The organism is Paraclostridium bifermentans, assembly GCF_964259345.1.
In the GTDB taxonomy this organism is placed as follows: Bacteria; Bacillota; Clostridia; order Peptostreptococcales; family Peptostreptococcaceae; genus Paraclostridium; species Paraclostridium bifermentans_B.
In genome coordinates, this window is record NZ_CAXVJR010000004.1 from 288358 (window position 1) to 403700 (window position 115343).

Genomic DNA, 115343 nt, shown 5'->3' on the forward strand with positions numbered 1-115343 from the left:
AAATAAATTTATTTAAAAATTTTTAGATCATTAAAAACCTTGCAATAACTAATTAAAATAAGCTTAAAAAATTTATACATTAGAATAAGAGATTAAAACATAAAAAAATGGTGTATATACAATATGTAGTGCGTAAGAATACGAATTAAAACTACATATTGTATTTTGTTTTGAAATATTTATTTTATTTATTTTGCAAAGGTGGGAAACAATGGACTATATCAAACTCAATAATCAAGTCATAATAAAAGACAAAGATGGAAAATATCAATTAGAGAAAGATCAAGAAGCACTTAAAAGTTATATAGAGGACTATATAATTCCTAAAATGAAGAAATTTAAGAATTTAGAAGAAAGATTAGATTACTTGATAGAGAATGACTATTACTCAAAAGAGGTAATAGATAAATATAGTATGGATTTTATAAAGTTAACTTATAAAAATATAGAAAAAGAGAATTTTAAATTTAAATCATATATGAGTGCTAATAAGTTTTATCAAAACTATGCACTAAAAACAAATGATGGAAAAGAAATACTTGAAAATTATAATGATAAAGTATTAATAGTATCACTTGCGCTTGGAAATGGAGATGAAAATTTAGTTTCAAACTTATCGCAAAAGCTAATAAAACAAGAATTTCAACCTGCAACACCAACATTTTTAAATGCGGGTAGAAAAAGAGCTGGTGAAATGGTGTCTTGCTTCTTACTCTCAGTAGAAGATAGTACAGAAGGAATATCTTACGCGGTATCATCGTCAAATCACTTATCTAAAATAGGTGGAGGAGTAGCGCTTAATTTATCTAAATTAAGAGCGAGTGGAGAACCTATAAAGGATATAAAAGGAGCTGCTGGAGGAGTAGTTGGAGTTGCTAAAATGTTAGAACAATCATTTACTTACTTCAATCAAATGGGAGCAAGACAAGGTGCAGGAGCTGTATATTTAACAGTATTTCACCCAGATTTTGAAATGTTAATGGATACTAAAAAAATAAATGCAGATGAAAAAATAAGATTAGCATCTTTATCTCTTGGAGCTATTATTCCAGATAAGTTTATGGAATTAGCAGAGAAAAATGAAATAGCATATGCATTTTATCCCCATTCAGTTTATAAAAAATATGGAGTACATTTAGATGAAATAAAAATGGATGATTGGTACGACAAGCTATCTAACGATAAAGATATATTAAAAAAAGAAATTAATCCTAGACAAATGCTAACTAAAATAGCTCAAATGCAACAAGAAAGTGGATATCCATATGTAGTATTTATAGATACTGTAAACAAAGAACATGTACTTCAAGATGTAGGTATGGTAAAAATGTCAAACTTATGTTGTGAGATATTTCAATATCAAACTCCATCAGATATAAAAGGTTATGGTGGAGAAAATTTATGGGGTCAAGATATAAGTTGTAATCTTGGATCTTTAAATATAGCGAATGTAATGGACAATAAGGATATAGAATCTACAGTAAATACAGCAATAAGAGCTTTATCTTTTGTAAGTGACAAAACAGATATAAAAGAAGTTCCTACTATAAAAAATGGGAATAAAGCTTCACATGCAATCGGACTTGGAGCTATGAATTTACATGGATATTTAGTAAGAGAAAATATATTATATACATCAAAAGAAGCTATAGATTTTTCTAATGTATTTTTTGCAATGATTAGGTACTATGCTATTAAAGCATCTATGGAATTAGCTATAGAAAAAAATACTAAATTTGAAGGGTTTGAAAAATCAGAATATGCAAAAGGAAGAGAAAGCAATGTTCTTTCAAAATACTATAATAATTCATATTTACCACAAACAGAAAGAGTAGCCAAATTATTTGAAGGAATATATATACCTACAATAAAAGATTGGACAAACCTACTTGATAAAGTTAAGGTAAATGGAATATACAATGCATATTTAACAGCTATAGCACCAACACAAAGTATAAGTTATGTGCAAAATGCAACGTCAAGTATAATGCCTATTATGGAACCTGTTGAAGTTAGAACTTATGGAGATTCAACGACTATATATCCTATGCCATTTTTAACTAATGAAAATATACTTTATTATCAATCAGCATATAGAATGGATATGAGAAATGTAATAGATATAGTATCTACAGTGCAACAACATGTTGATCAAGGCATATCAACTACACTTTTTGTAACAGATGATAAAACCACTAGAGATATAGCTAGATATTATATCTATGCTTATAAAAAAGGATTAAAAAGCTTATACTACACAAGAACTAAAATGACAAGAGACAATAATGAGTGTCTAATGTGTTCGGTTTAAGGGGGAAATAATATGACGTTTAATTTAAAGAAAATACACAAAGCTGTTAATTGGAATATAGAAGATGATGGGTTCACACAGGCATTTTGGGATCAAAATGTAAAGCAATTTTGGCTTCCAGAAGAAATATCTGTATCTAAGGACTTAAAAGCATGGAATAATTTAAATGAAAATGAAAAAGAGCTATACAAGAAAGTTTTAGCTGGCCTTACTTTATTAGATACTAAACAAGGTAATAATGGAGTACCATCAATGATGAGCTTAACTGATAATCTTCAGAGGAAAGCAGTTTTATCATTTATGGGAACTATGGAAGAAATACATGCTAAAAGTTATTCTTCTATATTTATGACTCTTTTAACCAATGCCCAAATAGATGAATTGTTTGATTGGATAGAAAGTGAGCCTACATTACAAAAAAAAGCAGATATAATACTTGCTCAATATGAAAATACAATAGACCAAAAAAGCTTATATTTATCTATGGTCACAAGTGTATTTTTAGAAAGTTTTTTATTTTACTCAGGATTTTTCTACCCACTATATTTAGCTGGACAAGGTAAAATGATAGCTAGTGGAGAAATAATATCTCTTATACTTCGTGATGAATCACTTCATGGTAAATATATAGGACTTTTAGCTCAAGAAATATATGAAACATTTGATGAAAATGAAAAAATAAAACTTAAAGATAAAATGTATGAAATATTTAAAGCTTTAATGGAAAATGAAATAGAGTATACTAGAAAGGTTTATAATGGCAGTGGATTAGAAGAAGAAGTTATAACTTTCTTGCAATATAATGCTAACAGAGCTTTAGAAAACTTAGGGTTTGAGGAATACTATAAAGTTGGAGAGATAAACCCTATAGTATTAAATGGGTTAAGTACAGAAACTAAATCACATGATTTCTTCTCAACTAAAGGTAATGGATATCAAAAGGGTATATATGAAGAACTTGAAGATGAGGATTTTATAATATAAATATAAATAAATGGTAAGTTATTTTAATATAGCTTACCATTTTTTATTTAAGTATATTGATGATTAAGCTGAATTTTATACATAATTATGTCGATGAAATTATTAGTTTTTAAATATATTATTTGTTGCCAAAATATATTCTAACTGTTATAGTTTATATATAACAAATAAAATAAAAAAGGAAGGTACTTAAGTTATGAAAAAAGTAAATACTTTTGTAGGGGTTACATTTTTATTAACTTGGATTATTGAGTTTTGGTTAATGCTAAATGGAGGCCTTCAAAATCCATCGGCAATGGTAATTGTGGTTATATGTATGTTTATGCCTGCTATAGGAGCTATAATAACTGTTTTAATATCAAAAGAGAAGTTAAAGGACTTATGGATAAAACCTAACTTCAAAGGAAATATAAAATATTATTTACTAGCATGGCTTATGCCTTTAGCACTTATTGTAGTAGGAAGTGTATTATATTATTTAATATTCCCTTCACAATTAGATTTGAATATGACTAATATTATAAATACAACTAAAGAACAATTAAAAGCACTTGGGCAAGCTATACCAAGTGATGGCGAATTAAAAACATTAATGATAGTGCAAATAATATCATCTTTATTTATGGCTCCTATTATCAACTTTATACCTTGTATAGGAGAAGAATTAGGATGGAGAGGATATTTACTTCCAAATCTTTTAGAAAAATATTCAGCTGTTAAAGCCACTTTAATTAGCGGAATAATATGGGGATTATGGCATGCACCTGTAATTGCTATGGGACATAACTATGGACTTGGGTATATAGGCTATCCAATTGGTGGAATTTTTGCAATGACATTGTTTTGTATATTTTTAGGATCTGTTTTTTCATACGTAACTATAAAAGTAAAAAGCTGTATACCTGCAGTGATAATGCATGCTATGATAAATGGATTTTCAACATTAGGTATAATGTTTATGTCAATTAATAATACTGTAGTAAATCCTTTTATAGGTCCAGTACCTACTGGCATAATAGGCGGTATGGGAATTATAGTTTCAGGATTGATTTGTTTTAAATTAATGGATAAAATTAAAATAGATAGTAAAGAGTATAATTGTTAAAATAATATTGATAAGTTCTGAGGATGGTGTATATATAAGTTTTGCTCCATGAAAGCTAAAAAGATGCTTTCAAATATCGCTAAAACTTATATATACACCATCCTCTATTTGTAAAACTTATATTTTAACATTTGGGGAGGGATGAGATTATGGAAAAGAAGTTAGTTATAATAAATGGAGTTATGGGGGTAGGAAAGACTACGATTAGCAAGAAGTTATATAAGGAATTAGAAAATTCATTTTGGTTAGATGGGGATAACTGCTGGATGATGAATCCATTTGAAGTTACGGATGAAAATAAGGTTATGGTACTTGGTAATATAGCTTATATATTAAATAACTTTATAAAAAACACTAAGTCTAAATATATTGTATTTAATTGGGTTATACATACTGATGAAATAATGAATGATATATTGAGTAAAATTGATATTATAAATTTAGAGGTTTATAAAATTACATTAATGTGTTCTAGAGAAAAGCTTGTAGAAAGAATAAGTAAAGATATAGAGATAGGATTAAGGGATGAAGATAATATAAAACGTAGTTTAGATAGATTAGATTTATATAAGAGTATGGATACTATAAAAGTAGATACAACTGATAAAAGTATAGAAAAAATAGTGTGCGAAATTAAGGAAATAGTGTGTAATAATAAATATGAGTAAAATACTTTTTTAGTTAACTCATTAAAAATAAGAGTAAGAATAATATTTCTAATTAATATAATAATATATATTAATTTAAATAGTGTACTATAGTGTAACATAAAATTGAAAATAAAATTTAATAAATAAAAAACACCTATTAAAATAGCTAAAATTAGCTAATTAATAGGTGTTTTTTATTTGCAATGAGATTAGGTTAATGTTTTCAGGGGTGAATAATAACAAAAATGTGTTGCATTAATTAAATATAGTGTGTTATATTAATAAACGAGGATAACCGGTAACCTAATAAGGATACTGAATAATTAGGGGTGGATTTAATTGGTAACAATAAAAAATATAGCAGATTTAGCAGGGGTGTCAAAAACTACAGTATCAAAAGTATTAAATAATAAAGATCAAAAAATAAGTGAAGCTACAAGACAAAAGATATTAGATATAGTAAAAGAAACAAACTATATCCCAAACAAAATGGCACAAAGTCTAGTGACTAAAAAGACAAAAACATTAGGTCTTATAATTCCAGACATAAGAAATCCATTCTTTACGGATATAGCAAGAGGAGCAGAAGATAAAGCTGTTAAAGAAGGATATAATATAATACTTTGCAATACTGATGAAAATATAAATAAAGAAATACAATCATTAAATACTTTAGTGGAGAAAATGGTAGATGGAATAATATTTGCTCCATCATCTAAAACAGATTTAAACTCAACAAGGTTTAAGACTTCAACAAAGCCGATTGTATTAGTTGATAAAGAGTTAAATATAGCTAATGTAAAAGGAATAGTAAGTTTAGATAATGAGGAAGGAACTTATCTAGGTGTTAAATACTTAATAGAAAAAAATCATAAAAAGATCCTTTATCTAAGTGGTCCATTAACTAATGAAATTTCAAGAAATAGACTTGAAGGCTATAAAAGAGCATTAGAAGAAGCCAACATAGCTTATGATGAAAAACTTATTATTCAAGGTGAGTACTCATTAGATTGGGGATATGAGGTTATTAAAAATATGGCAGAAATAGATTTTACTGCTATATGCGCAGCAAATGATCTGATTGCAATAGGAGCAGTAAAAGCTCTTAAAGAAAGAAACTTACATATACCTAAAGATATAAGCGTTGTTGGATTTGACGATATTCAAACATCTAGAATAATAGAACCTCAGCTTACTACAATAAAGCAAAATTCATATGATATGGGATATGAAGCTGCTAACATACTTATAAATTACTTAGAAGATAGTGAAATTAATAATATAGAAAAAATAATATTTAAGCCAGAACTTATAATAAGAAATTCTACAAATTAGGAGGATTACCATGAAAAATATATGTGTAATAGGCAGTTTAAATATGGACTTAGTAGTAAATGTTTTGGAAATGCCAAAAAAAGGACAGACACTAATAGGAAGCAACTTTAAAGAGGTACCTGGAGGCAAAGGTGCAAATCAAGCGGTTGCGATGGCAAGACTTGGTGGAAATGTAACGATGGTAGGTAAAGTTGGAAAAGATAGCTTTGGAGATACATTAATAAATGCACTTAAAAATGATAATGTAGATACAAATTATATAAAAAAAGTGGAAGGTCCAACTGGAGTAGCTATGATAACTGTTGATAAAAATGCAGAAAATTCAATAGTAGTAGCGCCTGGAGCTAACTTTAAAGTAGATACTAACGATATAGATGAAAACATAAGCGCTATAGAAAATAGCGATATAGTTGTTGTTCAACTTGAAACACCACTTGAAACTATAAATTATGCACTTAAAAAAGCTAAAGAGCTTAATAAATATACAATATTAAACCCAGCTCCAGCAGTTAAATTAGAAGATGAGATAATAGAAAATGTAGACTTGCTTACTCCTAATGAAACAGAACTTGAAATATTAAGCGGAGTAACTATAAACAATGAAGATGATATATTAAAAGCTGCTAAAACAATGATAGATAAGGGTGTTAAAGAATTAATAGTAACTCTTGGATCTAAAGGAAGCTTATATATAAATAATGAAAAATCTATGTTTAAAAAGTCATATAAAGTAGAGGCTGTTGATACAACAGCAGCAGGTGATAGTTATACAGGAGCTCTATCAGTAGCATTTTCAAAAGACGAAAGCATAGAAGAAGCTATGGATTTTGCATCAAAAGTAGGCGCATTATGTGTTATGAAAGAAGGAGCTCAAAGTTCATTACCAAAACTACAAGATGTTGAAAATTTTGGGAGGTAGAGAAATGAAAAAAGGAAAATTATTAAATAGTGAGATATCATCAGTTATATCTACAATGGGTCATACGGATAGCTTGACAATAGGTGATTGTGGACTACCTATACCTAAAGATGTTAAAAGAATAGATTTAGCATTGAAATATGGCATTCCATCATTTTTAGATACGCTAGATACAGTTCTTGAAGAATTATGTGTAGAAGAAATAATAATAGCTTCAGAAATAAAAGAATCTTCAAATGAAATGTATGAAGAAATATTAAAAAGATTTGAAAATATTAAAGTAACAATGGTAGAACATGAAGAGTTTAAAAAGAGAACTAATAACTCTCATGCAGTTGTAAGAACGGGAGAGTGTACTCCATATTCAAATATAATATTAAAATCAGGAGTTGTATTTTAATAAAACTTTTAAACTAGGGAGGAGAACTATATGAACAGTCCTATCTTAAAAATGAAAAATATAGTCAAAGAATTCCCAGGAGTAAAAGCTTTAGATGGAGTTAACTTAGAACTTTATCAAGGTAAAGTGATGGCTCTTATGGGAGAAAATGGTGCAGGAAAATCAACACTTATGAAAGTTTTAAGTGGGGTTTACAAAAAAGATGGTGGAGAAATTTATTATAATGGCAAACTAGAGGATATAAAAGATCCTAAGGATGCTCAAGAAAAAGGAATAGCGATAATACATCAAGAGCTAAACCTTATAGACGATTTAACTATAGGAGAGAATATATTCTTAGGAAGAGAACCTAAAAAAGGATTTAAAATAGATTTCAATACTCTTTATAATGAAGCTGATAAATATTTAAGAAAACTAAATATAAGTACAAGTTCTAAAGAGTTAGTTAAAAACTTAAGTCTAGGTCAACAACAAATGGTTGAAATAGCAAAAGCTCTTTCTCTTGATGCAAAAATAATAATAATGGATGAACCTACTGATGCACTTACAGATAAAGAAACTGAAAGTTTATTTAAGGTAATTAATGATTTGAAATCAGAAGGAAAAGCTATAGTTTACATATCACATAGACTAAAAGAAATATTTGAAGTATGCGACTATATAACTGTTTTAAGAGATGGAAAGTATGTTGGAAGTGAAGATGTAGTTAACCTAGATGAAGATAAGATGATAGAAATGATGGTTGGGAGAAAGCTTACAGATCAATTTCCAAGGCTAGAAGTTGAAAAAGGCAATATAGTACTTGAAGTTAAAAATCTTTCAAATAAGTATATAGAAAATATAACATTTAATGTTAAGAGCGGAGAAATTCTTGGTATTGCAGGGCTTATGGGAGCTGGTAGAACAGAGCTTGCAAAAACAATTTATGGACATATAAAGAAGGAAAATGGTCAAGTATTAGTTAATGGAAAAGAAGTTAATAATAAGTCTGCAAAAGATGGATTAAATAATAAGATAGCCTATGTATCTGAAGATAGAAAAGGTGATGGTTTAATACTTTCATTATCAGTTAAGGAAAATATGACTATATCATCTTTAAATAAGTTATCTAGCTTATTTAAACTTAATAAACAGAAAGAAAATACACAAGTAAAAGATTATATAAAGAAGATGAATATAAAAACTCCTAGTGAAGATCAAATAATTAAAAACTTAAGTGGAGGTAATCAGCAAAAAGTTGCAATAGCAAAAGCTCTTATGACTAATCCTGATGTACTTATACTTGATGAACCGACTCGTGGTGTAGATGTTGGAGCTAAAAAAGAAATATACGATCTTATAAATAACTTTAAAAGTCAAGGGAAAGCAGTGGTTATGATATCATCTGAAATGCCTGAGATACTTGGCTTAAGTGATAGAATATTAGTTTTAAGTCAGGGTAGGTTAACCGGTAAACTAGATATAAAAGAAGCAACTCAAGAGAGTATATTAAAATATGCAGTTGAAGTTAAGGAGGCTTAATCATGGAAGCTAAAATGAATCAAACAGAAACAAAACAAGTAGATATTAAAAAATTATTAATAAAGTATAAGTCACTAGTAGGGCTACTTATGCTAATTGTAATAGTCTCAATACTAAGTCCGTCATTTTTAAGTACTAGAAATATATTAAATATATTAAGACAAACTTCGGTAAATGCTATAATAGCAGCAGGTATGACATTTGTAATACTTACAGGGGGAATAGATTTATCTGTTGGATCAGTACTTGCGCTAAGTGGAGCATTTGCAGCATCACTTTTAGCATCAGGACAAAGTATAATAGTAGCTATAATGGTAGCGATAATAGTTGGAGGTATAGTAGGATTTTTAAATGGATTTGTAATAGCTAAAGGTAAATTACAGCCATTTATAGCAACTCTTGCAACTATGACTATATTAAGAGGTTTAACTTTAGTGTTTACAGATGGAAAGCCAATAACACTAGGAAGTAATGAATTAGCTATGGCATTTGGGAAAATAGGTGGAGGAACAATATTTTCAATACCGGTACCAGTAATTATAACTATATTGGTATTTATAGTATGCTATTATATATTAAACCATACTAAAATGGGTAGATATACATACGCATTAGGCGGTAATGAAGAGGCAACTAAACTATCAGGGTTAAACACAGATAAAATAAAAATATGGGTATACACTATAAGTGGTATATTATCAGCAATAGCAGGTATTATAATAACTTCTAGATTATATTCAGCACAACCGACAGCTGGAACAGGTTATGAATTAGATGCAATAGCAGCAGTAGTTCTTGGAGGAACAAGACTTACTGGTGGTAAAGGGAAGATAAGCGGAACTATAGTAGGTGCACTTATAATAGGAGTTTTAAGTAACGCATTAAATATATTAGATGTATCATCATATTATCAAATGATGGTTAAAGGTGCAGTTATCTTAATAGCTGTATTATTAGATAGAAAAAGTAACTAAGAAAGGAAGATAATGATGAAAAAATTTCTTTCAATAATTATGATTATAACTTTATCAAGTTTTATGCTTGTTGGATGTGGCCAAAAACCTGATGAAAGTAAAAAAATAGGTCTTATAGTATCTACACTAAATAACCCATTCTTTGTTGATTTAAAAAAAGGTGTTGAGCAAGAAGCTGAAAAATTAGGGTATGAAGTGGTAGTATTAGATTCGCAAAATGATCCGGCAAAAGAAGTATCTAATATGGAAGATATAACAGTAAAAAATGTAGATTTAGTTTTACTTAATCCAGTAGATTCAGATTCAGCTGTAGCATCAGTTATGATAGCGAATAATGCAAATCTTCCAGTTATGACTGTGGATAGAGTAGCAAATGGAGGAAAAGTTATATCTCATATAGCATCGGATAATATAGCTGGTGGAGATATGGCAGCTAAGTTTTTAATTGATAAATTAGGTAATAAAGGTAATATTGTTGAACTTGAGGGAATAGCAGGTTCATCGGCAACTAGAGATAGAGGTAAGGGATTTGATGATGGGGTAGCTGATAGTAATTTAAAGATAATATCAAAACAATCGGCTGATTTTGATAGAACAAAGGGGCTTACAGTTATGGAAAATATAATACAAGCCAAGGGGGATATAGATGCTGTATTTGCTCAAAATGACGAGATGGCTTTAGGAGCGTCAAAAGCACTTGCAGATGCGAATATGAATGATGTATTAGTAGTAGGATTTGATGCAACAGATGATGCGGTAGATGCAGTTAAGCAAGGAACGATGGCTGCAACAGTAGCTCAACAACCTATACTAATAGGAGAGACAGCAGTAAAACAAGCAGTTAAATACTTACAAGGCGATAAAGTAGAAGCATTTATCCCTGTTGAATTAAAATTAATAACTAACTAATTGAGAAAGAGACTGTCTTAAAATAGATTTAGACAGTCTCTTTTGTTTAAGTTGATTATATTTATTTTAAAATTTTAAACATTAAATTAAGTTAAAGCAATTTTTATAATTTAAATATAAAATTGTAAGAAAACTTAATTATGATATAATATTTAAAGAGTGTAGTTGATATAAGATTGGAGGCGACATTTATGAGATACAAAGTATTAAAAAAACAAAATGTTAGTAGTCACTGTGTAGTATGTGGTGTAGACAATGAGTTGAGCTTAAAAGCTAATTTTTATGAATTGGAAAATAATGAATTAGTAGCTATATGTGATACAAAAGAATGGCATCAAAGTTATCCGGGAAGAATGCATGGAGGTATGTCAGCTGCTATATTAGATGAAACGATAGGTAGGGCTATAACGATATTAGACGGAGAAGTTTGGGGTGTTACGGTTTCGCTTGATATAAAATATAAAAAACCTGTACCAACTGATGCTACTATAAAGGTAGTAGGAAGAATAACAAAAGAAAATAGAAAGTTATTTGAGGGAACGGGAGAAATTATATTACCTAATGGAGAAGTAGCTGTAACAGCTAAAGGCAAATATATGAAAATGCCTGTAGAAAAGATCACAGATGATGAAAATGTACTTCAAAAAGAATGGATAGAGCCAGATAAAGAGGAATTATTAGAATACATAGAATTATAATGAATCAAAAGAGCTACTAAAAATAGTAGCTCTTTTATAGTCTATTTTTGTAAATTTAATATCATCAATAATTAGTTTGTGATATAATTAGAAACTTGAGAGTGAATAGATAAATATTTAATGATTAATTTACAATAAATTCCCAAAATTCTACAAAACTATATTAAAATATATAAAGTAGATGGATATAGAAGGGAGGAGTTAAATGAATAGTAATTTAAAAAATAGAAACTTATTCAAATATAAAGTGTTTATTATTTTTATTTTATTTTTATTCGTTTTTACATTTAACAAATCTTATGCTAGTGAAAATAGTGGGGGTATGAGTAAGGTTAATATTATAAATGAGATAAAAAATTCATATGGTGAGTATGATATAGATAAAGACTACATAAATGAAGCGAAAAAATATCTTGAAAGCAGTATAAAAGATAGTGATTATTTTTTTATATTAGGGTATTTTGATTATTTGGATGAAAATTATAAACAGGCAGTCCAAAATTTTGAACTTGCTAAAAATGACATAGATAAATCAAAAGAACAGATAGTAAAAATTTATAACTATATATTATTAAATAGATGTTTATTAAAAGAAAAACAGTATGATGAATTAGTTGAGAATGCAAATTTCTCGATAAATTATATAAAAAAAGATAATAACTATAAAAATAATCAAGATTTAATATGGGAAGTTATAGAAACTCTTATAAATAACTCTAACACACATAATGCAGCTATAAATATCTTAAATTCTTATATAGAAGATACGAGAGATTTAGAGTTAGATTGTAAAGTAGCCTTAAGAGGAAACTTAGGGCTATTATATGCTATGGAAAAAGATTATGCAGATGCAATATATAATTACTTAGATGTTATATATATAACACAACATCATCCGCAGATGAAACATTCACAAGTATATAAAGCTAAAGGATATATACTTATAGGATCATTAATGGCGGAACTTGGTATAGATGAAAAAGCTATAAGTTGGTATAATAGAGCATTAGATGTTGAAATACCAAATAAGAATGACGAAGCTGAAGTTAAATCTAATGTATATATAAATAAGATGGATATTTATATAAAGTTGAAAGATTATGAAAAATGTAATGAAATTTTAGCTGAAGCTAAAAAATGTATACCATATTTAGATAATGATACAAAAGATGATATTGAAATTTTAATATATATGAATGAAGCTAATATAAATATAGAACAAATGAATTTGAATGAAGCAGAAAAGCAATTAAATAAGAGTGTAGAATTATTAGAAAATGATAAAAATCAAATATTTTTATATAAAGAAACATTTGTTGGTTTTTCTCAGGCTAAATTATACAAAGCTCAAGGAAAATATAATGAATCACTAGGTTTATATGAAGAGCTATTAAAAGATTCGCAAGCTAAAGGTTTGGATTTAGATCTAGAAATATATAAGGATATAGCAGATGTTTATGCTGATATGGGGGATTTGCGTAAGTATATTGAATATAATTATCTTGTTGATAAGAAAGAAAGAGAAATACAAGAAATTATAAGAAGTGATTACGTTGAATATGCTATAAAAGCTTATGAAAATGACAAGTTGAAAGAAAAGGAAAAAAATAATGAAATAAAAACCCTAATAATTACAGGTATATTAATAATAATGTCAATATTATTAATAGCTAGAATTAGGAGAATTAAAACTTTGAAAAACTTGAATTATATAGATGGAATGACTAAGTTATATAATAGAAAATATTTAGATGATTATGAACTTAAACATAGAGATAAACTTATTAATGAAGAGGTGTCCATTATATTACTTGATATTGATTACTTTAAAAAATATAATGATAATTATGGACATATAAAAGGAGATGAAGTTATAAAAGAAGTATCAGGGTGTATTCTAAAAAATATAAGAAAAGGTGATATAGGAATTAGGTTTGGCGGAGAAGAAATGCTTATTGTCTTAGAAAATACATCTTCAGATGAAGCTAAAAAAATAGCTATAAGAATACAAGAAAATTTAAGAAATAGAAATATAAAACATGAATATTCACCAATTTGTGATATAGTTACTGTTAGTATGGGTATATATACAAAAAAAGCTGGTATAGAAGAATATATATATAACTCTATAGATAGAGCTGACAAAGCATTATATATATCAAAAAATAATGGAAGAAACAAATATACTGTACTAAATGAAATATAAGGTAATTACATCTGATAGTGAATCTTTAAAGTATATTCTTAAAAACCTAATACTGGGGGAATGAGGATTATGGTAGAGGAAAAATTATTAAAGGAACTAAAGTTTATATTAGGAGAGTTGTATTTGAAATATGGAAATACAGATGAAGTCATAATGTTAAGTCAACTTGTAGATAAACTTCTTTAAAATTAAATATATATATAAATAGCTACCTTTAAATAAATTTTACAAGGTAGCTATTTATATTTTATAAGAAGTATTATTTTTTAGTGATAAATTCTTATATTATATGGGTATATGTATAATAAATTAAAATTGAAATTTGAATTAAATTTTAAAATATTAAATATATTAAACATATGTATTAATAAATATAACAGGACAAAATAAAAGTAATATATACATTTGGAGGATAAACATATGAAAAATAAAGTAGTAATAATTGGGACTGGAATGGTTGGAATGAGTTATGCTTATTCTATGGTAAATCAAGGTACATGCGAAGAATTAGTTTTAATAGATATAGATAAAGAAAGAGCTAAAGGAGAAGCTATGGATTTAAACCATGGGCTTAACTTCGGGAAAAGAAAAATGAAAATATATGCAGGTGATTATATTGACTGTAAAGATGCATATGTAATATGTATAACAGCTGGAGCCATACAATCAGAAGGGGAAACTAGACTTGACTTATTAAATAAAAATACTAAAATAATGAAAAGTATAATAGATAATATAAAAGCTTCGGGGTTTGATGGGATATTATTAATAGCTACAAATCCAGTTGATATAATGACATATGTAGCAGCAAATTTATCTGGATATGATAAAAATAAAGTAATAGGATCAGGGACAACTTTAGATTCGTCAAGACTTAGATATATGTTAAGTGAAAAATTAGATGTTAATTCTAAAAATGTTCATGCATATGTTATGGGAGAACATGGAGATTCTCAATTTGTGGCATGGAGTTATGCTCTTAAAGGAGTTCAGCCTATATATCAAATAGCATCTAGAAAAGATAGTAATATAGAATTTGATGATTTAGAAAAAATAGAAGATGAAGTGAAAAATGTAGCTTATGAGATAATAAAGCGTAAAAAATCTACTTATTATGGAATTGGGATGGCTCTTACTGCCATAACTAAAGCTATACTTGAAAATGAAAATAGTATACTTACAGTGTCTGCATATTTAAATGGAGAATATGGACATAAAGATGTATATATAGCAGTGCCGAGTATAGTAAATAAAGATGGAGTAAGAGAAATAATTCAATTACCATTAGAAATAGAAGAAAAAGAAAAATTTGACAAATCTATAAATGTTATGAAAGAAAATATAGAAAAGATTGATTTATAAAAGTTAAGGTTTTTGAGTATTTAATATAAAGGTTAAAAAATAAATACTCAAGGAAGTGATTATTTGAACAGTTGGAAAAAATACAATTTATTCATAAGTACTATATCAGGAGTATTATCGTTTATATGTATAGTATATTTACAGGTATCACCTATATTACTTTTGCCAGGAGCATTTACTATAGGAGTATGTTATAAGTGTATAAAGAATATTATAGTTGGACCTCCTAAATTAGAAAAAAAGAAAATTAAGCAAAAAGCAAGATAAGGAATATGTTGTTGCATATTCCTTTTTTATTGAATATATTAATAAAAAAATTAAAAACGTAAACTATTGTATTGTTAATGAATATACTAAATGTATATTGAAAATAAAAAATAAAAAGTTTCATTAAACAAAGCGTTATAAAAATTATTGACTGGCGAAGTTAAGTATTTTCAAAGTGAATAATTAATTAAATAAAGCAGGTATAAAATATAAAAAGAAATATAAAAATGAATAAGTTTCAAAAAAATAGAAATGAAAGAATAAAAAATATTTGGAAACACAAAAAATATATGGAAATATATTGAAAAAACAACTTAGATATGATATTATTTAATTAATAACTTGCAAAATGAAAAGGAGGTAAATATTATGGAAAACTATATGGTTTTAGAATACTTTGAATATGAAATGGAAATGGACTATGATTTTTCACCAGATTATGAAGTAGAATAATTAAAAGTAAATAGAAAGATATGTATTAGGAGGATAAAGAGGTGCAAACCGAAAATTTAAACACATAAAAGGAGCTATAAATTAATTTTAATAGCTCCTTTTATTTTATTCACCCATTATATCATCTATACAATAATGAAAAGAATCAATTACTTTATTTGCTTTGTTTTGAAGAGGTTCTTCAGCATAAGTAAATGTATACGAATTATTATATCTTTCAAACATGCTAAGGTCATTCCAAGAATCACCTATCACATACACATTATTATCAGACAAATCAAACTTACTGCAAACTTTTTCGATACCGGTAGCTTTAGAACAACCTTTAAACACTACATCGACAAAATATTTATTTCTATAAGCGGTTATATAATCTCCAAAAGTATCATTTAAGTAGTTTTTGAGAATTTCTGCATCTTCAATGCTTTTGTCTAAAGCACATATACTCATAATGTTTATATTAAAATCGTTATATTTTAAATCATTTAAATTTATGAGCTTTAGTGTAGATGATTTTCCCAATAACATCTTTATAATTCTTTTAAGAATGTTTAGATTAAATACATTTCTTGATTTTAATAGATCTTTACTTTTTAATATATAATTTGTATGACCATCTAAGACAGATACCCTAAAATCTTTTGCTTCTAATGCGTACTTAGATATTTCATACACTATAGAAGCATTTATTTTATAGTTTTCTATTATATTGAGATTAGAATCAAGTATAAAAGCCCCGTTACATAAAACATATGCATCTACATCTAATTTATATTTACTTATAATATTATCTAATTCACACAATGCTCTCCCTGTAGATAGTATAAATAGATTTCCATCATTTTTAAACTTGTCTATATTTTCGATACTTTTATGATGGATTTTTTTATTTAAAAGAAGTGTACCATCTATGTCTGATGCTAATAATTTACTCATTTTTACCCCCATAATGATGAATTCATCAATTAAAATAAAATATATAACAATATTATACTATAAAAATATGAAAATGTTTCTACAAAAATCAACACTTTACTATAAACTATTATTTTAGTAATATAGTACTAGAAAATTATAGTAAGTTAATAATATAAATATTATAATTTGATAAAAAATTTAAGGAGTATAACTATGAATTTTAATAATAAATATGCAAAAGTAATAGGTGTAAGTGAAGATGGTATAAAAAACTTACAATACATAGTAAATTATAAAAATAATAAAGAAATATTAGAGACAGAAGAAATATCTATAAATCAAGATATAGATAAAGACTATGCGGTAAAAATACTAGATGAAATAGAAATAGTATTTATAACTTACAATTCGAAAGAACAGAGAACTTGCGATATAGTAAAAGCTATAAATTATATGGCAAAAGAAAGAAGAATAGTTACTATAGGACTTGATGTTAATGAAGATAATAAGAAGACTGAATTTGATTTTAATGCTGAATTTATAATGGATGATGAAAATAGAGAGTTAATTTGTGACCTAATAGACATGATGGTTGAGTCTGTATCAGAAGAGTGTACTATAAATATAGATTTAACAGATTTAAAAGAAATATTATCTAAAGAAAAAGGCTTAGCTTATGGATTTATAGAGAGTGACAAGACTAAAAATAAAGAAGAACTAGTTAACATGCTATTTGATAGTATATTAAAAACAAGTGAAGAGTTAACTAAGAAAAAAGGTATTGTATTTATAAGTCTTGGAAATGAGTATTGTAAAATTGAAGAAGTATTAATAATATTAAATGAAATGTTAGAAGATATACAAAGTAGAATAGATAATAAGTGTGACTTAATATTTACATTAGCTTTAAATGAAAATCTAAAAGATAAAATAAGAATGGGTATATTATACAATTAATTTTACTTTTATATAAAAATGTCTCAAGAACTCTTGAGACATTTTTTATTATCTGAAATCAGAAATGTTATTTTCTATAGTCATAAATTGAAGTATACTATGTAAAGGTAGCTTTTTACTTTCTATACCCATGCCAAGTTGTTCAAATGAATGCATAGCGCTCATGCTATAAGTTTTTAAAATACCATCTTCTAATTCTTCTAAATGTTTATTAATGTATGACTTTATATCATCTATAGATTTTAATGAATCTATTTCATTTCCACGTAAAACATGTTTAAATATTTCAAAACCTTCTCCCTTAGCTCCCCATAAAAATATTCTAAAAGTAACTAAAGATCTTTCTAAATATATTCCACAGCTTATAGAGTTCATTTGATTTATATCTTCATATAAGTGTTGGTTAAAATCAACAAATCCACTAGGTGCTATTTCAAATACTTTATCATCGCTGTATTCTAAGTCGCATTTAGATAATTTATCGTGTAAATCTGTGTAACCTGAACTATCTACTAATATATTTGCAAAATTAGTAGGTTGTATAAATATTTTATCACTAGTTAAAAATTCTCTTTTCATGACATGCTCCTTTATTGTTATAATTTACTATGATATTTTAACACATTAATATAATATTTGAAAATCAAATATTATGATTTTTGAACTATATTTTCATCATAGCTAACCCAATCACTCATACTACCTATGTAAGCTTTAACATTATATGAAAGCTCATCTAGTAAGACATAGTTTATACAAGCTTCAATACAAGAACCACAATAAGTTATTATTTCCTTATCTTTTAAAGATTTAAAATTATCATTTACTATATCTAGGCTTTTTAAATATCCACTATCAGCTATATTTTTATGCCATGGTATATTTATAGCTCCTGGAATATGACCTGGCTTTGAATATAAAGGTTCAAATTCACCGGTATATCTATTATTATCTCTAGAATCTACTAATACTATGTTATTATTAATTATAGATTTTTTTACATAACTCATATCACAAACTATATCTTCGTTTAAGTTTATTTTAAAACAAGAAGTTTTATGATTAGATGGAATGGATGAAGTAGTAGGGAGGTTATTAAGTTTCCAAGCAGTAAATCCACCATTTAATATGTATACATTTTTATATCCCATATATTTTAACTGAAGGAATGCTCTAGGGGAGCTGTATATTTTCTCATCATAAACAACTATAGTAGAGTTACTATCTATGCCTATAGAACTAAGCTTGCTAGATAATATGTCAATATCAGCTAATGGTCTAGCACCGCCATGAACTTGGCTAGTACCACAAATATCTTTATTAATATCTAGAAAAAATGCACTAGGTATATGATCTTTTTTATATAAATCATAACCGAGATTACTGTCAAATAAATCAAATCGACAATCGATTAAAAATAGATTATTTGTATCTTTAAAATCTGTTATAAATGAACAATCAACAAAATTTTTCATTTAGCAAAAACCTCCTAAAATTTATTTATACTTTAATAATAACACGAAAGGAATGATTAATAATTATATTAGTTTAAATAAGAAAATAAATACCTAGTAGAAGTAAAATATGAAATAAAAAAATAAACTATAGAATAAAAAAGGAAATTAAGAATAGTATTAGTATTTATATATAATAAAAATCTTAGCAAATAAGGAGAAATAAATGAACTATAAAAATATATTAGATATAACAGCAAATCCTACCATACAATTAAACAATAAAAACTTGAATAATAAATATAATATTTTCTCAGATATGGGAGCTTGGCATGGCTATTATTTACCAGATATAAAAAATAAAAGTTTATTAGGTGGATTTTCAGGACCTGTTATAATAGCTCAAGAATATCCATACAATTTATCAGACTGTATATGTAAAATAGAAATAAGAAATATAAATAATAAACAAAAATACAAGTTAGATAAGGCTAAAGATATAAAGGTAAATTACTACCCAGGAAAACTACACCAAAGATATGAATTAACAGACTTAGACTTAGATTTAGAGTTAGTATTTGTATCAAATAGGAGTGCACTTATAAAAACAACTATAAAAAATAATCTAGATATAGAATTAAACTTAAATTTAGCATTTAAAGGGAGTATATTCAATAGATATTTTAGCATAAAGGATAATAAATTTAAAAACTGTAACCAAAGAATAGAAAAAACTAAGTGCGGAATAAAAGTTTTATTTTCAAATATAAAAGATAATTCATCATTTTTTTCTACGGAAGATACTGTATTTAAAATAAAATACTCTATACCTACAGAAACAAGTATAAATTTAAATTTAACAAGTTATGAAAGTTATTCGAAATATAATATAAACATAAAACCTAAAGAAAGTTTCAGTGTATATTCAACACATTCATATACTTTCACGAAAAAAGAATATGAATGTGAAAAAACAATAATTAATGAAGTGTTTCTAAATCCTAAAATGCAATTTATAAAAAATGAAAATAGGTGGAAATTATATATAGATACGGTAGAAGAGAAAAGTATCGAGGAGTATAAGTATAAAAAAGCTGCAGTAAAGTGTATTAACACTCTTATGACAAATTACATAAGCGGTGCAGGTGCATTAAAGTATGGAGGTATAGTTCCATCAAAAACATATCATTATTTTAATGGACTTTGGTCTTGGGACTCTTTTAAACAAGCTGTAGCTGTATCTAAGTTTGATAGCAATATAGCGAAAGAAAATATAAAAGCTATTTTTGAATATCAAATACAAGAAGATGATAATATAAGACCTCAAGACAAAGGAACTTTAATAGATTGTATATTTTATAATAAATCTAAAGAAAGAAATGGGTTAGGGACAAATTGGAATGAAAGAAACTCTAAACCACCTCTTGCGACTTGGGCTGTGTATAGTGTTTATAAAGAGTGTATGGACAGAGAGTTTTTAAAACAGATGTATCCTAAATTAGTTGATTATCACAATTGGTGGTATAGAAATAGAGATTATAATAAGAATAAAATTGTAGAATATGGTGCAATGATAGATGATAAAAATAATACAGACGAAAGTAAAATACTTGCAGCTGCTTGGGAAAGTGGTATGGATAATGCAACTAGATTTGATAAAGAAGGATATGTCGGAGATTTAGGCATTAAGATACATGAAAATAAAGATAGTGATAACAATGTAGTAGGATATTCTATAAATCAAGAATCAGTAGACTTAAATTCATATTTATACAAAGAAAAAATGCTTTTATCTGAAATAGCAGATATATTAAGTATAGATACAGATGTACTGAAATACAAAAAGGAAGCTGAGTATGTTAGAGATTATATAAATAAAAAGATGTATGATGATGAAAGTGGATATTATTATGATTTACAAATCAATCAATATGAAAGTAAACTTCTAACTAATAGAGGTAAAGCAACTGAAGGATTTATGCCATTGTGGGCTGGAATAGCTACAAAAGAACAAGCTAAAAAGATTAGAGATAATGTAATGGATGAAAATAAATTTAATACTTTCATGCCTATACCTACTGCTAGTAAAGATAATGAAAGATATAATCCGTATAAATATTGGAGAGGACCTGTATGGCTAGATCAAGCATTGTTTTTAATAGAAGGACTAAAAAATTATGGATATTATGAAGATGCTAGATTAATAGCTAAAAAATTATTTGACAATGCTAAAGGGTTATTAGAAGATGACCCAATTCGAGAAAATTACAATCCAGAAACAGGAGAAGGACTACATGCTACTAATTTTAGTTGGTCAGCAGCTGCATATTATTTAATATATAAAGAAACTTTATAGAATAAAAGGGTATGTATATAAAGATACATACCCTTTTATTTATTTTAAATATAAAATATTATATAGTAATACAAAGACAAGAAGGTGATTAGATGGACTTGAAAGAAAAAGTTAAAAATTTACCTCAAACTCCAGGGGTATATCTTATGAAGGATAAAGATAAAAATATAATATATGTAGGGAAGTCAAAGTGTTTAAAAAATAGAGTTTCTCAATATTTTACATCATCCTATGCCCCATCTAAAAAAATTACTAGAATGATTAAATTTATAGATGACATAGAGATAATAAAAACAGACACTGAACTAGATGCATTATTGTTAGAATGCAAATTAATAAAAAAAATTCAGCCGATGTATAACACTCTTATGAAAAATGACAAAAAATATGCATATTTTAAAATTGATATATCTGATGAATATCCATCATTAGAACTCAGTATAGAAAAAAATGATAATAGTTTATATTTTGGACCATATACATCTATACATAAGTTAGAATTTATAGGTGAAGTTTTAACTAAATACTTTAAAATAAGAACGTGTAAAGGGACAAGAAAATTAAAAGGGTGCATAAATTATGAATTAGGATTCTGTTTAGGCCCATGTAAAAACAAAGATAAGTCATCCTACAATAAAAGTATAGACAAGCTTATAAATACTTTAAATGGAAAAGATAAGGATATATTAGATGATCTAAATAGTAAAATGATAGAAGCTATAAAAAATTTAAACTTTGAAATTGCATCAAAATATAGAGATGAAATAGAAGCTCTTAAAGTTATAATACAAAAAAGTGAAGCTATAAATTATACAAAACAATCTAAAATTATACTTTTAAAAGCTGATTTAGATGATGACTATAAGAAAATATATATATTAAAAGGAATAAATGTACTTTACTCAAAGTTAATCAAGATTGAAGATATAAAAAGTTATAATTTTGAAAATGAACTTTTAGATAATATCGACAGAATTATAAATACTAATTATGAGAAAGACAGAAATTATATCAAAAAAGAAGAATTAGATATTTCTAATATAATTTATTCTTATATAAAATATAATGATTATTGTAGTTATATAGATATAGGTAAAAAAGTAAATAATAAAGAAGAAATAGGTAGTTTTATAAAAGATTAATAATAAAAAAGTTATTAATATAAAGCTATACAAGATAAATATAAACTGGATTTTATTTACACACTTTGATATAATAATGTAGTTTCAGTGTATAATACTAATAAAATAGATTACTGAAATAAAGATATGGGTATAAATTAAAAGAAAAAATATCATAAAAAAATAATAAACCCTCTTTAAAGAATAAGTATATATTAACTGATTTTAAAGAGGGTGTTTTTAAAGAATATATAGTTTAATAAAGGAGACATTATGCAAAGAATAGAATTATTAGCACCAGCAGGTGATTTAGAAAGATTAAAAACAGCCTTTGTATACGGAGCGGATGCAGTATATATCGGTGGAGAAATATTTGGTATGAGGTCTGCTGCGAAAAACTTTAACAAAGAAGATATGACAGAAGGTGTAAGATTTGCACACGAGAGAGGTAAACAAGTATTTGTTACTTTAAATATAATTCCTAGAAATGAAGAATTTGAACAATTAGAAGCCTATTTAAAAGAATTAGATGAAATAGGTGTAGATGCGGTTATAGTAAGTGACCCTGGAGTATTTAGTGTAGTAAAAAAAGTATTACCAAATATGGAGATTCATATAAGTACTCAAGCTAGTACCACTAATGCATCAGCAGCAAACTTTTGGTATAACCAAGGTGCAAAAAGAGTTGTTATGGCAAGAGAACTATCTTTTGAAGAGATAAAAGAGATAAGAGATAACTGTCCAGAAGATATGGATATAGAGGCATTTATACATGGAGCTATGTGTATGTCATATTCTGGAAAATGTGTTATAAGTAACTATACTACAGGAAGAGATGCTAACAGAGGTGCTTGTGCACAGTCTTGTAGATGGAAATATACATTAGTTGAAGAAAAAGAAAATGGAGAATATGAAAAAGTATTAGATGACGTAGATGCAGAATTTTTCTTTAACACTAAAGATATGTGTATGATAAAATACATACCTCAAATAATCGAAAGTGGTATAAACAGTTTTAAAATAGAAGGTAGAATGAAAACTGCATATTATGTAGCAACTACTGTTAGAGCTTATAGAATGGCAATAGATGAATATGTCAAAGATCCAGAAAACTGGAAGTTTAATCCTATGTGGTTAGAAGAACTTAAAAAAGGAAGTCATAGACATTTCAGTGAAGGTTTTTATTTAGGTAAAACAAGCACAAAAGATCAAAATTATGAATCAGCATCATATGTTAGAAATTATGATTTTATAGGTGTGGTTAGAGGTCATGATGAAGAAACTGGTATGCCTATAGTAGAACAAAGAAATAGAATGTTTGTAGGGGATAAAATAGAAATAATAGGACCTTACAAAGAAACTATGTATGCAACTATATTAGAGATGTATAATGAAGATGGAGATCCAATAGAGTCTGCTCCTCATGCTAAACAAATAGTTAAGATGAAACTAGATATACCTGTTGAAACAGATTATATGTTAAGAAAGCCAATAACAACTATAAATACATTATAAAAATAAACCTAGAAACATTAATGTTTCTAGGTTTTATTATGTAAAAAATAATTGAAATAAATATAAATTAGTAATATTATAAAATTATATGAAAAGACAGGGGGAAATTTTATGAAGAATGTAAACATAAAAAATGGTCAAAATGTAGTTTTAAGAGAAGCTACAAAAAAAGATGCACAAGCAATAATAGATTTTTATAACCTTGTAGGTGGAGAAACAGTATATCTTTCATTTGGAAAAAATGAATATAAGGTAGATGTTAAACAACAAGAAAATATGATAGAAACAACAAATTCATCTAATAATAATACTATGATTTTAGCAACTATAAATGAAGAAATAATAGGAATAGGAACAATATCATCAAATCAAAAGAAAAAAGGAAAGCATGTTGGTATATTAGGTATAGTTATAACTGACAAATATTGCAACCTAGGACTTGGAAAGCTTATGATGGATGAATTAATTAACTGGTGCAAGGGAAATGATATAACTAAGAAAATAACTCTTGTAGTTAGCCAAGATAATCCTAGAGCAATTGCATTATATGAAAAATGTGGATTTGAAATAGAGGGAATATTAAAAAATGAAATATATATAGATGGTAATTTTTTCAATTTAGTTAGCATGGGAATGATTATATAAAATATACATAAAGTTAGAAGAGTTATATTAAAATATATATTGCTTATTTAATAATAAGTTAAATATTTAAATATAACTTTTTTTATATAGAAATTAGTGAATATTTTAAATACAAGTAATATCAAAGTAAATTTCCTTATATATTAATAATAATGGGGTGTTGTACAAAGTTAATATTAATATATAAGGAGGAGATTGAAATACATAAAAATATTAAAGAAATAATTTTATTATCAGGGGCTTATATATCTGTATGTATAGGTTCTGGGTTTGCTACAGGACAAGAAATACTACAATTTTTTTCCTCTCAAGGAAGCAATAGCATATTAGCTGGAATTTTGTGTATGTTAATTATGATGTATAGCGGTGCAAAGTTATTGAAAATAGGAAAAAATTCTAATTTGAAATATAGTAATGATATATTTACACATTTATTTGGAAGCTTTTTAGGTAATATATTTAAAATATTGATACCAGTATTTTGTTTATGTAGTTTTATTGTTATGATATCAGGAGCTGGAGCAACTCTCAATCAATATTATGGAATAAATAAAACTGTAGGAGGATCTATACTCGCGATTATAACTATGATATCGGTTATAAAAGGAATGGATAAGGTATTATCGATTTTAGGCAGTTTAGGCCCTATAATAGCAATAGTAGCAATAGGTGTTAGTATAATAACTATAAGTAATAATTATGAAAATTTAAGAAATGTAGATAATATAGTTTACAATTTAAATATGGTAAAGGCTGTAGATAGTTGGCCATTATCAGCTTTAGTATACAGTGGACTTAATATAATATTTGCAACACCTTTTTTAGCTGGAGCAGGTAAGACAGTTAAAAATATAAAAAATTGTAAATATGCAGGAATTTTAGGTGGTTTTATTTTAATAGCTGCTGCCATGTTTATAAATATAGCTCTTTTAACGGATATACAAAATGTTTATATTCAAGAAATACCTACTCTTTACATAGCTAAACAAATATCAAATGGCATAGGAAATATATTTTCGCTGATATTAATTGGAGGAATATATACAACTGCAGCGCCATTACTGTGGAATGTGTGTAGCAGTTGTTATGTTGAAAAAACTAAAGAATTTAACCTAATGGCTATATTATGTACTGTATTAGGTATATTTGGAGGTATGTTACCTTTTTCTTACTTAGTAAATTTTATGTATCCTATATCAGGGTCTGTAGGAATAATAATAATAATATTTTTAATTGTTAAAAGGAGGTAATTTGATCTCCTTTTAATTTTTTTGTTAAATTGAAACAAAGTAAAAATATACACATATTTTAAATTATAGATTATTATATAGGAGGAAAATTATGATAAATATTTTTGATTGTAAAGAAAATAATTCGTGTATATCGAAAAATAGACTAATTAAAGACAGTGAGTTTTTAAAGTATGAAATTATTTATCCTAAAATAGTTTTAAATCAAAAGTATATAGACCATAATAATTATAATAAATATATTATTCAAAATATAAATGATATGATGTATAGAGACACTATAAAGCATAAAGAATCAATAGAAAAACAAGCTACAGAATATGCGAAAAATTATAATAACAGTAAATTTAAATATAAATATCAGTTATATATAGATTTTAAGTTAGGATATGATAAAAATGACTTAATAAGTATACTAACTGAAAAACATATATTTATGGGTAAATCACATGATATAGCCTACTTGATAAGTTATAATTATGATTTAAAAACAGGCCAATCAATAGAGCTAAAAGATTTATTTAGAAAAAATGTAGATTATAAGTCAATTATAAATGATCATATATTAAAGGGAATAAAGAAAAATAATGAAGTATTTTTCATGGAAGATAGTGGGTTTAAAGGTATAAATGAAAAACAAAATTTTTATATAAATAAGGATTCAATTATTATATATTTTGAAATCTATGAGATAGCACCATATAATGTAGTAATACCTATATTTAAAATAAATTTTCAAGAAATAAAAAAATATTTAAACCCTAAATACGTATGTATTTAATAAAAATAAATATATGAATACTAATTATTAAAATATGAAACACTAAACAAAACAAACTAAAAAGGAGTAACTGACATGTTTAGTGTTGACCCTATTGAATATGTTGGATATTGCGCATCTATATTAATTGCAATATCTTTGACTATGACATCTATTATACAATTGAGAGTAATAAATTCTATAGGATGTCTTTTATTTGTTATATATGGTATTAAAGTAGAGGCATATCCAGTTGCAATTGCTAATGCTGTTATAATTGTAATAAATATTTATAATTTATACAAATTATTTAAAATGAAAAAATAGAAAATTAATAAACAACTCATATTAAAGTATATTTAATATGAGTTGTTTTTACGTAAACACATATTTATAACTTGGACATAATTCAAAATATAGGTATATAGCATATATTAAAAAGTAAAGATACGTTAGAGATTCATAAGGGGGAAAATAAATGAAAGATAACAAATTAAATATAGCTTATTTTAATCACTTATATAAGAAAGGAATTATAAATAGAAATGCGTATAAAAAAATATTAAGAGATTTAATGAGGGAGAGAAATAAATTAGTTACAATAAAATCAAGCTACAATGATAAGTATGTATCTGTAGAAGGAGAATTAAATGAATTAATGGCTATAGAGAATAAGATAGAATTATCTGATAGGTTTGTATTAATAGATATGGGAAATGGAGATGTAATTATACAAACGCAAGAAGGTTATTATATAAAAGTTGATAATAAAAGTAATGAATTGTTTGCAAATGAAACAAAAGAAAATAATGCAACTATATTTACCTTAATGCCAATAAACGAAAAAGAAGTAGCGCTAAAATCAGACAATGGGTACTATATAAAGGTTAGAGATAATGGTATGATATTTGCAGACGCATGTATGCAAAATGAAAGAACTGTGTTCAAAATAAAAGAAGTTACAAAAATAGAGTATGATGATATAGTTATAATATCTTTATCAGAACAAAGATTTGTAACAGCTATGGATGGAGGCGGATCTTATTTAACTGCAACTGAATTTGACCAAAGTGATAATGAGGAGTTTACTATATTACAATTTTTAGATGAAAGTATAATTATCAAGACTTTTAATGGATACTATGTTAGGACAAATGAAGATAAAACTTTAATAGCAGATACAAAAAATATAGAAGATGCTACCTTGTTTAAAGGAGAAACTATAGAAAATTACACAAGAATAATAAAAACTTTAGATGGAAGCATAGTAAGAGTAAGAGACATAGATAAATATTTGGTAGCAGATGCAGAAGAGATAAATGAGAATTGTAAATTTAATATATATAAATCAACTAGACCATTTTAAATAAAACCCTACAAAATAAGTAGGGTTTTGTTTATTAATATAGAAATATGTTATAAGGGGGGATGTCATGAAAAAAAGGACAATAATAATTGTAGGTATTATTTATACTATAATAGTAATAAGTATAATATCTAATATATATGTTGGAATAGAATATAATCTTAATATATTCGAGTATATAAATAAATCAATGCCTATAACTATAAAAGAAAGAGAAATTTTAAATAAACATGGAAAAATTGTTTATGGATCAGATCAAAGCTCTCCACCTCTTAGGTACAAAGATAATACAGATGGACAATATAAAGGTATGGTTGTAGACCTTATAAATGCACTTTCAATACAAGTAGGACAAGATATTTCTTTTGAACCTAATAATTGGTGGAAAGAATCGTTAGACAGTCTTAGTAATAAAAGCATAGATTTCTTTGATTTAATAGAATCAGAAGAAAGGTCTAAAAAATTTATATTTACAGATCCTGTGTATACATTGAGAGGAAATATACTAAAACACAAAAACTCTGAAATAAAAGGATATAAAGATTTAAGCGGAAAAAAAGTAGCAATTTTAGAAGGAGATTATTCTATAGAATTCTTAAAAAATAAAGTTAAGGATTTAGATATTGTTCTAACTAAAGATGTAGAAGAAGCAGTTAAGTATTTAGTAAATAATGATGTAGATGCAGTTATAGGGGATGAACCAGTTCTAAAATTTTATATAAAAGATAGAAAAATTAACCAAGATTACAATATTCTAAAAGAACCTATATATACAAAAAAAGCTGTATTAGCTGTAAATAAAGATAAAAAGGAGCTAGTGGATATATTAAATAAAGGTATATTTCAACTACAAAAAAATGGTATATATCAAGATTTAAAACAGAAGTGGTATTATGAGTATGATGATGTAAATACTATATTTTATGACACTAATTCAGGTTATTCAAAATATGTTTTAATTGGAATAATACTTATATCGATATATATTTTTTATGGTTGTACATATATTTTAAAAAGAGAAATAAGAATTAAAACCAATGAAGTTATAGAAAGCCAAACTATATTAGAAGCTGCTCAAGCTCAAATGCTAAGAGATCACAAAATGGCAGCTATAGGGCAGCTAGCATCGGGAGTAGCACATGAAATAAGAAATCCATTAGGTATAATTAGAAATTATTGTTACCTTTTAAAAGATTCAGATAATAGTGATGAAGAAATAAAAGAATATGTAAATGGAATAGAGAATAATGTTAAACGAGCGACTAACATTGTATCAAATCTTTTAAATTTTTCAAGAATAAGTAATGATAAGTTAGAACTTACAAATATGAAGAACTTTATAGAAAGTACAGTTAGACTAGAGGATAAGTTAATAAAAAATAATAATATAAAAGTAAAGATAGATTGCAATGATAGCTTAGATTGTTATATAAATCAAGATTCTTTAAAACATGTATTATTAAACCTTATATCTAATGCAGTTTATGCTATAAATAAAGATGGAAGTATATATATAGAAGCTTATACAAGTAACAATAAATTAAATATAAGTTTTAAAGATACAGGTATAGGGATAGAAGAAGAAAATATCAAGAATATATTTGATCCTTTTTACACAACAAAGCCAATTGGTAAAGGTACTGGACTAGGGCTTTATATAACTTATAATGAGATAACCAAGTGTGGTGGAGAAATAAGTGTTAAAAGTATATTTGGACTAGGAACTACATTTTGTATAAAACTTCCAATACATAAGGGGGACTAACATTGAAAATATTAATAATTGATGATGAAGTAGAGTACGCTACAGTAATGAAGAAAATAATAAGCAAAAAAGGATATGATGTAAACATTGCAATAAGTGGAATGGAAGGAATAGCTATAATAGAAAAGGATAAAAATTATGATTTGATACTATCTGATTTAATTATGGATAAAATGAATGGAGTAGAAGTTTTAGAAAAAGTTAAAAATATAAATAAAGAAATAGAAGTCATTTTAGTAACTGGATATGGAACTATTGAAAATGCAGTTGAAGCTATGAAAAAAGGAGCTTTTTCATATTTTATTAAAAGCAACCCGGTTGAAGATTTACTAAATGAAATCCAAAAAGTTAAGGAGTCTATAGCTTTAAAAAGACCTAATATTAATAATAAAGAGTTTAAATTGACAACTAAAAGTAAAAAGTTTGAGGATGTAATAAAATTAGCTGAGAAAGTAGCAATTAGCGATGTAAATGTATTGATACTCGGAGAATCTGGAGTTGGTAAAGATGTACTTGCTAGATATATACATAAAGTAAGTAATAGAAATAATAAACCTTTTATAGCTGTAAATTGCTGTGCATTTTCTGATGGATTACTAGAATCTGAGTTATTTGGTCATGAAAAAGGTTCATTTACAGGAGCAAATGAAATGAGAAAAGGTAGATTTGAACTTTCTAATAATGGAACTTTGTTTTTAGATGAAATTGGAGATGTATCTTTAGATATACAAGTTAAACTACTTAGAACTTTAGAAAATAAAGTTATAGAAAGGCTAGGAAGCAATAAACAAATTAAATCAGATTTTAGATTAATTACAGCTACCAATAAAAATTTACAGGAAGAAATTATAAAAGGAAATATAAGAGAAGATTTTTTTTATAGATTAAGTACTATAACTATTACTATACCGCCACTTAGAGAGAGAAAAGAAGATCTAAACGAATTAATTAAATTTTTTATAGAAAAGTATGAAGTTAAGTATAATAAGAAGATCAATATTATAGATACAGATGTAATGGAATTTTTAATAAATTATGATTATCCAGGAAATATCAGAGAATTGAAAAGTATAATAAATAGAATGATAGTGTTAAGTGATAATGGAAACTTATCAAAAGAATATTTACCAAGCATAAATAAAGATGAAGTACATGAGGAAGTTGAAATAAAGCCACTTAGAGAAATAAGAAAAGAATTTGAATGTGAGTATATAGAAAAAGTATTAATTCAATGTGGGAATAATATTTCTCAGGCATCTAAGAAATTGGATATAAGTAGAAGGCAATTAACTAATAAAATAGCAGAATATAAAATAAGGTGAGAAAAAATTTTCTCACCTTATTTCGTTATTGAGAAATTTTTTTCTCAGTTTTAAATTGTAAGAGAAACTATACGAAATAATTAAACTTATGAAATATAGTAAAATCAATAAGTTTTTAAAAAAAATTTAGTTTTTGAAAAGTTGGCACGCTATATGCTTAATACATAATATAAGAAAATGCTAAAGGGGTGATAACATAGATAAATTAATAATTACTAATAATGAGTTAGTTTACAATGAATATAAAAACACAATTGAAACAATATACTTAGAAAACTATAACTATATAGATGTATTAAAGCTAACTAGAGATAAAATTCATATGGGACATAGGTTATATACACATCCTTTAGCAGGTAGCATAAAAGCAAATGATACACCTTATAAATCTATAGTAATCAGTAAATATGAGGAGGAGCTGGATGAAAATAGTTTAAATATAATTGAAAATAGTATTCAAGTATGCACTGACTTGCTAACTAATAACTCTACACCACTTTGGACAAAAGAAGTTTTAGGAAGCTTCATGATGATAGATTTGTCTATTATAAAAAATTCAATAACATAAATTAATAAATATTAGGAGGGAAATTTATGAAGTTAGAATTAGGAAAAATATTCATAAAAGATGTTCAGTTTGGGGAAAAGACAGAAGTGAAAGATTCTACATTGTATGTAGATAAAAAAGAAATAGAAAAAATAGTACTATCAGACGAAAGAATAAAAAGTGTTAATGTAGATTTAGCAAGACCAGGTGAATCTATAAGAATTGCTCCAGTTAAAGATGTTATAGAACCAAGAGTAAAAGTAAGTGGAGAAGGTCAAGTGTTTCCAGGGGTTATAAATAAAGTTAAGACTGTTGGAAGTGGAAGAACTAATGCACTAGTAGGAGCATGTGTTATAACTGGTGGAAATATAGTAGCTTTCCAAGAAGGAATAATAGATATGAGTGGACCAATAGCAGATTATTGTCCTTTCTCAAAGACTAATAATGTATGTATTATGATGGAACCTAAAGAGGATATAGAAACTCATGCTTATGAAGCAGCAGCTAGAATGGCAGGACTAAGAGTTGCGACTTATATAGGAGAAGTAGCAAAAGATATAGAACCTGATGAAATAAAAGTTTATGAAACTAAGCCTTTACTTAAGCAAATAAAAGAATACCCAGATTTACCAACAGTAGCATATGTACACATGTTGCAATCTCAAGGATTACTTCATGATACTTACTATTATGGAGTAGATGCTAAGCAAATAGTTCCTACACTTATGTACCCAACAGAAATTATGGATGGAGCTATAATTTCAGGAAATTGTGTTGCACCTTGTGATAAAGTAACAACATACCATCACTTAAATAATCCTGTAATAGAAGATCTATATAAAAGACATGGCAAAGATATAAACTTTGTAGGAGTTATATTGACTAATGAAAATGTATTTTTAGTTGATAAAGAAAGAAGCTCTGATATGGTTGCTAAGTTTGTAGATTATTTAGGTATAGATGGAGTTATAATCACTGAAGAAGGTTATGGAAACCCAGATACAGACCTTATGATGAATTGTAAAAAATCTACACAGGCAGGAGCTGAAGTAGTATTAATAACAGATGAATTTCCTGGTAGGGATGGTAAAAGCCAATCAGTAGCAGATGCTACAAAAGAAGCAGATGCTTTAATATCTTGTGGTCAAGGTAACTTAGTAGTACATTTCCCTGCAATGGAGAAGGTTATAGGAACATTGGAATATGTTGAGATGATGATAGGTGGGTATAAAGGATGCTTAAATGAAGATGGAAGCATGGATGCAGAGCTTCAAATTATAATAGCATCAACTATAGCTAATGGATACAATCATTTAACTGCTAGATGGTATTAATATAGTAAATAATAAAAGGGAGGAAAAATTATGAGTAAAATAAAAGTTGTTCATTATATAAATAATTTCTTTGCAGGAATTGGAGGAGAAGAAAAGGCAGATATACCTCCAGAAAAAAGAAACGGAGCAATAGGACCAGGATTAGCTTTACAAAAATCATTTAAAGAAGAAGCAGAAATAGTAGCGACTGTTATATGTGGAGACAGTTATTTTGGACAAAATATGGAAGAAGCAACTAATGTATTACTTGAGATGATAAGAGAAGAAAATGCAGATTTATTTATAGCAGGCCCTGCATTTAATGCAGGTAGATATGGTGTAGCTTGTGGTTGTATATGCAAAGAAGTAGAAGAAAAATTAAATATACCTTCAGTTACTGGTATGTATATAGAAAATCCTGGAGTTGATATGTATAAATTAGATTTACACATTATAGAAACTAATAACTCTGCAGCAGATCTTAGAAACGCTGTACCTAAAATGGTAAGTTTAGGATTAAAACTAGCTAAAGGTGAAGAAGTAGGACCTCCAGAGGAAGAAGGTTATATATTAAGAGGAATAAGAAAAAATTTCTTCCACGAACTTAGAGGTTCTGAAAGAGCTATAGATATGTTGGTTAAGAAATTAAACAAAGAGGAGTTTAAAACAGAGTATGAAATGCCTATATTTGATAGAGTTACTCCAGCTAAGCCTATAGATGATTTATCTAAAGCTAAAATAGCTATAGTAACCTCTGGAGGTATTGTACCTACTGATAATCCAGATAAGATAGAATCTTCAAGTGCAACAAAATATGGAATATATGATATAAGTAAAATGGATTCCCTTAAAAAAGAAGATTTTACAACTATACATGGAGGATATGATAGAGCTTATGTATTAGAAAATCCTAATCTTGTTGTACCACTTGATGTTGTAAGAGAATTAGAAAAAGAAGGAGTTATAGGTGAGGTTTCGGATTACTTTATAACTACTACAGGAACAGGAACAAGTGTGGGCAATGCTAAAAGATTTGGAGAAGAGTTTGTAAACAAACTAATAGAAGATGGTGTTACTGCTGTGATACTAACTTCTACATGAGGTACTTGTACACGTTGCGGTGCAACGATGGTAAAAGAAATAGAAAGAAAAGGTATAACAGTTGTTCATATGTGTACTGTAGTTCCTATATCTTTAACTATAGGAGCTAATAGAATAATACCAGCTGTAGGTATACCATATCCATTAGGAGATCCTAATTTAGGAGAAGAAGGAAGTAAAAAATTAAGAAAAGAATTAGTACTAAGAGCATTAAAGGCATTACAAACAGAAGTTAGTGATCAGACTGTATTTGAAAATTAAATAGGGGTGTGAGACTATGGAAAAAGCCAGAGAATCTTGGGGAAGTAGATTTGGTTTTATAATGTCAACAATAGGATTTGCTATAGGTCTTGGAGCTGTATGGAGATTTCCATATATGGTCGGAGTTAACGGTGGTGGAGCATTTTTAATAGTGTATGTGTTAATATCTCTAGTTATAGGTATACCACTATTTATAGCTGAGATGGGACTTGGAAGGAAGACCCATCTCAATCCAGTAGAAGGAATGCGAAAACTTACGAAAAAAGGCGGTATATGGGTAGGAATTGGTTGGCTAGGGGTTATAGCATCACTTCTTATAATGTCATATTACGTAGTTGTTATAGGATGGATGTTAGCCTATCTAGTAAAGACTGTAATGGGAGTTTTCAATGGATTATCTATAGATGAAGTATCACAAGTTTATTCAAGTTTTATTGCTACTCCATCACAAGGATTATTATACACTGGAATAATGGTAGTATTACTTGGAGTTATAGTTAACAAAGGACTTAAAGACGGAATAGAAAATTGTTGTAAGTATTTAATGCCAGCGCTATTTGTAATTTTAATAGTTTTAGCTATAAGAAGTATGTTACTTCCGGGAGCTATGGAAGGTATTAAGTGGTATTTAACACCTGATTTTTCTAAGATTACTGGAGATGTAATACTTGCAGCTCTAGGTCAAGCATTTTTCGCAATAGGTATAGGGGTTGCAGCAGCATTTGTATATGGTAGTTACTTGGATGATAAAAAATCTAATATACCAGGAGATGCAACTATAATAGTAGTATCTAACACAGCTATAGCTATAGTTGCGGGACTTATAATATTCCCGGCAATATTCTCATTTGGTATGTCTCCTACAGAAGGCCCAGGCCTTACATTTATAACTATGCCTAATTTATTCTCACAAATGTCAGGAGGAATATTATTTGGTTCAGCATTTTTCTTCTTGGTTATAATAGCAGGGATAACATCGGGGATAGGATATATAGAAGCTATTGTATGTACTATATCAGAGGTATTTAATATTAATAGAAAGAAAACTGTATGGTTGGTATTAGCTTCTATATTTTTATTAAGTATACCGTGTATATTAGCAAATGGACCATGGAGTGAAATAAAAGTTTTAGGTAAAAATTTCTTTGATTTAGCAGACTATATATCAGGAAGTGTATTAATGCCACTAGGTGCACTTATGATATCTTTATATACAGCATATAAATGGAAATTTGAAAATTATATGGATGAGGTAAACGTAGGAGCTAAAAAAGTTAGAATATATAAATGGATGAAACCAGTAGTAGTTTATTTAATACCAATAGCTGTTTTAGTTATAATGGTTACTGGTCTTGTATAAATTACAAAATTATTCACTTTAAGTTCATATTAAATTCACAAAAAAGTAGTAATATTTAGTTATAGGATAAATACCTCCCAAATAATTAATATTACAACCCTAAAAACAAACATTAACCCTTTAAAAATAGATGCATGAGGATGCATCTATTTTTTTTGTTTAAAAACAAAAATAATATTGTACGGATACAAATATTAAATAATACAAAATTGTATCATTGTATTTGAAAATAATATACAATCAAGTTGTAAATGTTTTTAAAGGGAGTGATAATTTATGAAGGATAAAATTGTATATACAGCAGGACCTACTAATGTGAGGGAAAATGTAAGACAAGCTAGGAGTATAGAAACTACAAATCCAGATATAGATTTAGAATTTGTTGAATTCTATAAACAAACTTGTGAAAAAATGGGAAGTATAATAAATACAAAAAATGATGTGTACATATTAAGTGGAGAAGGTATACTCGGTCTTGAATCTGCATGTGCATCCTTAACTGAAGCAGGGGATAGAGTTTTGGTGATTGACAATGGAATCTTTGGAAAAGGTTTTGAAGACTTTGTGAGTATGTATGATGGAGAACCTATACTTTTTAGTAAAACACATAAAAAAGATATAAATATATATGAATTGGAAAAATTTCTAGAAAAAGATAATAATTTTAAATATGCAACTATAGTACATTGTGATACTCCAACAGGAGTATTAAATGATCTGAGTAAAATCTGTCCGTTGCTTAAAAAATATAACATACTTACAGTTGTAGATTCTGTAGCCGGGATGGTTGGCGAAGAACTTTTAGTAGATGAATGGAAAATAGATATAGCACTTGGAGGATCTCAAAAAGCCATATCAGCTCAACCAGGATTAACTATAGTAAGTATAAGTGAAGATGCTAAAAAATGTATAAAAAATAGAAAGTCTAAAATACCGGGATTTTATTGCAACTTAAATATATGGGAAGGTTATTATGAGAAAAAGTATTTCCCATATACTATGCCTATAAGTGACATTATAAGTTTAGATAAAGCTCTAGATAATATATTAGAAGAAGGAATAGAAAATGTAATTAGTAGACATGAAAAAATTGCACTTGCTACTAGAAAAGCTTTGAGAGATTATGGGATTGAATTATTTTTAGATAAAGGATATTCAAATACAGTAACTGCTATAACTATACCTGATAATATAGGAGCTTTAAATTTAACCAAATATATAAGTGATAATTATAATACAATTATAGGAGCTTCTTTAGGAGAATATGTAAATAAAATACTAAGAATAGGACATATGGGAGAAAATGCAAAATTAGAAAAAATAATATATATATTAGATATTTTGGATAATAGTTTAAAAGATTTAGGATTTGAAGGAAAAGGTTGCTTAGTAAGCTTATTTAATCAATATTACAATTAAAAATGTGTGGGGGATATAAAATGCAAGTAGTAAATAAAAGTAAGGAAAAGATTAATACAAGAGATCTAGTAGAAACTTCGTTGCTAATAGCTTTAGTATTTGTAGCAACAAGATTTATTAATATAAGACTTCCGATAGCATCTAATGGAGGATTAGTACATTTAGGCAATGCTATGCTTTTTATTTCGGCGATAGTATTTGGAAAAAAGAAAGGTGCTTTAGCGGGTGCATTTGGAATGGGGTTATTTGACTTATTATCAGAATGGGCAATTTGGGCACCATTTACATTTATAGTTAGAGGTGTTATGGGATATATCATAGGTAAAATATCATGGAGTAATGGCAAAAGAGGAAATGATGTTTTAACTAATATTTTAGCCATAGTAGTGTCTGGTGTATGGATGATATTTGGGTATTATATAACAGAAGTAATTTTATATGGAAATTACATACAAGCATTAGCTTCTATCCCAGGAAATATAACTCAAATAGTTATAGGAACTTTAATAGGAGTTCCGGTAGCTAAGATTTTAAAAAAACATATAAAATAAATTGAAAGGACTGTCTATTTTAGATGGTTCTTTTAATTTATTTTATATGTTTTTATTAATTCAATTATACTTTGTATAAATTGTAAGGTAGTATTAAAAATGATATAATTAAATTATTAGGAAAAGGATATTTAGAAAATGATATATATTTTTTTAATAGATTAAATATACATTGTAAGTTTTATAAAATTTATAGAGATAGAGGTGAGATTATGGATTTGAAAAAGTCATATAAGCTAAATGGTAATAATATAGGCTGTTTATTAATTCATGGATTTACAAGCACCCCTGCGGAAATGTATCCTTTGGCAAAAGTATTACATGATGAAGGATATACGGTTAACTCGATTCTTTTGAGTGGGCATGGAACAAATCATGAAGAATTGTTAAAGGTATCATATATAGATTGGTATAATGATGTAGAAAAAGCCTATGAAGAATTATTGTTTGAATGTGAAGAGATTATAGTTATTGGTCATTCTATGGGAGCGCTATTAGCTTTAATGTTAGCTTCTAATTATCATATAGATAAACTTATATGTTTAGCATGTGCTCTTAAACCAAATAATAGGTGGGTTAAATATACAGGAATATTAAAGCACTTTAAAAAATATACAGATTGGAAAAGTACACAACGAGTAATAGATGAAGAATATGATAAGTACAGACTTCATTATAATACTTTTCCGCTACACTCAGTATATCAATTACATTTAGCATCAAGAGCAGCAAGTAGTTGCTTAAAAAGTATTGAAGCGGATACACTTATAATACAAGATGGAAATGATTTACAAGTAAAAAAAGAAGGTGCTTATGCTTTATATAATGGTATAGCTAGTATACACAAACAGCTTGAATGGATTGATGGAGGAACTCATAGTTTAACTTTAGGACCTAAAAATGAAGAAGTTTTTAATAAAATACTAGAGTTTATTAAAATGAAAAATGATGATTTAATATAAAAAGGATATCAAAATAAGATATCCTTTTTATTTAAATTCCTCATTATATGTTATATTAACAATATAATCTAAACTAGTATTTTTTATGCCAAATATAAATACACCATTAATATCTGTAAAAGTAAAAGTTAAAGGAATTTCAATATTATTATATATATAACTTAATACTGCAACTGCTTTATATACAGGAGTCCCATCATTAAATGTTACTATGCCTCTTAATACAGATCCAGTTTGTTCTGTTAAATTTACTGTTTTACTAATTAAATCACCTTGATTTATTTTAAATTTTAAATCACCATTGAATGTACCCATAATAGCACCTCTTTTATACTAAGTTTAAGGATTTATAAATTAAAATACTATACAACTTATTATCTTCTGGATAAAAAGATATATAGTATTTTCCTGATTCATCGGTAAAAGTAAAGCATTTATCGATAGTTATATTGGTTAATATATCTGTTTCTTTAAGAACTACACCAAATCCAACAGCAGGGTTGTTCTTTTCTATAGTTACCTTTCCGAATAATATAGATTTGTTATCAGGTAAAAGTACAAAGTGTTTTGATATTATAGCATTTTTATTTAAATCTTCTTTTTTGACTGACCAACGTATAGACTTGAAAATCATTTATCCTCCTTGTATATCTTTAAGAAGGGAGCAAGATACTCCCTTCAAGATATACCTATTTACTTAAAATATAAATAGTATAACTAATATCAGTATTGCTATTGATAATAAACTAAATAAAATAAAATAAGTTTTATTCTTAGTGTGTGAAGTTTTTTCTGATTTAACTTCATGCGATTTATTATTAATACTATTAACAGAAAAAGTATTCAAATTTTCAGCTTCTTTTATAGATATGCTATCATTAGAATTACTATCTAAACTGTCTATATCAATATCGATTGATATACGACCGTCTTGTAATAAGTTAGATAAATCTTCTTTTGTAAAATAATTAGAATGGTATTTACCATTAACTTTAAGATTAGCTAAATCTATTTTTTCATATTCAATTCCATTAAAATTCTTTTTGTTATTGTCCATGAAACTATATGCTAATATAACTAGCTACTCCTTTCTTATCTCATGTCTCTATACACATTTATTTTATAAGTAGCATTGGCTACAGGTGTAAAAGCAAAACCATAATTACCATTAGTATCAGGCATAGTTAAGAATTTAGTAGTAGGAGAACCTGCATCAGGAGTTTCAACTAGCTCAACTATATAGGTATCACTACCAGTGATTGTACCTGTTATAACGGTACTAGCTGTGTCATCAGCCGCGAATGTAAGATCTATACTTGAGACTTTTGTTACAGTTCCAGCTGAAATAGTTTGGTTAGTTGTAGCTAGAATAGGCTTAACATCTATAATTGCCATAATATCACCTTCATAATATATAAGTAATAGACAAAAATCTATCTATTACTTATATATTATGGAAAAAATAAATAAATGTGAGTTTTTAAAAAATTTTTAGTTCTAAATTTATTTTTGGAAATGAATACTAAAATTATGATATAATAGAAAGATGTTCAAAAATAAGAGGTGAGAAAATTGCAACTAAAAGAATTGATAGAGGTAGTAAGAGAAAATACACAAAAGTCTATGTGGGCTAGAGGATATACTTATTACAAAAAAGGAATAGTAGATCAAGCTACTCCACAAATACAAAATGGGATATTGACAATTGATGGAATAATAGGTGCAGATTTCTCAAATGAAATACATTATACAGCACTAGAAATAGATTTGAAAGAAAAAAAGATTATTAAGTCTAAATGCAATTGTATAGATTTTGTAAATAATGAAGCAACAAATAAAAACTTTATATGTAAACATAATGTAGCTACATTTCTTTTTTATATAGATATATTACAAAAACAAATAAAAAAACAAAAACTAGAGAAAAAGAAAAAAGAAGATGAATTAGATCCATCTAAAAAGATATTAAAACTTGCAAAAGAAAAATTAACACAAAACAGAAAAGTTAATTTAAAAGTATACTTAACACAAAAAGAAAATGGTGTTGGGAAATACTATCAAGTAAGTTTTAAAATAGGTAGTGATAAAATGTATGTTTTAAAAAGTATACCTGAATTTATTTACTCTAGAAAGGAAAAAAATACTATAAAGTATGGAAAAGAATTTGAATATAATCCAATTACTGATTATTTTTCAAAAGAAGATGAATCTATAATAAATTTTATAGAGGAATATATAAGTATAGATCAAAGCATATACAAAGAATCAAAATGTGATATGAAGCTTGTTGATGGTAAATTTATAAATATTTTAGAAAGTGGCCTTAAAAAGTTTCTTTTAAGTATACAACATAAAAATGTAATACTTTCTTACAAAGATGAAGAATATAATACTCATATTAAAAGTTCCGATATAGATATAAAATTTTATATAAATGAATCAGAAGAGAAGCTTACTTTGAATTCAAATAGTAAACATATAAATGTATTAAATAACAAAGGTGATATTATTTTATTTGATAATAAAATACATCTTATATCTGATAAACAATGTTACAACTATATACCATTTCATAATATTTTAGCTAAAGAAGGCAAGGTAGAATTTACAAAAGATAATGCAGATAGATTGTTTAATCAACTGTTACCAGTACTCCAAAGGTCATCTAAAGAAATATCATTTGATGAAAACTTAGAAAAGCAAATTAGAAATAATTTAGAAGTTAAATTTTACTTTGATAAAGGAAGTTATGGAATAGCTTGTTTTATTGAATATATATATAAAGATGAAAATGAAAACAATAATAGAGGATATATAATAAGAAATTTTAAAAAAGAAAATGAAATAGAAGATAAGGTTTGTTCTTATGGATTTGAAAGATATGGAGATAAGCTATTATGTAAATTGTCACAAGATGAATTATACGAGTTTTTTAAAGAAAAAATATATGAGTTAAAAGATATAGGAGAAATATATTACTCTGATAAGCTAAAAAAAGTAAAAGTATATAAAGGCAGTGATATTAAAGCGAGTTTCAATTTAAACAAGCAAAATTACTTAGAATTCAATTTTAATATAGATGATATAGATAAGAATGAAATAGAAGATATACTTTCAGCTTTAAAAAACAAGAGAAAATACTATAAACTTGGAAATGGAAGTTATATAGACCTTGAAGATGATCAGATGATTAAATTCTTAGAACTTGTAGATGATGTTAAGGATAGACAAACAACCAATGTAAAAGATGAGAAATTAAAAGAGAATAATGAAATATCTTATAATTTAGAAATAGCTAACTCTCTGTATTTAAAAAGCTTACTTGAAGAAAATGAACTTAACTTTATACAAGGTATAGACCAAATAAATGAAATATCAGATAAATTTGAAACTATTAGTGAAGTGGATACACTAATACCGAGTGACTTAAAAGCTAATTTAAGAGAATATCAGGTGCAAGGATTTAAATGGTTTAAAACTCTAAGTCATTTAAAGTTTGGGGGAATATTAGCTGATGAAATGGGATTAGGTAAAACTATACAAACAATAGCTTTCTTACTTTCAGAAAAAGGTAAAAAGAGTATAGTTATAGCACCTACATCGCTTGTTTATAACTGGAAGAATGAATTTGAAACTTTTGCACCGAGTCTAAATGTTTTAGTATTACACGGTAATAAAAATGATAGAGAAGAACTATTAAAAGATTTAGAAGATAAAGATGTAATATTAACTACTTACACAATACTTAAAAATGATTTTAGCAAACTTGAAGATGTCAAATTTGATTATTGTATAATAGATGAAGCTCAAAATATTAAAAATCCTTACTCTCAAAACTCGGAATCTGTAAAAAAAGTAAAGGCGGATGTTAGATTTGCACTAACAGGAACTCCTATAGAAAATAACCTTTTAGAACTTTGGTCAATATTTGACTTTATTATGCCTGGATATTTATATTCTAAAACTAAGTTTCAAGAAAAATTTATAAAAAGTTATGATAATCTTAGGGAACTTAAAAAGCAAATACAACCATTTATGCTTAGAAGGCTAAAAAAAGAGGTTTTATCTCAGCTTCCTGATAAAATTGAAACAAAGTTCTTTGTAGAAATGACAGATAACCAAAAGAAAGTTTATAAAACATATGTAGAAGATATAAAAGAAAAAATGAAGAATGCAGATTTTGATAAAGATAAAATAACTATACTTTCTTATTTAACTACACTTAGACAATTGTGTTTAGATCCATCTATCAAAGTAGATGAATATAAAGGTGATAGCGGAAAAATAAATGTATTAAATGAACTGATAAATGAAAATATTAATAATAATCATAAAATGCTTATATTTTCACAATTTACATCTGTATTACAAAATATAGGTGAGGAATTAAGAAAAGAAAATATAGAATATTTTTATTTAGATGGAAAAACAAACCCAAAAGATCGAGTTGAACTAGTAGATAAATTCAATAAAAGTGAAAATATAAAAGTATTTTTAATATCTTTAAAGGCGGGAGGAACTGGACTTAATCTTACATCAGCAGATGTAGTTGTTCATTTTGATCCATGGTGGAATCCTGCAATTGAAAATCAAGCAACTGACAGAGCTCATAGATACGGTCAAGAAAATGTTGTTGAAGTAATAAAGCTAATTGCTAAAGGTAGTATAGAAGAAAATATACTGAAATTACAAGAAGATAAAAAAGAACTTATAGAAAAAGTTATAAGTGAAGACTTTAAAAATGAAAGTTTAATAAAGATGTTATCTAAAGAAGAACTAATTAATCTTATTACCAATTAAATGAATATTTTAAACATTAATTTAGGAAAATGCTTGTAATAAATTTTTATATGTGATATCATTAACACAAATAGTAAAGAGTACTGAAAGATTGTGCTTTAATTTTTAGGAGGATTCCACGATGAAACAAGGAATAGTAAAATGGTTTAACAATGAAAAAGGATTTGGATTTATATCTGTAGAAGGTGAAGATGATGTATTCGTACATTTCTCAGCTATACAAAGAGATGGATACAAGTCATTAGAAGAAGGTCAAGCTGTTAACTTTGAAATAGTTGAAGGTGCTAGAGGACCTCAAGCTGCTAACGTTACTTTAGCATAATTTATATAATATAGTATATAATACTCCTTAAATATGCGTGCATATTTAAGGAGTTTTCTTGTTTTTAAAACTATTCTACCCTAAAAAGTATACACTTATATTCATGTGTATATACTTATTTAAAAGAACATATGTTTGGATTGCATAAATCCTTAATATTTATATAGATAGGAGCGAAGAAATTGAATATAAAAGCTTTAGAGATATTAAAAAAGTATTATGGATATACAACTTTTAGAAAAGGACAAGAAGATATAATAAATGCGATTATATCAGGTAAAGATATTCTTGCAATCATGCCAACTGGAGGTGGTAAATCTATATGTTACCAAGTACCTGCACTTATGCTAAGCGGAATAACTATAGTTATATCACCACTTATATCTCTTATGAAAGATCAAGTTGATTCACTGAAAGCTATGGGAATAAAGGCCACATTTATCAATAGTTCATTATCTTCGAGTGAATTTAACCATGTAATAAATGGTATTAAAGAAGATGAATACAAAATTATATATATAGCGCCAGAAAGATTAGATTCATATGAATTTACAAATATTATAAAATATAAAAACATAAATCAAATAGCAATAGATGAGGCTCATTGTGTTTCTCAATGGGGGCATGATTTCAGAGTGAGCTACAGAAAAATAGGTGAATTTATAAATAACCTTGATAAAAGACCTATAGTAACTGCTTTTACGGCAACAGCATCTATTGAAGTTAGAGAAGATATAATAAAACTATTACATTTAAATAATCCGCAGTTATTTATAACCGGATTTGACAGAGAAAATTTAACTATCACTATTGAAAAATCAACAGGGAAAAATTCATATTTATTAAAGTATATAGAAAATCATAAAAATGAGAGTGGAATAATATATGCAGCTACTAGAAAAGAAGTAGACAAAATATATGAAGGATTACTAAAAAGAGGATATAGTGTATCAAGATATCATGCTGGACTATCTGTAGAAGAAAGAAAGTTAAATCAAGAAGAATTTATAAAAGATAATATAAATATAATGGTTGCAACTAATGCATTTGGTATGGGGATAGATAAACCTAATATTAGATATGTAGTTCATTATAATATGCCTCAAAGTATAGAAAACTACTACCAAGAAATAGGTAGAGCTGGTAGAGATGGAGAAAAAAGTGAATGTGTTTTATTATTTACTCCAGGAGATGTACATATACAAAAATATTTAATAGAGATAGGAACAGATAACCCTGGAAGAAAAAATATACAATACAAAAAGCTAAGAGAAATGTCTGATTTGATTTATAGTAACGATTGTTATAGAAAAAGTATTATAAATTATTTTGGAGAAAAATTTGCAGATAATTGTGATAACTGCAGTAACTGTTTAGATGATGGAGAAATAATAGACAAAACTTTAGATGCTCAAAAAGTTATATCATGTATTGCAAGAATGAAAAGAAGTTTTGGTATAACAATGATTATAGATGTTTTAAGAGGTTCTAAGAATAAAAAAGTTCTTCAATTTGGATTTGAAAAGTTATCAACTTATGGAATAATGAAAAGTTACTCTCAAGATGATTTGAAAACATTTATTAATACTCTGATATCTCACGGGTTTATAGATTCTATGGATGGTACATACCCTACTGTAAAGTTAAATGAAAACTCTATGAAGGTCATAAAAGGAGAGTTAAAAGTAGAATTTAAAGAAAGTAAGGTATCTAAAAACTTAGAAGTATCTAATGAGTTGTATGAAATGTTAAGAGAAGCAAGATATAATATAGCTAAGGAAGAGGGAGTTGCACCTTATATGGTTTTTGGAGATGGAACTCTTAAAATTATGGCTAGTAAATATCCAACAAACAAAGAGGCTATGTTAAGCATATCTGGAGTTGGGGAAATAAGATATGAAAAGTATGGAAAAATATTTGAAGGTATTATATTAAGATATACTGAAGAAAACAATATAAAAGTTAATAAAGATACTGAGAAAGACAGTATAGATATAAAAGAGTTGAATTTTATAGAAGTTACAACTGATAAAGCATTATATGAACTATTATATAATAAAAGAAATGAGTTGGCTAAAAAAGAAAAAATATTACCTTCTATGATAATTTCTAAAAATTCATTAAAAGAAATCAGTGGAAGATATCCAAAAGATAAAGAACAATTAAAAGATATAAGTGGATTTGGGCCTATTAAGGTAGATAAGTATGGAGATGATATTTTAAATATAGTTTTAAAATATGTACAAGATAATGATATATTATCTAATTGGATTGAAAAAAAGAGACTAAAAGTAATAATTGATGGTGATAGCAGAACTAATGAAGAAATAGCTATAGATATGTTAAAAGAAAAAAAGAACTTAGAAGAAATATCTAGTGAATTAGAAGTATCTATATCTACAATATTAGGATATATAACAGATAGAATAAAAATATGTCAAGGAATTGATTTTGATATAGATTTAAGTAAATTCTATACAGAAGAAGAAAAAACAATTATATTAGATATATGTGAAAAAGAAGGTATAGATAAAATTAGCAACATTAAAAAGCAATTACCAGATAATATAAAATATGAAACTATAAGATCTGTAATATTAAATAAATATTATTGTATAGGATAGTAAAAATAACTTCCATTTTAATGGAAGTTATTTTTATTTTATAAAAGATAACGTTTGATTGAAATATAAATAAAAAAATAGGAAAACCAGCTTGACTTTTTCCTTGATACAGTATATAGTATATTGTATACAATATGTAAATCGAAAGGGGAAATAAGATATGTTTAAAAAAATATCAAAATTAATGAATGGAGTTTCAAGACAATTATTAGCATTAGAAAGAATAAATAGTCAAAGATGTATAGCTAAGGATTTAGATACAACAAAAACTATATTTGAAAATAAAAGATAATACTATGGATAAACCCATAGTATTTTTTTATTTATATATATTTTTTTTATATTAAATAGCTTCTTTAAAATATATAAATTATTATATATTTTAGGGGGTGATAAAATTGGAAAATATAAAAAGTGTAGAAACAAAGCTATGGAATAAAAACTTCTTTTTACTTTGGCAAGGTCAACTAGTTTCTGTGTTAGGAGATATACTTTATGTTATAGCACTAGACTTTTGGATATTAGATATGACTGGCTCTACAGCATTAATGGGGATTTTAAGTGCTCTTACAATGGCTCCTAGAATAATACTTGGGCCTTTTGCTGGTGTATTTATAGACAAATGGGATCGTAAAAAAGTTATAGTAATTACAGATTTAATAAGAGGGATTTTTGTAAGTTTTATTGGGATAGCTGGAGTTTTTGGATTCATAAAAGTATGGATGATATTTATTGTTGGTATAGTTAGTGGAATATGTTCAGCATTTTTCAACCCAGCTATAATGTCTAGCAGACCAGATATAGTTCCAGAAGATAAATTAATGAAGGCGAATTCAGCTACTAGTCTAGCTCAATCTGGTATGGATATGATAGGCAATGCTATAGGAGGAGTTTTATATGTATTAATAGGTGCTCCATATATGTTTTTATTTAATGGAGTTTCTTATTTATTTTCAGCTTTTAGTGAATTATTTATACATATTCCAAAAATAGAAAGAAAGAATGTAGAGATAACTTTTAAGGAAGATTTTAAGGTAGGTATTAAATTTATAAAAGAATTTAAAGTTTTTAGAAATGTATTTTTATATGCGTCATTAATAAATTTTTTTGGAAATGCAGGTATGATACTTTTAGTTCCTTATTTTAGAGAAATGCCATTTTTAGGAGTTGAAAAATATGGATTTGCTATGATGACTTTATCCTTAGGTATGATGAGTGCTAGTATATTCTTATCTATTAAAAGCATAAAAACTAAAAATAAATGCACTATATTTAAATCAACAATGCTTGGATTTTGTTTATTATTAATTATTGCTATTATAACGAATAACTATACAGTATTACTTTTTTGTTTTGGGCTAGGTTTTTTCTTTAATATATGTTTTAATACAATATTTTCAACAATGCTTATGAGTATAGTTCCATCTAATATAAGAGGAAAAGTTATGTCGATAACATCTACTTTAAGTATGGGATTAGTGCCAATTGGACAATGTATTGGAGGGATATTGGGAGAGTTTTTACCTATCAGAAGTGTTCTTATAATACTATTTACATCTTGTTTTATAGTTTGTATCCTGTGTTGTAAGATTAAAAATATCAAAAATCTTATAGAATATGATAGTAGTACCGATTCATTAGAAGAGCTAATGTCATTATAAAAAATAGCCATAGGTAATTAGCTTTACCTATGGCTATTTATATATTATGCATTTACAATATCCTTATTTTTATAAGAGTAAACAAAGTCTACAACTCTACCGCTTATACTAACTGCTATTAGAGATAAAGCTATTTGAGAAATCGATAAATAAACTATAGATAATCCCAGAACACAAAGATCTGTTATCATATAAACTTTACCTATTTTTAAAGATGTAGTCTTAGAAATCACTAATGCTAAAGCATCATCTCCACCAGCTGCACCTCCTGCTCTAACTACTAATCCAGAACCTATACCAACAAATAATCCGGCAAATATACTTCCTAGTATTAAATTGTCGAACTTAGGTATAACAGGTCCTATACTTTCAAAGAAGCTAAATGATAATGAAAAACTTATAGTAGCTATTAATGAGTATTTAATGAATTTTTTACCGAAAAATTTATATCCTAATAAAAGTAATAAACAATCGATAATTAAGTTTGCTAGCGAGAGTTTGATATCGAATAGATTCTTTAGCAGTAGTAAGAATCCTAACACTCCACCTTCTGTAATGTTGTTTTGATAATTGAAGTTATAAACTCCAAATGCTAGTATTAAAGATCCTATTAATACTAATAAAATTTGTTTTACTGATCGCCGCCTGGCCATAGTATCCCTTCCTTTTCTTTTATTTACTATTATTATATATAATAAAGATAAATTTGTATACAGCAAAAAACTAAACTTAATATTATACGTAAAAAACTTATTTTTTGCAACTGTTTTTTGTCTATTTTTTTAGTTTTAAAAATAAATAAATTAAATACTAGTATTTCCAATGGGTTTGATATATAAAATAAAACTTAAAATTTATATTAATTGTTATTAAGTTTAGTCTTTCTAATCTTTAGTTTATATTAATTTTTGTTTTATTTAGTAAAACTAAACTAATATATATTAACTAAGTACATTATTATAAGCGTATTTAAATTTGGATATTGACATTACTGTCCTATATGATATAATGAAAAAAATAAAAAACGAGAAATAATATTGCTTTGTATAATCCCAATAATACGGTTTGGGAGTTTCTACCAGGTTCCGAAAAATCCTGATTACAAAGAAAATACAATGATTGTATTTTCTTTGTAATCAGGATTTTTTTATATCTAAATACTTAATATAAAAAGCAAATTAATTATAAATTATATAAAGGAGATTAATATTATGAACTTTAAAAACTTACCTAAGATAGAATTACACTGCCATCTAGATGGAAGTGTTAGACCGAGTACTATAATAGATTTAGCTAGTAAAAACAATGTAGACATACCTTCTAATGATATAAATGAAATAAAAGAAATGATGGTAGCACCTAAAGATTGCAAATCATTAGATGAGTATTTAAAAAGATTTGATCTTCCTGGATTAATTATGCAAGATAAAGATAGTCTAGAACGAATAGCTTTTGAATTAATGGAAGATGCAGCTAATGAAAATGTTGTATATATTGAAATAAGATTCGCACCACTTCTTCACATAAACAAAGGATTGACAACTAAAGAAGTGATAGAAAGTGTATTAAAAGGAATAAAGAAAGCTGAGTCTAAATATGATATAAATGGCAATTTAATACTATCTTGTATGAGAACTATGAATGTTGAAACTAGCTATGATGTTATAGAAGCAGGAAAAGAGTTTTTAAATAAAGGGGTAGTAGCTATAGACTTATGTTCTAGTGAAAACGAAGGCTTTTCAAAAGCATTTGAAGAACCAATAGCTTTAGCTAGAGAATACGGGTATAGAGTAACTATACATGCAGGTGAAACAGGTATAGGAGAAAATGTATTAGAAGCTATTGAAATACTAAAAGCTGAAAGAATAGGTCATGGAATATTTATAAAAGATTGCAAAGAAGCTTATGATAAAGTAAAAAATAATAATGTAACTCTAGAAATGTGTCCTACAAGCAATTTACAAACTAAAGCTATAGATAATATAAATAATTACCCGTTAATAAACTTTTACCAAGATGATATAAAAGTATCTTTAAATACAGACAATAGAACTGTATCAGATACAAATTTAAGCGCTGAATATAATATAATACTAAATGGATTTAATATGGATAAAGATGACTACAAAAGAATATATTTAAATAGTGTAGAAGCTTCTTTTGCAAGTGAAGAGATAAGAAACAAATTAAGAACTCATTTAATATAATAAATATAAAATAAAAGTATTGTTTTAACTAGCAATACTTTTATTTTTTGATATATAATATATTGTGATATTATATTATAGGAAGGAAAGGTGGTAGGTCTTATAAATAATATAAAAAATAATATAAAAGACAATGTTCAAAATAACATCATATATAAAAAGATAAATATAAATGATGTAAACTCAAGAGCTGCAGCTATGTCTTATTACTTATTGTTATCAATATTTCCATTTTTGATATTTATGATAAACTTGTTAGGATATATTCCTATAATACATATTAATAAGTTTTTACACTCATTTGATGATTTAATTCCAAGGAGTGCTTTTGCAATGATAGAATCTATAATAACTTCTGCGATAAGTGAAAAAAGTATTAGTTTAACAGTAATGAGTTTTGCCTTTACATTATGGAGTTCATCTAGAGCAGTTAGAGTTTTTATAAAAGGTATAAATAAATCATATAATTTAAATGAAACAAGATCATTTTTGAAGCTTTTATTAGTTTCTTTTTATTTTACAATAGAGCTTATAGTCTTAATAGTGTCGTCAATGGTATTTCTGCTTTATGGGGAAAAAGTAGGATATCTTATATTTAAATTTGTAGGACTAAGTAAAATATTTATACCTATATGGAACTTAATTAGATATTCCTTTGTAATTGCAATAACTATTTGGATAGTTACTTCTTTATTTAGATATGGTCCAAATAAAAAAATTACTATTATAGAAGCTATGCCAGGTGCAGTATTGTCTATATTTGGATGGATATTGGTATCTGTTGTATTTTCGTTTTATACTAATAATTTTTCAAATTATCAAGTTATATATGGTAGTATAGGAGGTATAATAGCACTTCTAACATGGTTCTATCTAAGTAGTTGGATTATGCTTTTAGGATGTGAAATTAACGCTTATATATATTATAAGCAAAAAAGATATTAAGAAAAAATAATAAAGAGGGAGATAGTTATGGATACAAATGTGAAATGGGTAAATGATAAAAAGATAGAAAGAACTATAAATGCTTTAGAAAAGAATAATATGCATGGATACTTAGTTAGCTCTAAAGATGAGTTAATATCTAAAATAAGTGAATTAGTTGAATATGATTCACTAGTCGCTTGTGGAGGATCTCAAACACTTTTTCAAACTGGAGTAATAGATTATCTAAGATCTGGTAAATATGATTTTTTAGATAGATATGTAGATGGATTAACTCCTAAAGATATAAAGGATATATACAGAAAGTCTTTTTGTTCAGATGCATATTTTACAAGCACTAATGCTATAACTGAAAATGGAGAATTATATAATGTAGATGGAAATGGAAATAGAGTAGCCGCTATGCTTTATGGACCTGATAAAGTTATTGTAGTATGTGGAGCAAATAAAATAGTAAAAGATGTTAATGATGCTATAAGAAGAAATGAATCAATAGCAGCACCTGCAAATGCTAAAAGATTAGATACAAAAACACCTTGTAAATCAACTGGATATTGTATGGATTGCAATAGCAATGATAGAATATGCTGTGAGTACACATTAATAAAGAGACAAAGGTCAAAAAATAGAATACATGTAATAATACTAAATGAAAGTTTTGGATATTAGAAAAAAGCTCTAGTGAATATTTATTTACTAGAGTTTTTTCTTTACCTATTTATTTTGTAAATATAATAACACCATATATTAAGAATAATATGTAAGGTTAGGTCAACACTATATATAAGAGTAATTATATAGAGGTGATAACTATGATAAGAGAAAGAAGAGTAAATAAACCTATAGTTTGTATAGAAAAAGGGTTTAACGAAGGAAAGGCTTTAGAAAAAGCTTTAGATCAACTACCTATTAATGATATTATAAAATCAGGAGACAACGTTGTAATTACACCAAATTGGGTTAAAGATTACAAACCAAGTTCAGGAACAGTTGTAGGTCCTGATACATTAAAGAGATTAATACAATACGTTAAAACCAAAAAACCTAAAAGTATAACTATTGCAGTTGGAGCAGGAGGAGCAAAAACTCCAGATGTTATGAAAAAAAACGGATATGATAAAGTGATTAAAGATGAAGGTATTGAATTTATAGATATGAATTATGGTCCCTACATAGATTTAAACATAAATCATAGTAAAATAAAATCTACACCTATTAACGAAATAATAAACAAAGCTGATGTTATAATTTCTTTTACACAGCTTAAGATGCATGAAGAAGCAACTATAACAGCTAGTATTAAAAATATAGCTATGGGATGGCCACCTGCAGAAATTCATGGATATCCTAAAAAGAAAACAGGGATACATGATGATTTACATGGATTTATAAGTTGTATAATGAACAAAATTCCTATAGATTTATCTATAGTAAGTTGTGATAAAGCTATGATTGGAACAGGGCCTACAGATGGTATACCAGTTGATACTAATGGTTTAATTATAGTAGGGACTGACCCTGTAGCAGTTGACACAGTAGGCGCGAGATTTTTAGGATTTCTTCCACAGGCTATTGCTTATCTGTACAAGCTTTACAATGATGGAATAGGAGAAGCTAAAGTTGAAAACATGATATTAAAAGGATTAGATTTAGCTAAAGCAGAAAAAACTTTTACTAAGTCAGCATATAATAAATCTATAGTTTTAGACAAAGACAATATTAAAAATATACATGGATCTCAACCTAAAAATTAGAAATTCATGAGGTGTGTGTTTATATGGCTTATATAAATTTTAAAGAAGAAGCTTTTGTAGCTAAAAGACAACTTAGTAAAAGATTGGAAAATAATGAAAAATTATATAATGAAATTATTAAAAGTAAAAACGTAGGAAAAGAATATAATCCAGATATTAAGTATAGTTATAAAGTTATTTTGAGTGAACATTTTGGAAAAAATGATGTTTATAGTGAAGATAGTTTTCATATAATCCAAAATAAAGATATAGTGTGTACAGAATTTAAAAATTGTAAATTTTATGGAATTAAATTTAAAGATTGTAAATTTATTGGATGTAAATTTACTAATTGTGAATTTTGTGAAGGTGGGGTTGTTTTTGAAAGCTGTACATTCTTTAAAGAAGACAGTCAAAAGGTTCCATCTTTAAATGTAAAAGATAATCTGTCCTGTGAGTTTAATAATTGCAATATGTATATAAAATTTGAAAAATCAACACTATCTTTTTCAGTTTTTAAAAAATGTAATATACAATATACAAACTTTGAAAATTGTGATATGAGTAGCTTGATGATTATTTATAGCAAATTAAAAAATATAAGTATACAAGATTGTGACTTGAGTGGATTTAAAATAATATCAACCTATATAAAGGATTTTGAATTTAATGATAAAGACAAAAGTAAGTTAGATGAGAAAAGTTTTATAGATAAAATCCCAATTATCACTAAAAGTAGAGAAGAGTACGAAGGTCTGTATATGATATATCAAAATATAGCTGATAAATTTAAAGAAAATTCTTTAAATAATAATTTTGGAGAATACTACTATTTGTGTAAAAGTATGCAAAGAAAATCTTTAAAATTATTATCAAAAATTTCATCATATATATACTGGATAACTTGTGGATATGGAGAAAGACCTTGGAATGCAGTAATAAGTTCATTAATGATTATTTTCATATTTGCTCTTGTGTACTTATTTATTGGTGTTGAAATAAATGGAGAGGTTGTAAGATACGATGTTTCAGCAATGGGTAATTTAAATCAAACAATTAAGGATTTCAATGAAACTTTAAGTTTAAGTATTGGATGTTTTGGAGGCCTTGGAACTATAAATTGTGAACCTGTTCCAATAGCATATACTTTAGTTAATATAGAAATTTTAATAGGAATAACTATGCAAGGTATTGGAATAGGTACGTTAACTAGAAAGGTTGTTAGATAGATTAGAAGTTAATTAACTTCTAATCTATCTTTTCCATTATATTTAGCTTTATATAAGGCATTATCAGCTCTAATTATTAGACTTTCAAGTGTTTCATCTAAAGCATATTCTGATAGGCCTGCACTTAATGTTATATCTAGATTTAATTCATTTTTTGTATTTTTTACAGAATTTAGTATATTTTTAGTTATGTTTGTACCATCAATAGCATCTACATTAGGCAAAAGAAGTATAAATTCTTCGCCACCCCATCTTGCGAATATATCACATTTTCTTTTATTATTATTTATAGTAGAAGATACAAATTTTAATATATTATCACCTTTTATATGTCCATAGTTATCATTTATAACCTTAAAATTATCTATATCAAAAATAACTATACAAAAACTAGTCCGAAAATTTTTACTTATTACTAATTGTTTTTCTAAAAATTCTTCAAACTTTCTTCTATTTAATATCCCTGTAAGATAGTCTATAGAAGCTATTTTTTCTATTTCCTTCAAAGCTTTTTCTAATTCGAAAGTTCTTTTAACTACTAAATTCCCAAGTTTTTTATTTGCTTTTTTCAATTCTTCTATAGGATAACTTTCACCAATATTTTGATTATAACAAGGTAAAGAAGAATGTGTATGGCATAATTTAAACTTTCCATTTGAAAATTTAAAGACTAGAGAATATCTAATTCCTTGTTGGTATATAATTAAATCATCTATATTAGACTTAAGATCTTGTTGCCCATATACTATATATACATCATCGGTAATTTTTTCAAATTGAAAGCTTTGATTATTAATGGAAAATTCATTATAAGCTTCATTTATAGCTCTTGTATATATTTTTTCACCTTCTTCATAATTTGAAACTAGTTCATCTTTCCCAGTTCCTATTCCGGTAAAACTTTCTTTGTTAATAAACTCTAAAGTAGATTCTAAATCTCTTTTTACTAAATAATTATTAAAATACTCTTTAAACGCATCGTATAGTAAATTTAATTTGTAATCTTTCACAAAACTCCCCCCAAAAATATCAAAAGACATAATCTAACAATTTAAATTATAACATAGGCAATTAGATTAGTAAAAAACTAAAAATGTCGATTTGTGTTGATTGAATTTTTAGAAAATATTGAAAAAACAGTTGATTTACTATAAATTACTAATATATAATTTATAGTAATAAAAGTGAATAAACAAAGGGTAGAGGCGCAGTACTTATTAGTACTAGTAAGGAGTTAAGCACGAAGATTTACTAAGAAAGGAATTACTGCCGAAGCTTATAACTGATGCTTTAAGGTTATATTGCTGGGGATACATATAATATGTGTATCACTGTCACAAATTTATTTTGTGTTGAGCTATCATTTAAGGAAATGTAACTATTCTATAAAATTATAGAAATATTAAGCCTTGAGTGTATACTCATGGCTTTTTTTAGTTTTTTAATAATCCTAATTGGCACAACCCTGTAATTCACTAAAATTTATTTAAGGGGGATTTATTATGAAAAACAAAAAAATTATTGTTCTATTAATTGTATCTATGCTAATAGTATTAGCTACACCAATAGCTTTTGCAGATGAGGTAGATATAACACTTCAAAATGCACAAAAATTTAAGGCATTAACTTTAATACCACCAATTGTATCTATTGTATTAGCATTTATAACTAAAAATGTTGTAATATCATTATTTATAGGTATATTATCAGGAGGTATTTTAGTAAACTTAAATAATGGGAATATATTGTATGCAATACCTCAAAGTTTTATAGACTTTATATCTAGAGCTTTGAATTCACTTGCAGATCCGTGGAATGCAGGAATTATACTTCAAGTATTAGTAATAGGTGGAGTTATTCATCTTGTAGCTAAAATGGGTGGAGCTAAAGCTATAGCTGAAAGTTTGGCAAGAAAAGCTAAAAGTGCTAGAGGAACACAGATTATAACTTGGTTATTAGGTTTACTAGTATTCTTTGATGATTATGCAAACTCATTGATAGTAGGACCTATAATGAGACCTGTAAGTGATAAAATGAAAATTTCAAGAGAAAGACTAGCTTTTATAATTGATGCTACAGCAGCTCCTATTGCAGGCCTTGCTATAATATCAACTTGGATAGGGCTGGAAGTTGGGCTTATAAATGATGCTTTTACGGGAATAGGAATAGAAGCTGATGCTTTTGGAATTTTTCTTCAGACTATACCATATAGATTTTATAATATATTAATACTTGCATTTATAGTTATAACAATTATCTTATCAAAAGAGTTTGGGCCAATGAGAAATGCTGAGTTAAAAGCTAGACAAAATGATACATTTAATCAAGGAGATACAAACTCTTTATCTGATAAATCTGATTTAGAACCTAAGGAAGGTATAACCCTAAGTATATGGAATGCTATTATACCTATAGGAACATTAATAATTGCATCTTTAATATGCTTTTACTATAGTGGATATACAGCTATATTGAGTGGAGACAGTATAGAAACTCAAAATTTAATTTTAAACTCACCATTGTCTTTTGATGCTATAAAAGAAACCTTCAGTTCAGCAGACGCATCTATAGCCTTATTTCAATCTTCTGTGATTGCTACAGCTGTTGCGATAATAATGGGAGTATCAAAGAAAATATTTACTTTATCAGAAGGGATAGATATATGGATAGATGGAATGAAAGGGTTACTAATGACAGGAGTTATATTAATACTTGCTTGGTCATTAAGTTCTGTAATAAAAGAACTTGGAACAGCTAAATACTTAGTTACACTACTTTCAGGATCTATACCAGCATTTTTACTACCTAGTATAATATTTATATTAGGTGCTATTATATCCTTTTCTACAGGAACAGCATACGGGACAATGGGAATATTAATGCCTCTTGCAATACCTTTAGCACACTCTATAAATCCTGAAATGTCATTTGTTATAGTAAGTACGAGTGCAGTTCTTACAGGAGCTATATTTGGAGATCATTGTTCACCTATATCAGATACAACAATATTATCTTCTATGGGAGCAGGGTGTAGTCATATAGAACATGTAAAAACACAAATGCCGTATTCTTTATTTGTAGCAACTATAACAGTGGTATTTGGATATATTCCAGCAGGGTTAGGATTACCTATATATATAGTACTACCACTAGCTATAATAGCAGTATTTATTGGGGTTCAAATATTTGGAAAGAGAATAGATGTAGAAGAATATGAAATTAAAGAAAGTTTAATATAAATATATTAAATTATAAGAGACCTATTATAATAATAGGTCTCTTTATATTTACACAAAATATATGCCCCTAGGTATATAGAATTCTTTGTCCGAATAATATGTATAAAGGGGGGATATGTATGAAAATAATAAATGGAGTATATAGTTTATCTCAAGGCATATTTGGTAGTGTTAGAAAGGTTATAGCTTTATGTTTAACCATTGTGTTTTGTTATTTAAGTATAATTGGTACTATAAAACCAGGTGAGTTTATACCTATATTTAGTATGGTGCTAGGTTATTACTTTGGTAAATCAACAGCTCTAGATACTCCAAAACAGCTTAAAGAACAAGATATGACTATAAATGGAATAAAATATGAAGAGCTAAAAGAATAATTATATATATATTTGAAATACATAGTAGATTACGTTATCATCTCAAATAGTGTATAATGTCTATAAGAAACAGGAGGAGATGATATGAAAGACTATATAAAGTTTGAAAATGTTAAAAAAACATACACTATGGGTGAAGTAAAAATAAACGCTCTAGATGGAGTTGACTTTTCTATTGAAAAAGGTGAACTAGTTATAGTTGTAGGCGCTAGTGGGGCAGGTAAAAGTACAATATTGAATATATTAGGAGGAATGGACTCTGCAACATCTGGAACTATATTAGTAGACAATAATGATATAAGTAAATATAGCGAAAAAGAACTAACTAAATATAGAAGGCATGATATAGGATTTGTATTTCAGTTTTACAACTTAGTACAAAATTTAACTGCGATAGAGAATGTTGAGCTAGCTACTCAAATTTGTAAAAAACCATTAAATCCATTAGAGGTAATAAACTCTGTTGGACTTAATAATAGAAAAGATAACTTTCCAGCTCAGTTGTCTGGAGGAGAGCAACAAAGAGTTGCTATAGCACGTGCATTAGCAAAAAATCCTAAATTACTGTTGTGTGATGAACCTACAGGTGCATTAGATTATAATACTGGAAAATCAATACTTAAGGTCCTTCAAGATACAAACAAAAATCTAGGGATGACAGTTGTAATAATAACTCATAATATGGCAATAGCTCCTATGGGAGATAAAGTAATAACAGTTAGAAATGGGAAGGTTCATAATATAGTTAGAAATGAAAGACCTACGCCTATAGAAAGGATAGAGTGGTAGGTATGAAAAATCCTTTATTCAAAGATACTTTTAGAGAAATTAAAAAGTCAAAAGGTCGTTTTATATCAATATTTGCCATAATAACTTTAGGGGTTTCTTTTTTTACAGGCATAAAAGTAGCATCACCTGTAATGGAGTTAACAGCTGATAAATATTATGATAATAATAACTTAATGGATATTACAATTATTTCAAATTTAGGACTAACTGATAATGATATAAATGCTATATCTAAAATTGATAAAGTTGAAGGTGTATACCCTACTTATTCTAAAGAAGTGCTAACAAGTATAGGGAATAATCAATTAGTTTTAAAAGTGCATGGAATACCTGAAAATGAAACAGACAAAGATTACATAAATGAATTTAAAATATCAAAAGGAAGATATCCAAATAAGTCTGGAGAGTGTGTTATAGATGATTCATTAGATATACCTATAGGTAGTACTATAAAAATTTATGGATCTAATGGAGAAAAATTAGATGAAACTTTAAAACATAAGGAGTATAAAGTTGTAGGTAAAGTTGAAACTCCATACTATATATCAAGAGCTAAAGGAAGTAGCTCTATAGGTAATGGTCAATTAGATAGTTTCATGATGATACCAGATAGTGATTTTAAATTAGATGCTTACACTGAAAGCTTTGTAACGGTTAAAGGATCTAAAGAATTTAATTCTTATGATGAAAATTATACAGACTATGTAGATAATGTAAAAAGTGACCTAGAACATTTAGGTGAGGTAAGAGCAAATTTAAGATACAAAGAAATTATAGATGAAGCAAATGAAAAACTTGCTAAGGGAAAATCAGAGTTAGATTCGGAAAAAGAAGTTGCCTATAAGGAATTAGATTTAGCTAAAAACAAACTAGACAAATCTGAAAATGATCTTAAGAATGGATATTATGAACTTAATAAAAAAGAAAAAGAGTTTAATACCACTATAAATACCGCTCAAATCAAATTAAAAGAAGAAGAAGAAAAATTAAATACAAATGAAAAAGAACTAAATGACAAATTAAATGAATTTAACAATAAAAAAGTTACCGCACTAGATGAAATAAGCAAAGCTAAAGAAGCACTAAAGTTACAAGAAGAAGAAGTTAAAAAGCTTGAAAATTATATAACGAGTATAGAAAGTTTATTATCAAATGAATATTTAGATGATTCGAAGAGAAAAGAACTAGAAGAAATTTTGAAGGTAAGTAAAGAAAAACTAGAAAACTCACAAGAGTTATTAAAACAAGCTAATGAAGAAATAAAATCAAAAGAAACTTTAATTAATGAAACGGAAAGTAAATTACTATCATCTAAAGATGCTATAGAAAAAGGAAAAAATGAGCTAGTTAGCCAAAAAAGTAAATTAAATTCTCAGAAAAAGTATGCTCTAGATCAATTTAAAAAAACAGAGAATCAATTAAAATCTGGTGAAGAAGAACTTAAAAAAGGAAGAGAAAAGTATAATGAAAATAAGCAAAAAGTGGAAAGTGAGTTTTTAAAAGCTGAGAAAAAAATTGATAAAGAAGAACAAAAAATTAAGGATATAAAATCTGGTGAGTGGTATGTTCTAGATAGAAATGCAAACTATGGGTTTGTAGATTATAAAAATTCTTCAGACAGTATAGATTCTATATCTAAAATATTTCCTGTATTTTTCTTTTCTTTAGCAGCTTTAATATGTTTAACTACTATGACTAGAATGGTTGATGAACAAAGAATAAATATAGGTACTATGAAAGCTTTAGGATATAGTTCATTTTCTATAATGCTTAAATATATAATATATTCATTATTAGCTAGTATAGGAGGTAGTGTGATTGGTAATATTGTAGGACTAACAGTATTTCCAACAGTTATATTCAATGCATATGCTAGTATGACATATAAACTTCCAAACGTTAGCCTAACTTTTGATTTAAAGCTAATAATAATATCAACGCTAATAGCGGTTTTAACTACTACATTAGCAGCTACTTATTCATGCTACAAAGAATTAAGAGAAGTACCTTCGATATTAATGAGACCTAAATCTCCTAAAGAAGGTAAACGAATAATACTTGAACGTATAAGTTTTATATGGAATAAATTAAGTTTTATACAAAAGGTAACATGTAGAAATATATTTAGATACAAAAAGAGATTTTTTATGACTGTAATAGGAGTAGCTGGTTGCAGTGCATTATTGGTTACAGGTTTTGGTGTAAAAGACTCCATATCCTCTATAGTTGATAATCAATATGGAAAGATAATTAAATATAATTTAACATTAAGTTATGATAAAGAAGTTAATAAAAATACTAATAGTAAAGAACTCGATTATATTAGTAAAGATAATCGAATAGATGATTATATAAATGTTAAGAGTAAGAACTTTAAGGTTGAAAGTAATAATTCTACAAAAGATGCAAGTATAATAGTTCCTGAAAATAAAAATAGTATAAATAAATTTATAAACCTTAAAAATAGGGTATCAAATGAAACATATACTTTAAATGATAATGGAGTTTTAGTAACTGAAAAATTAGCTAAATTACTAAAAATAAAAGTTGGAGACTCAATAACTTTAGAAAATGAGGATAATAAAAAGTTTAAAGTTAAAGTAGATGGAATAGTTGAAAATTATGTTGGGCACTACATCTATATGAGTCCTAAGTTATATGAAAATACATTTAAAGAAAATGTTAAGTTCAACCAAGTATTAATAAATACATCAAATAGCAAAATATCAGACGATAAGTTAGTAAAAGACATTATGAGTTTGAATAATATAAGTTCAGCTTCATTTAACACCAGTGCAAAAGACTCTTTTTCAGATATGATATCGAATTTAAATAGTGTTGTAATATTGATTATAATATCTGCAGGAGCCTTAGCCTTTATAGTTTTATATAATCTTACTAATGTTAATATAAGTGAAAGAATAAGAGAAATAGCAACTATCAAGGTACTTGGGTTTTATGATAATGAAGTAGCATCTTATGTATTTAGAGAAAATATAATCCTAACTATTATAGGAGCTTTTGCAGGATTATTCTTGGGTGTATTTTTACATAGATTTATAATGACTACAGCTGAGCTAGATTTTGTAATGTTTGGAAGAAAAATAAAGACAATGAGTTTTATATTATCAGCTCTTCTTACATTTACATTTGCAGCATTAGTAAATCTATCTATGTATTTTAAACTAAAGAAAATTAAAATGGTTGAATCTTTAAAATCAGTAGATTAACAAAGGAAGAATAAAGATGATATATGAAAATATGATAAAAGCAACATTTTTAAAAAGACCAAATAGGTTTATAGCTCATTGTATGGTAAATGGAAAAGAAGAAATAGTACATGTTAAAAATACTGGAAAGTGTAAAGAATTATTAGTTCCAGGTTGTACAGTGTATTTACAAGAACATGATAATCCAAATAGAAAAACTAAATACTCTTTAATTAATGTTATTAAAGATGAAAGGCTTATAAATATGGATTCTCAAGTTCCAAATAAAGTAGCTTATGAGGCTTTAGTCAATAAAAAAATATTATTACCAGGATTAGATGAAGATATAACATTTATAAAAGGTGAAAAAACCTATAAGTCGTCTAGGTTTGATATTTATATAGAAACAGAAAATAAAAAAGCCTTTGTAGAAGTTAAAGGAGTTACTTTAGAAGAGGATGGGGTAGTGCTATTTCCAGATGCAAAAACAGACAGAGGTGTAAAACATATAAATGAACTTGTAGAAGCTAAAAAAGATGGGTATGAAAGCTATATATTATTTATAATACAAATGAAAGGTGTTAAATATTTTACACCAAATATAAAAATGCATAAAGAATTTGCAGATGCATTAAAAAATGCTAAATTAAATGGTGTAAATATAATAGCTTATGATTGCGATGTAGATTATAATTATATAAGCATAAATAAAAAAGTTAATGTTATTTTATAAAAATAAAAGAGTGTAACTAAGTAATAAACTTGGTTACACTCTTTTATTTTTATAAAATTTGAAAATAGTTACAAAAAAGTTACATATTTTAATTTCTTCCATAATATACATTACTATACAAGATTAATAAAAATAGGAAAGGAGATTGTACATGGAATTAAAAACTAAAAAGATTTTAATAGGAACATGTAGTACTGTAGCTATAATTGGAGGTTTGTTTTATGGATATGAGACAGCTAAAAAAGATATAAAAATAGTTACAAATAAAGAAACAAAAGAAATCTCTACTTTCAAATATACTATAGATGAAGTTATAAAAGAACAAGGGTTAAAATTTGATAATAAAGATATAATTAACTTGGTAACAGATGGAGAGAAAAAAAAGGCTACAAGTAAAGAAACTCAATTAAAAGATGATATGATTGTAGAGATAGTTGATGTATCAACAGGTACAATATCAGAATACAAAGAAACTGAATTTGAAACTAAAGTAGTAGATGACAAAAGCATACTTAAAGGAAAATCTGTAGTGTCTCAAGAGGGTGAAAATGGGAAAAATAGCTTATTGTATGATGTCGTTTACCATGATGGTAAATTAGTTGAAAAGAATTTTTCAAAAGAAATAGTTTCAAAAGAACCTAAAGATAAAATTATAAAAAAGGGAACTAAAGTAGTTGAAGAAGTTGTAGTAGCTACTTCAAGAGGCAGTAATAGTAGAAAAGTAAACAATGATACTTCTAGTAATAAGTCTTCAAATTCATCAAGTACAGCAGTGGCTGCATCTAATAGCGCATCAGCTTCAGGAAGACATATGCAAGTAGTTGCAACTGCTTATGCAGGAGATACTATAACAGCGACTGGAACTGTTCCTAAATGGGGAACTATAGCGGTTGATCCTAGAATTATACCTTATGGAACGAGAGTTTACATTCCACAGTTTGGACAAACATTTATAGCAGAAGACTGTGGAGGTGCTATTAAAGGAAACAAGATAGACATATTTATGAATAGTGAAAATCAAGCATATGACTGGGGAAGAAGAACTATAGATATTTATATTCAAGGTTAATATAGTGAAATTATTCCTAATATTTAGAAAATAATTGAAATACCTCCTTAAAGTATATATAATTTATATAGACTATATATTTAAGGGGGATTTATTATGGATAGACAGTTAGAGATGTTTAAAAGGTTAACAGAAGCAAAGGGAGTAGCTGGAAATGAAAAAGACGTAAGAAATATAATGAAAGAATATATAAATGATTTTGTAGATGAAATTAATACAGATAAGTTAGGAAGTCTTATATGTAAAAAGATTGGAAATGAAAATGGCCCTAAAGTTATGTTAGCTGGACATATGGATGAAATTGGATTTTTAGTGGCTAATATAGATGATAATGGATTTATAACATTCCAAACGCTAGGTGGATGGAATGGAAAAGTAATGTTGAGCCAAAAAGTTATAATAACTACTTCAAAAGGTGAAGAATATATAGGGATTATAAGTGGAAAACCAAGTAAAGATGCAAAAGATTCTATAGATAAAGATAATATGTTTATAGATATAGGGGTTGACTCAAAAGAAGACGTTGAAAAATTAGGTATAAGACAGGGTGATATGATAACTCCATATTTTGAGTTCTCTAAAATGGCAAATCCTAAATATTTATTAGCTAAAGCTTGGGATGACAGAGTGGGATGTGCTTTATGTATAGATATTTTAAAAGAATTAAATGATAGAAACCATGATAATATTGTTTATGCAGTAGGAACAGTTCAAGAAGAAGTGGGATGTAGAGGAGCAAAAACAACTTCTAATGTTATAAATCCAGATATAGGGTTCTCGTTAGATGTAAGTATAGCAAATGATACTCCTGGAAATAACACTAGATTAGGTAATGGAAAATTAGGTTGTGGACCTCAAATACATATATTTGATGGGGGACTAGTTGGTCATGTTGGACTTAAAAATTATTTAGTAGACTTGGCAGAAGAACTTGAAATACCTTATCAAATAAATGCACTTCCACAAGGAGGTACAGATGCAAGTCAAATGCACGTAGCTCATGATGGAGCTCCATGTATAAGTATAGGAATACCTACTAGATATATACACTCTCATGCTAGTATAATACACCAAGATGATTATGATAATACTGTAAAACTTATAAGTGAGTTTATAAAAAGATTAAATAATGATGAGTATAAAAAAATATTAGAATTTTAGATATTAAGGGCTATTGGTTAATCAATAGCCCTTTTAGTATTTATAACATATTCAATCATATATCCCATAATTATAATTCCGGGTATATTAACTAAAAGTCTAATTAAGGTGAATTTAAAACCTAAAGATGTAAATTCAAAGATTAAAGTAGATAGTTTAGTTACACACCATGCATTTAAGAAAATTAATATATTAGATAATTTAACTCCTTTTTTTACTAAAACCGAAGCGAATGGAAAGGCAGCATACATAGGACCCGCTGAGAAAAAAGCTATTAAAAAAGCTATTATTACCCCTTTAAATCCAGAATTTGGCCCCATATGTTTAATAAAATACTCTCTAGAAATCCATGTATCTAGAAGACTTAATATTATCATAATAGGAGGTAAAATTGATAGCATTTGAAATATATTTAATTTAATATTGTTGAATATATTTATACCTAAAGGTTTGTTTATTAAATATATTACTAAAAAAATAAAAATACTTACTAATACATATTTATATTTTTTTAAAATTAGAGCTATATTCATAATATCATTACCTTTCCTATTATTATTGAAATAAATATTGAGAATACAAAAGCTAGCAAGTTTCTATAAAATGCAACCCTTTTTCCTACATACTTAGACTCTAAGTTAAATGTCAATATACCTACGAGGGTAGAGGTAGAAATAAAAGCTACAACTTGAGAGTAGCCAGCTCCAGAGTTTAGCAATGTATTTCCTATAGAAAAAGCTACAAAGGTAGGCATAGTAGTTATTGATCCAAATATTGATGATAACATCACTCCTTTTCCGCCCGACTCATTACCAATAATATTAGATACTGCATCAGTATCTAATAATGAAAGAAGCATGCTTATAATAAACACAATAAAAATAAACTGAGGCATTATATTTTCCAATGATTTAAGACCCTTAAAAAATGACTCCTTTGTTTTCTTCTTATCTTTAGCAAATGAAATTAATAGAAGTAAAAAACATAGTGTATAAGCGATAAAAGAAATCATAAAAAATACCTCCACTTTATAATTCCTATAATATGATGCTTGATATTTGTTTGTTCTAATTTTAAGGTTGAATTTTATAAATTAATTTAATAAATATATAAATTTTAAAAATGGTAATAACTAATATAAACGATTCATTTTAAGGAGGAAGCATTACTCATTATGAAAAAAAGAAAAAAATTAGTTATACCTCATACATTTACTATAATATTTTTACTTATAGTAGTTATGTCTATATTAACCTGGATAGTTCCGAGTGGGGAATTTCAAAGAGAGGAAATAGATAATAGAATGGTTGTTATTCCTGGAACTTATCAAAGTGTAAAAAAATCACCACAAGGAATAGAAGCCATATTTAAGGCTCCAATAGATGGATTTGTAGATGCAGCAGAAATTGTAGGTTTTGTGCTTCTAGTTGGTGGATCATTTGGAATAGTTAATAAAACAGGAGCTATAGAAGCTGGAATAAATGAAGTTGTTAAAAAGCTTAAGGGTAAAGAGGTTATAATAATTCCTATATCAATGTTTTTATTTGGACTTGGAGGAACTACCTTTGGTATGGCAGAGGAAACTCTTCCTTTTTATATGATATTTGTACCATTAATGCTATCTATAGGATATGACTCATTGACAGCTGTAGCGACGGTTTTTATAGGATCAGTTACTGGAACTATATCATCTACTATAAATCCATTTTCAGTTGGAATAGCACAGGCATTAGCTCAAATAACTCCTGGTTCAGGTATCGGATTTAGAACTATTATATTTATTGCTTTAATGAGTATATCTATTATATTTGTAATGATTTATGCAACTAAAATAAAACAAAATCCCGAAAGTTCTATAGTTTATGAATTTGATTTAAAAACAAAAAAACACTTACATATGGAAGATTCTAACATAAAGGATTTTACAGTTAAGGAAATTGGAGTTTTATCTATATTTGTAATAGGTATGGGGATAATGATTTGGGGAGTATTAAACTTAGGATGGTATATATCTGAAATAGCAATGATATTTGTGGCTATAGGTATACTATCAGGTATAATTGGTGGAATAAATCAAGAAGATATTGCAAAATCTTTTATAGAAGGGTCTAAAGATCTAGTGTCTGCTGCATTGGTTATAGCTCTAGCGAGAGGAATTGTAATAGTAGCTCAAAATGGATTTATAATAGATACATTATTAAATTCAGCTGCAAGCTTCTTACAAAGTTTACCTAAGGTTGTCTTTGTGAATTTAACGTTAGTTCTAGAAGGATTATTAGCATTTTTAATACCTTCATCATCAGGACTTGCATCACTTACTATACCTGTATTAGCTCCTCTTTCAGATTTAGTTGGAGTTTCTGTTCAACTAATAGTAACTGCTTATCAGTTTGGGGTTGGAATTACCAATCTTATAACTCCGACATCGGGTGTATTGATGGGCGCTTTAGCACTTGCAAATATACCTTATTCAAAATGGGTGAAATTTGTAATTCCTATATTAATAATACTTACATTAGCAAGTATGGTATTTTTAACAATAGGACAGTTTATAGGCTTTTGATAAAATAATACTATTGTCAAAAAACAACAAAGATTTTAAATTTTAATTCAAATAACAGGTTAAATTTGATTTTTTATACTTGTGGAATTTTAAAAGTACGAATGTTTAAATCATAAAATGTAAGTTTGTACTAAAATGACGAAAAAAGTAAAACGAAATTTATATTATATATTTGAAATATACTAGAAATACGAACTATATTGTACTAGAATTAATGTTGAGTTTTGATATTGCATAATTAAGGGGGAGAATAAAATGAATTTAGATTGTCAAAACATCGAGGGGCTAAATACAAGCAATAAAAAGTTAAAATTAACAGAATCAGAGGCGTTTACCAGGAGTATTACTTTGCATAGCAACTATATTTGCATTAATAATTGCAAATAGTCCTTTTAAAAATTTATACCATTATTTATTTGAAGAAATAATAGTTTTTAATCATTTTAATTTACATATGATTGTAAATGACTTTTTTATGGCTATGTTTTTTTTAGTAGTAGGATGTGAAATTAAAAAGGAAATTTTATACGGTCACCTTTCTAATATAAAAAAGGCCGCATTTCCTATATTAGCTGCTTGTGGTGGAGTTATTTTTCCAGCAATAATATTTTTCTTATTCAACTTGAAAACTCCATATTCTTCAGGCGTTGGGATACCGATATCTACAGATATAGCTTTTGCAGTAGGAGTATTTATGATATTTAAAAATAAATTAAATTCATCATTAAAAGTATTCTTATTATCACTAGCTGTTGTAGATGATTTACTATCAATACTTATGATCGCTATTTTATATTCATCAGATTTTAACTACTATGCTCTAGGAATGGCATTAGTAATTGTATGTTTTATAGCGTTATTAAACAAATTAAGCAAAAAAGATTCTTTAGTACCATATTTAATATTAGGGTTACTTTTATGGGGATCACTTTATTTAAGTGGAATACATGCAACTATAGCTGGAGTTATACTGGCTATGATGCTACCAACAAAGGTAAAAGATAAAAGTAATAAACATAATATTTCTGAAAAGGTAGAACATTACTTTACACCAGTATGTAATTTCGTTATACTGCCACTATTTGCTTTTTCAAATACAGGTATAAGTTTAGATATAAGTTTTGAAATAGCAAATGCAAGTAATTTAATGAAAGGGATTATATTGGGACTTGTTATTGGAAAGCCTTTAGGGATAATGTTATTTACTTACATATCTACAAAGCTTCATATTGCAGAAAAACCAAAAGGTGCTAGATGGTCATCTATATTTTTAGTTTCTTTAATAGCAGGTATAGGATTTACAATGTCTATATTTGTAACAGAAATCGCATTTGAAGGAAATGTACAAGTAATAAATTTAGCTAAGTTTTCAATACTTATAGCTTCTGTTATTTCTTGTACAACAGCATATTTAGCTATAGAAATGATGCCTAAATTATCTAAACTATATTACAAAGTTAGTTTTAAAAAATCAAAAAATATTATTTTAAATAAATAAGTAAAAAGCGAATGTCTATAATTTAGATATTCGCTTTTTACTTATAAGATTTTATTTCTATAAACCATAAAATTATTATAATTTATATCAATATTATTGTATAATGATAGTAATATATTAATTTTGTAAGGGGGAGCAAATGACTAACAAGCTCATTATAGTTAGAGGTGCAGGAGATATAGCAACAGGTGTAATTCACAAGCTAAATAGATGTGGATTCAATGTATTAGCCTTAGAGGTTGAAAAACCATTATCAATAAGAAGAAATGTGTGCTTTAGTGAAGCTATTTATGAAGGTGAAGTAATCATAGAAAATGTTAAATGTAAATTTATAAAAAGTAAAGATGAGTTAAGTGAAGCTTTTAATCTTGGTAAAGTTTGTGTTGCTATTGATCCGGAAGGACATTTTATAAATGAATTAAAACCAAAGGTTGTTATAGATGCTATAATTGCAAAAAGAAATTTAGGAACTCATATTAATATGGCTCCGATTACAATAGGACTGGGTCCTGGGTTTTCAGCTGGAAAAGATGTTGATTTTGTAATAGAAACAATGAGAGGTCATGATCTAGGTAGAGTTATAGATAAAGGTATAGCTATTAAAAATACAGGTATTCCGGGAAGTATAAATGGAGTTAGCAGTGAAAGAGTTATATACTCGAAAGAATCAGGAATTATAAATAACATATGTAACATAGGAGATGTTGTTAAAAAAAATCAAGTTATAGCTACTATAAATAAGGGTAATACAATTATAGAGATAAAAGCTACTATTGATGGAGTATTACGAGGTATTATACGAAACAAAAGTAAGGTAAACAAAGGATTAAAAATTGCAGATATAGATCCTCGTATTGATGAAATTAAAAATTGTGACACAATATCGGATAAGGCACGATGTATAGCTGGGGGAGTATTAGAGGCTATGCTGATGAATTGGAGTGATATATAATGAATGAAGAAATACTAAAAAAAATTTATAATGAGTTACAAAAAGGAAATAGAGTTTGCTTTGTGACATTAACAGAAGTTAGAGGATCTAGTCCTGGAAAGCAAGGTGCTACAATGGCTTTTTTTAAGGATGAAAGCATAATGGGTACTATTGGAGGGGGATTAGTTGAACATGCTGTTATAAATAAATGTAGAGAATGTATTAGTAAAGGTGAAGATTATAACTTTGAATATTCTTTAAATGAAGAATCATTAGAAACTACAATGAAATGTGGTGGATATATTAAAGGATATATTAAAGTGTTTAACCCTAAACCTAAACTATTAATTATAGGAGCTGGACATGTAGGTAACGCATTATATAATATATCAAGAAACTTAGAATTTTATACTATTATAGTCGATGATAGACAAGAATTTGCAAATAAAGAAAGATTTAAAAATGCAGATGAAATTTACCACGGAAACATAAAAGATATATTGAAAAATATAAATGTAAATGATAATACTTATGTGGTAATAGCTACAAGAGGATATGAAAAAGACATAGAAGCTTTGAGAGAAATAATAGATTCAGATGCAGCATATATAGGTATGATTGGCAGTAGTAAAAAATGGAAATCTTTAAAAGAAGAGCTTTTAGAAGAAGGTATTAATAAAAATTTGCTAGAAAATATATATGCTCCTGTAGGACTTAATATATCTTCAAATAGTGTAGAAGAAATTGCATTTGGTATAATGGCTGAGGTTTTATTAGTTAAAAATAATGGAGAACTTTCTCATAGAAAAGATAAGAAGAGAAAATAACTTCTTATAAAGAGGTGTTGTAATATGAAAGATAGATATAATAGAGAAATAAATAGAATTATTATATCATTAGGTAGAAACTCAATATTAAGTATTGATGATTTAAAGTTTATTATAGATGGATTATGTAAACTAGGAATAAATGATATAGACTTAGATTTAGAAGATAATATAGAAGAAATAAGATTATATGAACTAATTAATTATATAAAAAATACATGTAAAGTTGACTATATAGGTGTAATTACTGATGGATTTGGAATAGAAAGTAGGATTAGTAAATTGAAATCATACGGATTGTCTAATATATCTCTTAGATTAGAATCTTTAAAACAATATAAGTACAAAAAACTTAATCACAATATAAATATAAACGAAGTACTAGAAACCATGTACAAATGTATAAATGCTAAATTGAATACAAAAATAATATGTACTCTTATAAAAGATTTTAATACTGATGAAATACTAGATTTTGTCAATTTATCAAAATTTTTACCTGTAGAAATTTCATTTTCTGAATTAATCCCAAATCCAAATGATATTAATTTATTTAAAAATGGATATGTAAATATAGAAGAAATAATTAAAAAAATAGATGGATTACAAGAATTAAATTATGTAAACTTGAGAAGAAAATACTATAAATTACCTGACTCTAAAGGGATAGTAAGTTTAGATACTCATAATAACCTAGAGCTATGTAAAGGTTGTAATGAATTATTTTTAGACTGTAATGGGTATATAAAAACTTGTATTCATTCATCAAGTGGAATCGACGTTAAAAATTATATAAATAAACCTCTTATGTTTAAAGAAATATTAAAAGAAACTATATCTTCTAAAAATAAAAATAGTATTGAAAGTGGGGCTTATTATGGCTAGAGTTGTATCAATAAACATAAGTAATAAAAAAGGTGTAATAAAAATACCTATAAATGAAGCTGAGCTAAGAATTGATCATGGTATAGTAGGAGATGCACATGCAAGTAATTGGCATAGACAGATAAGTTTACTTGCAAAAGAAAGTATAGATAAGATGAAAGAAAAAGGATTTGATGAATTAAAATTCGGAGATTTTGCAGAAAATATTACTACTGAAGGTATTGATGTATATAAGCTACCTGTAGGCCAAAGACTTTCTATAGGTCAATGTGAAGTAGAAGTAACACAAATAGGTAAAAAATGTCATGGTGGATGTGAGATTAAGAAAAAAACTGGTGATTGTGTTATGCCAAGAGAAGGAATTTTTGTTAAAGTTATAAAAGAGGGATTTATATATCCGAATGATGAAATAATATTATTATAAATAGTAAAAAGCTGTATCTATATAGATACAGCTTTTTCAGTATATCGATCATTGAATTCAAGTATAGAGTCTATCATATCCTCACGTATGCTTTCGCCTAAGTCTATAGTTTTAATTTTAGGATTATGTATATGAGAATATACAGGATCTAAAAATTCAATTTCTACATTTAAGGATTTAATTTTGCCTATAGGTTCATATCCACTATATGTCTCTCTAGAGTTTTTAATAACTAAAGGTACTATTGGACATTTTGCTTTATAAGCAATTTTTAAAGCTCCACTTTTAAATTCTGATATTAAAGATTTAGGATCTCTAACCCATGATAAATCACCTTCAGGAAATACTGCCATACTATGACCATCCTTAATAGCGTTAGAAGCTTCTATAATGCTCTTTAAGCCTTTTCGATTATCATGTCTATCAATATATATACAGCGTATTACTGAAGCCCATTTATTGACTATAGGCATTTTTTTCCATACAGGCTCGTCTGCTATTATGCACCCTATAGGTCTATCTATATTAGAAACTAGTATATAGCTATCTAACATACTAGAGTGATTTATTACAAATAATACTGGTTCTTTTGGAATTTTATCTCTTCCTAATACATCAACATTTATATTTACTAGTTTTAAAGAATTACTAGCTTGATTTTTTAAAAAGCTGAACTTATTTTCCATTGTGTACTTATCAGGAAATTTTAAATATTTATTCAATCTAAAAATAGATAATATAAATGCTATAATTTGAAAAATAGCAAATTTAATATAATTAATCAATTTAATCAATCCCCTCTTTTATATATAGACTGTAAATACTACATGAATATTTAATTATATACTAGAATGATTTTATCATAAAATAAAATTATATAAAAGCTTTATTTCATTTTATATAAATAGGGATATAATGAAAATAAAAAAGGAACTATAATAGTTCCTTTTTTATTTTTAAGCAACATGATCTTCTTTTTTATTATCATGTCCATGTCTATTATATTTTTTAGTATATACAACTATTAATAATATTGCTGCTAATGCATATATAACACCAGTTATATAATAAGCTTTTGAATAACCACCAGGTAGTTTAAATAAGAATAACTTAGTAAACTCTCCTGCTATTATTGATGTAATACCACCAGCTACAAATATTATTGAGTTGTAAGCTGGTCTTAAATTTTTAGGAACAAACTCCATTGGAAGAGAGTTCATTATAGGGTTTGCGCAATTCATTAAGCCTGATCTAAAGAACAATCCTGCTCCAACAGCTAAAACCATAGCTCCTCCAAATGCGTTACCATTTGCTATTATTAACATAAATGGTATAGATAATAATGCTAATCCTCCAAGAGCTATAACATTACCAAGTTTTTTAACAACCCATGGAGAGATATATAAGAATATTACCATTGCGATATATTGATAAGATACTAAATGTGAAGTAGTAGCTCTAGATATTCCAAGTTCATTATTTAAGAATACTGAGAAATATGGACAGATTAGAGAAGCTCCGAATCTTATCATTGCAAAGTATACTAACCATAATAAAACGTATTTATTTTTAAATATAGACCAATCAAAGTTTCTTTTTTCATGAGTTTCTTCAAAATAATCTTCTTTTTTCTCTTTTATAAATAATAGCGGTATAAGAGATAAAGCAGCTATAACAACGAACATAAGTAGTACGTCTCTTTGTGATAAAATGAATTGGTGCATTTGTTCAGGAGATAGATTTTTTAAATTTTCTGTTAGAGCACTTGCTTGATCACTAGAAATACCTAATCTGCTAGCGAATCTAGCAACTGTAATTGTACCACCAAAAAAAGTTGCAGCAGCCATACCAATTACGTTTATGTACATTGCTCTAGAGAAAACTTTAGTTCTATTTTCTTCATCCGTATAAGCAGTAAGATAAGGAGGAAGAACAACATCAAATAATGTAACTCCTACTAATATTGCTAAAGTAGCTACTGGATAAATGAGATTAACATCTATGTATGATATAGATAATAGTGCAACTATTGTCATGATAGGACCAGATAAAATTACCTTTTTATATCCTAACTTTGGAACTAATAATACAATAGCAGCACATACGAAACTGCTTAACCCCATAAAAGTAGAGAATGAACTAGCAGTTCCAATGTTAACTTGTTGCAAGAATGTAACTAATACATCAAATGCAACTCCAGCCATAAGCCCCATAAAGGCATAACTGATAATATAAGCCCAGCTGTTAAAATTAAATCTTTTTGCTTCTTGTTGATTCATAAAATACCCTCACATTTCCTAAAAATTTATTAAGACTAAAGCGTAATTAGGAAAATGTTTCCTAATTACACTTTAAGTTTACAACTTTTGGGAAATTTTTCAATATATCATAAAATATAAAGAATATATACAAAATTATATATATTTTAAAAAATAATTAATAAGAAAACTTATTTTCTTTTTTTATGTATGATGTATACTTTTTTTAGATGTATACAGGTATACACCTTATATTTTTATGTGAAATCTAAAAAATCATTTATATTATTAATAAAAACAATTAAATTTTTTTAATATAAAATTGAATCAAATTTTCGAAATTATATATCTAACATATACATTTAAAAAAGGATTACAAAATACTGTCTTTTTTTAGGATAATTTAATTTTAAAAATTTTTTTCAAAAAACAAAGATTTAAACTAAAAAAAATCTAATTTATATAAATTGCAGTGTATATGTAACAAAAAAAGTTATATTTAAATGATCATATATCATATTATTGTATTACTAAATTTTATAAATAAGGGGGATAAGATGGCTAGAAATTTTAAAAGTGTTAAAGAAGAAAAATTATTTAAAATAAAAATATTATCTAGAGATGGAGATAAAATTAACTTGAAATTTCCAACTGAGTTTGTAAAAAGAATGATTAGTATCAATGGATTTAATTGGTTGAATTTTAAAAATGATGTAATTGATATGGAAAATTTATCTAAAGTTATAATTGATGCATTAGATTATAATCTAAGTGGAGAGATTGCTAATGTACATACTAAAAATGATGATTATATAAAAATAAGTATAGATTAAAACAAATAAATTTATTTAATACCTTGAATAAATAAAAAAATTCTTATAATATAGTGTTAATCAATTATATTTATTTGAAAGGATTACATTATGAACAATTTAAAGATAAAACTAACTAAAGATAATTTTAATTTTAGATTTAAACAATACGAAGGCACATACTTTTTTGGAGATATAAATGAAGAAAATCAAGTTGTTAAATATAGAATAACTAAAGATGAAAAAGGTTTAGAATTAAAAGAGTTTGGGAATACACATATAAAGGATAATATGTTGTATATTCCTCAAATTGAAGCATACATAGATTTAAATAGTATTAAATAACTAAGTAACCACTAAATTTAGTGGTTACTTTTATTTTTAAATTAAATAGCAACTAATAAATTATATAAAAATAGAAAACAAAGTCCTACTAATGCTATTTTAAATAATAAATTAGTAATAAATTTAATACTTTTAACCAATATTCCCAAAGCTACTATAGTTAATAATATTTTAAATAATAAATCTAAATCCATATTAAACCTCCTATCTATTTAAGATTATAGCAATATACAATAAAAAAATACACAACTATTAAATTGATACAAAACTTTAACTAATATAATATATACTTAATATGGTAAAATATTGTATAAGGATAAATATAAAAGGTAGGTATAGAGTAATTTATGAATAACATTAAATCTAAAATAAGAAAAATAAAAGATATACCAACAGACTCTAAGGTTTTATATGCTAAAGCAAATCTTTATATGAAAATAGGAAAGATGGATGAAGCTATCGAATTATTAATTCAAGCTTCTAATAATAATTACAGTAAGGCACAATACACATTAGCTAAAATATATAAAGCTAATGATAACTTTGAAGAGTCTGAAAAATGGTTTAAGCTAGCATTTAAGAATGGGGTAGAGGATGCAGCTTATGATCTAGGTAACATGTATTACAAATTAAATGCTTATGAATATTCAATATACTGGTATGAAAAAATAGCTATGTTAGGGCATTTAAAAGCACAGAATAATCTAGGAGTAGTTCATTTTAAGCTAAATGATTACGAGAGATCTATAAAGTGGTTAAGTGAAGCTAGTAATGGCAAATTATCAGATGCATTTTTTAATCTAGGTGTTTTATATGAATATTTAGGTGACTTAGAAAAGTCAACGGATTCTTATAAGAGAGGTTCTATATTAGGCAATAATTATGCAAAATATAATTTGGCGGTAATGTACCAAAAAAATGAAGATTTTAAGGATGCAATAGTTAATTATAAGCAACTATATAAAGGTGGATATGAAAAAGCTTGTTATAATTTAGGGTTACTATTAGAAGAAGATGGAGAAATAGAAGAAGCTAAAATATACTATAAAAAAGGTGCAGATAAGGGTCATATAGAATGTAATTATAGATTAGCTTATTTATATGATGAAGAAGAAAGTTATGATGAAGCTAAAAAACACTATGAATATGCATATGAAAAAGGTAAAGTTCTAGCTGGATATAAACTTGCAAACATACATAATAAAGATGGTGAGTTAGAAGAAGCTAAGGCTCTTTATAAAGAAGCTTCAAATCAGAATATAATACAAGCTACTAATAATTTAGCTGGTATCTTATTTGAAGAGAAAAACTATGATGAGGCTAAAACTCTTTATGAAAAAGCTATTGAACTTGGTATAAAAGAAGCTATTGAAAACTTAGGAGATCTATATGTTCAAACAAAAGAAATCGACAAAGCTATATCAACTTACTTGAAACTAGATTATCTAATTTCTGTTCAAATAAAACTAGCAAATATATACGAGGAATTAAAAGATTATGAACATGCTATCAAATATTATGAAATGGCAGCTCAGGGTAATGATATAGAATCTTTATATAGATTAGGAATTATATATGAGAATCTTCAAAATTATGAACAAGCAAGTAAGTATTACGAACAAGCTGTTGAAAATGGACATATAAATGCTAGAATCCACCTTGGTAAAATAGCATTTGAGGATGAAAACTATGAACTTGCTAAAAAAATGTTTGAAGCTCCAGCAAATGATGATAACACTTATTCTCAACATATGCTAGGCATAATTTTCAGTATATATTATAAAGATTATACAAGCGCTAAATATTGGTATGAAAAAGCTAGATTAAAAGAATGTATAGAGTCTATATTTAACTTAGGACAATTAAGTTTGAAATTAAATGAAGACTCTGAAGCTGAAAAGTACTTTAAAGAGGGTTCTAAAATAGGTAATAAAAAATGTGAATACATGCTAGCTAGCTTATACTATAAAAAGAGTTATGAAGCTTATGAGAAGCTTGCTGATGAGAAATATGATAATAGCGAAGAAGTTTTTAATAAGCTTCCACATTTGATTTTAAATTTTGATCAAATTTTAATTGCTCCATTTGAAACTATTAGTTTAAATTCTGAAGAAGATGATTATGTTCCTAAATATATATTATATATAGAAGAGAATTTAGGAGAGTTATATGAAAATAAACTCACTAATATGATTGTAGATAATATATTAGAGTTTAATATAGATAGTATAACTAAATAAAACAATATAAAAAGTGGGTAAAAAACAGTATTCGAACATTTGTTCTACATTTGTTTTTTATCCACTTTTTTACATTAGCTATTTAAAAAAATTCGTAATAAATCCAGTGTGTTCATTGAAAATACTAAGTCCTATAAATATAAGAATTATTCCTCCTACAATTTCAGCATAATCTTTTAGTCTATATCCTATTTGACTTCCTATTAAAACACCTACAAAACATACAATAAAAGTTATTAAAGCTATTGCAGTTACAACTGGAATTATATTTATACTTAAAAATGCAAAGCTAACTCCTACTGCAAGCGCATCTATACTTGTAGCTATAGATAAAACTATTAAATCTTTCATACTTATAGTGTAATTAATAGATTTTTCAGAATTACCCTTAGCATCTATATCTACTGCAATTTCATCCATCTCATTATCATTATGTTCTTTTCTATCTTTTATAGATTCATAAATCATCCTAGCTCCTAAAAATGAAAGCAATATAAGTGCTATCCAATGATCAAATGATTTTATGTACTTTTCAAATCTAATACCTAATGCCCAACCTATTAAAGGCATACCTCCTTGAAACAATCCAAAGAAAAATGCAATTTTAAATGCAATTTTTTTAGTTACATTCTTTATAGTTATACCTTTTGTCACCGAAACAGCAAATGCATCCATAGATAGAGCAAATGCCGTTAATAAAATAGAAACTAAACCCATAAAAAAATCCTCCTTCTTAACATTTTATAATATGCGCAAAAAAAACGAGACCTATACACGAAAAAATCGTGTATGAGTCTCGCTATTTAAGATTAGACCAGACTAAAATTAGTCATTATGTTGACCTAATCACACATTTTGTGCCAACTACTCCCTCAACAAGAGTATATAAAGTTTATTTAATTTCCTATATTATTTTACATAAGTTGGTTAAATAAGTCAATTTTAAATTACAATAAACTAATATGATTTAACTTTTCTCTATCAATTATAGTTATTTTCCCTCTTTGGGTAGTTATAATATCTTTATTTTTAAAATCTGTAAGGATTCTTGTAACAACCTCTCTACTAGTTCCTAATTCTTGAGCTATTCTTTCTTGAGTTAAATATAAAAAGTTACTATTATTAGTTTTTAAAGATACATCTAGTAAGTATTTAGATATTCTAACATCCATACGTTCAAATGCAATTTCTTCTAACAAATTTATAACATCCGTATATTTAGAAAATAAATTAGTTACCATATATTTTTGAAAATCTAATGTATTGTATATGTACTTATTAAAAATATCATTTGGAATAAATACAATTGTAGTAGGTTCTATAACTTCAGCAAAAGCAGGGTAAGCCTCATTAGTTAACATACACGACATAGATAGATAACATGTATCTCCGCTTGCTAACTTGTATAAAGTCACTTCTTTACCCTTGTCAGATATTTTATAAACTCGTATAGTCCCATTTAATATTAAAGAAAAACCTCTACATTGATCACCTCTAGACATTATTTGAGAGTTAGACTCTAAATTTTCTATTACTATCCTAGATTTTATAAGCTCCTTTATATTTTCATCTAAGTTATCTATAAAGCTGTAAGTACTACATAAATTATTTAATATTGTCATAAAAAACCCCCTATCTATAATTTAAATAAATTTGAATTATAGAATATATATTAACATAAATATAAATTAAATTACTAAATTTTATTTATAAAAATAAATGAAGAGTGCCAAATGAGACACTCTTCTATCTAAATTAGAATTGGCAGGTCGGCTTATCCTGCATCTCTCATCTTTACTTAATTATTTAAGTAGAGTATTGGAACCTTTCCAACTTCAATTCTAACTATCTATATTATTTACAATTGTTTTGAAATTATACTATAAAATAAGGAACACAATAAGTATGTATTTCATATTATTTATTAAGATTAAATAATTGACTATTATAAATACTCACTACATTAAACTTTAACTTCTGAGTTATCTATGTTCTTACAGATAAAACCCATAAATCTCTAAGAAGTAGACTGAGTATAAAAATAGTATTTATCTTAGTAGGTGTCTTAAAAAAGTTAAAGACGCCTACTTATTTTTTGTCTATTTTAGAAAGGATGTACATATATATTATTAAAACATAATTAAGGAGGTTTAATATGGGAAATATAATATTAAATTTATTTACATCTATATTCACAAATCCTATAACTTTAATTTTTATAGGGATTACAATAGCGTACTCAGTATTGAATGTAATTAAAAATAATAATATTTATAACTTTATAAAGGAGAAGCTAAGAGAATTAAGTTTAAATCAAGAAGAAAGCACTATACTTGCCATTGCAAATAGCAAGTATGATAATTACAAGTCAATGTATCCTTATTCTGAGATAAATATGAATACCCTTGTGGAGGAAGTAATATCTGATTTATCAAAAGATAAGAAAATAATAATTGATGAGATAAAAACTATAAAAAGTACACCTTCATTATGCATTTTATTAGGAGTTTTAGGTACTTTTGTAGGACTTACTATAACTCTTGCAAGTATTGACAAAAGTGATATTGTAAATTCTATGACATTAGCTATAGGAAGTATGCAAATTGCCTTTGCAACTAGTATAGTAGGTATAATATGTTCCATTGTCATAAATGCATATATAAAGTATAAAAGTTGTGAAAATATTATGGTTCAACTAATGCTAAAATTAGAAAATATTATGACTGTAAAATCAAGTAACGATAAAGGCGAGATTTTAGAATCTAAGTTAAATGAAATAAAAGTTTGTATAAAAGATATAAGTAAAGCTATAAGTGCAATAGAACGTTTTGACAAAATATCTAAAGACTTACATGATTTTAATGATGACTTTATATCTTCTATAGAGAAATTAGGCATAATGCTAAATGGATCAAATGATTCTATAAAGTCATTCGATCAAAGTGTTAGGAAATTAGACAAACAATTTAGTATACTTAATGTAAAATTCGTTAAATTATTTGATACATATGAATCTCAAAGTGAAGTGTATAATCAAATAGCTGTAAATATAAAAGAATCAGCAGACGATATAAAATCTGTAAATAAAAGTCAACTTACAATTAAAGATTATATAAGAGATGTAAATGCAGGATTTGCTTTATATGAAAGAAACATTCAAGATCTTATGATGAAACTAATATCACATGAAAACAATATCCTTTTGAAACAAAATAATCTTAGAGAAGATAAGGCAAATTTAAAAGAAGATATAAATAATCTAACTAAGACTATAGACGATCAAGCAAAAGCAATAACTAACAAATTAGAACTTGTATTTAAGTATATAGATATTTATAAAGAGGCAATAGATATGTCTAATTTAATAAAGGAAAAACAAGGCTTAAATGAAGAGTTTATTTATAACGATAATTCTAAAGCAGACACATTATATGAGATAGAAAATCCAAACCAAACTTTCGATTTAGATGAATTAGATGAAGAAGAGCTAGATGAAGTCGAGGAGTTAGAATATGATTAATAAGTATAGAAGGACTGTAAATAAAGAAGAAGAACAAAGTAATTTTTGGCCAACATTTACAGACTTACTAGCTACGGTTTTAATGGTTGTTATAATGTTTTTAATTAGTTCTGAAAGTATGGTTGGTGGAGTAGAGCAAGGTATTGCAAATAGCATAAATGAGTCAGTTAAGGTGACATTAAAGGAAAATGGAGTCCCTGTTGAAATTGATAAAGAAAGTGGAGAAGTAACCTTTGGAGAAACTGCATTATTTGATACAGATAGTTATGAATTAAAACCAGAAGCTAAAGAAATATTGAAAATATTTGTTCCTAAATATGTAGAAACTATATATAAAGATTACGGTGATTATATATCTCAGATAGTTGTTGAGGGACATACTGATGATGTAGGGACATATATATATAATTTAGATCTTTCACAAAGAAGAGCTTTTAGTGTTGTTAACTATATTGTTGGAGAAGAAATAGGTGATTATAAATATAAGGATAAGTTAACAGAAGATATAGTTGCAATAGGTAGGTCTAAAGCAGAAACTATAAAATCAAATGATGGTAGTATAGATAGAGGAAAATCTAGAAGAGTCGAAATAAAATATGAAGTAAATGTAGATGATGTTAATTAAACTCCGAATGTATGTTTGGAGTTTTTTTGTATTTAATGCCAATTACATGTTATAATCTATAATGAGTAGTTTGGAGGGATAAAAATGACAGATAAACAAAAGTTAGACAAATTTTTAAAATTACAGAATAAAGGTATTAGTTTAGAAGAGATTGCAATTGAATTAGATTCTGAAGTTAAACCTTTAAGACGTTTTTTAAATAAGAATGGATACAAATCAGTTAAAGGCAAATATGTGAAAAAAGATGATGGTGTAGAAAATAAAGCTACAAAGCAATTAGAAATAACTATTGATACAACTAATAATACTAAGAAAAAAAGAAATTCTAAAAAGGAACCATCTAAAATAGATGCTACAGATAAGAAAGCGAATTCTAAAACAAGTAACAAGAAAAATACAAAAGTATATAAAGCAAAGCCAGCGAAAGTAAATGTAAGTGCTGAAGATCTAGATAAACTTTGTGAAGTATACGATTGGTATTTAAGTGTAAAAGATCTAAAGCCATTACAACCTAAGGTCAAAAAAACAAAAAAAGATGTTATTATAGAAGATATTAATATAAAAGAAGTAAAGGCTACTAGAATTCAAGTAGAAAAAGCTACTTGGGAAGACTTTGAAAGGCTATGTAGTAATTCAGAATACTCTAAACAAGAAATAATAACTCAAGCAATAAGAGAATTTTTAAAACAATATAAAAACTTAATATAAACATAAAAAAATAAATGGGCTATATAAATTGTAGCCCATTTATTTTTTTATTTATCGCATTGTCTTGAATGTCAAAAACAAAGTAAATAAAAGCATAGGGACAAGTATTAATATTGCAATTTTTTCAGAATTCTTCCTCATAAATCCCCTCCTTAATTTACCAAAATCTTATATGAATTATATTATTATTATATTATATTTATTCCAATATGTTAAATTACAATTTTGACATTTCCTGCATATAAATTCTTTATATTGGTAAAAAAGTGATATAATATTTATTGATATATTTATGAATTATAAAAAGGAGGGTATTTAAATATGAGTAAATCACCAGTGCCAACAGCACATAATAATGCAAACTTAGGGGATATAGCAGAAACAATATTACTTCCTGGTGATCCACTAAGAGCTAAATTTATAGCAGAAACATTTTTAGAAAATCCAGTTATGTATAATACAGTAAGAGGTATGTATGGTTATACAGGGTACTATAAGGGAAAGAAAATATCTGTTCAAGGATCAGGGATGGGAATGCCTTCTATTGGTATATACTCATATGAATTAATTCATTTTTATGGGGTTAAGAATCTTATACGTGTAGGTTCAGCAGGTGCTATAAGTGAAGATTTAAAAGTTCATGACATTGTTATAGGTATGGGAGCATGTACTGATTCTAATTATGCTAAACAATATAATTTACCAGGTACTTTTGCACCTATAGCTAGTTATGATCTTTTAAAAAGAGCAGTTGATGCAGCTAATAATCAAAACACTAAAGTTACTGTTGGAAATATAGTATCTAATGATGTTTTTTATAGCGATGCAGGGCTTGATAATTTAGCTAAATGGAAGAAGATGGGCGTATTGGCAGTTGAAATGGAAGCTGCTGCACTTTATATGAATGCAGCTAGAGCAGGAGTTAATGCACTTTGTATATTAACAATATCTGATTGCCCATTTACAGGAGAAGAATGTTCTGCACATGAAAGACAAGTAGCTTTTACTAAAATGATGGAAATAGCTCTTGAATTAGCTTAAATCATAAAATTATTAAGTGAGGGAAATATATGTTTTTATTACTAGGAGTAGTATTTTTAGTTTTAGGAATTCTTTTAGTCATATCTTTAAAAGGCAAAAGGGAAGAGTATAATAAAAAATTAGAAGATATTAGCAAACATAATAATAAAAAAGATAAAAAGGGAAAAAGTAAATCTGACAAGTTACAAGAAAAAGCTGAAGCTGATTTAAAAAAAGCTAAGACGAATGCTTATAGTTTTATAGCAGCTGGTATATGTTGTATTATAGTAGAGATAACTTTGAAATTTTTATAATTAAAACAAGAAAAGATATGTGTATACTCACATATCTTTTACTTTATTACTCTGAAGACACCTTTAACATGTCCTATTATACTAACTTCTGATGGATCTAATATAATCGGTTCCATAAAGTCATTTTCAGGTTGTAGTCGTATATGATTTTCTTCTCTAAAAAATCTTTTCACAGTAGCACTATCTTGTCCTACTAATGCTACAACTATTTGAGAATTAGATGCAGTGCTAGCTTTATCCACTATAACATAATCGCCATCTAATATTCCTGCATTTATCATACTTTCACCTTTAACTTTTAAAATAAAGTTATCAGTTCCCATAATGAAATTTGCTGGAAGTGGTATGTATTCTTCTATATTTTGTTCTGCAAAAATTGGTTCGCCTGCTGTTATTTGACCTATTACAGGTAAGTGAAGAACTTCTTGATTAAGACCGTCTACACCTTCATTTTTATTTAAAGATAATACTTCTATAGCTCTAGGTTTTGTAGCATCTCTTCTAATATAACCTAATTTTTCAAGTTTATTCAAATGAGAGTGAACAGTAGACGTAGACCTTAAATCTACAGCAGCACATATTTCTCTCACTGAAGGTGGATATCCTTTTTGAGTTAATTGATCTTTTATAAACTCAAGTATCATCATTTGTTTATTCGTTAAATCTAGATACATGTTATCATCTCGTTTCTAATATTAATTTAGTTTATCGTTATACTATATATTTTAACATATCAAATAATTTTATACAAACATTTGTTCTTAAAGTTGAAATTACTCATTTTCATCATCTAACCATTCGAAATTATTAACAATATCCCTTTTAACATTTTTCTTATGAGCAGCATACAATTGTGTAGTAGTAACATTATCATGATCTAATAAGTTTTGTACATCATATATAGAAAATCCATTTTGTATTAACGATGTAGCCGCAGTAGCTCTTAACTTATGTGGGCTATAACCTTTATCTCTAGATGTTTCCATTGAAATAGAAGTATACTTTTTCACAAGTTGCCTTATAGACTTAGGATCCATTCTCTTATTTTGAAGAGATAGAAATAACGCATCCTGAACGTCCTCGCTTAACATTTCACTTTTAGGTCTCTCATTTAATATATAATCTCTAATAACTAATTCACAAGTTTTATTTATAGGCATTAAAACTTCTTTACCACGTTTTCTATATATCTTAAATTCACCTCTAGAAAAATTAAAAGAAGAAATATTTAGTTCACGAAGCTCATTTAATCTAAGACCATATGTAACAAATAACGCTAATATTGCTTTATCACGAAGCTTAGTTTTTCTCCAATAAACTTTTTCTTTATCTGTTAGACCTACACCTGATTCAACAGCTTCTAACATTTTTGCAACCTCATCTATTTCAAGACGTTTTATTGCATCTGGTTGAGGTTTAGGAAGCTTAATAGGATTAAAACCATCAGTTATGTTGTTTTCTATTTGATTATTTCTAAAAAGAAATTTAAATAGAGTAGATAAAGATGATTTTTTACGAGCCAAAGCACGATTATTATTTTCATAAATAAGTGTATTTTTTTCAGTTTGCTTATAGTAACGTGTACAATAATCTCCTAGAAATAAATTTACATCTCTTGCTTTTATTTTATTAAAATCTTCAATACTAATATCTTTTATCTCATCTACAATTGTAACTTCTTTGGTTTCTATTAAGTAAGAACAAAAAAATTGAATATCTTCTAAATAAGCAAGCCTTGTAGTAACAGAAACAGATCCTTTTAAATAAATACTATAATCTTTCATAAACTTAGGTAAATTATTTTCTATTTGTATACATTTTTCAATTACTTTATTGTCTCTAAGAACTATGTTATCGGGTTTATCTGATTTATTATGTATTTTTATAACTTTACGTTGTGACATTTCTAATTAAATACCTCCATAAACAATATTTATTAATAATTTAAATATAACATAGAGTTTTTTTGAGTTCAACTATTCCTTAAATAGAACAATAAGATAAAACAGCCATTTAAACAAGCTTATAAGCAGCAGAAGCTTAATAAGTAATATGTTTTTATATACACAAATATAAAAAGTCTTAAAATGCCTATAAATAGGTTTGATTTTTATAATATATAAGTTTTAGCAATAAAATCAATATAGATATAAAGAATAGATACAAATTAGCAATATATATAATACAAAGATATAAATTATATGAATTGCAGAATTTTAAAATATAATTTTAAGATTGTTTTAAATTGATATCAAATAAATTTGTAATTGAATTTGTATATGGTTTACAAAAAAATAAAATTTACATTGAAGAAAATTTTAAAATGCATAAAAACTAAAAACAAAAAGAGAAGAACTAATAAAAATACAAAATTTAGATTAATTACAAAAAAGTTAAAAAAGATCAAAAAAATGATGTTATATAGATATATATATTAATTCCATACTAACTATTCCCTAAATATACATTTAAAGGATAGTTATATTTTAAAAATAGTACTACTCTTCATAAATATGTATCATATAATCTATGTTTTTCTATATAATATAAATACTAAAAAATCTACTATATCATATATATTTATGGAATTTTCAATGAAATACATTGCATATTTATAATACTATACATCATAATGTATCAATACTTAATAAAGTCATTGATTTTAAGTGTTAAATAAAAACATATAAAAAAGCCATTTTTTCATATATTTTTTAAAAATGACTTTTTTATATTTATTATTTCTTGTTATATTATAATTTCATTAAATTTATTTATATAATTTATAAGTTTTTGTTTTCATGTAATGATTCCAATTCAGCTTCAAACTGAGAATCATCATTTAAAGACTTTACATGAGCTGTTCCAATATTATTATCAACACTAACTAATGTTACAGGTTTATTGTAATAATAAAGAGTTACATTATCTTTTTCATTATTGTTACATATCTCTACTGCTCTTCTAAGTTGCATAAATACACCTCCTCATCGTTCTTAATTTATATTTTCCCAATATATATATCTTATTCAATAAAAAAATTTACTTAGTTATTTGATAAAATTTTTATAACGCAAAAAAGAGACTATTTTATTATAGTCTCTAATCTATTATTTAGGCTCAACAACGAGCTTAATTGCAGTTCTTTCCTCTCCGTCTATTTTTACATCAGTAAATGATGGAATACATACTAAGTCAATACCACTAGGTGCCATAAATCCCCTTGCAACAGCTATTGATTTTATAGCTTGATTTAGCGCTCCTGCACCTATAGCTTGAATTTCAGCACTACCTTTTTCTCTTATTACTCCGGCTAAAGCTCCTGCTACTGAGTTTGGATTAGATTTTGATGAAACTTTTAATACTTCCATTTCAAGATCCCCCTCTTATATCTTTGTATATTATGCTATTTAACTACAAATTCTATAAGTGAAAGCAAAAACCCTCTATTTTAAAAAATTAATATAATTTCATTAATCGCAAAAAGCCTATTAAGTTATACTTAATAGACTCCTATATTTCTAAATTTACCATATCTATGATTTACTATATCTTCTTTTGAAAAATCTTTATAAAAATTAAGTCTGTTAACAATATAATTTTTCATATTGTTTGATACATCTTCTATATTACTATGAGCTGTATCTAAAGGCTCTTCTATTATATGATCAATTACCTCTAAATTCTTTAAATCTGAACTAGTAAGCTTCATAACTTCACTAGCTTCTTTAGATTTAGATGCATCTTTAAAAAGTATACTTGAAAGACCTTCTGGAGATATTACAGAGTAAACAGAGTTTTCAAGCATTGCGATTTCATTTGATACCCCTATTCCTAGTGCTCCACCACTTCCCCCTTCTCCGATAACTATAGAGAGTATAGGGACTGTAAGAGAACTCATTTCAAGTAAGTTTTTAGCAATAGCTTCTCCTTGACCTCTTTCTTCTGCTTCTATACCACAAAAGGCTCCAGGAGTATCTATAAAAGTTATGATAGGACGATTGAACTTTTCCGCTTGTTTCATCAATCTTAGCGCTTTTCTATATCCTTCAGGATGAGGCATTCCAAAATTTCTTTTTACTTGCTCATTTATATCTTTGCCTTTTTGATGTCCTATTAAAGTTACCTCGAAATCACCTATTTTTCCAATTCCTCCAATTATAGAAGGATCATCTTTATATAGCCTATCACCATGGAGTTCTAAGAATAAAGAACATATGTTCTTTATGTAATTTTCGGCACTTGGTCTTTTAATATCTCTGCTTATAGACACTTTATCCCATGCAGATAATTCTTTGGATGCTGTATTTTCAATGCTTTTAAGTTTAGCTTCTAATTTTTCAATTTCGTTTGTTAAATCTATGTTATTTTGACTTGATAGTTCTTTTAGCTGTTTTATGCTGTCTTTTATCTTATTTATATCGGTATTCGAACTAGTGTTCTGTGCATGCAATTAAATCACCCTCCTCGTATAAATCATTTACAAAAGGGTATCCATGTAAATGTAATATATTATGAAGATTTTCTTTCATCTTATCTCTACTTATTATCATGTCTACAAAACCGTGCTCTAATAAAAACTCAGAAGTTTGGAATCCTTCAGGTAAATCTTGCTTAATTGTTTGTTTTATAACTCGAGGACCCGCAAAAGCGATTAAAGCATTAGGTTCTGCTATAATTATGTCTCCTAAAGTAGCAAAACTTGCTGTAACTCCACCAGTTGTAGGGTTAGTAAGTATAGAAATATATAGTAGCCCTGCTTGTGAAAGCCTAGCAAGTGCCTGAGAGGTTTTTGCCATTTGCATAAGAGATATCATACCTTCTTGCATCCTTGCACCTCCTGAAGCACATGTAATTATAACAGGAAGTTTATTATCTATAGCATATTCGATTGCCAATGTTATCTTTTCTCCAACTATAGAACCCATACTACCCATCATAAACTTAGAATTCATTACGCATAGAACTACTTGTATATTATTTATAAGCCCTATACCAGTTATAACAGCTTCTTTTTCATTTGTATTTTCTTTATATTTAGCTAATTTATTTTCATAGTCAGGAAAATTTAATACATTTTTAAACTTAATATTATGATTAAACTCTTTAAAACTATTATGATCTGTAAGTAGTTTTATTCTATCTCTTGCAGCAAAATCATAATGCTTATTACATTTTGGACATATATTTAAGTTTTCTTCTAAATCTTTTCTAAAAATTTGATTATTACAAGAATCACAATAAACCCAAAACTTATCATCAACACTATTTTCTTTAAAATTGTTTTTTAAATGAACAACTGCATAATTTTGCTCTTTCTTCTTTAAAAATTTTTTAATCATGATAAACTCTCCTTAAACTACACATTTGAATTCTTTATAAACTCAGTCTCTATAAACTTTGTATGATGAGTATTATCGTTAAACTCCTTAGAGCTTATAAGTTCTCTTTGAAAATCTATATTAGTAGTTATACCTTCTATAATTATTTCATCTAAAGCTCTATCCATTCTACTTATGCATTCTTCTCTATTATCAGCAATACATATTAATTTACCTAACATAGAGTCATAAATAGGTGGAATTGTATATCCTGGATAAATGAATGTATCAAATCTAACTCCAAAACCTCCAGGTATGTGTAAAGATTCTATTTTACCAGGACATGGTTTAAAATCTTCATTAGAATCTTCTGCATTTATTCTACATTCAATAGCATGACCTCTAAATTTAATATCCTCTTGAGTAAAAGGTATTTCTTTTCCACTTGCTATAAGTAATTGAAGTTTTATAAGGTCTATTCCTGTAATCATTTCAGTAACAGGATGTTCTACTTGTATTCTTGTATTCATTTCTATAAAATAGAAGTTCTTATCTTGATCTACAATAAACTCTATTGTTCCAGCTCCTATATACCCTATACCTTGCGTTACTTCAACAGATGTTTTATACAAGTTATTTCTTTGATCTTCATTTAAATAAGCGCTTAATGATTCCTCTATAAGTTTTTGATTTCTTCTTTGCATAGAGCAATCTCTATCTCCAAGATGGATAGCATTATTAAACTTATCTCCAAATACTTGAACTTCTATATGTCTAGGATTTTCTATATACTTTTCCATATATAAAGAACTATCGCCAAATGATGCTAAAGCTTCTGATTTAGCTATATCAAATAGTGAATCAAACTCATCTTCTTTATATATTATCCTCATGCCTTTTCCCCCACCTCCACTAGAGGCTTTTATCATAACAGGGTATCCTATAGACTTAGCTAGTTTTTTTGCTTCCTCTTTATTTTCTAAAATAGACTTAGATCCGGGAACAACTGGAACATTTAAATTTATCATAGTTTCACGCGCTTTTGATTTATTCCCCATAAGTTCTATTTGATTAGGCGTAGGTCCAACAAAAATTATGTCATTATCTATACAAGCTTTAGCAAAGTTAACATTTTCTGATAAAAACCCAAATCCTGGATGAATAGCATCACATTTCATTTTTTTAGCTAAGTATATTATATTATCAATGTTATTATAGCTTTTGTTTATATTATTAGGGCCTATACATATAGATTCATCAGCCATGTATCTATGTAAACTTTCTTTATCTATTTCAGAATAGATAGCAACAGTTTCTATATTAAGTTCTTTACATGTACGTATTATTCTAACTGCTATATCTCCTCTATTTGCAATTAACAATCTTTTAATCATCTAACTGCCTCCTAATTAAATCGTTTTTATTTTAAATAATACTTGGTTATATTCAACTAGATCTTCGTTGCTTGAACATATTTCTATAACTTCCCCATCAACATCACTAGTTATTTCATTCATAAGCTTCATAGCTTCTATTATACAAAGTGTATCACCTTTAGATATCTTGTCTCCTACCTTTACAAAAGCTTCTGCATCAGGACTAGATGAAGCATAATAAGTTCCCATTATAGGAGCTTTTATTAAGTGTTCATTAATATTTGTATCATTTTCATTTATATAATCATCATCATAAGAAATAGATTCAATAATTTCTACTTCATCGCTTTTATTAATTACTACGTTACTATTTACTTTGTTTTCAGATTTAGAAACTTCTAAAGAGAAATTCTCGTCCTTTAAATTTACATATGTCAAATTAGTTTTATCTATAGTTAATATCAATTCTTTTATCTCATTAATTTTCATAGTTACCTCCTTGTATTATTACCTGGTACTAATATTATATCACAAAAAAATATATTTAAAAGAAAAAAGTGCTACTTTTATAAAAAAGTAACACTTTTATTGTTTTAACTTTCGCTCTATTGATTCCAATTCCTTTGAAGTAAGGTTTGTAATTTCCATTATAAAATTTTTATCTGCATCTTTTAATAATAATTCTATGGCTATTTCAATCTTAGTTTTTCTTAACTTCTTCTGAATCTCTTTAGAATTTGGTGTTTTTTTAGTATGTACTTTTTTGACCTTACAATTCTCTAATGTTGTACTATTTACATTTACTATTTCATTTTGAGGTTTTAATATATAACGGCTATAAAATTTAAATAATATAAACATAGAAGGAATTATAAAAAACATTTTTCCACCTAAAAAACCTATAATTACTGTTGACCATACTAAAGACTTATTGAAAATTGAAAATTTATCATTAGATATTGTAGATTCTAAAGCACCTAAAATAACTACACATATACAAAGTGGAAATAAAAAAAAGCTAGCTACTAATCCACTTAAACCTATTTCATCTAGCCTTTGTAAGATACTTCCATATACAGCCATATTACCATTTAAGTAAGCTATCATACATATAATCAATCCTACAATTCCTCCAAAGGATTGAGTATACCAATTTAAAAAAGCTCTATCCATAATAAATCCCCCATATTAAAATGTTATTATATAAGATAATATGCTTTAGGGGACATCTATATTAAAGAATTTTAAAATTATTTTAAATTATTTATAGCTTCTTTAAGGTACTCTATATTTTGATTTTCTTTATTATTTAAAATTAATTGTTCAGTTAAGCTTTTTGTAGATTCTGAGTTGCTATCATTTATAGAGTTGTAAATTTGTTTTAGTAATTCATAATCCTTAATAGACATTTCATCAGATAAATTTGTATTACTTCTTGATATATTTATACACATAATAAACTCCTTTATTAGTTTTTATTTATATTATGTAGATTCACTTAAAATTATAATACTTATATATGCATATTTAAATTGTATTTATAAATTTAATTTGATAAAAGTAAGAATTTTGTGTATACTTTTTATATGTTGTAGTTTATACATAATTTATAATCAATAAAAGGGAGTCTGATTATGGTAAATACCGTTGAATTTATACTTAAAATTGTATTTTTCATTTTATCTTTTGTATGGGTTGGGAAAATTATGATTTTAAGAAGTGATAAACAAATAGTTATAAATCCATTACTTATTTCAATATCGGCTATTTTAGTCTTACTACCTGATGCGACTTTTATACATGATATATTTGGTATTGGTCTTCAAAGCATTAGAATAGTATTATATTTTATATACATATTAATAGTTTTATTTGGACTTTACTGTATAAATAGAAAAAATGGAGTTTTTTAACTCCATTTTTTATCGTTTCATACCCTCTACTCTAAAGATCTTCATTCCATAAGACATAAATTTATCTTCATATTCAGTAGTTACATTTCCGTCATAATCACTATTAGCTAAATCTAATGTTATGTTCTTCATTTTTAAATCAGCTTCTGAAAATTCATTTAAGCTAAATTCAAATAGCTTTTCATTGTCTGTTTTAAAATGGATTTCTCCAGAGTCATTTAATAGTTTTTTGTAATTTTCTAAAAATCCTCTATAAGTTAACCTTCTTTTATACCATCTCTTCTTTGGCCATGGATCACAGAAATTAACATAGACTCTAGATAATTCTCCTTCTCCAAAATAATCTAGTATGTTATTTACATCTCCCCATACAAATAGTATGTTATCTAATTCATTTTCTACAGCTTTTTCTACCGCTTTTAGCAATACTTCTTCTTTTATTTCCATAGCTATATAGTTTATATGAGGATTTTGTTTAGCTAGAGTAGTAATGAATTTACCTCTACCAGTTCCAAACTCTACATGTATTGGATTGTTATTTTTAAACTTATCACACCACTTGTTTTTTAAATCTATAGAATCACCTTTTAATACGTAGTTAGTATAACTTAATAATTTAATGTCTGCATCTTTTTTCTTACGTCTTCTCATAATATAACTCCTATTGTTTAATTTATCACTCAAAATTAAAGAGTATTGGTCTCCCAATACTCCTTAAATAATTATTACTGTCCGCAACCTGAGCATCCCCCGCCGCATCCACCGTCAGCTTGATTCTCAGGAGCAACTCTAAATCCATATCCAGTATCTTCTATAACTATATCTCCATAGTTAGTATAATCCTCTTTACTCATTATGAAGTTTAATCCTTCTACTTCATATGTTAAATCATCTCCGTTTTGCTCATCCAGAGCAAGTCCAAATGATGGACCGCCTCATCCAACACCTGCGAAATAAACTCTTATAGTTTTAGGTCTATCTTGATTATCAGATAAAATATCTTTTAAAGTACTTACAGCAGTATCTGCAACTTTTACTTTCATTTAAATACATCCTTCCTATTATTTATTAAAATTTATATAAAAACAAATTTATATATATTATATACCCATACAGTGTATATAATCAAACTTTTTTCTTTAAAAATTTAACATTTTTTCTAAAATATATCCTATTTTGTTAATTTTTCAAAAAGTGCAAAAAAATAGAGTAATAATTAATTACTACTCTTTTAGCTTATTACTTCTGTCAATGCATTTATGATGTATTTACCTTTAGTCTTTATATTTAAAACATAAATGCTATCAGTTGTATATATATGTTCTGATAAAACCGGAAATAATAATGTATATTTGCCTTTATTAATCTTATTAAAAGTATATTCTCCTAAATCATTAGTTAGTGAATATATTTTTTCTCCATATTCATTTATAAGTGTAATTGTTTTATTAGAAAAGTGAGATTTTATATGTTTTGTATTAAGTTTTTCATCTGCATATTTTAAAATTCCTTGTATTTGAGAGGTTTCTATATCAATATTTTCGTTGGAACTATAAATTGAATTTCTATTCAAATAAATAGGTTGTATTATTGTACCACTTAAAATTTGTGAAACATCCATTGAATTTTCATAATAAAAATCCACTTTAAGCAAGCAGTTAGATTGAATATTTCTAATTATAACTTCCGAGATAGAATATAGTATAGAAGGTCTTTCATCGGTGTGTATTGCATCATATTTACCACTTACTTGAATATTATCTAAAGGAACTAATATATCTTTATTCCAATGTATATTTGACTTAAAAAAAACACTCTTCCCTATATCTACTTCCAATGGATCTAAAACTATGCATTGATCGCTCACCAATAGATTTAAAATATTTAAATTTAATTCAGAAAGATTTGTTAAGTCTGATATGTTATTGTTATCTAAATTTAGCATCGTTAAATTAGGGTTGGTAAGTTTAGGTAAGTTTTTTATATTATTACTTTCTAAACCTACACTTTTTAAATTTTTCATTTTTTTTATAAAACCTATATCTTCTATTTTATTTTCATTTAAATCTAAGTGAACTAGATTTTTTAGTTTTCCTAAATAAGATGCATTATGGATATTATTCCTAGCTAAATTTATATAAGTTGCATTTATAGCAAACTCTATACCTTTTATATCCTTTATATTATATCCATGCAAATCAATTTCTTTTAAAGTTTTCATAAAGTCTATGTTTATTTCTGATATAGGCATATTAAATTTTTTAGATAAAGCTAATTTTAAGTTATTACTGATGTATGAATGTTTAGATTTCTTTTCCAATGTCTATCATTCCTTTATATAGTAGTCACAATATAATATATGGCTATTGATGGTTACATGACACTAAATATATAACTATAAAATAGTACTTAATTTTATCAATTTTTTAATCGATTTATGTACATACTACTAATAAAGACTAAATTCTATAAGGAGTGGTATTTTTATGTCAAAGATTAACTGTAGTGCAACTACATGTTGCTACAATAGAAATGGAAACTGTCATAGTGGGTCTATAAAAGTTGATGGTCCTAATCCTCGTAATATAAAAGATGTTCACTGTACTTCTTTTATAAGTGTTCATAAAAACATACAAAGTGATATAGAAAGTGAATGTGAACATATAATGTGTAATGCTATTGGATGTGTTCACAATAACAATTTAGAATGTAACTGCTATAACATATTTGTGTCTGGAAGTGACGCTAAAAATTATAAACAAACTAATTGTTGTAGCTTTGTAGCTAAGTAGTTTTAAGGGGTATATCTATAAGAATTTAATAGCTTCTTCGAAAATTCAATTCTTAGATATACCTTTTAAAAGCATATAGACATAAAATATATAGTTTTATGTCCAAAAAATAAAATGTAGTTATTTCAATGTATACATAGTATTAATTGGATTTTATGTCAGTTATATGTCAGATATTTAAATGTTTTTTATTTTGTTTTTATGTTACAATAAATACTATAATGTTATTTATTGGAGGAAAGAGATGAGTTTTGCATTTATAAGAAAAAGAAGCAAAAACTACATAGTTTATTTAGAATATAAAGATCCTGAAAGCAAGAAAAAAATACAAAAAAATATGGGGTCATATCCTAAAAAAAGAGATGCTTCTAAGAAGTTAACCGAAATAAAAGATAGCATATATAATGATGATTTATTACTCCCAAGTACGCTAACTTTAGAAAAATTTTTGATTGATTTTGTAGAAAAATATAAAGTAAATATATCAATAACTACATATAATTGTTACCTTAGAATATGTAATAAATATATAATTCCTATGTTAGGAAGATATAAATTAGAAGATTTAAAACCTATTCATATACAAAATTATGTGGATGATTTAGTAGGAATACTTACTCCTCAAACAATAAAAATCCATATTAACATACTTAAATTAGCTATGAAAAAAGCATATAGATTAAAGTTGATTCGAGAAAATATAGTTGAATATATAGAAATTCCTAGAGTAAGAAAGTTTAAAAATGATATATATAATCAAGCTGATTTGCATAAGCTTCTTGAAAAATGTGTAGGAACTTCTCTAGAATTACCCATTTTTATAGCTAGTGGATTAGGACTTAGAATATCAGAAATTTTAGGACTCACTTGGAATAACATAGATTTTAATAATAATACCGTAACAGTAGATAAGATTACTGTAAGAAATGACGGTAAAGTTATACTAAAAGATCCTAAAACAGAAAGTTCAGAAAGAACTATTTCAGCGCCTATAGAACTTATGAATAGACTTAAAAATTATAAAAAGCAACAAATAGAAATGAAGTTACAAGGTAAAATTAAAAATGAATTTAACTTATTATTTTTCGATAAAAATGAAAATCCTATAGCGCAAGATGTTTTAAGCAAAAAGTTCAACCGATTTTTGAAAGAAAATAATTTAAAACATATAAGGTTTCATGATCTTCGTCACTCTCATGTAACTTTACTTATAAATTCTAAAGTTCCTATTAGAGTAATATCAGAAAGAGTTGGTCACTCTAATATTAATACAACTTTAAATATTTATTCTCATGTTCTAAAAGAAATGGATAAAGAAGCTAGCGATAAAATTTCAGAAGTATTATTTAATTTAGGTTAAAGCAAAACACACCTTTTAAAATCAGTTTTAAAAGGTGTGTTTTTATTAATGTGGATAATTAATCATAAATAAAGCTTTAGTTTTTTAAAATTGATTTAAATGGATTTTATTCGTTAATATTGTAAAAAACACAAATTAGATTCAATATAATTATATTATGTAAACTAAAATGGTTTTTAGTAAGTATTTTGAATTTTATTAAGAGTATGTTTATTTTAAAAATTATTTATTCAAACTTATTCTACTAGATTATTTATAAATTCCCTTATACTGTTAATTAGCTCTGTAGTATTTTCTATATAAGGTACATGCCTACCTTTTATAATTTTCAAATCATAATTTTTAAAATTAAAAGTCATATAATGTTTAGAACCTATAGCTAAATCTTCTTCACCACTGATAATTAAAGTAGGAGTCTTAATTTCTTTACTGATATCTCTATAATCATAAAAGTAGCTGTCATTAGAAAAAGATTGTTCAGCCATAGAGGTATTTAATATTCCTTTATCTATCTCACTTACCTTTAAATAGTTATCAAAATTTGAATATTGCAGTTTATAATAAAGATTACATTCTAAAAGTTCTTGTATTATATTTTGCCAAGAAATTTTTAAGTCTTTATTATTATTTATATTAGCTACTCCTAATATTTTGCAACCTTCTAATATTTGGCTCTTAAGAGATTCTTTCATGTCTAGTGTACAGTTCATAAGTATAATTCCTTTAATATTTTCAGGATACTTGTGAGCATATGCAGTAGCTAGTATTCCTCCAAATGAATGTGCAAGCAATATAGCCTTATCAATATTAAATTTCTTTCTTATACATTCAATATCATCAATGATGGCATCTACTGAATAGTCAGAGTACTCATCTCCTTCTGACCTTCCACAACCTCGTTGATCCATATAATACATAGTTAAATCTTTAGATAAATAATCCTTACAAAATACTTCAAAATCCTTACTCCATGCACCAGGTCCTCCGTGTATATATATGCAATTTGCACCCGTTCCAACTTTATTTACATATAAACTTAAATTATCTTTTGTTTTTATAAACATATTTGCCTCCTATATAATTTCAATGGTACTATTATATCAAAAAAATAAGAGTATGTAGTATCATACTCCTATTTTAAAGTTACTATTATTATTTATTTTTAACTATACTCTCTCCTGCTCTTTTACCAAATACTAAGATTTCAGTTATAGCGTTACCTCCAAGTCTATTTGTACCATGAGTACCACCAACTATTTCACCGGCTGCATATAAACCGTTTATAACATTTTCATCTTCTTTTAATACTTGGTTATTAGCATTAATTTTAACCCCACCCATCGTATGGTGAACTGCAGGTGCTATAGTTTGTATATAGAAAGGCCCTTCTTCTATAGAAACTAACTTACCTCTTCTATTAAAGTCTTCATCTTTTCCGTTTTGAACATATTTGTTATATTTGTTAATAGTTTCTTTTAACATATTCTCATCTATATTAAAGAACTTTGCTCCTTCTTCTATTGAGTTAAACTCTCCAAATAGCTTATCTTTTTTTAGTCTAGTTACTTCAGCCCCATTAGCTGTAACCCCATTATTTATAGATTCAACTTCTTGTCCCCATACTAAGTAAGCAACATTTCCTTCTTGATTTAATATACCTTCAGAAACAACATCTCTTCTTTCAAGCTCTTCAACAAATCTTTTTCCTGATTTATTAACCATTACAGCTCCGTCAAATCTAGCCCCACCAACATGTGATAATTCTCCTGTATTTGGATTAGATATAGGGAATGTTTGAATGTAGTTCATATGAACAAATTTTGCTCCAAGTTCTTCACACATAACATGACCTTGCCCAGTTACTCCACTAACATTAGTAGTTTTATATCTTTCATCTAAATTCTTGTTGTATCTTTGTCTCATTTCTATATTCCCACTGAAACCTCCAGTAGCAAGTATAACTCCAAAATTAGCATTTATACTTATTTGATTTCCTGAAACATTAGCATTTACTCCAACTACTCTACCACTCTCATCACATATTAAGCTTTGGCAGTCAACACCATTAACTATTTTAACACCTAAGCTTATAGCTTTTTCTCTTAGTTTGCTTATAAGTTCTATAGCATATTTACCTTTGAATACCGCTGCTCTTGGGACTTTATGTCCTCCAAAATGGATAAGCTTATTTTCTTTAAATTCAACACCAACAAAATCTTTTAACCAGTTATATGTTGTTAATGCATTTTCGACCAATATGTCAACTTGATCTAAATTACTTTCGTTGTCTCCACCAGTAACTATATCTTCGTAATAACTTTCTTTACTATCTATAACATTAGTAGCTATTTGAGCATCATTACCTGGTATGTTTACTCCACCCATTGATACTAAAGTATTTCCGCCTAAAGTATTCATTTTTTCTAAAACTACAACTTTAGCACCTTCTTTAGAAGAAGCTATAGCTGCAGAAAGCCCAGCTCCTCCACTACCCACTATAACTACATCAAACTTTTCATTATTTTTTATATTAACTCTTTTAGCACCTATTTTTTCTAAAGTTTCAGCTTCTAGTATTAAATTTTCTAATTGCTCTTTATTTCCTCCAGCTTGTATTAATGCTTCTTTAACAGATTCTCTTAATCCTCTTGAACTCATTGAACACCCTGATACATTTGGAACAAGGATAGTATTTTCTTTCACTATATTTGCTAAAACATGCTCAAATGCAGGATCTGATATAACTTTAGTTTCGTTATGAGATATAACTTCTATATTTTTTATAGTAGAGTTTTCTATACTAACTTCTAACTTTATTTCTCCACCGTATCCATTTCCTATTCCTATGTATTTTCCGTCTTTGTAATTCATAATATTCCTCCAGATGTAATTTCAATTTATACTTAAAGGTAAATTAGTTTACCACCAAACTAATTATACATCTAAATATAGTTTTATGTCAAACTATTTTGAATTTAAAACATGAATTTGTTTAATTTTACAAAAATTTCTTAAATTTAAAAATTAAAATTCCTATAAACATTATTAAAAGCATAATAGTCAAAGTTAAGTAATAACCATAATGCCATTTTAACTCTGGCATAAATTCAAAGTTCATCCCATAAATTCCTGTTATTATTGTAAGAGGTGCTGAAATTGCTGTTAGCAAAGTTAATTTAGTTATTAAATTATTTGTTTTTTCAGCAACTTGAGATGAATATATATCTAGCAATTTATCAGCTAATTCTCTCGTTGATATTGCAAAATTATAAAGTTTATCTATTCCAAAATCTATACTTTGTAAGTTATCAAGGTTATGTTTTTTTATATTAGAATATGTTAAATATCTTATGTTATCTTTTAGTATTCTATCACCTATATAAAGAAGAGGCCTTATATTTTTAACTATGTCTCTAGTTAAACTTCTTATATAACTTATCTCGTGAAAATGCTTATCTTCTACACCTTCTAACATTTTATCCTCCATATCTAATATCATATCTTCTAGTTTTTCTAAAGTTTCAAATCCATTTACAATTACCTCTTTAAAAATTAAATAATTGATTTTGAATAAAGCAACAACAGGAGTTTTATCAACTACTAAGTTTTCTTTAATTAGTTTTATTACATAATTATATATATAATGGTCTTTATCTGAAACAACAAGTATATAATTATCCGCTAAATATATATTAATCTCTTTAATAACAGCTTTTTTATTTATTAATTCAAATGTATTAAGACTTAAAAAATCATAATTATTAAATAGATCTAAACGTATATTATCATCAAAGTCTAAACAATCTTTAAATGTTATTTCATCTATATCTAAAATATTTTGTAATTTACCAAGTTCATACGGTGTTGATAATATTAAATAAGACTGATTTTTATTATAAAACCCTTTATAAAATTCATCTAAATAAGCTTTAGTATTTAAATTTAAAATATCCATATAATCACTCCATTTACTATAAGTATATTATGCATATAAGTATCAAAATTAATTCACGTGAAATACCTAGCATTTGTATATAAAAATACTAAAATGACAATTAAACCTCATAAGAACATTTGTTCGATTATTTTTTAAAAAAATAAAGGGATTAAATTCGATTTTAAGAGGTTTTACAAAACATTTAGTATAAATGTATTACAAATATAAATTTTAAAATTTTAATAGTATAAAATCTATTTAAATGTAATTCTTTTTATAAAATACGAATATCGTATAAAATAATAAAATTATGTAAACTATAATAAAAAGTACTTTTTAAATTATTACTTTTTATTATATAAAATATTATTTTTATCAAGTACAAACCCCCATCTCATAAAAACTTGTTATATAATTAAATTAGAAAATAAATATACATGGAGGTTTCTATGACTTTTAAAAATAATTTAAATAAATATGCAAGGTTAGCTGTAGAAGTAGGTGTGAATTTACAAAAAGGACAAATCCTTCTTCTAAGAGCACCTTTATCATGCAAAGAGTTCGCTAGAGAAATAATATCTATAGCATATGAACTAGGTGCTAAGGATGTTGAAGTTGAATGGAATGATGAAGAAAGTTCTTTAATAAGATACCTTAAAGCTCCAGAAGAAGTATTTGATGAATTTCCTAAGTGGAAAATTGAAAAATATAATTATTTATTAGAACAAGGTGCTTGTATTATAAATATAGACTCTTCTAATCCAACAATATTTAAAGATGTTGATCCTATCAGAATGCAAAAATCTAGTAAGGCATATAGTAAAAGCATTCCTAATTGGAGAGAAGCTATTATAACTGATAAAATAAGATGGACAATAGTATCAGTTCCTAGTAAAGAATGGGCATGTAAAGTATTCCCTGATTTAACGGAAGATAAAGCTGTTGATAAGCTATGGGAGTATATATTTAAATGTACTAGGATAGATCAAGAAGATCCTATAAAAGCTTGGAATGAACATAATGCTAAACTTAACGAAAAAGTTAAATTTTTAAATAATCATAACTTTAAAGAGCTTCATTATAAATCTTCTAAAACTGATTTACATATAGAATTACCTAAAGGTCACATTTGGGCTGGAGGCGCTAGCAAAGATCCTAATGGAATCTTGTTTAATGCAAATATGCCTACAGAAGAAGTTTATACACTACCTCATAAATATAAAGTAAATGGTATTGTATCCAATACTAAACCTTTTATATATAACGGAACTATAATAGATGATTTTACATTAACTTTTAAAGATGGTAAAGTTGTAGATTATACTGCTAAAGTAGGTTATGAATCATTAAAATCACTTATAGAGTTAGATGAAGGTTCTTGTTATCTAGGTGAAGTTGCATTAGTTGAAAATAATTCGCCTATATCTAATACTGGTATAGTTTATTATACTACTTTATACGATGAAAATGCATCTTGTCATTTAGCTCTAGGTAGTGCTTATAAAACAAGTATTGAAAATGGAAGTGAAATTTCTAAAGAAGAAATGGATAAATACGGTATAAATGATAGTATCACTCATGATGATTTTATGATTGGTTCTAAAGACTTAAATATAGTAGGTATAACTTATGATGGTAAAGAGATAGAAATATTTAAAGGTGGAAATTGGGCATAAAAAATAGTAGCTATACTAATTGTATAGCTACTATTTTTAGTTTATAGAGACTTTATGTAACCCACAACTTCTTCTATTATCCAGTCTGGAGTAGATGCTCCTGCTGTTAATCCTATAGTGTTATATCCTTTAAAGTCATTCTCATTTAACTCATCTACAGTTTCTATGGCTAAAGTAGGAACATACTCTTTACATATTTGAACAAGTTTTTGTGTGTTAGAACTATGTTTTCCTCCAACCACAACCATCATATCTACTTCTTTAGAAATCTCTTTTGCAGCTTCTTGCCTTACTTTAGTCGCTGAACATATAGTATTATTAAATACAACATCATTTAACTTATTAGATAAAGCTTCAACTATTTTATTATATAAATCTACATTTATAGTAGTTTGAGCTACTATACAATATTTATTAGATTTATCTAATTCAATAGATTCTAAATCTTCTAATGTTTTTATTATAATAGCCTCATTATTACACCATCCATTTATTCCTATAACTTCAGGGTGTTTAGAGTCTCCTATAACAACTACTTTATATCCTTTTATATAATACTTTTTAGCTATTTCATGTATCTTCTTTACAAATGGACACGTAGTATCTATAATATTTATATTTTTATCTTCAGATTCTATATATACAGTTTCCCCCACTCCATGGCTTCTTATAATCATATTATTTGAAGAGGGAACATCATCAACCTTATCTATAGTTTTTAATCCATTTTCTTCATATTTTAAAACTGCTTGCTTATTGTGAATAAGTGGACCAAGAGCATATATGCCATCATCACTATTTTGAAGTTCATCCCAAGCCATTTTCATAGCTCTTTTAACTCCAAAACAAAAACCAGCATTTTTAGCTATTTTAACTTCCATATTCAATCCCCTCTCTATTTAGCATTTTCATAATAATTTTCTTTTATAACTTCTAATACATTCTGTGATAATCTTTGATAATCTTCACCTGTAAGTCTTTCTTTATAGTATTCTTCAAAAGATATCGGTTTATCTATATATAAAGTTACTCTATTAAAGATTTTATAAGTACTAATTATAGAAATAGGAACAACTAAAGCCTTTCCTTTTACAGCAAACATTCCAAGTCCTGCTTTAGCTTCCAAAAATCCTATATCTTTATTTCTAGTTCCTTCTGGGAAGATTCCTATACATCCATCACTTCTTAAAACTTTTAATATACTTTTTATAGTAGAAGGTGTAGGATTATCTCTATCAACAGGTATAACATTGATTTTATTTAGAATATACCCTAAAGGCTTTACTTTAAATAATTCTTTTTTTGCAACAGCTGTAACTACTCTGTTTTTGTGCATTGATGCAGCTAAAAATATAGGGTCTAAATTAGACCTATGATTTGCAGCTAATATTATTGGTCCATCTTTAGGTATATTTTCAATACCTATTACTTTAAATTTAAAAAATATACTTGAGAAAGCTTTTAAAACTCCCGTTACAACATTATAAAACTTCACATTAATCTCCCTTCAAGGTTACTTTATTTTATTAATAACTAAATCAACTACATTATCTATACTTTTACCTGTAGTATCAATTTCAATAGCATCATTTGCTTTAACTAAAGGTGCAAATTCTCTATTAGAATCTATTTCATCTCTTCTTATTACATCCTTAATAACTTCGTCTAAAGTAATGTCATATCCTTTTTTTACAAGTTCTTTATATCTTCTTTCTCCTCTTTCATTAGGAGAAGCTACCAAGAAAAACTTATAATCAGCGTTAGGGAATACATATGATCCTATATCTCTACCATCTAATATAACAGAGCTTCTATTTCCTATTTCTCTTTGAACATCTACCATTAAATATCTAACATCTTTTATTTGAGCAATATTAGATACATTATTGCTAACTTCTGGAGTTCTTATTTCTTCTTTTAATATTTTACCATCTAGGTATATATTATTATCTTTAAAATCTATATCACTATTTTTAGCTAATTCTACTATAGTAGATTCATCATTCACATCTACGTTGTTTTGTAATACCTTATATGTTATAGCTCTATACATAGCTCCTGTGTCTATATAGTTAATATTTAATTTATCTGCAACAATTTTAGCTATTGTACTTTTACCTGCTCCTGCTGGTCCATCTACTGCTATTACTAAATTTTTCATAATTACTTCACTCCTATTCAACTATGTCCGGTCTTAATTTTCTTGCTTCATTTAGATATATGTGTTTTATATCATTTTTAGTTTTCTTGCTATTTACATTAACCATTACTCTTATACATTTTCTAAGACTTCCTTGTATATACTTCTCTTCAAAGTTTAGTAATGGCGTATCATGAATATTTAATATATCTCTAACCGCAACAGAAGGATATACTGAATCCAAATCACTAGTCATTGTAAATACCATACTTATTATATCATCTGTATCTAAATTGTTTTTATTTATTATAGTTTCTACTAATATTTTAGTTTCATTTAATATTTCCTCTATAGAGTTTTTTTTAACTGTCGTCGCTCCTCTAATTGCCAATACTCTCATTAATAATCACTTCCTGCTAAGTATCCTGTTGAAAAAGCTATTTGAAGATTATATCCGCCTGTTTCTGCATCTATATCTATAACTTCTCCAGCAAAGAATAAATTTTTAATTAATTTAGATTCCATATTTGATGAATTTATTTCTTTTACACTAACTCCACCACTTGTTACCATAGCAGCTTTTATAGTTAGCATTTCAGAAACAGTTAATTTCATTTCTTTTATATATTCAACAATTTTTAATTCATCATCTTTTTTCAACTCATTAGGCTTTACATCACTTAAATTAAGTAAATTTAAAATTTCTTTTACAAAATTTTGAGGTAATATACTTTTTAAATTTGTTAAAATATTTTTGTTAGGGTTTTCTCTTATTATTTTAGATATTTCCTCTTTTGAAATATTAGGTAAAAAATCTAAATTTATTTCAATAGATCCATTGTCTAAAGCTTTATTTATGTATGAAGAAAACTTTAAAACCCCTGGTCCTGATATTCCAAAATGTGTAAATATCATGTCACCTTGCATATCTATTTTTTTCTTTTTAATTTTAGTACTTATATTTACATCTTTCATAGAGACACCTTGAAGGTTTTTAATAAAACTTTCTTTAGTAACTAAAGGGATTAATGCTGGATAAAGTGGTTTTATAGTATGTCCATAGTTTTCTAATACTCTAAACATTGACCCATCAGAACCTGTAGCTGGATAACTTTTACCACCAGTAGTAATTATGATTTTATCAGCATATATTTTTTCACCATTTTCTATTATAACACCTTTGGCTTCATTATTTTCTACTATTAAATCACATACTTTTTTATTGTATAACAATTTAACTTTATTTTTTAACAAATCATTTCTAAGTATTTCTATAACTTCATCTGCTTTATCAGACTTTGTATATACTTTTTCATCATATTCAACCTTGTATTCTAAATTATTTTTACTAAAATACTGCAATAAATCATAATTAGAAAAAGTATAAAAAGAGCTATATAAAAACTTTTTATTATTAACAACCTTATCAAAAAAGTCTTCTATATTTCTATTATTAGTTATATTACATCTTCCACCACCAGTAAGTTTAAGCTTTTTACCGATTTCAGAGTTTCTTTCTATTAATGTTACTTCATTTTGCTTTGAAGCCGAAATAGCTGCCATTATTCCAGCAGGACCTGCTCCAATAACTATAACCTTTGACATATTTATATCTCCTTACTCAAGTGCTGAGTTATTAATTTTTTCATTGTTTTTTATGTGAGTAGTATCGTTCATTTTTATTATAACTGGTCCGTAGTCTCTGTACTCTACAATATTTAAAGCAGTATTATCTTGCTTTATTCTATATATATTTTCCATTCCTGAATTTAAGAAAGATAAAAGCATAACTCTAACAGTTACAGAATGTGTTACAAGTAATATATGCTTATTATCGTACTTTTCATTAAGCTCACTTATGAAATTGTCTACTCTTTCTTTTATTATATGAAGTGTTTCTCCTTCAGGTATATTTACTAAGTGAGGTTCATTTCTCCAAGTTTTATATACATCTGCATATTCGTTTTTTATTTCGTCTATTAATAAACCTTCCCACTTACCAAATCCCATTTCTCTAAGTGCAGGAGTTTCATTCACCTCAATGTTTAAACTTTTCCCAAGAATTTCAGCAGTTTGAACAGCTCTACCTAAATCACTTGAAAATATATAGTCTATATTATGATTTTCACATAAACTTTCTGCTAATTCTTTTGCTTGCTCTTCTCCTTTAGGTGTTAAATCGGAATTTCCATGACCTTGAGTTTTACCTAAAATGTTCCAATTAGTTTGACCGTGTCTTACTATATAAAATGTATTCGCCATAAGTAGCCTCCTATATTTGTACGTCTTTAGTTTTAACGCTTATCAAAATTTTATTATATCATAATTTGACAAATTTAAAAACTTAAACATACAAATCTATATATAAGGACAATATATATAAATAATAATTATAAAGGAGTATTTAAAGTATGAAATATAAGTATAAATATTTAATGATTATAATTATTTTACAAGTGTTTTTATTAGGCATAGGGAAAACTAGTAAATTTAATGATAATTATATATATAAAAATATATACATAGAAGATGTAAACGTATCAACTTTAAACATTGAAGATGCATATAATTCAATTCAGCGTAAATATAAAGAAAAAAATATTAATTTAAGTTATGATAATAAAACATACAAAATAAAACCTAAAGATATAGACTTAAATTTTAATATAGACAAAGCAGTAAAAGAAGCTTATTTGTATACACGAAGTGAAAATAGTTTTGATAATATTAAAAGAAAAATTAGTCTAAATACAAATAACGACTATACTATACCTTTAGTAGCAACATACAACGAACAAAAACTCACAAATATAATAAGTAAAATATGCAATGATATAAATATAAATGAAAAGGATGCAACTATAAATGTAGATGAAACTAATAAGATTATACGAACAGAATCTAAAAACGGAAAAGAAGTAGATAAGATTAAGTTAAAAGAAAATATATATGATATGATTAAAAATAAAAAATTAGAAGATATAGATATTCCTGTAAATACAATAACTCCTAAAATATCTACAGAAGATGTTAACTCTATAGATACAGTACTTGGACAATTTAGCACAACTTTTAATCATACTACAGCTCGAGGAAATAATATTTATGTTGCAGCTAAAGATACAAGTGATATCTTGATAATGCCACATAAAGAGTTTTCATATAATAAAGCTACAGGTGCTAGAACATGGCATAATGGGTATAAGACTGCTAAAGTTATAGTTGGTGGAAAGTATGTAAATGGAGAAGGAGGAGGTGTTTGTCAAGTTTCTACAACTATATACAATGCCTGCTTGCTTTCAGGTATGGATATTACGGAAGTTCATAATCATACTTTTATATCAAGATATGCTCCTGCTGGACGTGACGCAGCTGTTTCTTATGGGTATACAGACTTTAAATTTAAAAACCCCTTAAAACATCCTATTTATATAAAAAATGTAGTTAATAAAGGTATTATAACATCAAAAATATATGGTTGTAACGATGATAGAGAAAAAATATATATAACTACTAAAAGTAATTATGAAAAAGAAAAAATAAAAGTTGATACTTATAGAATATATCTTGATGAAGAAGGAAATAAGATAAGAGAAGAACTTATAAATAAAAATATATATAAGAAAAAATAATATATAATATAAAAGGGATAGAATTTATTCTATCCCTTTATTTCTTGTACTTTACTATCAATTAATTGTAAGTTATATTGTTGTATTATTTGAATTAAAAGATTCTTATATGTAAGATTACCATCCTTATCAGAAACTGTGCTATAACCTGCATCTTGTAATGCTTGAGCCTGATCTATATATGTATGTTTATTTAATACATCTTTGTATCTTGGATTTTCACTTAAAAACTTAGCGTGATCTTTTATAGATTCAGATTTAGATTTATAAGCTCTAAACTCATCTGTTATAACTTTATCGTAATATTCACTAGTTTCTATGTTTACAGAATCACCTTTCCATGAAGAATGTGCCTTTATTCCAAATAAATTATTATATTTAGCTGATAATTCAGATTCTCCCCAATTTGACTCAAGTATAGCTTGAGCTATAGTAATAGATGGCAATATATTATACTTTTCATAGTTATCTATAGAACTATCTTTTATTGAATTTATAAACTTCATATATTTAGTATCAGGATTAAGTCGTGATGGCTTTAACCCATAATATTTTAAATCGTTTATGTAATTATGAACTCTCTTAATTTGCTTACTATTAAAATTTAATTTTTCCAGTACATTTTCCAATTTATCTATTTTATATGTATTTTCTTCTTTAATAATAAATAACTCAGATATTTTTTTTATTTCGTCATCATTAACATTTTTAAAATTATTATTATGTTCAACGCCTATTATACTAGCTACATTTTTCCAATTAACTTGAGATTTTGAATAACTAACCTCATCTACACATGTTATAAACTTACTTACATCTATTTGATATTTTTTTATTTCTTTTAAATTTAATATTTTTATAAACAAAGCAAAAACTAATAATAAAGTAATTATTATAAAACCTATTACTATTTTCTTTTTATTCAACTATACATCCTCCTTGCTAATAACTCTACTTTAAGTGTCTAAATAATTATAACATTATATAAGTATAATTATTGTAACAAAGTTGTAAGATACAATATTGACACCATAAATTATAAAGATTAGTATTTAATTAAAATAATATATAGGAGTAAAAAAATGATAACTTTAAACTTTAATAAAGATGGTAATGAAATTAAATTAAAAGCAAATATATGTAAAAATAAAAACTTATCTAAATATATGGATTTTGAATATTTTACTAAGCTTTGTAAGGAAGGTTGTCCTCATTACAATTTAAGCTATACATGTCCACCAAATAGTCCACGTTTTACTGATTATACTAGTAATTATGAAAAATCTTTAGTAATAGCAATGTATATGACTTTAGATAATGATACAAGTATAAACGATATACACCCTTACTTAAGACGTGTTTTATCGGATTTACTTATACCTCTTGAAAAAGAGTTTAATGGTCTTTTAACTGATGGTGGACGTTGTAGGTATTGTGATGAATGCACATATACACAAAACCTACCATGTAGATTTCCTGATAAAATTCGATTTAGTATGGAAGCTATGGGAATTGATTTAGATAAAGTATGTAAGGATATACTGAATCATTCTATTATTTGGAATAAAGATAATGAACATAGTTACTGTACTGTACTAGGATCTATAAATTTTAACGGAAATATCAGTGAAGACATTTTTAAAAATTCAATATTAAAACTTATATAATTTCTAATAAAATTAGTTTACTTTGGAGAAACTTATTTAAGACTACATTATTTAATTTGGAGGTAAACTAATGGATAATATGAGTGAAATGAGAAATAGATTAGATAATGGTAACTATGATTTGACGCTTGAAATAGGAGAAAATACTTACTTCAAAACATATGAAGATGTAGATCATCAAGCAGCTGAAGATGTAGTTAGAAATTATCTAAGAAACACTGCAGATGATGCAGAGTTTAGTGATTTAGAAATAAAGCATCATAGAGATAGACGAACTGTAAGTATCAATGCAAAGCTAAGTTATGATAATGATAGACATAAAGATTATTCAAATAGAAATAAATTAATGTAGTTAAAACACAAAAGTGAGCAAAGAATATTCTTTGCTCACTTTTAATCGTCAAATAAAAAAACTATCTACACACTATTTTTTATAGATACCCAACTTAAAAGTATCTAAACAATTTTATACGTACGAAAAAATCTACCTAAAAAATTTAGGTAGATTACTAAAAATTATTTATTCATATAATCCTTGGTATCTATAGGAAGACCTTTTTTATCTAATTTATCTTCTACTATTTCTTTTATTATAGAGTAAATTATAGCAAATAAAGGAACTCCTATAATCATGCCAACTAATCCTAAGACTTTACCAGCTACTAAAAGTGAGAATAATATCCAGAATGCTGATATTCCTATAGAATCTCCAAGTATTTTAGGTCCTATTATGTTACCATCTAACTGTTGTATAACTATTATTATTAATATAAACCATAATGCTTTTATTGGAGATACAAATAATATTATTATGGTTGCAGGTATTGCTCCGAAAAACGGTCCAAAGAATGGTATTATATTAGTTATACCTATAATAACTGATATCAATAATACATATGGCATTTTAAATATAGTCAGTATTATAAATGTTAGAACACCTATTATAGCTGAATCTATTATCTTTCCACTTAAAAATCTTCCAAAAGTATCATTACTTCTATGCACTAACTCTAATATTCTTCTAGATTGTTTTTCATTAAAACAAGCACAAACAACTTTTCTTCCTAAAGCACAGAATTTTTCCTTATCAATAAGTAAGTATATCGATACAATAAGCCCTAGGATTATATTCCATATACTTGAAGCAACTATACCTAAAGCTTGTCCTAACACAGGAATTAATCCAGCTGCCACGCTTATAACATAGTTTACTAAATCTGTTAACTTAGTAATCGCTAGATTTAAATATTCTTCATTAACGTTTAAATCCCTTGTATACTTATCAACTAATTCTGATAAATTAGCAAGGTAAGTTGGAATGTCATTAACTAATCCCATAATACTCTCAACTAACTGAGGCAATACAAATTGTATAAATAGTCCTAGTAAAATAAATGCAATTAGGTATGTAATTACAAGCCCTAATGCTCTTTTACTTCTATGTTTAAGATTTTTTAATTTTTTAAGACTAAATAGCTTGTCTTCAATAAATACTAAAATAAAGTTAAGTAAGTAAGCCATTACACCGCCTATTATAAATGGTTGTAATGTTGACATAATGTCACTCAACTTCCCTGTGAAAACACTCGTATCCCACACAATGCGATAAAAAATAATACTACAGCAAATAACTATAAACGAATATAGAGATATTGTTGTATATTTACTGTTCCAATCTAATTTCATCTCTTCCTCCTATTTAATTGTAAATTTCTTTTTAATTGATACTAACCATTAAATAATATTTAGTATCAACATAATATATCTACAACCATTATATACTATTTTAAAGAGATTTACATATCTTTATTTAAAAAGTATATTTTATAATTAGCTGCTCAAAATAATTATAAATATATTTTTAAAAGGAGAATTTAAAATGGCTAAAAAGTGTAAAAGTGAATGTAATAATCAATGGGCAGGAGGCATAAACTCTTTAACTAGTAAAACTGGTGTTAAAGAAAAAGATGCAACTAATAACCAATGGACATCTACATTAAAAAAATCACCTGAAGTTTACTCTGAGAATTGCCACCCTGAAAAACACAGTAAATAATAAAATAAAAGCCGACTACTTGTAAATTGACTTTAATTTAGTCGGTTTTTTAATAACATATTAAAATTTAAATTTTTGGGTTATTGAATAGTTTTAATAAAAATATGTATATACCTATTAAGTTAAAAACAATCTAAAAGTGAATTATTTAATTTATATTTATTCATTTTTATTTATCATAAAAACTTTTTAAAAACTTAAGAAAATTTCAATATTAAACGGATATGTTTAATTGATAATATATAGAGGGTATATACCATTTCGAGGTGATTAATTATGGAAAATAAATCAAAATTAGAAGCAACATTAATATTAGAAGGCATTCTATTTGGAATCATAGGTATACTATTTTTTATAAATCCAATAGAATCTTATTTTAGCTTTACAACAGTAGCAGGTATTTTATTAATTATAGCAGGTATTTTTAGAATAATGAGAGCTTTTAAAACTGATGAAAAAGCATATTACATATTTAATGGAATAATAAATATACTATTTGGATTAATAGTTTGGTTTACACCTGTATCAACTACACAAACATTAATATTATTCTATGGTATTTGGGCTTTAATAAGAGGTATTTACTTATTAATTCTTTCAATTAAAAGAAAGAAAATAGGGTTTAATGTAAATACTTTATATAATATATCTCTTATAGTTTTAGGTTTATTAATATTATCAAATCCTATAGTAACTTTACTCGCTACTCCATATATAATAGGTATATATTTTATAGTATCAGCTATATGCGAGATTTATTTAGGATTCCAGTTATAATTAGGTTAAATAAAAAAGTGAACTCAATTTCGAGTTCACTTTTTTATTTATTATCTTCATTAGAATTAATCATATTTTCTATCATAGCAAGTTGTTTTTTTGAAGTATTAATTTTTACATTTAACTTATTTAATCTATTTTGCATTGACTGTTTTGATTTTTCATCAGATAAATTTTTCATTTCTTCTAAGCCTTGATTGTATACTCTTTCTAAAGACTCTATTTTTATCTTCATTTTTTCATATACAGCCTCTGGATTATTTTTTAATTCTAAAAACTTTTTTTCATTAATAGATAACATCTTAAAATAAACTAAATAAATTAACATCATCACACTTATGTTAAATGTTACAAAATTTGAATTTTGAGTAATTAAGCTTACCAATTCAATACATACAAAGTTAAATAGTAATAACCTAGTTAATACTTTTTGATTATTTAAAAATTCTTTGCTAGTACTTTCTTTACTTTTCATAAATCTAAATGGAATCAGTACTGTCAATACTGGTGTTAAAAATAATACATTAGATTCAAAAACTGCATATATAATACTAAATATCATTATAAAGGATTTTGTTCTCTTGATTGAGTTACTTTGATTCAATTTGCAGCACCCCTTTAACTTTTTCTAATTATATCTTTATAAACATTTTATATTAAAATAATATCAATATAATACCACATATTACATAAAAAATAAAATCAATTTTGTAAATAATTTGATAAAGATAAGAAATGTTTACCTTTGATTTATTATAAATAACAATGTATAATATATTATTATACGGTTATCGAACTTATGTTTGGAGGTGTTCAAAATAGATATTATTTCAAAGCTTAAAATATTATCTGATGCAGCTAAATACGATGTATCTTGTTCCTCTAGTGGTAGCAATCGTAAAAATAAAAACGGTGGTATAGGAAGTACATCAGTTAATGGTATATGTCATACATTTACACCAGATGGAAGATGTGTATCTCTACTTAAAATACTTATGACTAATGTATGCATTTATGACTGTAGTTATTGTATAAATAAATCATCTAATGATATTCCTAGAGCAACTTTTTCGGTAGATGAAATTTGTAATTTAACTATAAATTTTTATAAAAGAAACTACATAGAAGGGCTATTTTTAAGTTCTGCAATTATAAAAGATCCTAACTTTACTATGGAAAAACTATATCAAATTGCTCACAAACTTAGAAATACTCATAAATTTAATGGATATATTCATATGAAAGCAATTCCTGGTGCAGATAAGGAATTAATTGAAAAGGTTGGCTTGCTTGTAGATAGAATGAGCGTAAATATAGAGTTGCCTTCAGCAGATAGTTTAAAATTATTGGCACCAGATAAAAACAAGGAAAAAATACTTATTCCTATGAAAAATATTAATAATACTATAATACAAAATAAATCTGAAAGAAAAATATTTAAACATGCTCCCAAATTTGTTCCTGGGGGACAAAGTACACAGCTTATAGTAGGAGCTTCTGATGATAGTGATTTAAAGATATTAAACTTAACTCAAAATCTATATGATAAATTAAATTTAAAAAGAGTTTACTACTCAGCATTCGTACCAGTTAATGATGATAGTAGATTACCAACGCTTAAAAATCCACCTACACTTAGAGAGCATAGGCTATATCAAGCTGATTGGCTACTAAGATTTTATGGTTTTAGAGCTAATGAATTATTAAATGATAAAAATCCTAATTTCAATATAAATTTTGATCCTAAAACAAATTGGGCTTTAAGTAATATACATTTATTCCCTATTGAAGTTAATAAAGCTAGCAAAGAAATGTTGCTTCGAATTCCAGGTATAGGAGCTAGATCTGTACAGCGAATATTAGCTATTCGAAAAGTTACTTCTCTAAACTTTGAAGATTTGAAAAAAATAGGTGTAGTTTTAAAAAGAGCTCAGTACTTTATAACTTGCAAAGGAAAATATTTTGGAGATGTAGAGTTTGATAAAGATTGCATAGAAATTAAATTAACTCCTAGCCAGGATCTTAATGTATTAGAATCACAAGGAAGCCAACTAAGCTTTTTTGATTACCCTACTCTTCTCCCATCTCCTGCAATTAGTAAAGTAGATGATATCTTTACGTCAGTAGTAGGGGAATTATAGGAGGATTTTATGATAGTTTACATGTATGATAATAATTTTGAAGGATTGTTAACTTGTATATATGAAGCTTATTATTCTAATATAAAACCTGAGGCTATATATTCAAAGCTTATGTATGAATATAACTTAATAGATAATGTAATAGAAATTGAAACTAATGAAAAAAAATATCTAAAAGTTTATGAATCCATAGAAAATAAAATTTCTAAAGAATCATTAAAAAAAATATATTATACTTATTTATCTGAATTAAAGGAAAGTGCTAATTTAATTTTTTCATACGTTCGTATGGGCTTTAAAATAGGAAAAGATATTGAACTTCATAAAAATAATGATATTGTTCTTAGTATTGATAAAATTGCTAAAAATGTATCATTAGAAAGACATAGATTCACAGGTTTGGTTAGATTTAAACAAGTTGATAATATATTTTATTCAACCATAGAACCAGAT

Annotated in this window: 114 protein-coding genes, 1 pseudogene and 2 riboswitches (1 of these 117 running past the window's edge); of the genes and pseudogenes, 74 read left to right on the top strand and 41 right to left on the bottom strand. The window is 26.5% G+C overall.

The window, feature by feature from the left end:
• Positions 1-211 precede the first annotated feature (211 nt).
• The 14 genes from nrdE (at position 212) to ACEXNK_RS09905 (ending at position 15641) form a co-directional block, all read left to right on the top strand.
• On the top strand, positions 212-2311 hold the full coding sequence (gene nrdE / locus ACEXNK_RS09840; RefSeq protein ID WP_373600307.1) for a class 1b ribonucleoside-diphosphate reductase subunit alpha: 2100 nt from the start codon (positions 212-214) through the stop codon (positions 2309-2311).
• Between the two features lie 12 nt (positions 2312-2323).
• Complete coding sequence (gene nrdF / locus ACEXNK_RS09845; RefSeq protein WP_373600306.1) at positions 2324-3295, top strand: class 1b ribonucleoside-diphosphate reductase subunit beta; 972 nt, start codon at positions 2324-2326, stop codon at positions 3293-3295.
• A 196-nt stretch (positions 3296-3491) separates the two neighbouring features.
• Positions 3492-4400, top strand: a complete 909-nt coding sequence (locus ACEXNK_RS09850) for a CPBP family intramembrane glutamic endopeptidase (protein ID WP_373600305.1) — start codon at positions 3492-3494, stop codon at positions 4398-4400.
• A 149-nt stretch (positions 4401-4549) separates the two neighbouring features.
• Positions 4550-5068 carry an AAA family ATPase gene (locus ACEXNK_RS09855; RefSeq protein WP_373600304.1) on the top strand — a complete coding sequence of 173 codons (519 nt, stop codon included), beginning with the start codon at positions 4550-4552 and terminating at the stop codon, positions 5066-5068.
• A gap of 321 nt (positions 5069-5389) precedes the next feature.
• Complete coding sequence (locus ACEXNK_RS09860; RefSeq protein WP_373600303.1) at positions 5390-6385, top strand: LacI family DNA-binding transcriptional regulator; 996 nt, start codon at positions 5390-5392, stop codon at positions 6383-6385.
• 10 nt (positions 6386-6395) lie between these two features.
• A complete protein-coding gene (rbsK, locus tag ACEXNK_RS09865; protein WP_373600302.1) occupies positions 6396-7304 on the top strand; it encodes a ribokinase in 909 nt (302 codons plus the stop codon).
• Between the two features lie 4 nt (positions 7305-7308).
• Complete coding sequence (gene rbsD / locus ACEXNK_RS09870) at positions 7309-7704, top strand: D-ribose pyranase (protein WP_373600301.1); 396 nt, start codon at positions 7309-7311, stop codon at positions 7702-7704.
• 30 nt (positions 7705-7734) lie between these two features.
• Positions 7735-9225 carry a ribose ABC transporter ATP-binding protein RbsA gene (gene rbsA / locus ACEXNK_RS09875; RefSeq protein WP_373600300.1) on the top strand — a complete coding sequence of 497 codons (1491 nt, stop codon included), beginning with the start codon at positions 7735-7737 and terminating at the stop codon, positions 9223-9225.
• Between the two features lie 2 nt (positions 9226-9227).
• Entirely contained in the window at positions 9228-10199 is a 972-nt protein-coding gene (gene rbsC, locus ACEXNK_RS09880) for a ribose ABC transporter permease (protein WP_373600299.1), read from the top strand.
• Positions 10200-10214: 15 nt separating this feature from the next.
• On the top strand, positions 10215-11108 hold the full coding sequence (rbsB, locus tag ACEXNK_RS09885; RefSeq protein ID WP_373600298.1) for a ribose ABC transporter substrate-binding protein RbsB: 894 nt from the start codon (positions 10215-10217) through the stop codon (positions 11106-11108).
• Positions 11109-11299: 191 nt separating this feature from the next.
• Entirely contained in the window at positions 11300-11806 is a 507-nt protein-coding gene (locus tag ACEXNK_RS09890; RefSeq protein WP_373600297.1) for a PaaI family thioesterase, read from the top strand.
• Positions 11807-12011: 205 nt separating this feature from the next.
• Positions 12012-14012 carry a tetratricopeptide repeat-containing diguanylate cyclase gene (locus ACEXNK_RS09895; protein WP_373601593.1) on the top strand — a complete coding sequence of 667 codons (2001 nt, stop codon included), beginning with the start codon at positions 12012-12014 and terminating at the stop codon, positions 14010-14012.
• A 420-nt stretch (positions 14013-14432) separates the two neighbouring features.
• Positions 14433-15374: an L-lactate dehydrogenase gene (locus ACEXNK_RS09900; protein WP_373601034.1), complete on the top strand. Its 942-nt coding sequence runs from the start codon at positions 14433-14435 to the stop codon at positions 15372-15374.
• Between the two features lie 63 nt (positions 15375-15437).
• Positions 15438-15641 carry a hypothetical protein gene (locus ACEXNK_RS09905; RefSeq protein ID WP_373601035.1) on the top strand — a complete coding sequence of 68 codons (204 nt, stop codon included), beginning with the start codon at positions 15438-15440 and terminating at the stop codon, positions 15639-15641.
• 558 nt (positions 15642-16199) lie between these two features.
• Here the strand turns inward: ACEXNK_RS09905 and ACEXNK_RS09910 are convergent.
• On the bottom strand, positions 16200-17030 hold the full coding sequence (locus tag ACEXNK_RS09910; RefSeq protein WP_373601036.1) for an HAD hydrolase family protein: 831 nt from the start codon (positions 17028-17030) through the stop codon (positions 16200-16202).
• 195 nt (positions 17031-17225) lie between these two features.
• Here ACEXNK_RS09910 and ACEXNK_RS09915 point away from each other — a divergent pair, with 195 nt between their 5' ends.
• The gene (locus ACEXNK_RS09915; protein ID WP_373601037.1) at positions 17226-17969 is read left to right on the top strand and encodes a hypothetical protein; all 744 of its coding nucleotides are present in this window, start codon (positions 17226-17228) and stop codon (positions 17967-17969) included.
• A 48-nt stretch (positions 17970-18017) separates the two neighbouring features.
• Here ACEXNK_RS09915 and ACEXNK_RS09920 read toward each other — a convergent pair whose 3' ends face one another.
• Together ACEXNK_RS09920 and ACEXNK_RS09925 are read right to left on the bottom strand one after the other, a co-directional pair.
• A complete protein-coding gene (locus ACEXNK_RS09920; protein WP_373601038.1) occupies positions 18018-18548 on the bottom strand; it encodes a hypothetical protein in 531 nt (176 codons plus the stop codon).
• A gap of 71 nt (positions 18549-18619) precedes the next feature.
• The gene (locus tag ACEXNK_RS09925; protein WP_373601039.1) at positions 18620-19444 is read right to left on the bottom strand and encodes a sulfurtransferase; all 825 of its coding nucleotides are present in this window, start codon (positions 19442-19444) and stop codon (positions 18620-18622) included.
• Positions 19445-19649: 205 nt separating this feature from the next.
• On the opposite strand from ACEXNK_RS09925, the gene ACEXNK_RS09930 reads away from it, so the two are divergent.
• The 17 genes from ACEXNK_RS09930 (at position 19650) to ACEXNK_RS10010 (ending at position 39037) form a co-directional block, all read left to right on the top strand.
• Positions 19650-21779, top strand: coding sequence for an MGH1-like glycoside hydrolase domain-containing protein (locus ACEXNK_RS09930; protein WP_373601040.1), 2130 nt, complete (start codon positions 19650-19652; stop codon positions 21777-21779).
• A 92-nt stretch (positions 21780-21871) separates the two neighbouring features.
• Entirely contained in the window at positions 21872-22921 is a 1050-nt protein-coding gene (locus tag ACEXNK_RS09935; RefSeq protein ID WP_373601041.1) for a GIY-YIG nuclease family protein, read from the top strand.
• A gap of 252 nt (positions 22922-23173) precedes the next feature.
• Positions 23174-24415 (top strand): peptidase U32 family protein, encoded by a 1242-nt coding sequence (locus ACEXNK_RS09940; protein ID WP_373601042.1) that lies wholly within the window; start codon positions 23174-23176, stop codon positions 24413-24415.
• Positions 24416-24526: 111 nt separating this feature from the next.
• On the top strand, positions 24527-25060 hold the full coding sequence (locus ACEXNK_RS09945) for a GNAT family N-acetyltransferase (RefSeq protein ID WP_373601043.1): 534 nt from the start codon (positions 24527-24529) through the stop codon (positions 25058-25060).
• 344 nt (positions 25061-25404) lie between these two features.
• Entirely contained in the window at positions 25405-26310 is a 906-nt protein-coding gene (locus tag ACEXNK_RS09950) for a YkvI family membrane protein (protein ID WP_373601594.1), read from the top strand.
• 91 nt (positions 26311-26401) lie between these two features.
• A complete protein-coding gene (locus ACEXNK_RS09955; protein ID WP_373601045.1) occupies positions 26402-27091 on the top strand; it encodes a DUF3298 and DUF4163 domain-containing protein in 690 nt (229 codons plus the stop codon).
• 75 nt (positions 27092-27166) lie between these two features.
• The gene (locus ACEXNK_RS09960; RefSeq protein ID WP_373601046.1) at positions 27167-27397 is read left to right on the top strand and encodes a YgjV family protein; all 231 of its coding nucleotides are present in this window, start codon (positions 27167-27169) and stop codon (positions 27395-27397) included.
• Positions 27398-27548: 151 nt separating this feature from the next.
• Complete coding sequence (locus ACEXNK_RS09965) at positions 27549-28436, top strand: hypothetical protein (RefSeq protein WP_373601047.1); 888 nt, start codon at positions 27549-27551, stop codon at positions 28434-28436.
• A 67-nt stretch (positions 28437-28503) separates the two neighbouring features.
• Positions 28504-30201, top strand: coding sequence for an ATP-binding protein (locus ACEXNK_RS09970; protein ID WP_373601048.1), 1698 nt, complete (start codon positions 28504-28506; stop codon positions 30199-30201).
• 2 nt (positions 30202-30203) lie between these two features.
• Positions 30204-31523 carry a sigma-54-dependent transcriptional regulator gene (locus ACEXNK_RS09975; protein ID WP_373601049.1) on the top strand — a complete coding sequence of 440 codons (1320 nt, stop codon included), beginning with the start codon at positions 30204-30206 and terminating at the stop codon, positions 31521-31523.
• Between the two features lie 211 nt (positions 31524-31734).
• Positions 31735-32091, top strand: a complete 357-nt coding sequence (locus tag ACEXNK_RS09980; protein WP_373601063.1) for a GrdX family protein — start codon at positions 31735-31737, stop codon at positions 32089-32091.
• Positions 32092-32117: 26 nt separating this feature from the next.
• Positions 32118-33404, top strand: a complete 1287-nt coding sequence (grdG, locus tag ACEXNK_RS09985; protein WP_373601050.1) for a sarcosine reductase complex component B subunit alpha — start codon at positions 32118-32120, stop codon at positions 33402-33404.
• 30 nt (positions 33405-33434) lie between these two features.
• Entirely contained in the window at positions 33435-34745 is a 1311-nt protein-coding gene (gene grdF / locus ACEXNK_RS09990) for a sarcosine reductase complex component B subunit beta (RefSeq protein ID WP_373601051.1), read from the top strand.
• A 16-nt stretch (positions 34746-34761) separates the two neighbouring features.
• A complete protein-coding gene (locus ACEXNK_RS09995; protein ID WP_373601052.1) occupies positions 34762-36105 on the top strand; it encodes a sodium-dependent transporter in 1344 nt (447 codons plus the stop codon).
• A 276-nt stretch (positions 36106-36381) separates the two neighbouring features.
• Entirely contained in the window at positions 36382-37524 is a 1143-nt protein-coding gene (locus ACEXNK_RS10000; RefSeq protein WP_373601053.1) for a pyridoxal-phosphate-dependent aminotransferase family protein, read from the top strand.
• A 20-nt stretch (positions 37525-37544) separates the two neighbouring features.
• On the top strand, positions 37545-38075 hold the full coding sequence (locus ACEXNK_RS10005) for an ECF transporter S component (protein WP_373601054.1): 531 nt from the start codon (positions 37545-37547) through the stop codon (positions 38073-38075).
• Between the two features lie 212 nt (positions 38076-38287).
• Positions 38288-39037 (top strand): alpha/beta hydrolase, encoded by a 750-nt coding sequence (locus ACEXNK_RS10010; protein ID WP_373601055.1) that lies wholly within the window; start codon positions 38288-38290, stop codon positions 39035-39037.
• A 27-nt stretch (positions 39038-39064) separates the two neighbouring features.
• Here the strand turns inward: ACEXNK_RS10010 and ACEXNK_RS10015 are convergent, their stop codons facing one another.
• The 4 genes from ACEXNK_RS10015 to ACEXNK_RS10030 form a co-directional block, all read right to left on the bottom strand.
• Positions 39065-39352, bottom strand: coding sequence for a hypothetical protein (locus tag ACEXNK_RS10015; protein WP_373601056.1), 288 nt, complete (start codon positions 39350-39352; stop codon positions 39065-39067).
• Between the two features lie 13 nt (positions 39353-39365).
• Positions 39366-39671 (bottom strand): hypothetical protein, encoded by a 306-nt coding sequence (locus tag ACEXNK_RS10020; RefSeq protein ID WP_373601057.1) that lies wholly within the window; start codon positions 39669-39671, stop codon positions 39366-39368.
• Between the two features lie 63 nt (positions 39672-39734).
• Positions 39735-40094, bottom strand: a complete 360-nt coding sequence (locus tag ACEXNK_RS10025) for a hypothetical protein (RefSeq protein WP_373601058.1) — start codon at positions 40092-40094, stop codon at positions 39735-39737.
• A gap of 35 nt (positions 40095-40129) precedes the next feature.
• Positions 40130-40432: a hypothetical protein gene (locus ACEXNK_RS10030; RefSeq protein WP_373601059.1), complete on the bottom strand. Its 303-nt coding sequence runs from the start codon at positions 40430-40432 to the stop codon at positions 40130-40132.
• A gap of 177 nt (positions 40433-40609) precedes the next feature.
• Here ACEXNK_RS10030 and ACEXNK_RS10035 point away from each other — a divergent pair, with 177 nt between their 5' ends.
• From ACEXNK_RS10035 to ACEXNK_RS10055, 5 genes are all read left to right on the top strand, one after another.
• Positions 40610-43837, top strand: a complete 3228-nt coding sequence (locus tag ACEXNK_RS10035; RefSeq protein WP_373601060.1) for a DEAD/DEAH box helicase — start codon at positions 40610-40612, stop codon at positions 43835-43837.
• Between the two features lie 121 nt (positions 43838-43958).
• Positions 43959-44159 (top strand): cold-shock protein CspD, encoded by a 201-nt coding sequence (gene cspD / locus ACEXNK_RS10040; protein ID WP_373601061.1) that lies wholly within the window; start codon positions 43959-43961, stop codon positions 44157-44159.
• A 182-nt stretch (positions 44160-44341) separates the two neighbouring features.
• The gene (gene recQ / locus ACEXNK_RS10045) at positions 44342-46783 is read left to right on the top strand and encodes a DNA helicase RecQ (protein ID WP_373601595.1); all 2442 of its coding nucleotides are present in this window, start codon (positions 44342-44344) and stop codon (positions 46781-46783) included.
• A gap of 160 nt (positions 46784-46943) precedes the next feature.
• Positions 46944-47075 carry a hypothetical protein gene (locus ACEXNK_RS10050; RefSeq protein ID WP_373601114.1) on the top strand — a complete coding sequence of 44 codons (132 nt, stop codon included), beginning with the start codon at positions 46944-46946 and terminating at the stop codon, positions 47073-47075.
• A 106-nt stretch (positions 47076-47181) separates the two neighbouring features.
• On the top strand, positions 47182-48444 hold the full coding sequence (locus ACEXNK_RS10055; RefSeq protein ID WP_373601113.1) for an MFS transporter: 1263 nt from the start codon (positions 47182-47184) through the stop codon (positions 48442-48444).
• Between the two features lie 44 nt (positions 48445-48488).
• On the opposite strand, the gene ACEXNK_RS10060 is transcribed toward ACEXNK_RS10055, so the two are convergent.
• Positions 48489-49097, bottom strand: a complete 609-nt coding sequence (locus ACEXNK_RS10060) for a YitT family protein (protein ID WP_373601112.1) — start codon at positions 49095-49097, stop codon at positions 48489-48491.
• Positions 49098-49466: 369 nt separating this feature from the next.
• A riboswitch (purine riboswitch) is annotated at positions 49467-49566 on the top strand.
• Positions 49567-49655: 89 nt separating this feature from the next.
• Between ACEXNK_RS10060 and add the strand changes: the two genes are divergently transcribed.
• From add to ACEXNK_RS10085, 5 genes are all read left to right on the top strand, one after another.
• On the top strand, positions 49656-50651 hold the full coding sequence (add, locus tag ACEXNK_RS10065) for an adenosine deaminase (RefSeq protein WP_373601111.1): 996 nt from the start codon (positions 49656-49658) through the stop codon (positions 50649-50651).
• 90 nt (positions 50652-50741) lie between these two features.
• Complete coding sequence (locus tag ACEXNK_RS10070; RefSeq protein WP_373601110.1) at positions 50742-51596, top strand: YihY/virulence factor BrkB family protein; 855 nt, start codon at positions 50742-50744, stop codon at positions 51594-51596.
• Between the two features lie 27 nt (positions 51597-51623).
• Positions 51624-52265: a lactate utilization protein gene (locus ACEXNK_RS10075; RefSeq protein WP_373601109.1), complete on the top strand. Its 642-nt coding sequence runs from the start codon at positions 51624-51626 to the stop codon at positions 52263-52265.
• 143 nt (positions 52266-52408) lie between these two features.
• Positions 52409-53350: a DUF362 domain-containing protein gene (locus tag ACEXNK_RS10080; RefSeq protein WP_373601108.1), complete on the top strand. Its 942-nt coding sequence runs from the start codon at positions 52409-52411 to the stop codon at positions 53348-53350.
• A 23-nt stretch (positions 53351-53373) separates the two neighbouring features.
• Positions 53374-54558, top strand: coding sequence for a pentapeptide repeat-containing protein (locus tag ACEXNK_RS10085; protein WP_373601107.1), 1185 nt, complete (start codon positions 53374-53376; stop codon positions 54556-54558).
• Positions 54559-54566: 8 nt separating this feature from the next.
• Here the strand turns inward: ACEXNK_RS10085 and ACEXNK_RS10090 are convergent, their stop codons facing one another.
• On the bottom strand, positions 54567-55568 hold the full coding sequence (locus tag ACEXNK_RS10090) for a diguanylate cyclase (RefSeq protein WP_373601106.1): 1002 nt from the start codon (positions 55566-55568) through the stop codon (positions 54567-54569).
• Between the two features lie 182 nt (positions 55569-55750).
• A riboswitch (Lysine riboswitch) is annotated at positions 55751-55926 on the top strand.
• A 134-nt stretch (positions 55927-56060) separates the two neighbouring features.
• Between ACEXNK_RS10090 and ACEXNK_RS10095 the strand changes: the two genes are divergently transcribed.
• The 7 genes from ACEXNK_RS10095 (at position 56061) to ACEXNK_RS10125 (ending at position 65135) form a co-directional block, all read left to right on the top strand.
• Positions 56061-57797 carry a Na+/H+ antiporter NhaC family protein gene (locus tag ACEXNK_RS10095; protein WP_373601105.1) on the top strand — a complete coding sequence of 579 codons (1737 nt, stop codon included), beginning with the start codon at positions 56061-56063 and terminating at the stop codon, positions 57795-57797.
• Between the two features lie 119 nt (positions 57798-57916).
• Positions 57917-58174, top strand: coding sequence for a hypothetical protein (locus ACEXNK_RS10100; RefSeq protein WP_373601104.1), 258 nt, complete (start codon positions 57917-57919; stop codon positions 58172-58174).
• An 84-nt stretch (positions 58175-58258) separates the two neighbouring features.
• The gene (locus tag ACEXNK_RS10105) at positions 58259-58963 is read left to right on the top strand and encodes an ABC transporter ATP-binding protein (protein WP_373601103.1); all 705 of its coding nucleotides are present in this window, start codon (positions 58259-58261) and stop codon (positions 58961-58963) included.
• A gap of 2 nt (positions 58964-58965) precedes the next feature.
• Positions 58966-62193, top strand: a complete 3228-nt coding sequence (locus ACEXNK_RS10110) for an FtsX-like permease family protein (RefSeq protein ID WP_373601102.1) — start codon at positions 58966-58968, stop codon at positions 62191-62193.
• Positions 62194-62209: 16 nt separating this feature from the next.
• The gene (gene sfsA, locus ACEXNK_RS10115) at positions 62210-62905 is read left to right on the top strand and encodes a DNA/RNA nuclease SfsA (protein ID WP_373601101.1); all 696 of its coding nucleotides are present in this window, start codon (positions 62210-62212) and stop codon (positions 62903-62905) included.
• A 151-nt stretch (positions 62906-63056) separates the two neighbouring features.
• On the top strand, positions 63057-63974 hold the full coding sequence (locus ACEXNK_RS10120) for a G5 and 3D domain-containing protein (RefSeq protein WP_373601100.1): 918 nt from the start codon (positions 63057-63059) through the stop codon (positions 63972-63974).
• Between the two features lie 96 nt (positions 63975-64070).
• A complete protein-coding gene (locus tag ACEXNK_RS10125) occupies positions 64071-65135 on the top strand; it encodes a M42 family metallopeptidase (protein WP_373601099.1) in 1065 nt (354 codons plus the stop codon).
• Between the two features lie 17 nt (positions 65136-65152).
• Here ACEXNK_RS10125 and ACEXNK_RS10130 read toward each other — a convergent pair whose 3' ends face one another.
• Both ACEXNK_RS10130 and ACEXNK_RS10135 read right to left on the bottom strand, forming a co-directional pair.
• Entirely contained in the window at positions 65153-65668 is a 516-nt protein-coding gene (locus tag ACEXNK_RS10130; RefSeq protein WP_373601596.1) for a permease, read from the bottom strand.
• Positions 65665-66147 carry a permease gene (locus tag ACEXNK_RS10135; protein ID WP_373601098.1) on the bottom strand — a complete coding sequence of 161 codons (483 nt, stop codon included), beginning with the start codon at positions 66145-66147 and terminating at the stop codon, positions 65665-65667. Before ACEXNK_RS10135 ends, ACEXNK_RS10130 begins: the two co-directional genes overlap by 4 nt.
• Positions 66148-66309: 162 nt before the next feature.
• Between ACEXNK_RS10135 and ACEXNK_RS10140 the strand changes: the two genes are divergently transcribed.
• The 6 genes and pseudogenes from ACEXNK_RS10140 to ACEXNK_RS10165 all read left to right on the top strand — a co-directional run bounded on the left by ACEXNK_RS10140 (position 66310) and on the right by ACEXNK_RS10165 (position 72263).
• On the top strand, positions 66310-67698 hold the full coding sequence (locus ACEXNK_RS10140) for a YfcC family protein (RefSeq protein ID WP_373601097.1): 1389 nt from the start codon (positions 66310-66312) through the stop codon (positions 67696-67698).
• Between the two features lie 340 nt (positions 67699-68038).
• A pseudogene (nhaA, locus tag ACEXNK_RS10145) lies at positions 68039-69196 on the top strand (Na+/H+ antiporter NhaA); the annotation flags it as partial.
• 139 nt (positions 69197-69335) lie between these two features.
• Entirely contained in the window at positions 69336-70148 is an 813-nt protein-coding gene (gene yqeB / locus ACEXNK_RS10150) for a selenium-dependent molybdenum cofactor biosynthesis protein YqeB (protein ID WP_373601096.1), read from the top strand.
• On the top strand, positions 70148-70954 hold the full coding sequence (locus ACEXNK_RS10155; RefSeq protein ID WP_373601095.1) for an XdhC family protein: 807 nt from the start codon (positions 70148-70150) through the stop codon (positions 70952-70954). Before yqeB ends, ACEXNK_RS10155 begins: the two co-directional genes overlap by 1 nt.
• A 24-nt stretch (positions 70955-70978) precedes the next feature.
• Positions 70979-71839 (top strand): radical SAM protein, encoded by an 861-nt coding sequence (locus tag ACEXNK_RS10160; protein WP_373601094.1) that lies wholly within the window; start codon positions 70979-70981, stop codon positions 71837-71839.
• Complete coding sequence (locus tag ACEXNK_RS10165; protein ID WP_373601093.1) at positions 71832-72263, top strand: MOSC domain-containing protein; 432 nt, start codon at positions 71832-71834, stop codon at positions 72261-72263. Before ACEXNK_RS10160 ends, ACEXNK_RS10165 begins: the two co-directional genes overlap by 8 nt.
• Before the next feature lie 17 nt (positions 72264-72280).
• Here ACEXNK_RS10165 and ACEXNK_RS10170 read toward each other — a convergent pair whose 3' ends face one another.
• Together ACEXNK_RS10170 and ACEXNK_RS10175 are read right to left on the bottom strand one after the other, a co-directional pair.
• Positions 72281-73048 (bottom strand): lysophospholipid acyltransferase family protein, encoded by a 768-nt coding sequence (locus ACEXNK_RS10170; protein ID WP_373601092.1) that lies wholly within the window; start codon positions 73046-73048, stop codon positions 72281-72283.
• 171 nt (positions 73049-73219) lie between these two features.
• The gene (locus tag ACEXNK_RS10175) at positions 73220-74542 is read right to left on the bottom strand and encodes an MFS transporter (protein WP_373601091.1); all 1323 of its coding nucleotides are present in this window, start codon (positions 74540-74542) and stop codon (positions 73220-73222) included.
• Positions 74543-75078: 536 nt separating this feature from the next.
• Between ACEXNK_RS10175 and ACEXNK_RS10180 the strand changes: the two genes are divergently transcribed.
• Complete coding sequence (locus ACEXNK_RS10180) at positions 75079-75354, top strand: hypothetical protein (RefSeq protein ID WP_373601411.1); 276 nt, start codon at positions 75079-75081, stop codon at positions 75352-75354.
• Between the two features lie 90 nt (positions 75355-75444).
• The gene (locus ACEXNK_RS10185; protein ID WP_373601410.1) at positions 75445-75678 is read left to right on the top strand and encodes a hypothetical protein; all 234 of its coding nucleotides are present in this window, start codon (positions 75445-75447) and stop codon (positions 75676-75678) included.
• A gap of 41 nt (positions 75679-75719) precedes the next feature.
• Here ACEXNK_RS10185 and ACEXNK_RS10190 read toward each other — a convergent pair whose 3' ends face one another.
• Positions 75720-75872 (bottom strand): hypothetical protein, encoded by a 153-nt coding sequence (locus ACEXNK_RS10190; protein WP_373601409.1) that lies wholly within the window; start codon positions 75870-75872, stop codon positions 75720-75722.
• A gap of 153 nt (positions 75873-76025) precedes the next feature.
• Between ACEXNK_RS10190 and ACEXNK_RS10195 the strand changes: the two genes are divergently transcribed.
• The gene (locus tag ACEXNK_RS10195; protein WP_373601408.1) at positions 76026-77918 is read left to right on the top strand and encodes a tetratricopeptide repeat protein; all 1893 of its coding nucleotides are present in this window, start codon (positions 76026-76028) and stop codon (positions 77916-77918) included.
• Between the two features lie 78 nt (positions 77919-77996).
• Here ACEXNK_RS10195 and ACEXNK_RS10200 read toward each other — a convergent pair whose 3' ends face one another.
• Both ACEXNK_RS10200 and ACEXNK_RS10205 read right to left on the bottom strand, forming a co-directional pair.
• Positions 77997-78635 carry a manganese efflux pump MntP gene (locus ACEXNK_RS10200; protein WP_373601407.1) on the bottom strand — a complete coding sequence of 213 codons (639 nt, stop codon included), beginning with the start codon at positions 78633-78635 and terminating at the stop codon, positions 77997-77999.
• A gap of 230 nt (positions 78636-78865) precedes the next feature.
• Positions 78866-79540, bottom strand: coding sequence for a Crp/Fnr family transcriptional regulator (locus ACEXNK_RS10205; protein WP_373601406.1), 675 nt, complete (start codon positions 79538-79540; stop codon positions 78866-78868).
• 533 nt (positions 79541-80073) lie between these two features.
• On the opposite strand from ACEXNK_RS10205, the gene ACEXNK_RS10210 reads away from it, so the two are divergent.
• The 5 genes from ACEXNK_RS10210 (at position 80074) to ACEXNK_RS10230 (ending at position 84105) form a co-directional block, all read left to right on the top strand.
• A complete protein-coding gene (locus tag ACEXNK_RS10210; protein ID WP_373601405.1) occupies positions 80074-81438 on the top strand; it encodes a MotA/TolQ/ExbB proton channel family protein in 1365 nt (454 codons plus the stop codon).
• Complete coding sequence (locus ACEXNK_RS10215; protein ID WP_373601404.1) at positions 81431-82063, top strand: OmpA family protein; 633 nt, start codon at positions 81431-81433, stop codon at positions 82061-82063. The genes ACEXNK_RS10210 and ACEXNK_RS10215 overlap by 8 nt, the downstream gene beginning before the upstream one ends.
• An 84-nt stretch (positions 82064-82147) precedes the next feature.
• Entirely contained in the window at positions 82148-82771 is a 624-nt protein-coding gene (locus ACEXNK_RS10220) for a DNA-binding protein (protein ID WP_373601403.1), read from the top strand.
• 321 nt (positions 82772-83092) lie between these two features.
• Positions 83093-83812: a purine-nucleoside phosphorylase gene (gene deoD, locus ACEXNK_RS10225; RefSeq protein WP_373601402.1), complete on the top strand. Its 720-nt coding sequence runs from the start codon at positions 83093-83095 to the stop codon at positions 83810-83812.
• A gap of 29 nt (positions 83813-83841) precedes the next feature.
• Positions 83842-84105, top strand: a complete 264-nt coding sequence (locus ACEXNK_RS10230) for a hypothetical protein (RefSeq protein WP_373601401.1) — start codon at positions 83842-83844, stop codon at positions 84103-84105.
• A gap of 38 nt (positions 84106-84143) precedes the next feature.
• Here the strand turns inward: ACEXNK_RS10230 and lexA are convergent, their stop codons facing one another.
• The 10 genes from lexA to ACEXNK_RS10280 form a co-directional block, all read right to left on the bottom strand.
• On the bottom strand, positions 84144-84779 hold the full coding sequence (gene lexA / locus ACEXNK_RS10235) for a transcriptional repressor LexA (protein ID WP_373601400.1): 636 nt from the start codon (positions 84777-84779) through the stop codon (positions 84144-84146).
• A gap of 99 nt (positions 84780-84878) precedes the next feature.
• Complete coding sequence (locus ACEXNK_RS10240) at positions 84879-86009, bottom strand: tyrosine-type recombinase/integrase (protein ID WP_373601399.1); 1131 nt, start codon at positions 86007-86009, stop codon at positions 84879-84881.
• A gap of 876 nt (positions 86010-86885) precedes the next feature.
• The gene (locus ACEXNK_RS10245; RefSeq protein WP_373601461.1) at positions 86886-87077 is read right to left on the bottom strand and encodes a small, acid-soluble spore protein, H family; all 192 of its coding nucleotides are present in this window, start codon (positions 87075-87077) and stop codon (positions 86886-86888) included.
• Positions 87078-87212: 135 nt separating this feature from the next.
• A complete protein-coding gene (locus ACEXNK_RS10250) occupies positions 87213-87473 on the bottom strand; it encodes a stage V sporulation protein S (protein WP_373601462.1) in 261 nt (86 codons plus the stop codon).
• Positions 87474-87604: 131 nt separating this feature from the next.
• The gene (locus tag ACEXNK_RS10255) at positions 87605-88555 is read right to left on the bottom strand and encodes an acetyl-CoA carboxylase carboxyltransferase subunit alpha (RefSeq protein WP_373601463.1); all 951 of its coding nucleotides are present in this window, start codon (positions 88553-88555) and stop codon (positions 87605-87607) included.
• On the bottom strand, positions 88536-89444 hold the full coding sequence (accD, locus tag ACEXNK_RS10260) for an acetyl-CoA carboxylase, carboxyltransferase subunit beta (RefSeq protein ID WP_373601464.1): 909 nt from the start codon (positions 89442-89444) through the stop codon (positions 88536-88538). The genes ACEXNK_RS10255 and accD overlap by 20 nt, the downstream gene beginning before the upstream one ends.
• 17 nt (positions 89445-89461) lie before the next feature.
• Entirely contained in the window at positions 89462-90817 is a 1356-nt protein-coding gene (gene accC / locus ACEXNK_RS10265) for an acetyl-CoA carboxylase biotin carboxylase subunit (RefSeq protein WP_373601465.1), read from the bottom strand.
• 15 nt (positions 90818-90832) lie between these two features.
• A complete protein-coding gene (gene accB, locus ACEXNK_RS10270) occupies positions 90833-91288 on the bottom strand; it encodes an acetyl-CoA carboxylase biotin carboxyl carrier protein (RefSeq protein WP_373601466.1) in 456 nt (151 codons plus the stop codon).
• 96 nt (positions 91289-91384) lie between these two features.
• Positions 91385-91972 (bottom strand): hypothetical protein, encoded by a 588-nt coding sequence (locus tag ACEXNK_RS10275; RefSeq protein ID WP_373601467.1) that lies wholly within the window; start codon positions 91970-91972, stop codon positions 91385-91387.
• Between the two features lie 77 nt (positions 91973-92049).
• A complete protein-coding gene (locus ACEXNK_RS10280) occupies positions 92050-92253 on the bottom strand; it encodes a hypothetical protein (protein WP_373601468.1) in 204 nt (67 codons plus the stop codon).
• A gap of 180 nt (positions 92254-92433) precedes the next feature.
• Between ACEXNK_RS10280 and ACEXNK_RS10285 the strand changes: the two genes are divergently transcribed.
• Positions 92434-92712, top strand: a complete 279-nt coding sequence (locus tag ACEXNK_RS10285) for a hypothetical protein (protein WP_373601432.1) — start codon at positions 92434-92436, stop codon at positions 92710-92712.
• Between the two features lie 9 nt (positions 92713-92721).
• Here ACEXNK_RS10285 and trmB read toward each other — a convergent pair whose 3' ends face one another.
• From trmB to ACEXNK_RS10300, 3 genes are all read right to left on the bottom strand, one after another.
• Positions 92722-93363: a tRNA (guanosine(46)-N7)-methyltransferase TrmB gene (trmB, locus tag ACEXNK_RS10290; RefSeq protein WP_373601433.1), complete on the bottom strand. Its 642-nt coding sequence runs from the start codon at positions 93361-93363 to the stop codon at positions 92722-92724.
• 74 nt (positions 93364-93437) lie between these two features.
• Positions 93438-93566 (bottom strand): hypothetical protein, encoded by a 129-nt coding sequence (locus tag ACEXNK_RS10295; protein WP_373601434.1) that lies wholly within the window; start codon positions 93564-93566, stop codon positions 93438-93440.
• Between the two features lie 377 nt (positions 93567-93943).
• On the bottom strand, positions 93944-95032 hold the full coding sequence (locus ACEXNK_RS10300) for a leucine-rich repeat domain-containing protein (protein WP_373601435.1): 1089 nt from the start codon (positions 95030-95032) through the stop codon (positions 93944-93946).
• Between the two features lie 166 nt (positions 95033-95198).
• Here ACEXNK_RS10300 and ACEXNK_RS10305 point away from each other — a divergent pair, with 166 nt between their 5' ends.
• Together ACEXNK_RS10305 and ACEXNK_RS10310 are read left to right on the top strand one after the other, a co-directional pair.
• Positions 95199-95504, top strand: a complete 306-nt coding sequence (locus tag ACEXNK_RS10305) for a DUF1540 domain-containing protein (RefSeq protein ID WP_373601436.1) — start codon at positions 95199-95201, stop codon at positions 95502-95504.
• A 244-nt stretch (positions 95505-95748) separates the two neighbouring features.
• On the top strand, positions 95749-96864 hold the full coding sequence (locus tag ACEXNK_RS10310) for a tyrosine-type recombinase/integrase (RefSeq protein ID WP_373601437.1): 1116 nt from the start codon (positions 95749-95751) through the stop codon (positions 96862-96864).
• A gap of 236 nt (positions 96865-97100) precedes the next feature.
• Here the strand turns inward: ACEXNK_RS10310 and ACEXNK_RS10315 are convergent, their stop codons facing one another.
• The 3 genes from ACEXNK_RS10315 to ACEXNK_RS10325 form a co-directional block, all read right to left on the bottom strand.
• Positions 97101-97928, bottom strand: a complete 828-nt coding sequence (locus ACEXNK_RS10315) for an alpha/beta fold hydrolase (protein WP_373601438.1) — start codon at positions 97926-97928, stop codon at positions 97101-97103.
• 88 nt (positions 97929-98016) lie between these two features.
• Positions 98017-99735 (bottom strand): flavocytochrome c, encoded by a 1719-nt coding sequence (locus ACEXNK_RS10320; protein ID WP_373601439.1) that lies wholly within the window; start codon positions 99733-99735, stop codon positions 98017-98019.
• Positions 99736-99862: 127 nt separating this feature from the next.
• Positions 99863-100819 (bottom strand): magnesium transporter CorA family protein, encoded by a 957-nt coding sequence (locus tag ACEXNK_RS10325; protein ID WP_373601597.1) that lies wholly within the window; start codon positions 100817-100819, stop codon positions 99863-99865.
• 431 nt (positions 100820-101250) lie between these two features.
• On the opposite strand from ACEXNK_RS10325, the gene ACEXNK_RS10330 reads away from it, so the two are divergent.
• Positions 101251-102477: an aminopeptidase gene (locus ACEXNK_RS10330; protein WP_373601345.1), complete on the top strand. Its 1227-nt coding sequence runs from the start codon at positions 101251-101253 to the stop codon at positions 102475-102477.
• A 41-nt stretch (positions 102478-102518) separates the two neighbouring features.
• On the opposite strand, the gene ACEXNK_RS10335 is transcribed toward ACEXNK_RS10330, so the two are convergent.
• From ACEXNK_RS10335 to ACEXNK_RS10360, 6 genes are read right to left on the bottom strand one after another with little or no spacing between them, the layout of a single operon-like run.
• A complete protein-coding gene (locus tag ACEXNK_RS10335; RefSeq protein ID WP_373601346.1) occupies positions 102519-103358 on the bottom strand; it encodes a 4-hydroxy-3-methylbut-2-enyl diphosphate reductase in 840 nt (279 codons plus the stop codon).
• 14 nt (positions 103359-103372) lie between these two features.
• The gene (locus ACEXNK_RS10340; protein WP_373601347.1) at positions 103373-103972 is read right to left on the bottom strand and encodes a lysophospholipid acyltransferase family protein; all 600 of its coding nucleotides are present in this window, start codon (positions 103970-103972) and stop codon (positions 103373-103375) included.
• An 18-nt stretch (positions 103973-103990) separates the two neighbouring features.
• Entirely contained in the window at positions 103991-104638 is a 648-nt protein-coding gene (gene cmk / locus ACEXNK_RS10345) for a (d)CMP kinase (protein ID WP_373601348.1), read from the bottom strand.
• Between the two features lie 13 nt (positions 104639-104651).
• Entirely contained in the window at positions 104652-105017 is a 366-nt protein-coding gene (aroH, locus tag ACEXNK_RS10350) for a chorismate mutase (protein WP_373601349.1), read from the bottom strand.
• Complete coding sequence (locus ACEXNK_RS10355) at positions 105017-106222, bottom strand: NAD(P)/FAD-dependent oxidoreductase (protein WP_373601350.1); 1206 nt, start codon at positions 106220-106222, stop codon at positions 105017-105019. The genes aroH and ACEXNK_RS10355 overlap by 1 nt, the downstream gene beginning before the upstream one ends.
• A 12-nt stretch (positions 106223-106234) precedes the next feature.
• The gene (locus tag ACEXNK_RS10360; protein WP_373601351.1) at positions 106235-106879 is read right to left on the bottom strand and encodes a histidine phosphatase family protein; all 645 of its coding nucleotides are present in this window, start codon (positions 106877-106879) and stop codon (positions 106235-106237) included.
• A 149-nt stretch (positions 106880-107028) separates the two neighbouring features.
• On the opposite strand from ACEXNK_RS10360, the gene ACEXNK_RS10365 reads away from it, so the two are divergent.
• Entirely contained in the window at positions 107029-108249 is a 1221-nt protein-coding gene (locus ACEXNK_RS10365) for a VanW family protein (RefSeq protein ID WP_373601352.1), read from the top strand.
• Between the two features lie 29 nt (positions 108250-108278).
• Here the strand turns inward: ACEXNK_RS10365 and ACEXNK_RS10370 are convergent, their stop codons facing one another.
• Positions 108279-109175 carry a glycoside hydrolase family 73 protein gene (locus tag ACEXNK_RS10370; RefSeq protein ID WP_373601353.1) on the bottom strand — a complete coding sequence of 299 codons (897 nt, stop codon included), beginning with the start codon at positions 109173-109175 and terminating at the stop codon, positions 108279-108281.
• A gap of 156 nt (positions 109176-109331) precedes the next feature.
• Between ACEXNK_RS10370 and ACEXNK_RS10375 the strand changes: the two genes are divergently transcribed.
• Positions 109332-109916: a DUF2284 domain-containing protein gene (locus ACEXNK_RS10375; protein ID WP_373601354.1), complete on the top strand. Its 585-nt coding sequence runs from the start codon at positions 109332-109334 to the stop codon at positions 109914-109916.
• Between the two features lie 70 nt (positions 109917-109986).
• Positions 109987-110268: a hypothetical protein gene (locus ACEXNK_RS10380; RefSeq protein WP_373601355.1), complete on the top strand. Its 282-nt coding sequence runs from the start codon at positions 109987-109989 to the stop codon at positions 110266-110268.
• A 164-nt stretch (positions 110269-110432) separates the two neighbouring features.
• Here the strand turns inward: ACEXNK_RS10380 and ACEXNK_RS10385 are convergent, their stop codons facing one another.
• Positions 110433-111602 carry an AI-2E family transporter gene (locus ACEXNK_RS10385; protein WP_373601598.1) on the bottom strand — a complete coding sequence of 390 codons (1170 nt, stop codon included), beginning with the start codon at positions 111600-111602 and terminating at the stop codon, positions 110433-110435.
• A gap of 193 nt (positions 111603-111795) precedes the next feature.
• Between ACEXNK_RS10385 and ACEXNK_RS10390 the strand changes: the two genes are divergently transcribed.
• Together ACEXNK_RS10390 and ACEXNK_RS10395 are read left to right on the top strand one after the other, a co-directional pair.
• On the top strand, positions 111796-111972 hold the full coding sequence (locus ACEXNK_RS10390; RefSeq protein ID WP_373601357.1) for a hypothetical protein: 177 nt from the start codon (positions 111796-111798) through the stop codon (positions 111970-111972).
• Positions 111973-112248: 276 nt separating this feature from the next.
• On the top strand, positions 112249-112749 hold the full coding sequence (locus ACEXNK_RS10395; RefSeq protein WP_373601358.1) for an HdeD family acid-resistance protein: 501 nt from the start codon (positions 112249-112251) through the stop codon (positions 112747-112749).
• A gap of 43 nt (positions 112750-112792) precedes the next feature.
• On the opposite strand, the gene ACEXNK_RS10400 is transcribed toward ACEXNK_RS10395, so the two are convergent.
• The gene (locus ACEXNK_RS10400; RefSeq protein ID WP_373601359.1) at positions 112793-113353 is read right to left on the bottom strand and encodes a hypothetical protein; all 561 of its coding nucleotides are present in this window, start codon (positions 113351-113353) and stop codon (positions 112793-112795) included.
• Positions 113354-113558: 205 nt separating this feature from the next.
• Here ACEXNK_RS10400 and ACEXNK_RS10405 point away from each other — a divergent pair, with 205 nt between their 5' ends.
• Both ACEXNK_RS10405 and ACEXNK_RS10410 read left to right on the top strand, forming a co-directional pair.
• Entirely contained in the window at positions 113559-114890 is a 1332-nt protein-coding gene (locus ACEXNK_RS10405; RefSeq protein ID WP_373601360.1) for a putative DNA modification/repair radical SAM protein, read from the top strand.
• A 9-nt stretch (positions 114891-114899) separates the two neighbouring features.
• On the top strand, positions 114900-115343 hold the 5' portion of the coding sequence (locus tag ACEXNK_RS10410; protein ID WP_373601361.1) for a TIGR03915 family putative DNA repair protein. It continues 297 nt past the right edge of the window; the window shows 444 of its 741 coding nt (coding positions 1-444); the start codon lies at positions 114900-114902; its stop codon lies off the right edge, out of view.

Bases quoted from the DNA above. Each gene is read 5' to 3' on its own strand.
- ACEXNK_RS10135 (WP_373601098.1), bottom strand. From the start codon at position 66,147: ATGATTTCTTTTATCGCTTATACACTATGTTTTTTACTTCTATTAATT.
- cspD (WP_373601061.1), top strand. From the start codon at position 43,959: ATGAAACAAGGAATAGTAAAATGGTTTAACAATGAAAAAGGATTTGGA.
- ACEXNK_RS10130 (WP_373601596.1), bottom strand. From the start codon at position 65,668: ATGAATATAGCTCTAATTTTAAAAAAATATAAATATGTATTAGTAAGT.
- ACEXNK_RS10105 (WP_373601103.1), top strand. From the start codon at position 58,259: ATGAAAGACTATATAAAGTTTGAAAATGTTAAAAAAACATACACTATG.
- ACEXNK_RS10155 (WP_373601095.1), top strand. From the start codon at position 70,148: ATGAATGAAGAAATACTAAAAAAAATTTATAATGAGTTACAAAAAGGA.
- nrdF (WP_373600306.1), top strand. From the start codon at position 2,324: ATGACGTTTAATTTAAAGAAAATACACAAAGCTGTTAATTGGAATATA.
- grdG (WP_373601050.1), top strand. From the start codon at position 32,118: ATGAAGTTAGAATTAGGAAAAATATTCATAAAAGATGTTCAGTTTGGG.
- ACEXNK_RS09915 (WP_373601037.1), top strand. From the start codon at position 17,226: ATGAATTTTAATAATAAATATGCAAAAGTAATAGGTGTAAGTGAAGAT.
- ACEXNK_RS10395 (WP_373601358.1), top strand. From the start codon at position 112,249: ATGGAAAATAAATCAAAATTAGAAGCAACATTAATATTAGAAGGCATT.
- ACEXNK_RS10005 (WP_373601054.1), top strand. From the start codon at position 37,545: ATGCAAGTAGTAAATAAAAGTAAGGAAAAGATTAATACAAGAGATCTA.
- ACEXNK_RS10245 (WP_373601461.1), bottom strand. From the start codon at position 87,077: ATGCAACTTAGAAGAGCAGTAGAGATATGTAACAATAATGAAAAAGAT.
- ACEXNK_RS10015 (WP_373601056.1), bottom strand. From the start codon at position 39,352: ATGGGTACATTCAATGGTGATTTAAAATTTAAAATAAATCAAGGTGAT.
- rbsC (WP_373600299.1), top strand. From the start codon at position 9,228: ATGGAAGCTAAAATGAATCAAACAGAAACAAAACAAGTAGATATTAAA.
- ACEXNK_RS10200 (WP_373601407.1), bottom strand. From the start codon at position 78,635: ATGGGTTTAGTTTCTATTTTATTAACGGCATTTGCTCTATCTATGGAT.
- ACEXNK_RS10180 (WP_373601411.1), top strand. From the start codon at position 75,079: ATGGCTAGAAATTTTAAAAGTGTTAAAGAAGAAAAATTATTTAAAATA.
- ACEXNK_RS09935 (WP_373601041.1), top strand. From the start codon at position 21,872: ATGGACTTGAAAGAAAAAGTTAAAAATTTACCTCAAACTCCAGGGGTA.
- ACEXNK_RS10125 (WP_373601099.1), top strand. From the start codon at position 64,071: ATGGATAGACAGTTAGAGATGTTTAAAAGGTTAACAGAAGCAAAGGGA.
- ACEXNK_RS10310 (WP_373601437.1), top strand. From the start codon at position 95,749: ATGAGTTTTGCATTTATAAGAAAAAGAAGCAAAAACTACATAGTTTAT.
- accC (WP_373601465.1), bottom strand. From the start codon at position 90,817: ATGATTAAAAGATTGTTAATTGCAAATAGAGGAGATATAGCAGTTAGA.
- ACEXNK_RS09910 (WP_373601036.1), bottom strand. From the start codon at position 17,030: ATGAGTAAATTATTAGCATCAGACATAGATGGTACACTTCTTTTAAAT.
- ACEXNK_RS10250 (WP_373601462.1), bottom strand. From the start codon at position 87,473: ATGGAAGTATTAAAAGTTTCATCAAAATCTAATCCAAACTCAGTAGCA.
- ACEXNK_RS09895 (WP_373601593.1), top strand. From the start codon at position 12,012: ATGAATAGTAATTTAAAAAATAGAAACTTATTCAAATATAAAGTGTTT.
- lexA (WP_373601400.1), bottom strand. From the start codon at position 84,779: ATGTATCTAGATTTAACGAATAAACAAATGATGATACTTGAGTTTATA.
- ACEXNK_RS10080 (WP_373601108.1), top strand. From the start codon at position 52,409: ATGATAAGAGAAAGAAGAGTAAATAAACCTATAGTTTGTATAGAAAAA.
- accB (WP_373601466.1), bottom strand. From the start codon at position 91,288: ATGAAAATTAATGAGATAAAAGAATTGATATTAACTATAGATAAAACT.
- ACEXNK_RS10085 (WP_373601107.1), top strand. From the start codon at position 53,374: ATGGCTTATATAAATTTTAAAGAAGAAGCTTTTGTAGCTAAAAGACAA.
- rbsK (WP_373600302.1), top strand. From the start codon at position 6,396: ATGAAAAATATATGTGTAATAGGCAGTTTAAATATGGACTTAGTAGTA.
- ACEXNK_RS10095 (WP_373601105.1), top strand. From the start codon at position 56,061: ATGAAAAACAAAAAAATTATTGTTCTATTAATTGTATCTATGCTAATA.
- ACEXNK_RS09950 (WP_373601594.1), top strand. From the start codon at position 25,405: ATGTTAATTATGATGTATAGCGGTGCAAAGTTATTGAAAATAGGAAAA.
- aroH (WP_373601349.1), bottom strand. From the start codon at position 105,017: ATGAGAGTATTGGCAATTAGAGGAGCGACGACAGTTAAAAAAAACTCT.
- rbsB (WP_373600298.1), top strand. From the start codon at position 10,215: ATGAAAAAATTTCTTTCAATAATTATGATTATAACTTTATCAAGTTTT.
- ACEXNK_RS10240 (WP_373601399.1), bottom strand. From the start codon at position 86,009: ATGTCACAACGTAAAGTTATAAAAATACATAATAAATCAGATAAACCC.
- ACEXNK_RS09965 (WP_373601047.1), top strand. From the start codon at position 27,549: ATGAAAGATAACAAATTAAATATAGCTTATTTTAATCACTTATATAAG.
- ACEXNK_RS10140 (WP_373601097.1), top strand. From the start codon at position 66,310: ATGAAAAAAAGAAAAAAATTAGTTATACCTCATACATTTACTATAATA.
- ACEXNK_RS10165 (WP_373601093.1), top strand. From the start codon at position 71,832: ATGGCTAGAGTTGTATCAATAAACATAAGTAATAAAAAAGGTGTAATA.
- ACEXNK_RS10120 (WP_373601100.1), top strand. From the start codon at position 63,057: ATGGAATTAAAAACTAAAAAGATTTTAATAGGAACATGTAGTACTGTA.
- ACEXNK_RS10020 (WP_373601057.1), bottom strand. From the start codon at position 39,671: ATGATTTTCAAGTCTATACGTTGGTCAGTCAAAAAAGAAGATTTAAAT.
- ACEXNK_RS10365 (WP_373601352.1), top strand. From the start codon at position 107,029: ATGAAATATAAGTATAAATATTTAATGATTATAATTATTTTACAAGTG.
- ACEXNK_RS10175 (WP_373601091.1), bottom strand. From the start codon at position 74,542: ATGAATCAACAAGAAGCAAAAAGATTTAATTTTAACAGCTGGGCTTAT.
- ACEXNK_RS10305 (WP_373601436.1), top strand. From the start codon at position 95,199: ATGTCAAAGATTAACTGTAGTGCAACTACATGTTGCTACAATAGAAAT.
- ACEXNK_RS10160 (WP_373601094.1), top strand. From the start codon at position 70,979: ATGAAAGATAGATATAATAGAGAAATAAATAGAATTATTATATCATTA.
- ACEXNK_RS10050 (WP_373601114.1), top strand. From the start codon at position 46,944: ATGTTTAAAAAAATATCAAAATTAATGAATGGAGTTTCAAGACAATTA.
- ACEXNK_RS10205 (WP_373601406.1), bottom strand. From the start codon at position 79,540: ATGACAATATTAAATAATTTATGTAGTACTTACAGCTTTATAGATAAC.
- rbsD (WP_373600301.1), top strand. From the start codon at position 7,309: ATGAAAAAAGGAAAATTATTAAATAGTGAGATATCATCAGTTATATCT.
- accD (WP_373601464.1), bottom strand. From the start codon at position 89,444: ATGATTAAAAAATTTTTAAAGAAGAAAGAGCAAAATTATGCAGTTGTT.
- ACEXNK_RS10335 (WP_373601346.1), bottom strand. From the start codon at position 103,358: ATGGAAGTTAAAATAGCTAAAAATGCTGGTTTTTGTTTTGGAGTTAAA.
- ACEXNK_RS10190 (WP_373601409.1), bottom strand. From the start codon at position 75,872: ATGGATTTAGATTTATTATTTAAAATATTATTAACTATAGTAGCTTTG.
- ACEXNK_RS10385 (WP_373601598.1), bottom strand. From the start codon at position 111,602: ATGAAATTAGATTGGAACAGTAAATATACAACAATATCTCTATATTCG.
- ACEXNK_RS10215 (WP_373601404.1), top strand. From the start codon at position 81,431: ATGATTAATAAGTATAGAAGGACTGTAAATAAAGAAGAAGAACAAAGT.
- ACEXNK_RS10000 (WP_373601053.1), top strand. From the start codon at position 36,382: ATGAAGGATAAAATTGTATATACAGCAGGACCTACTAATGTGAGGGAA.
- ACEXNK_RS10275 (WP_373601467.1), bottom strand. From the start codon at position 91,972: ATGGATAGAGCTTTTTTAAATTGGTATACTCAATCCTTTGGAGGAATT.
- ACEXNK_RS09970 (WP_373601048.1), top strand. From the start codon at position 28,504: ATGAAAAAAAGGACAATAATAATTGTAGGTATTATTTATACTATAATA.
- ACEXNK_RS09925 (WP_373601039.1), bottom strand. From the start codon at position 19,444: ATGAAAAATTTTGTTGATTGTTCATTTATAACAGATTTTAAAGATACA.
- ACEXNK_RS09930 (WP_373601040.1), top strand. From the start codon at position 19,650: ATGAACTATAAAAATATATTAGATATAACAGCAAATCCTACCATACAA.
- ACEXNK_RS10355 (WP_373601350.1), bottom strand. From the start codon at position 106,222: ATGTCAAAGGTTATAGTTATTGGAGCAGGTCCTGCTGGAATAATGGCA.
- ACEXNK_RS10025 (WP_373601058.1), bottom strand. From the start codon at position 40,094: ATGGACAATAACAAAAAGAATTTTAATGGAATTGAATATGAAAAAATA.
- ACEXNK_RS10390 (WP_373601357.1), top strand. From the start codon at position 111,796: ATGGCTAAAAAGTGTAAAAGTGAATGTAATAATCAATGGGCAGGAGGC.
- ACEXNK_RS10075 (WP_373601109.1), top strand. From the start codon at position 51,624: ATGGATACAAATGTGAAATGGGTAAATGATAAAAAGATAGAAAGAACT.
- ACEXNK_RS10220 (WP_373601403.1), top strand. From the start codon at position 82,148: ATGACAGATAAACAAAAGTTAGACAAATTTTTAAAATTACAGAATAAA.
- ACEXNK_RS10110 (WP_373601102.1), top strand. From the start codon at position 58,966: ATGAAAAATCCTTTATTCAAAGATACTTTTAGAGAAATTAAAAAGTCA.
- sfsA (WP_373601101.1), top strand. From the start codon at position 62,210: ATGATATATGAAAATATGATAAAAGCAACATTTTTAAAAAGACCAAAT.
- ACEXNK_RS09940 (WP_373601042.1), top strand. From the start codon at position 23,174: ATGCAAAGAATAGAATTATTAGCACCAGCAGGTGATTTAGAAAGATTA.
- ACEXNK_RS09890 (WP_373600297.1), top strand. From the start codon at position 11,300: ATGAGATACAAAGTATTAAAAAAACAAAATGTTAGTAGTCACTGTGTA.
- ACEXNK_RS10030 (WP_373601059.1), bottom strand. From the start codon at position 40,432: ATGGCAATTATAGATGTTAAGCCTATTCTAGCTACAACTAACCAAACT.
- ACEXNK_RS10295 (WP_373601434.1), bottom strand. From the start codon at position 93,566: ATGAGTAAAGAGGATTATACTAACTATGGAGATATAGTTATAGAAGAT.
- ACEXNK_RS10100 (WP_373601104.1), top strand. From the start codon at position 57,917: ATGAAAATAATAAATGGAGTATATAGTTTATCTCAAGGCATATTTGGT.
- cmk (WP_373601348.1), bottom strand. From the start codon at position 104,638: ATGAAAAATTTAGTAATAGCAGTAGATGGACCAGCAGGAGCAGGTAAA.
- ACEXNK_RS09900 (WP_373601034.1), top strand. From the start codon at position 14,433: ATGAAAAATAAAGTAGTAATAATTGGGACTGGAATGGTTGGAATGAGT.
- ACEXNK_RS09850 (WP_373600305.1), top strand. From the start codon at position 3,492: ATGAAAAAAGTAAATACTTTTGTAGGGGTTACATTTTTATTAACTTGG.
- ACEXNK_RS09945 (WP_373601043.1), top strand. From the start codon at position 24,527: ATGAAGAATGTAAACATAAAAAATGGTCAAAATGTAGTTTTAAGAGAA.
- ACEXNK_RS10060 (WP_373601112.1), bottom strand. From the start codon at position 49,097: ATGGCCAGGCGGCGATCAGTAAAACAAATTTTATTAGTATTAATAGGA.
- ACEXNK_RS09995 (WP_373601052.1), top strand. From the start codon at position 34,762: ATGGAAAAAGCCAGAGAATCTTGGGGAAGTAGATTTGGTTTTATAATG.
- ACEXNK_RS10315 (WP_373601438.1), bottom strand. From the start codon at position 97,928: ATGTTTATAAAAACAAAAGATAATTTAAGTTTATATGTAAATAAAGTT.
- ACEXNK_RS10330 (WP_373601345.1), top strand. From the start codon at position 101,251: ATGACTTTTAAAAATAATTTAAATAAATATGCAAGGTTAGCTGTAGAA.
- rbsA (WP_373600300.1), top strand. From the start codon at position 7,735: ATGAACAGTCCTATCTTAAAAATGAAAAATATAGTCAAAGAATTCCCA.
- ACEXNK_RS10185 (WP_373601410.1), top strand. From the start codon at position 75,445: ATGAACAATTTAAAGATAAAACTAACTAAAGATAATTTTAATTTTAGA.
- ACEXNK_RS10285 (WP_373601432.1), top strand. From the start codon at position 92,434: ATGGTAAATACCGTTGAATTTATACTTAAAATTGTATTTTTCATTTTA.
- trmB (WP_373601433.1), bottom strand. From the start codon at position 93,363: ATGAGAAGACGTAAGAAAAAAGATGCAGACATTAAATTATTAAGTTAT.
- ACEXNK_RS10210 (WP_373601405.1), top strand. From the start codon at position 80,074: ATGGGAAATATAATATTAAATTTATTTACATCTATATTCACAAATCCT.
- ACEXNK_RS09960 (WP_373601046.1), top strand. From the start codon at position 27,167: ATGTTTAGTGTTGACCCTATTGAATATGTTGGATATTGCGCATCTATA.
- ACEXNK_RS09955 (WP_373601045.1), top strand. From the start codon at position 26,402: ATGATAAATATTTTTGATTGTAAAGAAAATAATTCGTGTATATCGAAA.
- yqeB (WP_373601096.1), top strand. From the start codon at position 69,336: ATGACTAACAAGCTCATTATAGTTAGAGGTGCAGGAGATATAGCAACA.
- ACEXNK_RS09855 (WP_373600304.1), top strand. From the start codon at position 4,550: ATGGAAAAGAAGTTAGTTATAATAAATGGAGTTATGGGGGTAGGAAAG.
- ACEXNK_RS10010 (WP_373601055.1), top strand. From the start codon at position 38,288: ATGGATTTGAAAAAGTCATATAAGCTAAATGGTAATAATATAGGCTGT.
- ACEXNK_RS10325 (WP_373601597.1), bottom strand. From the start codon at position 100,819: ATGGATATTTTAAATTTAAATACTAAAGCTTATTTAGATGAATTTTAT.
- ACEXNK_RS09920 (WP_373601038.1), bottom strand. From the start codon at position 18,548: ATGAAAAGAGAATTTTTAACTAGTGATAAAATATTTATACAACCTACT.
- ACEXNK_RS10360 (WP_373601351.1), bottom strand. From the start codon at position 106,879: ATGGCGAATACATTTTATATAGTAAGACACGGTCAAACTAATTGGAAC.
- ACEXNK_RS10320 (WP_373601439.1), bottom strand. From the start codon at position 99,735: ATGAATTACAAAGACGGAAAATACATAGGAATAGGAAATGGATACGGT.
- nrdE (WP_373600307.1), top strand. From the start codon at position 212: ATGGACTATATCAAACTCAATAATCAAGTCATAATAAAAGACAAAGAT.
- ACEXNK_RS10195 (WP_373601408.1), top strand. From the start codon at position 76,026: ATGAATAACATTAAATCTAAAATAAGAAAAATAAAAGATATACCAACA.
- ACEXNK_RS10230 (WP_373601401.1), top strand. From the start codon at position 83,842: ATGTTTTTATTACTAGGAGTAGTATTTTTAGTTTTAGGAATTCTTTTA.
- ACEXNK_RS10375 (WP_373601354.1), top strand. From the start codon at position 109,332: ATGATAACTTTAAACTTTAATAAAGATGGTAATGAAATTAAATTAAAA.
- deoD (WP_373601402.1), top strand. From the start codon at position 83,093: ATGAGTAAATCACCAGTGCCAACAGCACATAATAATGCAAACTTAGGG.
- ACEXNK_RS10280 (WP_373601468.1), bottom strand. From the start codon at position 92,253: ATGTGTATAAATATATCAAGAAGTAATACAAATTTATCTGATGAAATG.
- ACEXNK_RS10380 (WP_373601355.1), top strand. From the start codon at position 109,987: ATGGATAATATGAGTGAAATGAGAAATAGATTAGATAATGGTAACTAT.
- add (WP_373601111.1), top strand. From the start codon at position 49,656: ATGAACTTTAAAAACTTACCTAAGATAGAATTACACTGCCATCTAGAT.